This window comes from Pseudomonas sp. Xaverov 83 (genome assembly GCF_019352905.1).
Taxonomy (GTDB): domain Bacteria; phylum Pseudomonadota; class Gammaproteobacteria; order Pseudomonadales; family Pseudomonadaceae; genus Aquipseudomonas; species Aquipseudomonas yamanorum.
The window spans coordinates 57,672-172,399 of the sequence record NZ_JAAAFU010000083.1; the positions used below are offsets into that span (position 1 = coordinate 57,672).

A 114,728-nucleotide genomic window follows, 5' to 3' on the forward strand; every position below is an offset into this window, starting at 1 on the left:
GACTCCGGCCTGGCGCAGCGGCGAGGCGATGTTCTCGAACACAGTCATGGTCGGGTAGTTGATGAACTGCTGATAGACCATCGACACATTGCGCAGGCGCACCGGCTTCTGGGTGACGTCCACGCCATTCATCAGGATGCGCCCGCTGTCGGGCTTGTCCAGGCCGGCCATCAGGCGCATCAGGCTGGTCTTGCCGGACAGGGTACGGCCCAGCAATACATTGAAGGAACCGGCTTCGAAACGCAGGTTGGCGTCGTCGATCCAGGTTTGGCCTTCGACAACGCGAGTGACGTGCTCCAGGGTCAATGACATGACACGACCTTTTTATTATTGGAATGGTTCTGGCAAGAGCACAGAGCGAGTTCCGTGCCAACAACCCAAAACCCAGGCCGGTCAACGGGTTAGACAAAAAGGCGATGGGCCCCTGAACAGAAATGAACAGGTCAACCTGAACAACTGAACAACCGCCGGGTTGACAATGAACAGTTCTGAACAACACTGAACGGGCCTTCCGCACCCCAGAACAACAATAAAGCAAGGGTCACCGCCATGAGCACACCGCTGGCGCACGATGCCATCATCCAGGACTCCTGGCGCCGCTGCCGGGCCTATGGCCTGGATCACCAGAGCACGCCGAGCTTCGACCAACTGCCCGCAGACGGCGTCAGCCAATTGCTCGAAAGCCAGCATTCCCTCGTGCAGACCACCCACCAGGAAGTGCTGCCCTACTACGAAAACATTCTCAGCAATTCCAACTGCCTGATCATGCTTGCCGACAACCAGGGCCAGGTGCTGACTTCGTGGGGCACCCAACGTTTTATCGAACCCAAGCTGGCCCGTGGTTTCAGCGCCGGCGCCAGCTGGATGGAGCGCTCCAGCGGCACCAACGCCATCGGCACCGCCCTGGCCTGTGCCCAGGCAGTGCATATCGAACACGACGAACACTTCCTCAAGGCCAACCGTTTCATGACCGGCTCGGCAGCGCCGATCTTCGATGCGCAGCGGGAAATCATCGCGGTGCTGGATGTGTCCAGCGACAGCTACCTGCCGCCCTCCCACACCCTGGGCATGGTCAAGATGATGAGCCAGACCGTCGAGAACCGGCTGATCCTCAACCTGTTTCGCGGTGAGCATTTCCAGCTGACGTTCAATACCGGGTTGAACAATCTCGACAGCCAATGGGCCGGGCTGCTGATTTTTGATGAAAGCGGCCAGGTACTGTCGGCCAATCGCCGGGCTGACAACCTGCTGGGCATCAGCCTGTCGCGGGTGTTGATCGACAGCCTGTTCAAGGTGTCGCTGCTGGAACTGCTCAACCAGCCCGAAGGCCTGCCCTTCTCGCTGCAAGCCGCCGGGCGCAACCGTTTCCAATGCCTGCTGAAACGGCCGAAACAGGCGCCAGTGCAGGCTCGCGTGTTTGTGGAAACGAAAAAGCCCCGCGAATCCGGCCCCACGGCCATCAGTCTCAAGACCCTGCACTTCGGCGATGCCCGCGTGGAAAAGGCCGTGCGTCAGGCCGAGCGCCTGCTGGAAAAGGACATTCCGTTGCTGATCCATGGCGAAACCGGCGTCGGAAAGGAAGTGTTCGTCAAAGCCCTGCACCAGGCCAGTTCCCGCAGCCAACAAGCATTTATCGCCGTCAACTGCGCAGCAATCCCCGCCGAACTGGTGGAGTCGGAACTGTTCGGCTACGAAAAAGGCGCGTTCACCGGCGCCAACCAGAAAGGCAGCATCGGGCTGATCCGCAAGGCAGACAAAGGCACGCTGTTCCTCGACGAGATCGGCGACATGCCGCTGCCGACCCAGGCCCGGCTGTTGCGGGTATTGCAGGAACGCTGTGTTCAGCCTGTAGGCAGCAGCGAGTTGTACCCGGTGGATTTGCGGATCATCTCCGCCACCAACCGCTCGCTGCGCGAACAGGTACAGCTCGGGCGTTTTCGCGAAGACCTGTATTACCGAATCGGTGGCCTGACCTTGGAGCTGCCGCCGCTACGGGAGCGCACGGATAAACAGGCGTTGTTCAAGCAGCTGTGGCAACAGCATCGCGAGCCGACGCAGTGGGCCGGATTGAGTAACGAGGTACTGGCCTTGTTTGAACAGCATCCGTGGCCGGGGAACCTGCGCCAAGTGAGTAGCGTGTTGCAGGTGGCGCTGGCCATGGCGGAAGAGCTGCCGATTCGGGTGGAACATTTGCCGGATGATTTTTTTGTGGATTTGAATGGGGTGGTGCCGGTGTGTGATGCAGTGGATGACAGTCTGGACCTGAATGAGCGACTGAAGGCGGTGGGCGGGAATATCTCTCACCTGGCCAGAGAGCTTGGCGTCAGCCGCAATACCCTCTACAAACGCCTGCGACAAAACGGGAATTCTGTGTAGAAACACAATCAAAAATGTGGGAGCGGGCTTGCTCGCGAATGCGCTGTATCAGTCGCTGATGCTTTAACTGACAGTCTGCATTCGCGAGCAAGCCCGCTCCCACATTGGAACTACATTGGGTTTGAGAGGTGGGCTCAGTTCAGGACCGGCGTCGCTCCCATCGGCACTTTACGACCCGGCGCCGCCATCTCAAACAACTGCTCCACCCGCGCACTCTCCTCCGCGCTCGGCTTGATCGCCAGTGCACACGCCACAAAAATCCCCGCATTGACCACCAACCCGACGATCCCGCTGGTCAACGACCCCAGCCCGGGAATGTCGTCCGGGTACATCGTCGTCAGCACGATCGCCACCACAATCCCCGCTAGCATCCCGGCAATCGCGCCTTCCTTGTTGCCGCGGCGGCTGAAGATCCCGAAGAACAGCGGCACCGCCAATTGGATAATCCCCTGGTAGGAAATCTGCGCCAGCAATTGCAGCCGCGCGTAATCAAAGGTCAGGTACGCCAGCACCGAGGCGGCGACGATAAACACCACCATCCCGGACTTGGCCAGCAGCGTCAGTTGCCGATCGGTACGCGGGGTGTTCCAGGTGGCCAGGTCGTTGGCGAACTGGGTGCCGCAGACCTGCACGCAGCCGTCGACGTGGCCGATGCTCGCCGCCAACACGATGACGATCGCCAGCGCCAGCATCCACGGCCCGCCGATGTCGAACAGTGACAGGAACCAGCCTTGTTGCGGGTGCGCGATGACGTTCGGGTCCTGGCTGATGGCCGCGGCAAACAGCATCAGAATCCCGTAGAAACCACCCACCAGCAGGATCGTGTACAGCGTGCCTTTCTTCACCGCCTTCACACCGCTGGCGGTGTAGATGCGCTGGAAGCTCATGGGCCAGCACATCGAGCCGATCACCCCGGTGAAGATCAGGCTGAACATATACAGCGGGCCATAACCGGTGCCGCTGGCGCCGGGAATCAGCAACATCTTGGCCGGCAGGTGCGACAGGTTGGAGAACGACGCCTGGTCGCCGAACAGCAGGAACACACACAGCGCCGCACACACGACATAGGCGATCAGGCCCTGGAACATATCGGTCATGATCAGCCCGCGCATGCCCATGCTCACGGTCCAGTACTGGCGCACCAGCACCACCACTACGCCGGCGATCAGGCAGGTGGTGACGCCCCAGCGGCCGAAGCTGGCGAACTGGAACAGCATCGCCAAGGCCTGGATGCCCATCACCACCCACGGGAACACCGAGATGATGCCGATGATCGAGGCGACGCGCTTGACCACCGGACTGTTGAAGCGCATGCCGAGCAAGTCCGGCTGGGTGCGCAGGTTGAAACGCTGGCCCCAAGTCCAGGCGCGGCGGGCCATCAGGTACATCGCCGTCACGCCAAGGGTGGCGTAGACCATGCCGTAGAAGCCCAGGGCGCCGCCGATGGTCAGGGCGAAAAACGCGGTAAAGGTCGAGCCCGGCCACCAGGAGTTGGTGTAACACATGGCGATGTACCACGGCCCATAAGAGCGCCCGCCTACGGCGTAGTCGGAAAAACTCGTGCTCTCGCGGTTGGTGGCGTACAGCACGGCGATCATCCCGGCCAGAAACAGGCCGATAACGCCGAAGGTGATAAAGAGGTGGGCATCGCTGGTGGTGCTGATCATTGCGCATCCCCCTCTTCGGGAATTTCGCCGGCCTTCAGCTCGGCGACGTACAACGCCCACAGGCCAAGGCCTGCGAGGACGGCAATGGCGATCCAGTAGAAGATTGGCAACGGAATGCCCAGTACCAACGCGGTACTGCCGCTCACGCTCAAATAGAACGGCGGGAATAAGGCGAGCATCAGCAACAGGAAAAAGTACACACCGAAAATTTGGCTTTTCAGGCGTCCGGGTGGCACGTTATCGGATTTCATGAGTCGGGTGCTCCTTGAATTTGTGGATCGTTTTTTTGTGTGATCAAACAAAAATCAAGCAGTGAAAACGCAGGCACCAATCGGCGCCCAAGTGACTTCATTCAATGCATTATTGTTGTACGGCGCAGGCTCAAGCCTGTCTTAGCCAGGTTTCCCATTGCGAGTCATTAATGATGCTGCGGGCACGCATATGCTTCCAAGTGCCGTATTTGTAGAAGTCGAAATCCAGCTGCGACACCGCGTGCTGCACCATCGCCCAGGTCGACCATTTGATATCCGCCAGGGCCTTGTGCAACTTGATGCGTGCCAGGTTCTGCGGGGTAACCTGGCCGAAGTAGTCTTCGATCAGGGCCAGCTCCATTTCATCGGTGAAAAACATTTCGCCGAACCACAGCGCCAGTTCGTAATGCCGGTCGTTGTTGGAGGCGTATTCAAAATCCACCAGGCGAATCTGCCGACGGTCGTTGAGCATGAAATTACCCGCCAGGGTGTCGTTCATGCACGGCGCCAAATCCATGCCGGAGGCTTGCAGCACGCTCCGGGCGCGGTCGCATTGGCGGCGCAGCCAGGCGTCGTCGGCGGGCTTGCAGCCGTTGAGTTGCTCCACCTGGCGCTGGTGCTCGGCGATCATGTCGAACACGGTTTTGGTCTGCACCAACGGCGGCTGGTCGTTGAAGGCCTTGAGGGCGTGCAGCGCGTTATGACGCACGTCGCGGTCGAGGAAGTCATGGTTGGAGGAGGCACGCCAGCCTTCCATGAACTCGAAGACTTCCACGCCAAACTCTTCGAGAAAGGCAAACACCGGCACGCCATAGCCGGTTTGCGCGGCCTTGAGGCTGGCGTCGTGGGCCGTGCGACGGTCGATAAACATCTCGGTGCCCACCCCCGGCACCTTGAAGAAATACGCGGTGTCGACCCCGGCCACTTCCACCCGCCAGTTGGTGTTGGAAATCCCGCCGCTGACCGGTTCATAACGAATGCAGCTGCCGCCCCAACTGGCAACCCCGCGCACCGCCGCTTCCAGCTGACACTCTTGTGGCGTACACGCCTCACCTAACGCTTTCATGCCTGCCCCTCCTGTACCTGACGTAGCCAACCTTCAAACCGTGGGTCTTGCAGACTCTGGCGGCAACGCAACAGCGTCCATTGCCCAACCTTGGAGAACTCCAACGGCCGCGCCGAGGTGGCGCCGACCCAGAGGCCCCACAGGGTCCAGTACCAATCGTTGATCAAGGCGTACAAGCGACAGCGGGCGTAGTCGCTTTCACGGCATTCGCCGGCCCAGGCATGGATGCCTTCGCGCCAATCGCTTTCGAAGACATACAGCTCGTTGAGGCTGATGGCCACGTCGTACCAGGGATCACCGCAGCCAGCGTAGTCGAAGTCGATCAGTTGCAAGGCGCCGTCGGGGCCGATCATCACGTTGCTCGCCACGCCGTCGCCGTGCAGCGGTACCGAGTCGCTGGCGCTCAATTGCAAGGAGGTCCAGGCCAGGTCAATGCAGGTGCTGATCCAGGCGTGGTCAATAGGCAGGGCCACGCTGTAGCGCACGCACAGCTCGCGCAGGTGCTGGATATCTTGCAGCGGCGAGCGGGTGAAGCCCGGCGAGGTGCCGGCGTGCAGTTGTTTCTTCAGGGCCCAGAGCGCTTGCAGACGCTGGGGCTGCATCAATTCGTCGAGGCGTGCCCAGCGCCATTCGTTGGCGGGCAAGGCATCCAGAAGTAACACGCCGGCCGCCGCATCCACCAGGCGCACGCCGGGCGTCACGTCGCAATCCGCCGCCAGTTGGGTGGCGCGGGCGGTGCGTTCGATGTCGATCAGCGCGCGCATGTCGTCATGCAAGACTTTGGCGTAACACCGCCCCCATGGCGCGGTGACGGTATAGCCGGTCCACTCGGTGGCCAGCCGCACCGGCGAGGCAATCCCGGCGGTGCCCTCTTCGATCACCACATGGGCGGACAAACCGGCGGCCTCCAGGGCGCCCAGCAGCCGTGACTTTGCTTGCAAACGACTCGACATGGCAGACCTCAGCAGTAGGCGTTGGGGGTGGAACAGGCGCGGTGCAACAACGCGGTCAGCATGTGCAAACCGTTGCGCATGTCCTCCTCGGTGGTGAACTCCGCTTCGTTATGGGACACGCCATTGCTGCTTGGGATAAACAGCAGGCACACCGGGTAATGCCGGCTCAGGCTGATGGCGTCGTGGCCTGAGACGGTGACGCTGTTGCCGATGGGCAAGCCCAGTTGCTGGCCGACGCTGTAGGCCAGTTCGGAAAAACCGTGGTGCAGGTGGGTCGGTTCACGCAGTGCGCGGCTTTCGATGCTGTAGTCCGTCGACGTGGCGCTGGCGGTGGCCTTGAGACTGGCGTCCAGGCGCTCACCGGCGGCGGCCAGCAACTCCGTGTCCGGGGAGCGGTACTCGACGTGCAGCGTTACACGGGAGGGCACCACGTTGGGGGAATTGGGGTAAATCTCCAGGCGCCCCACCGAGCTGTGCAGTTGCGCCCCGTGCAGGTCGGCTTCGGCCCGCACAGCGGTGATCGCGTGGGCGGCGGCCAGCAAGGCATCCTTGCGCGCGGTCATGGGCGTAGGGCCAGTGTGGTTCTGTTCGCCGATAAAACGAATCCGTTGCTTGAGGGCCGCCCAGGTGTCGCGGACCACACCGATGGCCAGGCCGTCGCGCTCAAGGCCGTCGCCTTGTTCGACGTGGATCTCCACGTAACCGGCAACGTCCAGTGCCACCCGGCCCTCCCCCAGATAACCGATCTGTTGCAGCGCATGCTTGAGGCTGATGCCGTCGCCATCGCGGCAGGCCCAGGCGTCTTGCAGCGACAGGTCGCCGGTAAACACGCTGCTGCCGATCAGACTGGGCTGGAAGCGCGCGCCCTCCTCGTTGGTCCAGTTCACCACCGCCAGGTTGCACGCCGGCACTTCGCCGCGCTCTCGCAACTGCCGGGCAACGCTGGCCACCGCGACCGCGCCGGCCAACACACCGTAGACGCCATCAAAACGCCCGGCGCTCGGCTGGCTGTCCAGGTGCGAGCCACACAGCACGTAGGGCGCGTCTGGGTTAAAGGTAATCAAACCGAACAGGTTACCCACTGCATCCACGCGCACTTCAAAGCCGCGTTCGGCCAGCCAGGCCGCGAACAAGTCGCGCACAGCGCCGTCTTCGGCCGAGGCCGCCAGGCGATGCAGCCCACCGGCCTGAGTCGCGCCGATGGCTGAGGTATCGCGGAACAGCGCCTCGAAGGTTGCAAGGTCCTGTTCACTGGGCGACAGCAACTCAGGGGTAAAGGACGTCGACATGGGCTTGCTCCAGGCGGGTCGCAAAATCGCCGGACGGCGCACGATTGGTGACCAGGGTCGTGACGGCGCTGAACGGCAGCGTGTTGATAAAGGTGCGGTGGCCGAACTTGGCGTCGTCGGCCAGGATCACGCTGCGCAGGCTGTGTTTGGTCAGCTCTCGGCGCAGCAGCGCCTCGGGTTCCTGGTAGTCCATGAACCCCAGCTCCAGGTCGACAGCGCCGATGCCCATGAAGGCAATGTCGTAGTGGAACTGTCGGACGAATTCCAGGGTGTGGGCGCCAATCAGCGCGTTGTCGTTGCGGCGTACATCGCCAGGCACCACCAGCACCTGGTTGGCGCTTTGTTCGGTGATCAGGCGGGCGATGTCCAGGGAGTTGGTGACGATGCGCAACTGGCTGAACCCAATCAGTTGCTGGGCCAGGGCCAAGGTCGAGGTGCCGGTGTCGAGAAACAGCACCATGCCTTCGCTCACCAGCTTCGCCGCGCACACCGCGATGCGCGTCTTGGCCTGGGGCTTGATGCGGCTGCGCACTTGCAGCGGCTGTTCTTCGTTGAGCCGCGGCAGGATCGCGCCACCGTGGATACGCCGCAGCTTGCCGGCTTCTTCCAGGTACTTGAAGTCGCGGCGGATGGTTTCTTCGGAGACGAACAGCGTCTGCGCAAGGTCCGACGCCTTGACGCGCTGGTGTTGGGTGAGCAGGAGCATGATTTCGTCGAGACGTGGCTGGTTGAGCATAAAAGAGGTATTCCAGGGCAGGTTCAGGCGGGCGGTATTGCGCGACCCACGACGAGACGCGGCGCAAGCCGGTCCAGCAGGGAGCATAGAGCGTAATACGGCCATGGACAGGGTCACGGGGTACCTCTCACTCATCAGGGTGTGAAAGGGCAGGACAACACAAAGCGTTTATCACGGGCGGGCTTCTGTTGAGCTCACTCCGGGTGCAATCAATCAGGGACTCAGCATCGGGGGAAGGTGCTGATCCCACGGGGCGATGGCTTCCACGGCTGCGCAGAATTGCAGCACCTGGGCATCGGCAAAACGCCGGCCGATCACCTGCAAGCCAATCGGCAAACCGCACGGGCTAAAGCCACAGGGCAGGCTGGCGGCGGGGTTGCCGGTGATATTGAACGGGTAGGTAAACGGCGTCCAGCGTGCCCAGGGCACTGCGCCCTCCTCCCCTGGCCAGCCCTCGGGGGCAACCCGGTCGGCGGCGAACGGCAGGATCGGCATCGTCGGCATCAGCAGCACGTCGTAGTCGTTAAACAACGCGTGTACCTGATTGGCGAACAGTGCACGTTGTTGCACGGCTTTTAGATAGGCCGCCAAGTCGTAATCGGCGGAACGTTTGATCAGTGCGGCGAAGCCTGGGTCCAGTTGATCGAGGCGATCGGCCAGGGATTTGCCGTAGGCGATCCCGCGCCCGCCAACCCACAGGGTTTCGAAGGTGGCCAGCGGGTCTTGCCAGTCCAGGGTCAAGGTGGTGACCGTAGCCGGCAGCTCGTCGGCGAGGTAATGCACCGCCGCTTCCACGGTGGCGGCAATGACCGGGTCCACGGGCGTCTCGAACAAGGTCGGGCAGTACGCCACACGCAAAGGGCCCAACGGCTGGTCGCAGCGCGCCAGGTAGGACTCGGTCGGCGCGGGCAAAGCCTGGTGATCCAATGGGTCGGGCCCAGAGAGGATATCGAAGAGCAACGCACTGTCGCGCACGGTGCGGGTGATCGGGCCAGCGTGGCTGAGCATCTCAGTGGCGGACCAGGGCCAGGTGGGGATGCGCCCGAGGGAGCCTTTAAGGGCGAATGCACCGCAGAAGGCACCGGGGATACGCACCGAACCGCCGCCATCGGAGCCCAGCGTGGCGGGGACCATGCGCGCCGCCACGGCGATGGCCGAGCCGGAGCTGGAGCCGCCGCTGGTGAGTTGTGGGTTCCACGGGTTGCGGCCGTTGCCGAAGACCCGGGAGGTGCTGGCGCCGGTCCAGCCGAATTCGGTGGTGGCGGTCTTGCCGAGGATGATCGCGCCGGCGTCTTTGAGGCGGCGGATGATCGGGGCATCTTGTGTGGGGACGTTGTCCAGGCCGGTGAGCGAACCGCGGGTGGTGCGCAGGTTGGCGGTGGAGAACAGGTCTTTGATGCCGAAGGGGATGCCGTGGAGCGGGCCGCGAAACTGGTTGGCCTGTGCTTCGGCGGTCAGGATTCTCGCCTGCTCCAGCGCGGATTCGGTGTAGACGTCGCCGAAGGCATTCAATGTGGAATTGTGGGTTTTGATGGATTCGAGACTTTGCTCGACCAATTGCACGGGGGTGAGTGTGCCTTGGCGGATACGGTCGGCCGCGTCTAGCACGCTGGGCATAAAGGACGACGAGGCATCTGTGTTCATTGAGTATCCTGGGACGTCTACGAAAAGTCCGATGGGTACGTCAATAAACGCCTCGCGGTGGGCGAGTGTCAAGTTGGAATTGTTGCTTATGTGGTTTTTGTGGTTTTATTTTTTAGCCAGTCAACTCCACGCCACCACCAACAACCCCGCCCCCAACACCAGACACAGCGGCGAGTAAAAAAACGTATCCAGCCGCGCAAACCGCGACCCGCCGACCTTCTTGAAAAACCCCACCAGCTCCGAATCCCCAATCGCCCGGGCAAACATCACCAGTGCCACTGCACTGATCCCCCACTGCAACGCATGGTTGGGCACCGGCTCGAAATACAGCCCGGCCCGCAGACACACCAACACCGCAATCGCCACCAACCCCACGCCCACCAACAGCGTCCCCAGTGCCGACGGCTTGAACGCGGGCCGTGGGCCGCTGGCGAACTCACCCGGCAGCTGCGGAATGGCTGCGGTAACGCCCAATTTGCCACCGGCTGCCCAGTACAAATGCACCAGGCTGATGAAGCCAAAAACCCCGACAATCCATCGCGCGACAAAAAAGCTCATGGCTGGATATCCTTGGAAAAGTCCGGAAGAGGATAGCCCTCTTGAGATTTTTTGCAGGCAATTCGTCGGCGGCTGATGATAAAGTGCCGCCCCATGAAACTCGCCCGTACCGACCGCTCGCTCATTGCCTGGATGCTCTACTGCTGCGTCCTGTTCAATGTGTTCGCCTGCAGCATTGGTCATGGGCAAATGGTCGGGATGCAGCTCAATGGCATCGGCGGCCAGTTCTGTACGGTGGACCCGCGCACCCAGGCCCCGGCGCCTTACAAGTCCACCGATGAATCCCTGCCCACGCTCTCGAAGGCCTTCGGTTGCCCGCTGTGCTCCACCGGCGGCATGGGCCCGGCGCTCAACTCCAGCCTCAATGTGGCGGTGCTGCCGCAACCCCATGCGCCGCCGCCGGCCATCGTTGCCAGCGCTGACGTTCCTGCCCGCTTCACCTGGCCTGCGGCTAATCCGCGCGCCCCGCCCGCCCTCGCCTGATACCTGCGCTTTTTTGATTGGCCCATGCGGCTGCCTCCAGCGGGAGTGCGGACGGCTGTGGGTTGTTTTCAAGCCATGTTTTTCAGGATTCAACCATGAAACATTTACCCCTTCTGGCGGGCCTGTTCGGCTGCCTGCCTGTCAGCACCTGGGCGATTGAGCTGGCACCGACCACCATTGATGGCGAGCAACCCGGCGATGCCGGCCTGGCCCTGGATCAGTCCAGCGGCATGGCCTCGCGCCTGGGGCTGAGCGTGCGGGAAACTCCGGCGTCCATCAGCATTGCCAATCGCAATGACATCGAGCGCCGAGGCGCCAAGACGTTTCAGGACGCGGCCAATACCCTGCCCGGGGTCAACGCCAGCGCGCCGCCGGGGTTTGGCGGTTTTATCTCTTATCGGGGTTTCACCAGCAGCCAGATTACCCAGATGTTCAATGGCGTCGCGGTGTCCGGCGGCCTGGCTCGCCCGGTGGATGCGTGGATTTATGACCGGGTCGAATTGGTCGGTGGCCCCTCTTCGCTGATCAACGGTGCCGGCTCCGTCGGTGGTTCACTGAACTACGTGACCAAGCTGGCCACCCGTGAGGAACAAGCCGCCGAAGGGCAACTGACGTATGGCAGCTACGACACCGCCGGGATGGCCTTCGGCCTGAACCACGCCCTGACCGAGCCGGGCGCCGACGTCCAGCATTACGCGCGCCTGGACGTGAGCCGCAACACCAACCACACCTATATCGATCGCCAACAGCGCGATGCCTGGAGCGTGGCGTTTTCCCTGCTGAGTGACTTCACCCCGAACCTGTCCCACACCCTGGCCCTGGAATACCAGGACGAACACGAAGACAGCCCCTACTGGGGCACGCCGGTGCTCAACCCGAAGTCCGGCGAGTTGAAGATCGACAAGCACAACCGCTTCAACAACTACAACGTGGCCGACGGCCGTTATGAGCAACGCACAATCTGGGTGCGCTCGATCATCGACTACCGGATCAACGACAGCACCACCCTGAAAAACACCCTCTATCACCTCGACAGCCAGCGCGACTATCGCAACCTGGAAACCTACCAGTACAACGCCGATAACAGCGCGGTGAATCGCTCGACGGCCTATCAGGTGCGACATCAGGGTGAGCAGAACGGCAACCAGTTCGAGCTGCGCCATGACGACACGTTCTTCGGCTTGAGCACGACCTGGTCGGGCGGCTTTGAGTACAAGGTCAACAGCACCACCAACAACCCGTTGAACGTATCCGCCAAAAACACGGTGGATCCGAACAACTACGATCCAGGGCATTTCTATGACCTTCCCGGCACCAAGCCCGGCTTCGACCCGGACAAGACCAACGCCGTCACCACCAAGGCGTTGTTCGTCGAAAACCGCCTGGGCCTGACCGACAAACTGTCGCTGCTCACGGGCCTGCGCTACGACGCGATTGACCTTGAAGTCACCAACCACCGGGACATCACTGCCAGCAATCCCCGGCACGTCAAGCGCAGCTGGGAGCCGGTGACCGGGCGCATCGGCCTGACGTATCAGTTCATTCCACAAGCCAATGTCTACGTGCAATACAGCACCGCCGCCGAACAGCCGAGCAGCACCACCCAGGTGTTCGACGTGTCCACCGGCAAACAGTGGGAAGTGGGCAGCAAGTTCGCCTACCTGGACGGTCGCGGTTCGGCCACCGTCGCTGCCTACAGGATCGAACGGAAGGACTTCGCCGTCACCGACCCGCAGGACCCGACCAACAGCATTCCGGTGGGCGCGCAGACGTCCAAGGGTATCGAACTGGCCAGTTCGTTGCGGGTCACGCCCAAGCTATTGCTGGAGGGCAACTACGCCTGGGTCGATGCCGAGTACGAGGACTTCAACGAGAAAACTGCCAGCGGCGCCGTGGTGTCGCGCAAGGGCAACACGCCGACCAATGTGCCCAGGCAAGTGGGTAATTTGTGGCTGACTTATGACTTTGCGGAGGATTGGCAAGGGGGTGTGGATGCACGGTATGTGGCGTCGGTGTATGCCGACAATGCCAACACCCTGACGGTGCCGGCGTATACCTTGCTTGGGACGTTTTTGACCTACAAGGTGGATCAGCACACCTCCGTGACGGGTCGGGTGCGCAACCTGACCAATGAGGTGTATGCCGAGTTTGCCCATGTGTCGCCGGCGTATTACCTCGGGTCGCCGAGGACGTTTGAGCTGGCGGTGCAGACGAAGTTCTAAAGCCCGGCAAGTTCCAAGGCAAGAATGAGATCAGTGTGGGAGCGGGCTTGCTCGCGAATGCGGTGTGCCAGTCACTGCATCTGGCGACTGACACACCGCGTTCGCGAGCAAGCCCGCTCCCACATTTTTGATCTCAATCGGGCTGTTATATCGGTGTTACTTCAGGCTGGCTTCGACCTTCTGGGCCACATCCTCAGTCAGCCACGCCTTCCAGACTTCCGGATGATCCTTGAGAAACGCCTGGGCAACTTCACGTGGCTGGCTGTGCTTCTCGCTCATCTCGGCCAGCGCCTTGTTCAACGGTTCGATCGGAAAGTCGACCTTGGCGAAGAACTCGGCGATCTGCGGATGCTCTTTCTGGAACGGTGTGGACACACCAATGCTCAGTTTGGAAGCCAGGGAACGTGTAGGTTTCGGGTCAGGATTGTCTGCATCGGTCAGCGTCTTCCACGCCTCGGCATCAAATGGCGGCTCTTCCAGCTGGATCAGTTTGTAGCGCCCCATCAGCGGCGTAGGTGACCAGTAATAGAACAGCACCGGTTTGCCCCGGCGGATCGACGAGGCAATCTCGGCGTCCAGCGCAGCACCCGAGCCACTGCGGAAATTCACGTAGCTGTCATCAAGCCCGTAGGCCTTGAGCTTTTGTTTGTTGACCACTTCCGAGGTCCAGCCAATCGGGCTGTTGAGGAAACGGCCCTTGCTCGGCGCTTCCGGGTCCTTGAACACGTCCTTGTAACGCGCCAGGTCCTTCACGCTGCGCAGTTCCGGCGCCAGGGGCTTGATGCCTTTGGCAGGGTCGCCCTTGACCACGTACTCCGGCACCCACCAGCCTTCGGTGGCACCCTTGACGATATCCCCAAGGCCCACCACTTTGCCTTCAGCCTCGGCCTTGACCCACACCGGGCTGCGGCCGGCCCATTCTTCGCCGATCACCTGGATGTCGTTTTTCGCCAGGGCGGTTTCCAGGGTAATGGTGGTGCCGGGCAAGGTGTCGGTGGGCAGGTCATAGCCTTTTTCGACAATCACCCGCAGCACCTCGGTGATCAGGCTGCCACTTTCCCAGTTCAGGTCTGCAAAATGAATCGGCGCCTGGGCGGCCGAGACCGGCAGCGACGCCGACAGACTCAGGGTCGTCAGCGAGGCCGCCAACAGCGCTCGAATTCCTTTCATGCTTTGCACCTCATGCCTACAGCCATAGCGAATGGCTTTGCTGTTACACCGCGAAGCCTCTGAATACTTAAGTCAACTCAACTGTAGTAGAGGTTCCGGCAAACATGGCATGTCGCAGCTTTTACGGCGGATTGTTCAGCCGCTGCAACTCACGGCGCACCATGCTGGCGAATTCGGCGGGCTTGAGTTCATACAACTGGCCGGCGACCCAGTTCAACCAGGCGCCCTGCAACTCGGACTTGCGGGCAAACAATTGAGCCGCCCTGGCTTGCGCATCGAGCAGGTGCTGCTCGTGGAACTGCGCCCTACCCTGGCTCATTACTCGCTGGCCTTGAAGGTCACGAGTTCACCCTTGCGCCATTTGGCGGCCTTGCCGGTGACGGCCTTCAGGGTTTTGGTCAAGCCTTCTACCAGTTGCTCATTGGCGGCGAACACCAACATCACACTGTGGCCTTCCTTGAACACGATGCCCTGGCCTTCGGTCGAGGACACAAAGGCGTAATCGCCCAGGCCATACACCGTCAACTTGATATCGCGAAACTTCAGCTCGAACTTGCCGCCTTCGCGACTGGGCAATACAGCCGCCCGGAAATGATCACCGACCTTGAGTTCCAGGCGTGGCTTGTCGTCCACCACCAGCGCCGATTCGGTATCGATCTCGGCGATGTAGATACCTTCAGGTGTCTGCTCAGTGATGTAGACGAAACGGGATTGAAACTGCTTGACCAACTTTGCGCGCAAATCACCCAGCACGAATAACGCGTGCATATCCAGATTACTGACTGCCAAGGAAACGCCCCCACATCAAAAGGGTGCTGTCCGCCCAAGCGGGCAGCACAAAAAAACGGCCGAAACGGCACGATCACACAACACATCCACTGAAAAAAACTGAAGAAGATCACGCTGCCAAGCCATAAGACTAGTACAGGCGTGCCCGACGCACCTTACGCAGGTCGCCAGGCGTTGCAGGAAATCACAGGTTTAACGACCAGAGAACACTGGCCGACCCACTTCAGACAATAACCTTTTAAAAATGCAGTTTTCCGACATCCAACACAGAAACTAATGCCTTGGATGGAACCGGACGCCGGTTGCTGACGACAATACTAAAACAGCACCACGGGTCAAAACCACCCGAAATACTGCAAACGGGTCCGCAAGTTCAATCGACAGGAGCTGATTATGCAACGACCTCAACCGATTGCCACACCCTCGAACACGGGCTCATCTTTTCTGGATGACGGCCAATTCTACTCCCTAAGCGCCCACGACGGTGGCCTGCATTCGGCGCTCTATCGGGTGTTGCCCGCCGGCAGGAACTTCTTCCATATTCTTGAAGTGCCCAGCGGGCGCGTCAAAGGCTTTCGCAGTGGCCATAGCGAGGCTTGCGAACTGGCCAGGCAATTGGAAGCCATCCTCTGCGCCACCCAAGGCTGAACGCCTGGGTTGTCGTTTCGTCATCTGGTTGACTTTACTGCGCCGCCAGCGCGTAACAACTGCCATACTGGTCCGTCCATTGAGATTTGTCCCCTTGCGGTTCAGGTTTCATCAGCGCAATCACCTCCAAGGGAAGGCAATACGTGACGGAATTTGATATTGGCGAATTTTTCATCCATGGCGAAGCCAGGGAAGTAGACGGTGAGTTCCAGGCCGTGATTGTGATGCGGGCCAAGGCTCCCCTGACCACCGTGACGACCCACCAGGTAGAAAAGGACCGCTGGTTCAAAACCGTAGACGCTGCCCACACGGCTGCCAAGGATGCCGCCAAAGCCCTTAAGGCCGCCGTCGATTCAGGTGCGCTGACTTCCTGATTACCCGGCGCGAAAATCCGATCGAACTCTGCCCCGCCACAACCCTCCCATGCATACGATGATCAGCCCGCATGGAGAACGATATGGAAGCGCCGACTTACACCCTCGAAGACCTGTTTGAACAACTTGGACTGGAATCGTCCCCCGAGGCGATTGACGCCTTTATCGGCGAACACACCCTGCCCAATGACGTAAAGCTGATTGACGCGGATTTCTGGTCACCGCAACAAGCCCAATTTCTCAAAGATGAACTGCGTGAAGACGCAGTCTGGGCAATTGCGGTCGATGAGTTGAACCAGCGCCTGCACCAGCCACGCTGACCTTTCAATGCAGGCTGTCTGACTGCTCCAGGTGCAACAGCGCCTCCCAGGCAGCCCTGCACTCTTCGGCTTCATCGCGGCTGGCAAACGCCGTGCCGCGCTGCTCGCCGTTAAGCAACACCACCCAACAAGCCTTTTGCCCCAGCGCGCGCAGGGTGGGTGGTACGCCACTGCCGATCATCACAGCCACATCGACTTTGGTTTGCATGGAACGCCTCCAGAGAATTAGTTAGCTGGCTAACAATGTTCGCCATGCTACGGTTTTCCTCCAGTTGGAAAAAGCTATCCCCGGAATAGCTCCCTTGCATAACCTGCAACAATCGCCTCGCTGAGTCAGCGCCCCTCGGGTTTATAGCCCAGGCGCAAGCCGCCCCAGTGCCGGCCATTGACCGTGATCGGCACCGACAAGTCGTGCATCAACTCACCGGTATCGCGGGTGTAGGTCTGCAACAACACTGCCTGCTGGTGGCTGCCGCAGCGGATCCCGGTACGGTCTTCAAACTTGCGCTTGGTGCGGTTCTGTACCGCGTCCACCTGGGCATCGCCGGTCAACGATTGGGAAAACACCTTGTTGTGGGTCGGCACATAACCCTGTGGCGTGCAGGCAATCGCGAACACCAGTCCTTCATGCCGAGGCAACAAGGCTTCCTGGATCGCCGGCAGTACCTGGTCGGTGTAGCCATCAAAGCGCGTGTGGTACTTGCTGGGTTGAGTATTGGGAATGGGGGTGTAGTGGCGGTCGAACAGGTCATCGAGGCTGATGCGGTTTTGCAGGACGTCCGCTTCAAACTGCGCGGCGATCCGGCTCGCCCCTTCGCGGGCGAGGTCATAGATACGCTGGTGATAGTCGTCCAGGCCGACCTCGGCGAGGCGCTCGCTGATGGTTTCGGCCTGCCCTTCCATTTGTACGGCGGCAGCGGCCAACTGTTGGGTTTGCTGGTCGCTGACGGTCAAGTCGCTACGCATCTGCTCCACCGCGTGGAACAGGCTGTCGAGTTGGTCGCGGTTAGTGTCCGTGCCTTGGGCGATCTCGTTGACCTGGCCCTCCACGTTCGCCGCCAGGGTGGCGATGCTGTCCAGTTGCTCCCCGGCGTGCTCTACCTGTTCGACACCGGATTGCAGATCCGCCGACAACTGCCGGATCTGCTCCACCACCTGGGCGGTGCGCTGCTGGATATCCGCCACCATCACCCCGACTTCATCGGTCGCCGTGGCGGTTCGCCCGGCCAGGCCACGCACTTCGTCGGCGACGACCGCAAACCCACGACCATGTTCACCGGCCCGCGCGGCTTCAATCGCCGCGTTCAAGGCCAACAGGTTGGTCTGGCTGGCAATCGACTGAATCACCAGGGTGACACGCTGGATTTCTTCGCTGCGCTGGCTCAAGGCCTCGATCAATTGGCGACTGTCGTTGGCGCGCTGACTGAGCTGATGCATGTGGGTGATGGATTGCGCCAGCACCTCACGCCCTTCGGTACTGCGTTGATGAGCCTGGCTGGCAGCGCCGAGGGCCTGGCGGCTCAGCTCCGAGGTGATTTTCTCGGTGCCGATCATCACTTCGGCACTGCTGACGATCTGCTTCGCCGCGCCTAATTGTGATTGCAGCCTGGCCGCCAGTTGCTTGACCGAATAGGCCACGCCGGCAGCAGACAATGCGTTATGGCTGGTGGTGTAGGACAGGTCGCGGGTCAGCTCGCCAATCGCATCGGTGGCTTCGGAAGGTGCGGCGCTGGGGGTGCGATGTGTCAGGCGGGGTAGCCAGATCAGTAGCAGGACGACCGGCAGGCACAGGTAAATCGACAGTTGGGCGAACGCCAGGCCCAGCAGCAACAGCACCAGGGCGGTACTTTGCAGGAGCGGCGTCAACCAGCCGGGCAACTGTCGCGTCACCGGAGGGGGTGACACTGCTGCGCCCATGAGAGATCCGTCTCCAGCCATGTTCGTTACCCCGCTGCTTGTCGTTATTGTGACTGCATTAGACGCCACTACGTAGCCATTATCCATGGGCCTTTAGTGGGGGGCTTGCAGCAGATCAATAAACGGGGGGAACCAGCTGTTTTCTGCTGGGAACCGGGTAACCCGGCTCCAGCAGTTCACCGCATCAGGCTTGACGCTGGTGCTTGTCGATTTGCTCGTGGCGCTCTTGCGCTTCGATGCAGTACTTGGTGGTCGGGCTGATCAGCAGGCGCTTGAGGCCGATAGGCTCGCCGCTGTCATCGCACCAGCCGAAGGAGTCTTCCTTGATACGGCCCAGGGCCTGCTCAAGTTGCGGCAGCATGCGCTGGTCGCGGTCGATGGCATTCACCAGCCAGGTGCGTTCTTCTTCGACAGACGCGGCATCAGCCGGGTCAGCCGGGGTGTCCAGGCTTTCAATGGCGATGCGGTTCTGCTCGATGCGCTCGTGGTGTTCCACTTTCATGTCTTGCAACAACTTCTCGAAAAAAGCGTGCTGCTCGGCATTCATGTAGTCATCCGCCGGCATGGCCAGCAACTTTTCCTTTGTCATTGATTTCTCTATAAAAAATACGTGCATTAAGGCGAATAAGGGAGCGTTCCGGCCGACCTCTGCAGGTCTCGGAAAGGCGCCGTCCATTTCAAGCGCCACCCGGCACTCAATTTACGAGGGGCGGCAGTCTAAGGCCGACTTGAGGGCTCAGCAACTGAAATGACAGGCATTTTTTCCAAGATAACCCGCAAAGGCACCAGGACGGGCTCGGCGAACGGTCATCGGAGTGCGTTTATAGCAAGAAATTCAGTGTTGTGGAGCTATATAGAAGACAAACGGTTAAACGTTGGTGGCAAAACGCCTATGTGGGAGCCGGGCTTGCCCGCGATGCAGGCGACTCGATCTGACAGATTGACCGAGTTGATGCTATCGCAGGCAAGCCAGCTCCCACATTTTGATCTGTGTAAACCTCAGGACCGCGTTAGCGCTTGAGTTTGCGCTTGTTGCGATACTGGTCGATCACCACCGCCACTACGATGATCAGCCCCTTGATGATGTCCTGAATGTAGGCATCCACGCCGACGAAAGTAAACCCGCTGGCCATCACCCCGAGGATCAGCGCGCCGATCACGGTGCCGGTGATGCGCCCTACCCCGCCCGCCAGGCTGGTGCCGCCGATCACCGCGGCGGCAATCGCGTCCAGCTCATAGGACATGCCCATGCCCGCCTGCCCGGTGGCTGCCCGTGCCGACGCCACTACACCGGCCAGGCCCGCCAGCAAGCCAGCGATGCTGTAGACGATGATCAGGTGGCGCTTGACGTTGATGCCCGAGGTGCGCGCCGCCTGCATGTTGCCGCCGATGGCGTAGGTGTATTTGCCGTACTTGGTGTAGCGCAGGGCGATATGGAAGATCACCGCCACCACCAGGAAGATCACCACCGGCATCGCGCCGTGGCCGATGGCCGTGTAGGAGTCCGAGAGCATGCTCACCGGCTGGCCTTCGGTGTAGTAACGCGCCAGGCCACGGGCCGAGACCATCATACCGAGGGTCGCAATAAACGGTGGAATCCCGGTGACCGCAATAATGCTGCCGTTGATGGCCCCCGCCAGCAGCCCCACACCCAGCCCCATCGCCACCGGTATCCACACCGGCAGGTCAGTCAATGACGGAAACACAGCACGGGAAAAGTCGGAAGTCTGCGCCAGACTGGCGGCGATCATCGCCGACAAGGCCAGCACCGAGCCCGAGGACAAATCAATCCCGGTGGTGATGATCACCTGGGTAACGCCAATCGCCAGCAGACCGATGATCGACACTTGCAGGATCATCAACACCAGGCGCTGGGAGTTCATCAGGAAGCTCTGATCGCGCACGATCCAGCCGAACAACTCAAACACCAGGCCGATGCCAATCAGCACCAGCAGGATGCTCAGCTCGGTGGGCATGCGTCGACGGTGTTTGACCGGCGCCGCGGCGGGCTTCTTTTCCTCGGGTTTGCTTTCCAGTATCGCGTTCATAACCACTCACCTTTTTTTATCGCGTTGCGCCGGCCACAACGGGCCGGTGCCGTCTGTTCGTTAGTGGACCGCCGTCATACCGGAAGCCAGTTGCATGACTTTTTCCTGGGTCGCGTCGGCGCGGTCCAGGGTGCCCATCAGTTCGCCTTCGTGCATCACCATCACCCGGTCGCTCATGCCCAGCACCTCCGGCAGCTCCGAGGAAATCATGATCACGGCCATGCCTTCGCTGGCCAGGTAGGAAATCAGCCGGTAGATCTCGGCCTTGGCCCCCACGTCGATACCGCGGGTGGGTTCGTCGAGGATCAGCAGCCGCGGGTTGGTCATCAGCCAGCGGGCCAACAGGGCTTTTTGCTGGTTGCCACCGGACAAGGTGTCGATGCACTGCTCCAGGGACGGGGTTTTCACCCGCAGCTTGGTGCACATGTCTTCGCACAGGGCGCGCAGGGCTTTTTGCTGGATAAAGCCGTTGCCCGAGTAATGCGGCAGCACGGCCATCTCCATGTTTTCCAGTACCGACAGGCAGGGGAACAGGCCGCTGAGCTTGCGGTCTTCGGTCAGCAGCGCGAAGCCCTTCTCGATGGCCATGTGCGGGTCAGTGATGCGCACGGTCTTGCCGTCCAGCTGGATTTCGCCGCCGGAGCTTGGGGTGATGCCGAAAATGGTTTCCGCCACGTTGGTCCGCCCGGAGCCCATCAACCCGGCGATGCCGAGAATCTCCCCGGCGTGCAGGTCAAACGACACGCCCTGGAATACCCCGTCCAGGCGCAGGTCGCGCACCGACAGCAGCAGATCGCCGATGGGCTTGTCCCGCACCGGGAACAGCTGGCTCAGCTCGCGCCCCACCATCATCGATATCAGGCTGTCGCTGTCCATACTGTCGGCCCGCTGCAAGCCGATGTAGGCGCCATCGCGGAACACCGCCACTTCATCGGCAATGGCGAACACTTCGTTCATTTTATGGGTGATGTAGATGATGCCTTTGCCCTGGGACTTGAGGTCGGCAATGATCGAAAACAGGTGGGCCACTTCCTTGTCGGTAATGGCCGAGGTCGGTTCATCCATGATCAGGATGTCGGAGTCATAGGACACGGCCTTGGCAATCTCGACCATCTGGCGCTCGGCGATGCTCAGGTTGCCGACGTGCTCTTCCGGGTCGAGGTTGATCCGCAGCCGCGCCAGCAATTCGGCGGTGCAGCGGTGCATTTCCCGGTGGTTGACCATGTGCAGGCCGTTGAGCTGTTCGCGGCCGATCCAGATGTTCTCGGCGATGCTCATGTGGGGCATCAGGTTGAGTTCCTGGTGGATCATCGCGATCCCGGCCTTCTGCGCCGCCAACGGTGTTTCGAATTTGATCGGCTTGCCACGCAAGCGGATTTCACCGGCGTCGGGCTGATAGATGCCGGCGATGATCTTCATCAGCGTCGACTTGCCCGCACCGTTCTCGCCCATCAGCGCCAGCACCGAGCCGGGGCGCACCCGCAGCTGCACATCGGCCAGGGCCACGACGCCGGGAAAGCCTTTGCTGATATTGGAAATTTCCAGCAGGTAGGGCTCGATCAGCCCGTCGGGCTGAGGGCCCGGCAGCGGGGCTTGCGAAGCAGTCGCTTGAGCAAACATATCGGGTACTCCGTCAGCAGGGCCGCCGTGGCTGCCCTGCCGGTTTATTGTTGTTATTAAGGGCTACTTGAAGTCTTTGACGTTGTCCGGGGTGATCAGCTTGAACGGGATCACCACGTTCTGCTCGACCGGCTCGTGCCTGGCCATCTTGCGCGCCGCTTCCACCGAACCTACGGCCTGGCCGTTGGCGTCCTGGAAGGCCGACGCGGCCATGTCGCCCTTGGTAATCGCGTTCAAACCGTCCGGCGTGCCATCCACCCCGGCGATCAACACGGTGCCCGGCTTGGTGCCCGCCGACTTCAACGCCATGGACGCACCGATGGCCATCTCGTCGTTGTTGGCCAGCACCGCGTTGAATTCACGGCCCTGGGTCAACCAGTCGTTGACCAGGGTCATGCCCTTGTCACGCAGCCAGATGCCGGTCTGTTCCTGCTCGATCTTGATGTCCGGGTATTTGGCCAGAACTTCCTTAACACCCTTGGTTCGGTTGGTGGTGGAGTTGTTCGCCAGGTCACCCAACAGGATCACGATCTTGCCCTTGCCGCCGAGCTTTTCGGCGATGTACTGCATTTGCAGGCGACCCGCCTCGACGTCATTGGAGGTCACGGCCACGATGCCTTTGGGCAGATCCGTCTGGTCGGGACGACGGTTGACGTACACCAGCGGAATGCCCGCTGCGAGGGCCGCTTTACTGATATTGGCGGTAGACGCCGTGTCGACCGGGTTGACGATGATGGCGTCGACTTTCTGGCTGATAAAGTTCTCGACCTGGCTCAGTTGCTTGACCACGTCGGCGCGGGCGTCTTCGAACTGCAGCTGCACGCCGTCACCCTTTGGGTAGGACTTGGCTTGCTTGTCCATGTCCTCACGCAGGTAAGTCAGGAAGGTGTCATCGAACGCCGACATGCTCACGCCCACCTTGATATCGGCTGCCGTGGCGAAACCACTGGCGAGCATCATGGACAGGGCCAGCGCGGTAAAACGGATCGGGGTCTTCATGAACGGTCTGTCTCCAATTTCTTGTTGGTTTTGTGGACGTTGCGTTTTTCAGAGCGAAGCGGTCGGCAGTCGAATGATCGGCGCCCCCGGAATGCAGCACACCAGGGAGCCCTTGCTTTCGACGCACAGGACATTCAGGAGGGAGAAGTAAAACGGCCGGGCGCGGGGCAGACCGCGAGGCTTGAGGGCAGGACGTAAAACTCGCAGTACAGCGTTGAAGATTTTCATCTGACGGTACCTGGTTGTTTTGATCTTGTTTTTGTCGAGTCGCCCGAATCGAGTCCGAACGTACTTTATGCAACCTGGAAATGACTTTATTGGAAAATAATTTCCATATCAACCTGTTTTAGAATTTTATTCTATTTTTCATCTGTGCGGCTCCACAGCCGCCATTTCCACCACCTGCTGACGCTCGGCACTCAGGCGTGCCGCGTCCAGTACACGGGTGGTTGCCAAGGCATCCAGGACGTTCACCGGCAACTCGCCATGGCCTTCCACGGCGCTTTGCAGCTGACTGTAGAACTGATTCCAACGGCCCTTTTCCGACGGCACCCGCTCACGATCCGGACCTTGCTCGAACCAGCCCCAGCGTCGGTGCTCTTCGGCGCCCCAGTGCTCGCCTTCGGTTTTCGGGGTCTTGCCGGCCAGCAGCGCGTCTTCCTGACCGTCCAGCCCTTCGACGGTGTAACAACCGGCGGTGCCATTTACCCGAAAACGCGGGGCCTGGCTGTTTTGCAGGGCGCTGCCCCACAGGTGCGAAATCACCCCGTTGGCGTGGGTCAGCGATACAAAGAAGCCGTGATCCACGTTGGGCTCATCGGCGGTGTAGTGCAACTGGGCGAAGACCCGCTCCACCGGGCCGAACAGCTGCATGGCCTGGTCCACCAGATGGCTGCCCAGGTCCCGCAGGAAACCGCCGCCGCTGGCATTGCCCACGGAGTCTGGGTTGTAGCGCTCCACCCGGGATTCAAAGCGGGTAATGGTGCCCAGGGCGCCGGCATCGATCAGCTTGCGCAGGGTCAGGAAATCCGAATCCCAGCGCCGGTTCTGATAGACGCTGAGCAGCACGCCCTGGCGCTCGGCGGCGGTAATCAAGGCCTGGGCCTGTTCGGCGTTGCTGGCGAAGGGTTTGTCGCTGACCACCGCCACCCCGTGCTCGATGGCCTCCAGCACCAGGGCCGGACGGCCCTTGAGGGTGGTGGAGATCACCAGCACGTCGACACCGGCCTCGGTGATCTGCCCGATGCTGTCGAAGGCTTTCACACCGGGGTGATCGGTTGCCAGTTGCTGGCGACGCTCGGGTGACCGCGTCACCACGCCGACAAAGGTCGCCCCCGGCAGGCTGGCTATCAGGGGTGCATGAAATACACGGCCGCCTTTGCCGTATCCAACCAGTCCGATTCGCATGGGTCGATTCCTTGATCGTTCCCACGCTTTGCGTGGGAATGTAGCCCGTGACGCTCTGCGTCACATTAAGAGCGGACGCGGAGCGTCCAGCGAGGCGTTCCCACGCAAAGCGTGGGAACGATCTATCTAACACAAAGTTCGCGGGTGACCCGCTCCAGCATCATCCGATTGGACTCATCCGGCCGGTCTTCCCAGGCAAACACCGAGACCGTGGCGATGCCGTCGAACTTGATTTCCCGCAGGGTGCCGAAAAACGCCTCCCAGTTGACCTCGCCTTGGCCGATGTCCAGGTGCTGGTGCACGGTGGCGGTGACGCCAGGCGGGTTGACGATGTAGCGCAGGTTGGACGAAGCGCGGTGGTTGTAGGTGTCGGCGATGATCAAGTGGCTGAGTTTGGAACCTGCGTACTTGAGCATCGAGGCGATATCGCCCTTGCCGTCGTCATAGAAGAAGGTGTGCGGCGCGGCGTAGAGGTAGTTGATCCAGTCGCGGTCGAGGCCGCGAATGATGTCTACCGACTCGTTGTTGCGCTCGCAGAAGTCGTACGGGTGGGCCTGGATATCCAGCTTGACGCCTTCGCGTTCGAACTCCGGCATCAGCTCGTCCATGGAGCGCATGAACTGGTTCTCGCACACCAGCGGGTTGTCGGACTGGCCGGTGAATTCGGTATTGACCAGCTCGCAGTCCATTTCCACGGCGATCTGGATCGCGCGTTTCCAGTTGCGTACGGCGGCAACCCGCAGGCCTTCGTCGGCGGCGGCCCAGTGGTACATGGGCAGCAGGGATGAGAGTTGCACGCCGGCATCGCTCAAGGCCTTGCGAAACTCCTTGATGCGCGCCCGGTCGACCCGGGCCGCCTTGTAGAACGGCAGGAAGTCTTCACGGGGTGAGAGTTCGATGTGCTGGTAGCCGAGCTCGGCGGCCTTGTCGACCATTTGGCCGAGGGGCAGGTGGCGGTACATGTAGGGGTCTAATGCGATGCGCATGTTAGAAGCTCTCCCGAATCTGAGGGTGGAACCCGATCAAATGTGGGAGCTGGCTTGCCTGCGATGACGGCGGCATATTCAACATCACTGTCGCCTGATACACCGCTATCGCAGGCAAGCCAGCTCCCACACTGGCCGGGTTCCTCCAGTGGAACAGGTGGTTAGCCGTAGAAGTGCGGTCGGTCTGGCAGCCCCACTTTCACAATCTGCCCACTGTTCTGCGCCTCAATGCACGCATCCGCCGCCACCGCCGCCGCAAAACCATCCCACGCCGACGGCCCACCCACTTGCCCTGCCCTCACACCGTCGATAAACGCTTGCAACTCGACGTCATACGCCGCGATAAACCGGTCTTTCCAATCCATCAGAATTGCATTCGACAGCTTGGCCTCACTGCGCATCTGCACCTGGGACGGCTCCGGCAATTTCGCAATACCGGTCTCCCCCACCACTTCACACTGAATGTCGTAGCCGTACTGGCAGTTCACAAACACTTCCACATCAATCCGCGTGCCCTTGGCGGTTTCCAGCAGCACGATCTGTGGGTCGCGCAAGTGCGCCAGCGCCTTGCTCGATTTACGCGGGAACACCACTTGCACCGACACATAGTCATCGGCCAGCAACCAGCGCAACACATCCAGCTCGTGGATGAGGGTGTCGGTGATCGCCATGTCGGTCTTGTAGTTTTCACCCACCCTAGGGTTACGGTGAGCGCAGTGCAGCATCAACGGCTCGCCGATCTGGCCGCTGTCGATCACGGCTTTCAAGGCGCGATAGCCTTGGTCATAGGGACGCATGAAACCCACCTGCACCAAGCGCTTGCCGTGGGCCACTTCGGCCTCGACGATCTTGCGGCAGCCTTCGGCAGTCACCGCCAGCGGCTTCTCGCAGAACACCGGCTTGCCGGCCGCAATCGCCGCCAGCACGAACTCTTCGTGGCTCGGGCCCCAAGAGGTCACCAGCACCGCTTCAACTTGCGGCGAGTTGATCAGCGCGTGGCCGTCCGGGTAGACCTCGGCGGTGAGTTTCAGGTCCGAGACGACCTTGGCAGCCTGCTCAAGGTTGATGTCGGTCACGGCCACCACCTGGCTGTTGAGCAGGGTCTGGCTGCAACGACGAATATGATCCTGGCCAATGGCGCCAGTACCGATAACTCCAAGCTTCAACGACATGAAAACACTCCTCTTGTTATTAGTACTGCCGAGCCTTGGCCAGGCGTTCATTGAGTTGTTTGGCCACCGCATCGGTGCGCGCGCTGGTGGACACCCGCGCCACGCCGACGCGCCACCACGACAGGTATTTGTGGATCATGGTTTTCGGCAGGACCTTGATATCAATCAGCGTCGACACCGTTTGCGTGCGCGCATCGGCCAGCGCCGCCTGCAGCTGCTCCACGGTGTTGACCTTGTAGGTCTTGCAGCCATAGGCCGCCGCGCTCATGGCGAAGTCCACCGGGACGAAACCGCCGTCGAGCTTGCCGGTCTCGGGGTTGCGGAAGCGGAACTCGGTGCCGAAGCTGTCCATGCCGTGTTCCATCTGCAAATTGTTGATGCAGCCAAAGGTCATGTTGTCCAGCAGCACCACGTTGATCTTGCGCCGCTCCTGGATCGAGGTGGCCAGCTCCGAGTGCAGCATCATGTAGGAACCGTCGCCCACTAGTGCGTACACCTCGCGCTCGGGCTCGGCCAGCTTCACGCCCAATGCGGCGTTGACCTCGTAACCCATGCACGAATAACCGTATTCGACGTGGTAGGTGTTCACGCCCTTGCTGCGCCAGCTGCGCTGCAGGTCACCCGGCAGGCTGCCGGCGGCGGCGACGATGATCGCGTCGTCGGCCAGGGTTTCGTTGAGCACACCGAGTACGCGGCTTTGGGTCAGGCAGGAACCGGTCAATTCGATGAATTCGCGCAGCACCGCCGGGTCCATGTGGTCGTTGATTTCCGGGACGAAGTTTTCAGTCTGGTATTCAGCCTGGTAGATGCGGTCGACCTCGACGTCCAACTGCGCCTTGGCATCCCGTGGTTGATCGCCCCAGCTGGACCGGTAGTCGCCCAAAGCCTCAGCCAAGGCTTCCAGGCCGACCTTGGCATCCGCCAGCAGCTGCACGCCATCGAGTTTCAGTGCGTCGCAGGGGCTGATGTTCAGGTTGAGAAACTGCACCTCGGGATGCTTGAACAGTGACTTCGACGAGGTGGTGAAATCGGTATAGCGCGTGCCGATGCCGATGATGAGGTCGGCTTCCGGCGCCAGCAGGTTTGCCGCCAGGCAGCCGGTTTCACCGAGGCCGCCGAGGTTCAGCGGATGGCTTGAAACCACCGCACTCTTGCCCGCCTGGGTTTCCGCGAACGGAATGTCGAAGCGCTCGGCGAAGGCTTGCAGCGCGGCATTCGCGCCGGAGTATTTGACCCCGCCGCCACACACGATCAGCGGTTTGCGCTTGCCCTTGAACGCCGCCACGGCATCCCCCAGCATCGCTTCGGTCGCCGGGCGCCGGTCGATCCGGTGCACGCGCTTTTGCAGGAAGTAGTCCGGGTAATCCCAGGCTTCGCCCTGTACATCCTGTGGCAGGGCCAGGGTCACGGCGCCGGTTTCCGCAGGGTCGGTGAGCACGCGCATGGCGTGGATCGCCGCCGTCATCAGCTGTTCCGGGCGGTTGATGCGGTCCCAGTATTTGCTGACGGCACGAAAGGCGTCGTTGGTGCTGATGCTCAAGTCGTGGAACTGCTCGATCTGTTGCAGCACCGGATCGGGCTGGCGACTGGCGTACACATCACCGGGCAACAGCAGCAGCGGAATCCGGTTGGCGGTCGCGGTCGCCGCGGCAGTCAACATATTCGCCGCGCCCGGTCCCACCGAAGAGCTGCACGCGTAGATCTTGCGGCGCAGGTGCTGCTTGGCAAAACCAATCGCCGCGTGGGCCATGCCTTGCTCGTTGCGGCCCTGATGCACCACCAGGTCGCCGCTGTCCTGCTCCAGGGCCTGGCCCAGGCCCAGCACATTACCGTGGCCGAAAATCGTGAAGATGCCGGCGACAAACTTGCTCTGCACACCGTCGACTTCGATGTACTGGTTATCCAGAAACTTCACCAGGGCCTGGGCCATGGTCAATCGGGTTGTGGTCATGGAGTGCCCCTTATCGTTTCTGCAGGTGGGCGATACTCGCCCCCAACGCCTGCTTGATATCTGTCAGGCCGTGCACGCTTTCGGCGAACGGTTCGAACGACAAGTAACCGCTGTAGCCGGTGCTGAGCAGCGTGTCGATCTGCGCGGCATTGCCGAGGATATCGCCCTCGCCCACCAGCACGCGATGACCGTCGCGGATCGTGTTCAGCGGAGCGTCGGCATCTTCTACACCGGAGATGTGCACCAGCCCGGTCAGTTCGGGAAAGAACTCATGTTCGCTGGCCAGGTGGTGGTGGAAGGTGTCGTGCACCACGCGGAACACATCCAGCCCGCCGATGGCCTTGATCGCATCCACTGCCACGCGCTTGCGGCGCAGGGAGCACTCTTCAAACCCCAGGGGTTCGACAAAACCGAGAATCCCGTATTCCCGCAGGATCGGCGCCAGTTCACTCAAGGCCGTGCGCAAACCGACTGCGCGCTGGGCTTCGTTGCGCGGGTCGGCGCGGTCGTTCAACGGGCACATCACCAACGCCTGCGCACCGCTCTCGCGGGCATAGGCCGCCAACTTGATGGCCTGGGCGCGGCGCTCGTCATTCCATACATCAAACGGGTACAACGCGTTGATCGACAGTACGGTGATGCCGTGCACCGCGCACCGTTCGCGCACGCGGCTGGCGGGGGTACCGTCTTCAATCTCGATGCCCTTGAGGTCATTACGGATCTCGATGGCGTCGCATTTCAGGGTCACCGCCAGCTGGATAAAGTCCGGCAGGGAAAGGCTGGGGGCGACCATGCGGTTCAGGGCAAAACGTAGAGGCGACTTCATTATTGTTGTGCTCCACACTCGAAAAATTTACTTGGCGGTTGGCATGCTGAATTCAGGGCCCTTGGCGATGCTGTCGGGCCAGCGTTGCATCACGCTTTTGTAGCGGCTGTAGAAACGAATGCCTTCTTCGCCGTAGGCATGGTGGTCGCCGAACAGCGAGCGCTTCCAGCCACCAAACGAATGCCAGGCCATCGGCACCGGAATCGGCACGTTGATGCCGACCATGCCGACCTTGATGGTGCGGGCAAAGGCACGGGCGATGCCGCCGTCACTGGTGAAACACGACACGCCGTTGCCGAACTCGTGGGCGTTGATCAAGGCGACGGCGCTGGCAAAATCCGCCACCCGCACGATGCCCAGCACCGGCCCGAAAATCTCTTGCTGGTAGATGCTCATCTCGGTGGTGACGTTATCGAACAAGGTCGCGCCGACGAAGAAACCGCCCTCCGCGCCTGGCACCTTGAAGCCACGACCGTCGACGATCAGCTTCGCGCCCTGGGCCACGCCCTGGTCGATAAAACCTTCGACCTTGGCCTTGTGTTCAGCGGTGACCAACGGGCCCATCTCGCTGTCTTTCTGCATGCCATTGCCGACCTTCAGCTGATCGATACGCGGCAGCAATTTTTCGATCAGCAGGTCACCGACATCGCCCACCACCACGGCAATCGAGATCGCCATGCAGCGCTCGCCGGCCGAGCCGTAAGCCGCGCCGATCAGGGCGTCGGCCGCCTGATCCAGGTCGGCGTCGGGCATCACGATCATATGGTTCTTCGCCCCGCCCAATGCCTGCACACGCTTGCCGCGCTGGGTGGCCTGCTGGTGGATGTACTCGGCAATCGGGGTGGAACCGACGAACGAAATCGCCTCGATATCCGGGTGCTGCAACAGGCCGTCTACCGCGCTCTTGTCACCCTGCACCACGTTGAACACACCGTCGGGCAGGCCGGCTTCGGTCAGCAGGCGGGCCATCAGCAAACTGGCGGAGGGGTCGCGCTCGGACGGCTTGAGGATGAAGCAGTTACCGGTGGCCAGGGCCAGCGGGATCATCCACAGCGGCACCATCACCGGGAAGTTGAACGGGGTAATGCCGGCGCACACGCCCAGTGGCTGGCGCAGGTTCCAGTTGTCGATGCCGCCGCCGATGTTGTCACTGAAATCGGTTTTCAACAGATTCGGCGCGCCACAGGCGTACTCGACAATCTCGATGCCGCGAGTGACTTCGCCCTTGGCATCGGAGAACACCTTGCCGTGTTCGCGGCTGATGATTTCGGCCAGTTCGTCATGGTGCTGGTCGAGCAGTTCCTTGAATTTGAACAACACCCGCGACCGGCGCAGGGACGATTGTTCGGACCACGCCGGGAAGGCTTTCAGTGCCGACGCGACGGCTTCATCGACGGTCTTCTGGCTGGCCAAGCCGACGCGGGCCTGGACTTCGCCGGTGGCCGGGTTGAACACATTGCTGAAGCGCTCGCTACTGCTGTCCTGCACCTGGCCGTTGATGTAATGGCCGATTACCGGGGCATTGCTCATTATTGTTCTCCGTGGAAAGTGCTTAAAGATCCAGCAGCCAGCTGTGCTGCGGGTCGTTATGGAAGTGCCAGGCGCGCTTGGGGCCGGCCATCACGTTCAGGTAGTAAGACTCGTAGCCATACGGCACGCTGACCGGGTGATACCCCTTGGGCACCACCACCAGGTCGCTGTTTTCCACGGCCATGGCCTGGTCGATGCTGCGGTCGTCGGTGTAGACCCGCTGGAACACAAAGCCCTGGGGCGGGTTGATCTGGTGGTAATAGGTTTCTTCGAGAAAGCTCTGGTGCGGCAAGTCGTCGGTGTCGTGCTTGTGGGGCGGGTAGCTCGACGAGTGACCGGAGGGCGTACGCACTTCCACCACCAGCAGCGAATGGGCAGGCTCGCTGTCGGGCAGGATGTCGCACACGTAGCGGGTGTTGGCGCCCTTGCCGCGTACGCTGCGCTTGCATTGCTCGGGGCGGATCAGGCGGGGGGCCAGGCCGGCGTCGGTAGAGCCGGGAGCGGCGCAGACGGCGATTTGTACGTCGCTCAACGCGGTGACCTGGGCGTCGGTGCCCGGTGGCAGGTAGGCGGCAAAGGGAGATTTGTCTTCGAAGACCGAGTGGCGATCACCGAGGTTTTCCCAGTTGAAGCCTTCGCCCTGAATCGTCACCCGGCCGCTGAGCAGCACCAGGCACAGCTCTTTATCACCGGCCGTCACGGGCAGGGTTTCGCCCAGGCTCAGGCGGTAGGCGGCAAACCCCACGTATTCCAGGAGCCCTTCTTCCAGGGCGACCATGGTTTGCCCGCGTTTGCTGCTTTTGACCAACAGGCTCATTGTCCAACCCTCTCACTGAGAAGCGCGCGCAGCGTGTCGTAGCCTTTCTTCGCATAGATGTAGCTCGGCGCCACGGCAGGATCCTGTTCCGCCTCCACCACCAGCCAGCCCTTGTAATTGGCGGCCAGCAGCACGTCCAGCAATGCGGCGAAGTCGATATCACCGTCGCCGGGCACGGTGAAGGTGCCGTTGACGATGCAGTCCGGGAAGCTCCACATCTGGTTGCGCGCCAGTTGCACCACCGGCTTGCGCACGTCCTTGAAGTGCACGTGGCAGATGCGGTCGATGTGTTTGCGCAGCACCTCGATGGGTTCGCCGCCGCCCATGTAGCAGTGGCCCGAGTCGAACAGCAGACCGACTTCCGGGCCGGTGCGGCGCATCAGTTGGTCGATGTCGTCCGGGGATTCGACGTAGGCGCCCATATGGTGGTGGTACGCCAGGCGCACGCCTTGGGACAGGGTGAAGCGCGCCAGCTCGGTGAGTTTGTCGGCGTATTCCTGCCAGGCCTGTTCGCTGTGGAAACGCGGGCGTTCCATCAGGCGCACCGGTGAACCCTGGATCGAGTCGGCGACTTCGCCGTACACCAACACGCTGGCGCCATTTTCGCGCAGCAGTTCGACATGGCTGGCGATGGCCTCGATTTCTTCCGCCACCGAGCGCCGGGCCAGGCGGCTGGAGTACCAGCCGGAGACCAGTGCCAGGTCATACGGGCGCAACACATCACCGACGCCCTTGGCGTCCTTGGGGAATTTACCGTTGAGTTCGAAACCTTCGTAGCCGATGTCCTTGCCTTCGCTGAGGGCCGTGCTCAACGGCGTTTCGCCGCCCAGGGCCGGCAGGTCGTCGTTGCTCCAGGAGATCGGGTTGATGCCAATTCGGATAGCGGGCATGGCTGCACCTATTATTGTTTTTCAGAGTGACCTGAGATCTGCTTTATGTGGGAGCTGGCTTGCCTGCGATGCGGGCGACTCGGTCTAACAGGTGTACCGAGGTGATGCCATCGCAGGCAAGCCAGCTCCCACATTTGATTGCATTCCAATTCAACGACCGGGGTTTAACTTCGAGCACTGCGCCAGGCATTGATCAGTTGTTCGAATATGCCTTGGGCTTGTTGAATCAACCCCTCATCGTCGATCTCCCCCGCCAGCCAGGCACGGCTTGGCTCCTGGAAAATCGTGCGGCCCACGGCGAAACCGCGGCAGGTCTGGCTCTGGCTGGCTTGCTGGAAGCCATCGGCCAGGCATTCGGCGGAAGCATTCAGGCCCAGCAGCACCACGCCCCGGCAGTAGGGGTCGCGTTCCTGGATCAGTTCGTCGAGCTTTTTCCAGTCTGCGGCCGACTGCGCCTCAATCTTCCACCACGCCGGGTAGATGCCCAGGTTGTACAGGCGCTTGAGGCTGCGGTAGAGCACGTCGGGATAGGTGGACGGATGGTCCTTGGGCGGCACGATTTCCAGCAGCAACTCATGCCCGCTGACCAGGGATGCCTGGTACAGGCTCTTGAGTTGTGCTTCCTGTTCGAGGCGCAGCAGCGGCTCGTCGTCAGGATGGAACTGCACCAGGCACTTGATGATTTGCTCCTGCGGCCAGGCAATCAGGTTGCTGCCCACCGAGCGGCCGTGTTCAAAGGCCAGCGGCCGTGAGTTCTGGACTTCCACCGGACGGGCGATCCACCAGCCACGACCGCTGGCAGCGTTCAGCGCGTCCTGGCCGAAGCGTTGGTCAGCCAGAACCCCCACATCGGCTTCGACGCCCTGCTCCGCCAGTTTGCTTTCAACCCGTTCCACGGCCTGGATAAACAGTTGCTTGAGGGCGCTGATGCGCGCCGGGTCCTGGCCGCCTTTTTGGGCGAGTTCCACCAACTGCCAGCGGTGGTCGAAGGCAAAGACAAACAGCTGCTTCCAGACTTTGCGCGGCACACTGACCTGGTGCAGTCGTTGCAGCACCGCGTCCTGATCCGGACGGGTAATCGGCACCGGGCTGTTGAACAGGTAATCGAGTTCGGCACGGGTCGGCATCGCCGGTGCGCAGGCGTGGCGCGACACCACCAGGCCGCCGCAGGCATTCGCCAACTGGCAGCAGCGCTCGTCGCTGGCGTCTTCAAGCCAGCCACTGAGGAAGCCGGACATGAAGGCATCACCGGCGCCCAGGACGTTGAGCACTTCCACCCGCACGCCAGGGTAGATGGCGCCGTCTTCGAGGCGGGCCGGGATGTCACCGTGGATCACCGTGCAGCCCTGCGGGCCGAGCTTGACCACCAGGGTTGCGCAAGTCAGGCCACGTACCGTGCGCAGTGCCGTGAGCAAATCTTCGCTGCCACCAGCAATCAGGAATTCTTCTTCAGTACCGACGATCAGATCGAAGCGCGGGAGGATTTTCTGCACGTGCTGGCTGACATTCTGGTCGGCGACAAACCGCGTTTCACCGTCGGCCTTGCCGGCCAGGCCCCAGAGTACCGGGCGGTAGTCGATGTCGAGCACGCGTTTGACGTTGTGCTGCTCGGCGTAGTCCAGGGCCTGGATGCTGGCCTTGTACACGCCGTCGGTGGAGAAGTGAGTGCCGGTGATCAGCAGCGCCTTGCTGGAGGCAATGAAGGCTTCGCTGATGTCTTCGGCGCGCAGGGCCATGTCGGCGCAGTTCTCGCGGTAGAACACCAGGGGAAAGGTTTCGCGGTCCTTGAGGCCCAGCAGCACCAGAGCGGTGAGGCGTTCCGGGTCGACCTTGATGCCGCTGACATCGCAACCTTCACGGGCCAGGGACTCCAGCAGGAAACGCCCCATATGGTCGTCCCCCACCCGGCTCAACATCGCGGACTTGAGCCCCAGCCGCGCGGTGCCGAACGCGATGTTGGCGGAGGAACCGCCGAGGTACTTGGCGAAGCTTGAGACATCCTCCAGCCGTGCACCCACTTGTTGTGCGTAAAGGTCGACGCCCAGGCGTCCCAGGCAAATCAGATCCAATTGACGCCCACTGGCAAAACGAGTCTGGCCCATGCTGGCTCCTGTTATTTTTATCAGCCTGCGTGTGCCGTCGTGGTGGCGGCATACGCTCTTGGTGCAAGCAGACTAGAACGTCTGGCGGCGCCAATCAATATTTATTCTATAAATATTTTTCGTGGAATATATTTTCCAATACGCCATCATCGGCGTGTTCCAGCCACGGTGCATCGTTTCAGCCGTACCGTGGGGCGGGATGCCGAGGTATTTTTTTGCGCCTACCCTGTAGACTTGCGCACATCGACTTATTGTCAGGGGCGACTGAACGCGCCCTATAAGAACAAGCCAGAAGGATTCCCTATGTCCCAGAGCGCCCCGGAAGACGCACTCGCCAGCCCGCCGCTGAACGCCGAGCGGTTGTTGCAGCTGATCACCGATGAATACGAGAGCCTGCCGCGCCAGCTCAAGCGCATCGCCAGCTACATGAGCCAGCAGAGCGACCGGATCATGGTCGACCGCATCAGCGACATCGCCCGTGAATGCGAAGTGCACCCGTCGGCCATCGTGCGGTTTTCCCAGCGTTTCGGGTTCAGTGGCTTCAGTGAAATGCAGGCGCTGTTCCGCGAGGCCTACACCCACAAGACCACGCCGGTGCAGAACTACCAGCAACGCATCCGCAGCATGATCGCCAACAAGTCGCAGAAAGCCAGCGGCGGCGACTTGGCGCGCGAATGTGTGAACGCCACGCTGTCCGGCATCGAGCGCCTGGGGCTAGAGCTGGATGACGCGGCGTTTGAAAAGGCCGTGGACCTGGTGGTGAATGCCGACAATATCTACGTGGTGGGCGTGCGCCGTTCGTTCGCCGTGGCGGATTACCTGGTGTACAACCTGCAGCACACCAACAAGCGGATTCATTTGGTGTCGGGGCTGGGCGGCAGTTATCGCGAGCAGATGCGCAGTGTGCGGGCGAATGACTTGGTGATTGCCATCAGCTTTACTCCCTATGGCAAGGAAACCCAGCACTGCCTGCGGATTGCCCAGCACCATCAGGCCAAGACGTTGATTATTACGGACAGCAACCTGTCGCCCCTGGCCAAGCGGGCGAGCACGGTGTTGCTGGTGAATGAGGGCTCGTCGTTTGCGTTCAGATCACTGAGTGCGACGCTGTGCCTGTGCCAGGCGTTGTTTATTGCCGTGGCGTATCGGCTGGAATTGAAGGTCGATGAGATTCATGAGCAGGTGGGGTTCGACGACTGACGGCGACCTTTCAGCCACCAAAGATCAAATGTGGGAGCGGGCTTGCTCGCGAATGCGGTGGAACAGTCGATGGAGATGTTGACTGACAGACCGCATTCGCGAGCAAGCCAGCTCCCACATTTTTGACCGCGTTCACTCGGGCTTAGCGCAGTGCCCGGCGCAGCACCTTGCCCACCGTCGTCTTGGGCAACTCCTGCGTACGAAACTCCACAAACCGCGGCACCTTGTACCCCGTCAGGTATTCCCGGCAATGGGCCAGAATCTGTTCCTGGGTCAAACTCGGGTCCTTACGCACCACGATGATTTTCACCCGCTCGCCGGTCACGCCATCCTCCACGCCAATCGCCGCCACTTCCGCCACGCCGGGATGCAACGCCACCACGTCTTCAATTTCGTTGGGGTACACGTTAAACCCGGACACCAGGATCATGTCTTTCTTGCGGTCCACCAGGCGAATGAAGCCCTGCTCATTCATCACCCCGATGTCCCCGGTAGACAGCCACCCTTCGGCATCCAGCACCTCGGCGGTTTCCGCCGGGCGTTTCCAGTAACCCTGCATCACCTGCGGCCCGCGTACCTGCAGTTCACCCTGCTCGCCCAGCTCCGCCAGTTCACCGTCCTCACGAACAAACCGCACCCAGGTCGACGGCAGCGGCACGCCGATGCTGCCGGTAAATTCCATCTCGCGCATGCGTGAGATGTCGATGGGGCTGATGCTCACCACCGGCGAGCACTCGGTGAGGCCGTAGCCTTCGATGATCGGCAAGCCGGTGACTTCCTTCCAGCGCTTGGCCACGGCGGTGTGGGTGGCCATGCCGCCGGCAATCACCATGCGCAGGTCGGAAAAGTCCCGGGCGCAGAATTCCTTGTTTTCCAGCAGGCCATTGAACAGCGTGTTCACCCCGGCAATCCCGTTGAAACGCTCCTTGCGCAGGATCATCTGCACCCGTTTCACGTCCCGCGGGTTGGCGATCAGGATGTTGCGCCCGCCCAGGCACATGAACATCAGGCAGTTCACCGTCAGGGAAAAGATGTGGTACAGCGGCAGCAGCGTGACGTTGGTTTCCTGCTGGTTCTGGTCCAACTGATCACCCACCCACGCCTTGGCCTGCAACAGGTTGGCGATGATGTTGCGATGGCTGAGCATCACGCCCTTGGCGTCGCCGGTGGTGCCGCCGGTGTATTGCAAGAAGGCGAGGTCTTCGCGGTTCATCGGCACGGCCAAATGGGTCTGGCCGCGCCCCTGTTTCAATACCTGGTTGAAGCGTACGGCGCCCGGCAGATTGAAGCGCGGGACCTGCTTTTGCACGCTGCGCAGGATGAAGTTCATCGCCGCGCCCTTGAAGGTGCCCAGCAGATCGCCGATGGCGGCAATCACCACACGTTTGACGGTGCTGGCCGCGACCACCTTCTCCAGGGTGTGGGCGAAGTTTTCGAAGATCACAAGGGTCTCCGCTCCGCTGTCCTTGAGCAAATGCTGCAGCTCCCGGGCGGTGTACAGCGGGTTGACGTTGACCACCACGGCGCCCGCGAGGATCGTGCCCAGCAGGCAGATCGGGTACTGCAAGCAGTTGGGCATCATCAGCGCCACCCGGTCGCCCTTCTTCACGCCCTGGGCTTGCAGCCACGCGGCAAAGGCGATGCCCTGCACCTCCCAGTCGGCATAGGTCATCTCGGTGCCGATGCTGACGTAGGCTACGCGTTCACTGAATTTGTGCAGGTGCTCCAGGAACACTTCGCGCAACGACGGATAGTCCTCGATGCCTGCGTCGATGTCTGCCGGTACGCCGGGCAGGTAAGCGTTCAACCAGAGGCGTTCGGTCTGTTCCAGGCTTACAGCGTTCATGGCAGTCTCCTTGTTGTTTTTATGGTGGGAACTACTTTTCGACGATAGCGGTAATGCCCAACCCACCCGCCGCGCAGATCGAAATCAAGCCTCGGCCGCCGCCCCGCTGGTGGATGGCCTTGGCCAGTGCCGCGAGCTGCCGGCCACCGGTGGCGGCGAACGGGTGACCGCAGCCGAGGGAGCCGCCGTTGACGTTCATTTTGGCGCGGTCGATGCTGCCCAGCGGCGCCTCGAGGCCCAGGCGGTCGCGGCAATAGTCCGGGTCTTCCCAGGCCTTGAGGGTGCACAGCACCTGGGCGGCGAAGGCTTCGTGGATCTCGAACAGGTCGAAGTCGGCAAACGTCAGACCTTCACGCTTGAGCATGCGTGGCACGGCGTAGGTCGGGGCCATCAGCAGGCCTTCGGTGCCGTCGACGAAATTCACCGCTGCGGTTTCACCGGTTCGCAAATAAGCCAAAACCGGCAAGCCACGTTCGGCGGCCCATTCCTCGCTGGCCAGCAGCACCACCGAGGCGCCATCGGTCAGGGGCGTGGAGTTGCCGGCGGTGAGCGTGCCGTTCTGGCGGTCGTAGGCCGGGGACAGGCCGGCGAGTTTCTCCAGGCTGGTGTCGGCCCGCAGGTTGTTGTCCCGGGCCAGGCCGCGATACGGGCTGATCAAATCGTCGAAGAAACCCTGCTTGTAGGCCGCGTCCAACCGTTGGTGGCTGGTGAGGGTCAGTTCGTCCTGGGCCAGGCGCTTGATCTGCCAACGCTTGGCCATTTCTTCACAGTGTTCACCCATGGACAGGCCAGTACGCGGTTCGCCATTGCGCGGCAGCAGCGGCTTGAAGAACATCGACGGACGCACACCCATCAAGGCCTTCAACTTGGCGCCGGTGCCTTTGGCGCGGTTGGCTGAAAGCAACGTGCGGCGCAGGGACTCGTTGATGCCGATGGGCGCGTCGGAGGTGGTGTCGGAACCGCCGGCAATGCCCACTTCGATCTGCCCGAGGGCGATCTTGTTCGCCACCAGCAACGCCGCCTCCAGGCCCGTGCCGCAGGCTTGTTGCAGGTCGTAGGCCGGGGTTTCGGGAGAGAGCGTGGTGGACAGCAGGCTTTCCCGGGCCAGGTTGAAATCCCGGGAATGCTTGATCACCGCACCGGCGGCAAACTCGCCCAGGCGCAGGCCGTGAAGGTTGTAGCGATCCACCAGGCCTTGCAGGGCGGCGACCAGCAAATCCTGGTTGCTGTCCTGGGCATACACCGTATTGGAACGGGCGAACGGAATGCGGTTGCCGCCGATAATCGCCACGCGGCGGGTCGGGGCCGGGTTGAAGCTGTAGTCACTCATCGAGGGTTCTCATTCCAGATAAACAGCCCACGCATATGGGGTTTGTCACCGGCGAAATTACGCACTTCAAACTCACGGCGCGGGCCGGTTGGCGGGACGTTCCACAAGGCGACCTGGCCGGGCAGGAAGATCGGCAACTTGAAGTCGCAGTGGGCTTCGGCCTGGTCCAATCCACCCGGCGGTTGCTGGGCGGCCAGTGCGCGGCCAAGGGTCCACATGCCATGGGCGATGGCCCGGCGAAAGCCGAAGAGTTTGGCGCCGATCACCGAGGTATGAATCGGATTGAAATCCCCCGAGACCTTGGCGAAACGCCGCCCCAGGTCGGCCGGCAGCACCCAGCGTTGGGTACGCAGCAAACCTTCTTCCTGCAACGGCAGCACGTCGTCCCACGGTTCGCCGACCGGGGTTTTAACGTCACGCCGCAGGTACAGGCTGTCGCTCTCCCACACCAGGGTGCCCGCACTGTAGGCACGGGTGGCGATGCTCAAGGCCTGGCCCTTGGGATGGGCCACCCAGCGCTCGCAATACACTTCGAGCCGCAGGGCCTGGCCCTCCTCGAGCCGTTGATGCTGGCGGATGCGATTGGCCAAATGCACCATGCCGCTGGCCGGGTACGGGAAGCTCGGCCGGGTCAGCAGCATCAGGTGCAGCGGGAACGCCAGCACATGGGGATAGGACAGCGGCACGCCTTGCTCGCGGCGGAAACCGCAGGCCCGCCCGTAGGCCGCAATTCCCTGGGCAGACAGCTCAACGGCCGAACGCACCAGGCGGTCTTTCGGTAACGTCGGCGCCCCTTCCACCTTGGGTTTGCGCAGGGCCAGGACCCCGTCCAGCAGCAGCCGCGAACGTGATGGCGGGGGGTCAATAATCTGCGTCACATAGTCCATAGGTCAGGCTCCCAACAGGCTTTGGCCGCAGACCCGCACCACCTGGCCATTGACCCCGCCGGAAGCCGGATGCGCCAGCCAGGCGATGGTTTCCGCCACGTCGATGGGTTGCCCGCCCTGGGACATGGAATTCATCCGCCGCCCCGCTTCGCGAATCATCAGCGGGATCTTCGCGGTCATCTGGGTTTCGATAAAACCAGGGGCCACCGCATTCACGGTCACTTGCTGCGCCGCCGCTTGCGGTGCCAGGCCTTGGACCAGGCCGATCACACCGGCCTTGGACGTGGCGTAATTGCTTTGCCCGAGGTTGCCGGCAATGCCGGAAATCGACGAGACACACACGATCCGCCCACCCGGGTTCAGGCCTTGGCTTTCCAGCAAGGCAATGCTCAGGTGCAGCGGCGCTTCCAGGTTGACCGCCAGTACGCTGCGCCACGCCGCTTCGGTCATCTTGGCGATGGTCTTGTCGCGGGTGATCCCGGCGTTGTGCACCACCACGTCGAATGCGCCGTGTTGGCTGACATGGGCTTGCAACTGCTGCGTAGCGTCGGTGGCGGTGATGTCCAGCGCCAGTGCCGTACCACCGACACTGCTGGCCGCTTGTTGCAATGTTTCCTGGGCCTGGGGCACATCCACGCAGACCACCTGCGCACCGTCACGGGCCAGCACCTGAGCGATTGCCAGGCCGATACCACGGGATGCGCCGGTGACCAGGGCACGGCGGCCGCCGAGGGGTTTGTCCCAATTGATTTCGGCTTGGGTGTCGACCGGTTTCTCAAGGCGTACCACCTGCCCCGAGACATAGGCCGAGCGCCGCGACAGGAAGAACCGCAGGCTGCTTTCCAGCGCACCTTCGGCACCCGGTGCGACGTAGATCAACTGCACGGTGATCGCCCGGCGCAGCTCCTTGGCCAGTGAGCGCACCAACCCTTCAAGGGCGCGTTGAGCGATGGCCTGCGGCAAGTCCTTGCACAGCTCAGGCGCGGTGCCCAGCACCACCACCCGGGCGTGTTGGCCCAGGCGCTTGGCGTTGGTGTGGAAGAATGCGTAGAGCTCGTCCAGTTGCTTGAGGTCGGCGATGGCGCTGGCGTCGAACACCGCGCCCTGGACCTTGACTGTAGAGGGCGCCTTGAGGGTCGCGGCGGTGGCGGGCACCGTGTCGGTAGCACTGAAGATGCGCTGGATCTCAGCAGCCAGGCGCCCTGCCCCGGCCACGATCACCGGGTTGGCCAGGCCTTGTTGGCCGCTGCGATGGCGTTGCAGCGCCAGGGGTTGCGGCAGGCCCGCAGTCTGGGCCAGCCAGCGGCCCCAAGGGGAATTGACGAACGAGAGGTAGCTATCACTCATGGATAAATTCACTCACAACACGGTGTTGCCATGGAAACCCGATCCTGTGGGAGCTGGCTTGCCTGTGATTGCGGTGTGTCAGCCAACACATCTGGCACTGAACCAACGCTATCGCAGGCAAGCCAGCTCCCACATTGACCGTGTTCCTCCAGTTCCAATCAGTTGACCGGCGCGTTTTCGCTTTGATTGGCGCGGCGCCTGGCGGTCGGTTTGGCGGCCTGTTCCAGCGCCTGTTGGCGCTGTTGCAAGGCTTCCAGCAAGCCGAAGTCCTGCGGGAAGTCGTCAACCTGGATCGCGTGATCGCCGTATTCCACATAGCGCGCCAGCAAGCTGTCTTCGTCGTCGCTGATCAGGTCCAACGCCCGTGCCTTGACCCGCCACGGGGTAAACGCAGTACCGGAAATCGGCATCGGTTCGATCAGGCCTTGCTTGATCGCGCCCTTGAGCCGCGCCTCGATCAGTTCCACCTGTGGCAACAGGCGGAAGCCCAGTTCGCCATAAGCCAGCTTGTCGATTTCCGGCCGCGGGATGTAGGAATTGCCCAGCAAGCGGTCACGGGTTTCCCCCGGCGCTTGCACCAGTTCCGCCACTTGCGCCAGCAGGCGATCCGACGGTTTGCGCAGTGGAATGCCAAACGGAAAGCTCAAGCCACGCACCACCGTCGCTGCGGCTTTCGACGGATAGTTGTCGAGCACTTCAGCCAGGGCTTCATGGGCGCGCAGCAACGCGTCCTGGGCCGCCCAATGCACCAGCGGCAAATCTGCCTGGGGCCGGCCATCATCTTCAAAGCGCTTGAGCACGCAGGACAGGATGTACAGCTGGGACAGAATGTCTCCCAGCCGCCCGGTGATACTTTCCTTGCGCTTGAGGGCACCACCCAGCACGCCCATGGAAATGTCCGAGATCAACGCCAGTACCACCGACAACCGATTGGCCTGGCGGTAGTAGGACGCCAGCGCCGGATCGGTTTTGCCAGGCACGGAAATCAACCGCCCGCCCGTCAGCGAATGCACCGCTGCACGTACGGTATTGGCCAGCACAAAGCTCAGATGCCCGAACATCGCGCTGTCGAAATCCACCAGGGCCTTGCGCCGGTCGGTGTTGCGCGCCGCTTCCATCTCGCGGAACACATAGGGATGGCAACGAATCAGGCCCTGGCCGTAGATGATCAGGCAGCGGGTCATGATGTTCGCGCCTTCCACCGTGATGGCGATGGGGCTTTGCTGGTAAGCCCGGGCGAGGAAGTTATTGGGCCCCATGCAGATGCCCTTGCCGGCCACAATGTCCATGCCGTCGTTGACGATGATCCGCGCCCGCTCGGTAACGTGGTATTTGGCGATGGCCGAGATCACCGACGGCTTTTCACCGGCATCCAGCGACGCCACCGAGACCTTGCGCACTGCGTCGCAGGCATACAGATGCCCGGCCATGCGTGCCAGGGGCGCTTGCACGCCTTCGAACTTGCCGATGGGCAGGCCGAATTGTTTGCGCATCGCCGCATAAGCGGTGGTGCCGCGTACGGCCACCTTGCCCAGGCCGACGTTGGCCGACGGCAGCGAAATCGCCCGGCCAGCCGCCAGGCATTCCATCAACATGCGCCAGCCATTGCCGACTTGTTCGCGGCCACCGATTACCCATTCCAGCGGGATAAATACATCCTTGCCGGTGGTTGGGCCGTTTTGGAACACGGCGTTGAGTGGCCAGTGACGCCGGCCGCTGTTCACCCCCGGATGGGTGGTCGGGATCAACGCACAGGTGATACCCAGGGAGCCGGGCTGGCCGAGCAAACCCTCAGGATCTTCAGCACGAAATGCCAGGCCGAGCACCGTGGCGATTGGGCCGAGGGTGATGTAGCGCTTGTCCCAGGTCACGCGGAAACCCAGCACTTCCTCACCTTCGTGCAGGCCCTTGCAGACGATGCCCAGGTCTGGAATCGCCCCGGCGTCGGAGCCGGCATACGGGCTGGTCAGGGCAAAGCACGGGATGTCTTCGCCACGGGCCAGGCGTGGCAGGTAATAGTTGCGCTGGGCGTCGGTGCCGTAGTGCAGCAGCAGTTCTGCCGGGCCCAGGGAGTTGGGCACCATCACCGAAATCGCCGCCGCCGAGCAACGGGTCGAGAGCTTCATCACCACTTGCGAATGCGCATAGTGGGAGAAGCCTTTGCCGCCGTACTGCTTGGGAATGATCATGCCGAGGAAGCCGGCATCCTTGGTGTACTGCCAGCCTTCGGGGGACATGTCTTGCCAGACCTGGGTGGTTTCCCAGTCGTTGGACATGTCGCACAGGGTCTCTACTTCGTTGTCGAGGAAAGCCTGTTCTTCAGCGCTGAGGCTGGCAGGTGCGGCTTGCAGCAGGCGCTCCCAGCGCGGTTTGCCGCTGAACAGCTCGGCGTCCCACCACACGGTGCCGGATTCGATGGCGGCGCGCTCGGTGTCGGACATCGCCGGCATGATGCTGCGGAAAAGGCCCAGGGCCTTGCTGGTCAACAGCGCGCGGCGCAGGGGTTTGATCGTCAGCAGCAGCGCGGGCAATACCACCAGCACTGCCACCACACTGACGCCGAAACCGGCGACCACGTTGAACAGGTAACCGACCGCCAGCCAGACCAGGCCGGCACCCAGCCAGAGGGTGGCAGCGGCTTGTCGATACGCCAGGGCAATCGCTGCTGCGAGTCCCGCCAATAACCAGATAACCATGGGGATACCTCTACTCAATTCAGGGTACGGCCAACGCCCGAGCAGATCGGAATGACCTGTGACGTAAAGCCACACTACAAACTTGAAAAGATAAATTCAAATTTTGTTTTGAAATTTTTATTTAATGCTTGGGCAAAAAAATAGCGGCTGAGTGAATCAGCCTTTCAGGTCAGTGAAAAAGGGATCGGAACGGGTCGCGTGGGCGACCCGTCGATGCAATACCAGTGTGAGATGTGCAGAAAGATGCGCTGACTGCAGGCTGACACCGACACACGCCACAACGGTGGATCAGAACTCGTAGGAGATCGCCATACTGACTACGTCCCCATAGGCGTCCGCCTTGCCATCCAGGGTGGCTGCCCCCAGACGATCCTGGTTGTGGGTTTGCAGCTTGGCTTTTTCCACGAATTGGTGGGAGTAGGAACCGTCGATACCCAACCCCGGAATTGCACGAACTTTGTAGCCAAAGCCCAGGGATGTGAAGATCCGGTCACCATCCGGAATGCGTGGGTCACGGGTGGAGTTACGGGTTGGCGTCTGGTCCGTGGCCACACCGGCGCGCACAGTGAGATCGTTGGTGAGTTTATAGTCACCGCCGAGGGAGACCATCCAGGCGTCCTTGTAGTTATAAGGAATCGACACAATCTGGTTGCCGTCAGACTTCAAGGTCAGCGCTTTGAATGACGACCATTGGGTCCACATGACACTGGCACCCAGGCTGAAACGATCACTGAACTGGTGAACCCAGTCGATGGTGGCGTTGGCCGGGACATCAAGTTGTGTGCTGGCGTTGGCACCGTTGAGCTTCAGGTCCAGACCTGGGTAGGCAAGGCCTGGGAGACCGCCCTCGATCAGCGACTGGCTCAAGGGGTCAGCGTAGATATTGTATTTGCCCTCCAGCTTGTTCTTGATCTTGGCGTGGTAGGCAAGGCCCAAGGTATCTTTGTCTGTAGGCTTCCAGGCCAGGCCGCCAAACCAGCCGACGGAGGTATTGTCCACCTTGACGCGAATCAGCGAATGGCCTACGCCGGAAGGAAACTGAAGTCCGATCGGAGACACGGCCGCCGCGGAATACAAGTCTATGTTCTGGCTGACGAAGCCTTTGGTGTGCTGAACAATTGCACCGCCGCCAATGGAAAACTGATCATTCACCTTGAACGACAGCGCGCCCGTCAGGCCAACGGTTTCAATGCGCGTGTCGACGGCAAAATCTCGTCCAATCCAGTCGGAATCCCATGTAGTACGTGCACCCATGGGAACCACCTGGCTCAGACCAAAGGCGAAGCGATCGCCAATCGGCATCACCGCAAATCCGGTCGGTACCCAAGCGGTGAAGCCGCCCTGCCCGCCTTTGTTGTCATTGGGCGTGCCGGCCAGCGTATCCGGGTCTACCAGCTGCGGCGCATTGCCGGCGTAGTCCTTTTCGGTGCCTTTGTATTTGATGTTGATCCGCGCATAGTTGACGGTGAGCTCGGCGACGTTACGATCAATAAAGGCCATGGCCGCCGGGTTGTTGAACGCCGCGGATGGATCGTTCTGAAACAGCGAGCCACCCCCGAAGGCACGGCCCCAGCCTTGGGCACCATAGGTCGGAGTCGCGAAGCCGCCGGCCTGGACCGACCCTGCCGCGGCCATGAGCCCGCCCAACAATGCCAGGCCGAGAAACGCTTGAGCCTGTTGTTTCTTATTATTCATGCTCCACTCCTTATTATTTTTTCCATCACGGGCGTTAACCCCGATCGGGCTTACCTCGACAGGTGCCTCTGACGAGGCACCTGTTTATTTCAACGTGTGATCATCACGTCTTGCGCGGAGCAGTACTTATGGCGAAATGACGAATGCTGGGTTCGGTGTTGCAGTCAGAGCGGTGATGGTGCAAGACCCAACTGCCTGTTGTGTCGCAATACTCAGGAGGTTGGAGCCGTTGTTCCAGGTCACTGCAATTGGCACGGCGGCCGATGCACAGTTAGAGACAACCGAGAAGTTCACCGACACGGTACCGGTGTAACTTGGGTTGGCACCGGCGGTCACTTGCAGTTTCCATGGCAGGTTCAGCAGTTTTGGAACACCGCACAGAGGGTTGCTGCCATTGACGGTCGCACTGTTGATCTGAGCGTAGGTACCATCAGCCGCCACTTGGCCGGAAAACGCAATATTGCAAGTTACAGGCTGTTGCAGCGACGCCGGCGACTTCACAGTAATGCTGCCGGTAGTTGCGAAGGGCGAACCCGCCGGAGCAATGGTATAGGCCGCATTGGCCATCGAAGCTGCGCCGAAGCACAACGCAAACGAACCTACACAAACGAGGGTTTTCAAGCTTTTCATTGTTTTTCCTCACATGTTATGGCGAGTCAATTCGCCAGGGGTAATGGCCATGATCGAGAGGTCACGGTGAATCTGCAGAACTTCCCTTTCCAGCCAAATTTCAATTCGATTACCGTTACAACGCCTAACTGTTACTCAACAACTTTGAAAGTCGGCGGCATCTTGATCGACACCGTTTTAATCGTGCAGTCTTCGCCGATCGGCACATTGGCCGCTTCTAACTTGCCAGTGGCGTTATCCCAAGTTCCATCGGCGGTAGAAGGCCCGCATTTACCGCCCAACCCAAAGGCGTGCACATCGACGGCAATCTTCGACATCGAGCCGCTCTTGGTATCTTTAGCCACCAATACCCACGGCAAGTTGATCGCTTCCACCCGGCTGCACTTGAGGCCGCCGTCGAATTCAACTTTGTCGACATTCACCGACGAGCCATCCGCCGCCACTTTGCCGGCGACCTTGATGGTGCAGTCCGCGCTGATCAGCGCGCCCTTGGAAAAGCTGATGGGGCCCTGGGCAGTAAACGCACTGCCGGCGGGTTCGATACGGGCGGCCTGGGCCTGGTGGTAAACAATCAGGCCCAGGGCGGCCAATACAATGTGCGTCGTGAACTTGGCAGGGTTTTGCATGGTGTACGTCCTTCCCTTAATTTTATTTTTGTTCGGGTCAAACAACTGTCTTGCAACTAAGCCGTACTCGAAACCGGTAAAGCCTGGGCGATGAGAACCTGCGCGATACACAGATCCCGAGTACGCCCTACAACTGACTGATTTACGTTAGAAGGGTCTGGTGGTGTTGCTGTACTTCTCCAGGTACTTCAAACGTTGTGACGGTTGAAGATTAGTCAGGGTGATATCCCCGGCATAGTGATTAAGGACTCGGTGATCCATGCGTCGTCGCCACAAGTACGGTACATAAGCCCAGACAATCATGCTGGCATAACCGTAGGGCAGTTGCGGCGATTCATCAAAGTGACGCAGGGACTGATAACTTCTGGTTGGGTTGGCGTGATGGTCAGAGTGGCGCTGTAGTTGGAACAGAAAGATATTGGTCACAATCCGGTTGCTGTTCCACGAATGCCGTGGCGAGCAGCGCTCATAACGACCGTTGGGCAACTTCTGGCGCTTGAGACCGTAATGCTCGACGTAGTTCACCACTTCCAGCAGCGAGAAACCGTAGATGCCCTGGATGATCAGGAACGGAATCACTGCCGCGCCCAGCCACGCAATCATCGCGCCCCACAACACCACACTGTACATCCAGGCGCTGAGTACGCCGTTCTTCCAGTGCCAGGCCGGCAGGCCGAGTTTGCGCAGGCGCTCACGTTCCAGGTTCCATGCCGAGCGGGCGCTGAACCACACCGAGCGTGGCAGGAAGGCCCAGAAGCTCTCCCCCAACCGCGAACTGGCCGGATCTTCCGGAGTGGCGACACGTACGTGGTGGCCACGGTTGTGTTCGGTGTAGAAGTGCCCGTAGAAGGTCGGCGCCAGGGTGATCTTGGCCAGGATGACTTCCAGCAGGCGCGGCTTGTGCCCCAGTTCATGGGCCGTGTTGATGGCGATGCCGGTGGCGGCGCCGGTGGACATCGCCATGCCCAGGTAGGTGAACCAGCTGATTTCGCCGTGCAGTTGGGTGCGAGCGGTGATGAACGCGGCGGTCTTGGCCAGCCAGCTCGACGGGTCCAGGGTGGCGGTAGCGTGCAGCAGACCGCCGCCGATGATCCAGTCGATGCCACCGGCCGCCAGCCACCCGGTGATCACCACCGAGGAGATGACAAACAGCACGCCGGTGTAGACGATCCAGCGGTAGTAGCTTTGGGATTCAAGGTTGCTGACGGCGGATTCCGGCGGGTTGCTGACGTCTTCACCCAGCAGGCCGTCGATTAATGGGATCAGGCCGAAGATCACCAGTACGCCAACCCACCACAGCTGTTGCACACCGGTGGAGATGGCCAGGGCGCCAGAGAGCAAAGGGGTTGCCAGGGGCATAATGCCGAGCCACCACAGGTGGCGTTTGCCGTCGGTCCAGACGTTCGGGGCAGCCAGGGTCTGATTCATGGCAACCTCCGTACGCGGCAGGTGGGCAGGGAGCAAAAATCAACACTAGACAGGTACACGGAGCGATGACTGCTCCGAGAATTCAACCATGCGATAAAAGGCGTTTTTTTCATTATTTTATTCGCTCTTAGGCATTTCAAAAATTGTTTCAAATTAGACATTGAAATAATTTTTTTAAATAAATAGCGCGGAATCGTTAGGTCGTCAACTAAATTCTTGAACCCTTTTGAACGTGACCGGGCAGTCTCTTTTTCAGCCGCTTGGTCAGGTGTCTAGGGCAAGCATTGACGGCGTGGAACCGCGAGTTCAGTCGCACAATTATTTGCTCGCCACGGCAAATGGCGGATGCAAAATCGTGGCGCTTTCCGGTGGCCGGACACGCTTGGCCACCTGCTCGACCAGGGCCGCGACACGCTCGGTAGCCGTTATCGGCAACATATGCCCGCGCCCTTCCACCAACTGCAGCTTGAGGCCCGGCACCCGGCTGGCCAGGGCCTGACCGTGTTTGCGGAAGTCCAGCACCTTGTCTTGCGCGCCATAGATCAACCCGATGGGCAGGGTCAATTGCGGGTAGCGCTTGACCATGTCCGGCAGGAAATCGTTGACCAGGTTGATCTCGGTGGAGGCGGCATAGAAGTTGTCGGGCCGCATGCCAAGCAATCCTCCGCCGCGGGTGGCGAAGTCTTCCGGAGCGGGGTCGGGGGCGAACACGCCCTTGACCACCGAGCCTTTCGTCAGCAGGCCTATAGGCATGGTCAGGGTGTGCGCCATGTAGCGCCGCAACCATCCCGGACGTATCGCCAAGGACATAAACACCAGCGGCAGCATGCGCTGGGGATGGGTGAGCGGCGCCACCAGGATCAATCCGGACACCGTGTGGGGATGATCCAGCGCCAGCGCCAGAGAAATCGCCCCGCCGAGGGAATGCCCCAGTACCAATGGCTTATCCAGGTCCAGAGTCTTGATAAAGCTCGCGACTTGCCGGGCCTGGCCAGGCAGGTCGGCGGCCGTCCCGGCATGCCGAGTGGAATAGCCCGAACCCGGACGATCCAGGGTGATCACCCGAAAGTGCTCACGCAATTGGGCAGACAAGGCATACGTCAGGTTGCGACTGCTGCCCATCAGCCCGTGGATCATCACCAGCGGCGGGCCCTTGCCCTCGTCTACATAATGAAAGCGCTCGCCGTTGATCTCCAGAAAGCGCCCGTTGATCGGAACAGCGGCTTCTATACGCCGTGTCATCCGGGCACTGAAGCCCCACAACACTACGCTTAACCCTACAAACACACCCGCAGCGACAACCCATTCGACAGCCATAGCTCGGTCCTCTGCATCCCTGCGTTGCTGGCGGCCCGACCGGTATTGGTCAAGACCTCAGCCATCGTCCACCCCTGGACCTAACTGCGTGCGTAAAAGCTCTCGTCCGTCGGATAAGTCGCACTTGAGGAACTGGGTCGTAGCCTAGACGATATTTTCAGGTAGATTATTTAAAATCTTTTTTAAAATAAATAATTCAATTTTTCTTTGCAATGGTGTTCTATCTAAAAAGCCAAAACAAAAACAAGGAGCACATCCGATGTCGAAACCCGTAAGGCGCCACCGGCCCACGAGGGACAGCCTATGAATGCCCATGACACCGTCGACATTGCCATCATCGGTTCCGGATTTGCCGGGCTGTGCATGGCGATCAAACTCAAGGAAGCCGGGTTCAACGACTTCTTTGTCGCCGAGCAAGCCGACGCCCTCGGCGGCACCTGGCGCGATAACCACTACCCCGGCTGCGCCTGCGACGTGCAATCCCATGTCTATTCGTTTTCCTTTGCGCCCAACCCGGACTGGACGCGGCAGTTTGCGCCACAGGCGGAGATTCGCGCCTACCTGGAACAATGCGCCCAACGCTTCGGGCTGGCGCCGTTCCTGCGCTTTGGCATGGGCCTGGAGAAGGCCGTGTTTGATGAGGCACAACAGCGCTGGAGCCTGAGCTTCAGCAATAGCCGTCAGGTCAGCGCGCGGGTGTTGGTATCCGGGATGGGTGGCTTGTCGCGCCCGGCACTGCCGAACATTCCGGGCCTGGACAGCTTCAAGGGCAAGCGCTTCCACTCCCAGCAGTGGGACCACGAGTATTCATTGAAGGGCAAACGCGTGGCGGTGATCGGCACTGGCGCCAGTGCCATTCAGTTCGTGCCGCAGATCGCGCCGCAGGTGGCCCATCTGGACCTGTTCCAGCGCACCCCGCCGTGGATCATGCCCAAGCCCGACCGGCCGATTTCACGCGTCGAGCGCTGGGCTTTCAAACACCTGCCGTTCACCCAGCGCCTGGTGCGCGGTGCGTTCTATTGGGCGCTGGAAGGCCGCGTGGTGGGCTTTGCCCTGCACCCGCGCCTGATGAAAATGGTGCAGAAAATCGCCGTGCGCCACCTGCACAAACAAGTGGCCCGCCCTTCCCTGCGCAAGACCCTGACGCCGGACTACACCATCGGCTGCAAGCGCGTGTTGATCTCCAACGACTACTACCCGGCCCTGTCGCGCAGTAACGTGCAGGTGGTGACCGACAACGTGCAGCGCATTGAGGCCGACGGGGTTGTCACCGCCGACGGCATCAAGCACCCGGCCGATTGCATTATCTTCGGCACCGGTTTCCAGGCCACCGATCCCCTGCCCCGCAACTGCATCATCGGCCGCCACGGCATCGACCTGATGGACACCTGGCAAGACGGTGCCCATGCCTACCTGGGCACGACGGTGCCGGGTTATCCGAACCTGTTCCTGATCGTTGGCCCCAACACCGGGCTGGGGCATAACTCGATGATTTTGATGATCGAGGCCCAGGTCACCTACATCCTCGATGCCTTGCAACAAATGCAGCGCCATCGCATCGCCACGGTGGACGTCAAGCCAACGGTAGAGTTGGCCTACAACGCCAGGCTGCAGGAAAAACTCAACGGCACCATCTGGTCCACCGGCGGCTGCAAGAGCTGGTACCTGGACCCGCGCACCGGCAAGAACACCACGCTGTGGCCCGGCTCCACCTGGCGCTTCAAGCAGGTCACCCGGCACTTCGCCCTCAAGGACTACGTCGCCAATCTGGTGCCGGTACCTTCCACCCCGCGCCCGGCCGCAAATCCCCACACCACCGCAGAAGGGAGCCTGTCATGAAGTCATTCAACGGCCGCGTGGCGGCCATCACCGGCGCGGCGTCAGGCATGGGCCGCGCGTTGGCCCTGGCGTTGGCGCGTGAAGGCTGCCACTTGGCGCTGGCGGATAAAAACAGCCAGGGCCTGGAGCAGACCGTCGCACTGATCAAGGCCCAGGTGCTTGCGCCAGTGCTGGTGACCTCGCAGGTGCTGGACGTTTCCGACCGCCAGGCGGTGGAAGAGTGGGCGGCCCGCTGCGCCGCGGAGCATGGCCAGATCAATATGATCTTCAACAACGCCGGCGTCGCGCTGTCCAGCACCGTCGAAGGCGTGGATTACAGCGACCTGGAATGGATCGTCGGGATCAACTTCTGGGGCGTGGTCTACGGCACCAAGGCCTTCCTGCCTTACCTCAAGGCCAGCGGCGACGGCCATGTGATCAACACCTCCAGCGTGTTCGGCCTGTTCGCCCAGCCGGGCATGAGCGGCTACAACGCCACCAAGTTCGCCGTGCGTGGCTTTACCGAATCCCTGCGCCAGGAACTCGACTTGCAAAAAAGCGGGGTCTCGGCCACCTGCGTGCATCCCGGCGGGATCCGCACCGACATCTGCCGCAGCAGCCGGATCGACGCCAACATGACCGGCTTTCTGATCCACAGCGAACAGCAGGCCCGGGCCGACTTTGAAAAGCTGTTCATCACCGACGCCGACCAGGCCGCCAAAGTGATCCTGAGCGGAGTCCGCAAAAACAAACGCCGCGTGCTGATCGGCCGCGACGCCTACTTCCTGGACCTGCTCGCCCGCTGCCTGCCGGCCGCCTATCAAGCGCTGGTGGTGTTCGCCAGCAAACGCATGGCGCCGGAACAACGCAGTGCGCCCTCGCCCGTCCTTGAAACCAACGAAGAGCACCGTCTCTGAACTGGAGTACCGACCATGCTGCCGATTCGCCGCGACCTCCGTTTTGCCCTGCCCGCCGAACGCATCAAGAACTGGCATGAACAAGGCCCGTTCATCACGCACTTTTTCAACGCGTTGTCGCTGCTGTTTCCCCAGGGCGAACTGTTCTTCATGGACAGCGTACGCCACTACCGCCAGCGCATCGAAGCCCCCGAACTGAAGAAGGAAATCCAGGGTTTCATCGGCCAGGAAGCCATGCACAGCCGCGAGCACGTGGCCTACAACGACCTGCTACAAGCCGCCGGACTGCCCGCGCATACCCTGGATCGCCGGCTGAAGATGATCCTCGACGCGCAAAAGAAATACATGCCCGCCTCGTTCAATCTGGCGGTGACCATTGCTCTGGAGCATTACACCGCGATGCTCGCGGAAATCCTCCTCAGCGATCCCTCGCGGTTCGGTGACTCGGTCAAGGGGTACCAACAGATGTGGTACTGGCATGCTCTGGAGGAAACCGAGCACAAGGCGGTGGCGTTTGATGTGTGGAACAGCGTGATCAAGCCTGGGCCCAAACGTTATTTGCTACGCACCGGGACCATGCTGACCACCACGCTGCTGTTCTGGGTGGTGGTCTTTGATTTTCACCTGCGCCTGCTGTTTGCCGACCGGCGTTCGGGTGGGCATGTGAAGGGTTTCTGGCGGATGCTCAAGTTTCTTTACGGGCCCAAGGGTGTGTTCCCGCGCATGGCGCTGCCCTGGTTGCATTACTTCAAGCCCGGGTTTCATCCCTGGGACCATGACAACCGGGCACGCCTGGCGGGCATTGACCGTTTGGTGGAAGAGATCGAGCAGGCCCATAACGGTTATGGGCCCGCTTGAATCCGCTTAACGCTGGGTCGGGATGCGAATGTCGCCATCCCGGCACTGGCTCTTGACGCTACGCGGGCAGCCGGCGAATGCCAGGTCCTTGGTCAGGCACACCCGCACTTCGGTCAGCACCGCGCCCTTGCAGATCACTGCAAGGCCGTGGTTGCCCATGGCCGGGTTGCTCTCGCGAAACAGCGCTTCGATGTCCCGCGCGCCCAGGCCGCTTGGGACATTGAAGGGCTCAAGCTGCTGCGGGATCTTGACCACGCCCAGCGCCGCGTCGGTCTTGTCCAGGTAGGCTGACGCCTCAAGCCCACTGCAGGTACCGTGCTTGGCCCATTCATGCCTGAGCAGTCTGGGCGACGGGAACAGCGTCCTGCCCCGGGCGAAGTCTGCATCCGACAAGCGCGACTGCGGCTCACACGACGCCGGCCAGCCGCCCTTCGCGTACTGCGGCCACAGCCCATGCAGGACAAACCCGTAGCCCTTGCCCGAACACTGCTGGTCGTCCGGGTGCGTCAGGCAGAAGGTTGGCGACCAGGACAGCGACAACACATAAAAATCAAACTCCCCGGCTTGCCCCTGGGCCCGCGGCGCTGCCGTCGCGGCCCCGGCCAATGCCAGGCAAAGCACAATCCAGGCTGCTTTCATTTTCATCCGTTCATTCCTTAAAAAGACAAAATCAAAGCACCGCTAGACCGCCAGGTTGGGGTTACGTTGTAGCACCCGGTCCATGACCCGGTCGGTCTTCAACGCCTCGATCGCCAGCGCCGGGTGCTTGCTCTCGCCGCGAATATGCGCGTTCATCCCCAGTACGTGATGCCACTGGATATGCGCATGGTTGGGCACCTCCAGCACCTCGCTGGTCTCGCCCTCAAGCCGCAACGGCGCTTCATCGAACACCGAGAACGTGATGCGACCCTTGCTGCCGATCATCTCTACCCGGTCTTCGCGCCGGTCGGCGACAAAGTTCCAGCAGCCCATGCCCAACGCGCCCGAGGCGAAGGTCCAGCAGGCGGTGACGGCATCTTCGGCGGCGTAGCGCCCGGCCTGGCGCGCGGTAAACCCGGCCACATCGACGATATCCCCGACCAGGTACTGGAACAGGTCAAAACCGTGGCTGGCCAAGTCGGCAAAATACCCGCCGCCGGCAATCGCCGGGTCGGTGCGCCAGTTGGCACTGCTGGCATCGTCTTCTGATGGCGGCTTGCACAGGGTCCAGGTCAGATGACGCAACTCGCCGATGCGCCCGTCCTGCAGCCAGTCCCGCACCTGCTGGAAGCGCGGCAGGGAACGCCGGTAATAAGAGACAAACAGGTGCAGCCCGGCCTGTTCGAAGGTGCGTTGCATCAGCGCGCTTTGCTCGGCATTCAGTGACATGGGCTTCTCGACGCAGCAATGCTTACCGGCAGCGGCCACCATCAGGCTGTATTCGAGGTGGCTGTCGGGTGGCGTGGCGATGTAGACCGCGTCCACTTCCGGGTCGTCAATCAGCGCCTGGGCGTCGGTGTAGAACCGGGCAATGCCATGGCGTGCCGCATAATCGCGCACGGCTTCCTCGCGGCGCCCCATCACAGCCACCAGCGCCGAACCTGGCGCTTTGTAGAAGGCGGGTCCACTCTTGAGTTCAGTGACACTGCCACAGCCGATCATGCCCCAGCGTACGGTGTTCATCTGCATCTCCTTCAGGTGAGTTTTTTCGATGGGGCAGTATCGGTGTTTTCCGGCCCCCTCTCCACCCTGCCGGAGAAAGACTCAGCATGACAATTGCATTACACTTTTATGACAATCATCCAGCTGCGGGGGCACAGACGATGAAAATAAGGGCCACGGTGATTTGCGAGCACGACGGGCACATCCTGTTCGTGCGTAAAGCCCGATCGAAATGGGCACTGCCCGGCGGCAAGGTCGAGCGCGATGAGCGCCCGGCAGGTGCTGCCGCACGAGAACTGGAAGAGGAAACCGGGCTGAACGTGGACGGTTTGCTGTTATTGCAGGAGCTGAAGGCCAGCGACACCCTGCACCATGTGTTCGAGGCGTCGGTGGTGAATATCGACGAAGCCCGGCCGCTGAGCGAAATAAAGGAATGCCAGTGGCATCCCTACACGCGCCTGGAAGACCTGGATACCACCCAGGCCACCCAGCAAATCGTCAAATCCTTCCTGCGCCGCCTCTAGTCGGGAACGAACGGCAGCGCGCGCTTGTGGGCCGTCTTGAGGTAGGCGCTCTCGACAATCGCCCTCACCCGTTCACTGACCGACTCGCCCATCAGATAGCTGTCGATCTCGTCATAACTGCAACCATACGCCAGCTCATCCAGCTTGCCCGGGGCCAGCTCTTCCAGGTCAGCAGTCGGTGCCTTGGCCACCAAGTGGCGTGGCCCGCCAAGGGCGCTGGCCAGCAGGCGCACCTGGGTCTTGGTCAGCCCTGAGAGCGGCGCCAGGTCGCAGGCGCCGTCACCGAACTTGGTGAAAAACCCCATCAACGCCTCTGCGCCGTGGTCGGTGCCCACCACCAGGCCATTGTGCAAATTCGCTACGGCGTACTGCGCCATCATCCGCGCCCGGGCCTTGACGTTGCCCTTGATAAAGTCGATGCGTTCAGCACTGGCCTGCCCGGCAGACAGGCTGCCCATCAGCCCGTCGACGCAGGCGGCAATGTTCAGCGTCTCGATCTGGTCCGGTGCGATAAATTCCAGGGAGGCCTGGGCGTCGCGTTCGTCCGCCTGGGTTTTATAGGGCAGGCGCATGGCAATAAAGCGCGCCTCGTAGTCCTCGTCGCGCAGTTGCTCCACCGCCAACTGGCACAGGCGCCCGGCGGTCAGTGAGTCAACGCCGCCGCTGATGCCCAACACTAATGCGTGGCAGCCGGACTGGCGCAAAGTGCCCTTGATGAAGTCGATGCGCCGTTGCAGTTCAGCGCCCTCGCCACCCTTGCCGAGCAGCCGGTTGATCTTCAGTTCTTGTGCGATACGTGCCTGTGTGTCCATGTCACACCCCCAGTTGCGGATTGACGTTGCCGACGTTAAACACCTGCGCCGCATACTGCAGGAACGAGGCGTCTTCGCAGACGTTCTTGATCGGGTCATCGGAGAATTTCACCACCGGCTCGCCATGCACCCGCACCAGCTTCATCACGATGCTCAGCGGCTCCACTCCGTCGACATCACAGGCCAGGCTGGTGCCCATGCCAAAGCCGAACTTGGCCTTGCCTCGCACGTGCCGCAGGATCGGCAGGCATTTCTCGAAATTCAGGCCATCGGAGAACATCAGGTCCTTGGTCATCGGGTCGATGCCCAGCTCCTTGTAGCGGGCCAACACCTTGTCGGCCCAGACGATCGGGTCACCGGAGTCCTGGCGCAAACCGTCGTACAGCTTGGCAAAGTACAGGTCGAAATCCTTGAGGAAAAAGTCGGTGCTAATGCAGTCGGTCAGGGCGATACCCAAGCGCCCACGGTATTCGCGCACCCAGTTTTCCAGCGCCGCGTTCTGGCTTTCCCGCAGCCGGCCCAGTTGCTGGTGCACCATCAGCCATTGGTGGGCCATGGTGCCGATCAGCGGCAAGTCGAATTCGTAGGCCAGGTGCGCGTTGCTGGTGCCGATGAACTGGCCGGGAAAGTCGCGGCGCATGATGTCGACCACTTCGCGCTGGGCCTTGAACGACAACCGACGGCGGGTGGAAAAGTCCGAGACGCGAAGGTCCGCCAACTCGTCGCGGGTGAGATTCTTCTCCAGCCAGTCGAACTTCTGGTAGAGCTTGCGGGTGACGTCTTCGAGGGTCACGTCGGGGTATTTGGCGCGGTTGCGCAGTTCGCTGACCAGGGCCAATACCGGCTGTTCGAACATGATGCAGTGCAGCATCGGGCCAACCACGCGGATGTTCAGTTGGCCGTCGACTTCACTGACGTGGATATAGCGCAGGTTGAAGCGGAACAGGCCCAGGAAACGCTCGAAATCCGGGGTCAGGTATTCCCGGCGCTGGTTGAACAGAAAGCGCAGTTCACCTTCGCGCATGTTGAGGCCGGCGAGTTTTTCCAGCTCGGCCCGCAGCTCGGGAATCAGGTGCCCGAGTTTCTCTTTGGAGCGGACGATGAACTGGTATTCCACATCGACATTCGGGTGCTGGTGCAGCACGGCCTGCATCATGGTGAAGGTGTAGTAGTCGGTGTCCAGCAAGCCCTGGATCACGCTGTTCTCGTAGTCGTATGCACTTTCCATGAGGTACTCCTTAACGCGCGGCCATCGCGGCCAGTTCTTCCCGATTGCGGGTAATGACGACGCCTACTTGTTGCAGATGGTTGACCGCCTGCACGCCGCCCTCCTCGCTGATGCCACGGCACGCCGGCAGGTGCAGGATCACTTCGAAACCCGCCTGCAGCAGTTGCAAGGCGGTGGTCTTGACGCAGTAGTCCAGCGCCAGGCCGCCGACGATTACGCGCCGGATGCCCTGGGAGTAGAGGTATTCGATGACGCCGGTGGAGAGTTTGTCGTGAAGGTCGTGGTAGCAGGCGCCGTAGGGGTGCAGGTCGGGTTCGACGCCTTTCCAGATGAAGTAGTCGTAGTCATAGGGCGTGGGCAGTTCGTCCAGCAGGGTGAAACCCTCGGTGCCCGGCACGCAGTGGGCGACCCAGGTGACGTCGGCGTGCACCAGCCCGGTGGGTTTCAGCATGTCGCTGTGGTGTTGCACCACCCAGGGCGCGTGCGGGGTGTGGGCGTCCTTGCTGCCGACACGTCGCCCGGCGAGGCTGGCCATGTAATTGAGCTCGGCGCCGATCTCGTCACCGCCGGCGACCGGCAATTCATTGGGGCACAGTGGCGTGAAGCTCTTCTGGGCGTCGACGTCGAATGAGGCGATAGCGTTTTTAGAGACGGTCATGTGCGTGTTCTCCTGTGGCCTGGACACAAAAGTACACGTCATGTACTTTCATAGCAAGAAACATTTATTTACCTATGCTGGATCGAGTACACGACATCGCCGCTTGATCCGTTAGACTGTGCCCCACCGCTGCCAACAGGACCCGACATGCCAGACCACGCCCCACCCCTTAGCGCCTACCTGCACACCGTGGACTTATGCGTGCTGTTCTATTGTCGTGCCTCCGGGGAGTTGAAGATCCTGCTCAACCAGCGCGAAGCCGAGCCCTTCGCCGGACACTGGGCGTTGCCGGGCGTGGTGGTGAATGGCGGCGTGCAAGATCTGAGCCTTCAGGATGCCGTGGAACGGTTGCGGGCCAGTGACAAGGTCGGCCTGGCGCTGGCCTGGTGCGAGCAGGTGGGTACGGTGGGTGATGCGTTTCGTGATCCGCGCTGCTGGTCTTCGTCGACCTATTACCTGGCGATCGCGGCTGATGAAGTGACGCTGGCCGGGCATCAGCGCTGGTTCTCGCTGGATGCGGTGGCGGGTAGCGCGGTCAAGTTGCCTTTCGATCACAACGGGATTGTGGCGGCGGTGCAGGAAAGACTGTTTTCCAAGTCGCTGTACAGCAGCTTGCCGTTGATGTTTTTGGGCAATGAGTTCAGTGCACCGGAGGCGACTACGATCTTCTCGCTGGTGCTGGCGCGGCCGGTGCTGAAGACCAGTATTCGCCAGCGGTTGCTGAAGTTGACTGAGGCCGGTTTCTTGCGGGAGACGGGCCGCAAGAAGCATGGCGAAGGCGGACGGCCGCAGGCGACAGTGGAGAACCTGAAGCCTGGCGCGGTGTACTTCTTTGATCGCAGCTTTGCCGAATAAGACCAAGCCCCCTTCCCTGAGCAATGAAGATCAAACTGTGGGAGCGGGCTTGCTCGCGAATGCGGTGTATCAGTCAGCATATCCGGCGACTGACACTCCGCATTCGCGAGCAAGCCCGCTCCCACATTTTTTGATCTGCGGTGGTTCAAGGAGATGCGTCCGGCTCAATTCATCCAGTTGCCGCCGTCGACATTGTAGGTCTGGGCAACCACGTAATCGGCCTCTTTGGACGCGAGGAAAACCGCCATCCCGGTGAGGTCTTCCGCCGTGCCCATCCTCCCAAACGGCACCTCGGCCCCCACGCGCTTTTTCTTCTCGCCCAGCGGCAGCCCTTCGTGTTTGGCAAACATCGCGTCCACCCCGTCCCAATGCTCACCGTCCACCACACCCGGTGCGATGGCATTCACATTGATCCCCTGTTTGATCAAGTTCAGCCCCGCCGACTGCGTGAGGCTGATCACCGCCGCCTTGGTCGCGCAGTAAACCGCCACCAGAGCTTCACCCCGGCGCCCGGCCTGGCTGGCCATGTTGATGATCTTGCCGCCATGGCCCTGTTTGATCATCTGCTTGGCCGCCGCTTGCAAGGTAAACAGCGTACCGGCGACGTTGATCGAGAACAGCCGGTCGAAGCTGTCGCGGGTGATGTCGGTGATGGGTGCCAGGTCGAACAGAGCAGCGTTGTTGATCAGGATGTCGAGCTTGCCGGCCTGCGCCACCACGGCGGCAATCGCGGCGTCGATGGACGCCTGGTCGGTGACGTCCATGGCCACCGCGTAGGCCTTCGGGCCCAGCTCCGTGGCGGTAGCCCGTGCCCGTTCCAGGTTGATATCGGCGATGGCGACGGTGGCGCCTTCGTTGATGTAGGCCTGGGCAAACGCCCGGCCAATGCCTCGGGCGCTGCCGGTGACCAGCGCGCTTTTACCTTCCAGTCGTTTCATGAATGCAGTGTCCCTGAGGTGGTTATTTCGGGTAGCCGGCGCGTTTCATTTCGCGCTCGGTGGTGGACTGCGCCTCGGCCAGTGCCTTGTCGACGGTCATGCCGCCGGTGAGCGCTGCCGAAAACAGCTTGCCCACCGAGGTGCCGATGGCCTGGAACTCGGGGATCGTCACGTATTGGATGCCCACGTACGGCACGGGTTTGGCCGACGGGTGCGCCGGGTCGGCGTGTTGCATCATCTGCAAGGTCACCTTGGCAAAAGGCGCCGCGGCCAGGTAGGCCGCGTTGTAGGTGGACTGGCGCGTGCCCGGCGGGACGTTGGTGATGCCCTCCTTGTCCGCCACCAGTTGGATGTATTCCTTGGAGGTGGCCCAGGTGATGAAGGCCTTGGCGGCGTCCTTGTGCTTGGAGGTGGCCGGGATCGCCAGGGACCAGGCGTACAGCCACGACGAGCCCTTGTCGGTGACTTCGGTAGGCGCGGCGGCAAAGCCCACGCTGTCGGCGACTTTGCTTTGGGTTTTGTCGGTGGTAAACGAGCCGGCCACGCTGGCGTCGACCCAGATCGCGCATTTGCCGCTGTTGAACAGCGCCAGGGTTTCGTTGAAACCATTGCTGGAGACGCCCGGCGGGCCGTAGTTCTTCAGGGTATTGACGTAGAAGTTTGCCGCCGCGGTCCATTCCGGGCTGGTCAGTTCGGGTTTCCATTGTTCGTCAAACCAGCGCGCACCAAAGGCATTGGCCATGGTACTCAGCAGCGCGACGTTTTCACCCCAGCCAGCCTTGCCCCGCAGGCACATGCCGTATTGGTCCTTGGTGGGCTGGTGTAGCTTGGCGGCGAACTCGCCCAGTTGGGTCCAGGTTGGATGTTCCGGCATCGTCAGGCCGGCCTGCTTGAACAGGTCGGTGCGGTAATAAGTCACGGTGCTTTCGCCGTAGAACGGCAAGGCGTAGAGGGTGTCGTTCACCGACAGGCCCTGGCGCACGGCGGGGAAGATGTCTTCCACGTCGTAATCGGCGGGCAGTGGCGTGATCGGTTCGAGCCAGTGCTTGGCGCCCCATAGCGGGGTTTCATAGGTGCCGATGGTCAGCACGTCGAATTGGCCGCCCTGGGTCGCGATGTCGGTAGTGAGGCGCTGGCGCAGCACATTTTCTTCGAGCACCACCCAATTGAGCTTCACCTCGGGGTGCTGCTGTTCGAACACCTTGGACAGGCGTTGCATGCGGATCATGTCACTGTTGTTGACCGTGGCGATGGTCACGGTTTCGGCCGCATGGGCGGCCATCGCGAGTGTGAGGCCGGAGAGCAGGAACAGCGCTTTCGGTATCTTGAACATGGCGGTTTTCACTTATTGTTTTTGTTGTTGACGGCCCGATTACAGCAGCTTGCCCTGGGCCGGACAAACGACTGGCGGATGCCCGGCTGATACTTTTTTAACCGCGCCCGCCTGGATCAAAAAAGTATCAGTGGCGGGCAAAACCCGGGGTAGCGGCTGCTTGGCCAAAGGGCGTATTTTGGTGCCATTCCAAAAAGCCCAAAAGGGCCAAACCCATGCCTGCAAGCCGATCCGCCCTTTTCGAGCAGCGCCCCGCCGAGCTGGAAGTGATTCTTGCCGAGCCCGAGCATGGCTTTCGCTGGTACGAACATGACTATCCGTTCGAACTCGCCCGCTGGAACCATCACCCCGAATTCGAAATCCACCTGATCCGCCAGGGCAGCGGCAAGCTGGTGGCGGGTGACTATATCGGTGCGTTTGGCGCCGGCCATGTGGCGCTGATCGGCCCCGACCTGCCCCACGACTGGATCGGCGACCTGGCCCCGGGCGAATACCTGACGGGGCGCGATGTGGTGTTGCAGTTCGACGGTGCGGCGCTGCTGGCCCTGCGCAACACGCTGCCTGAGCTGGGCGACCTGCAAGGCCTGTTTGACCGGGCCCGGCGCGGCCTGGAGTTCACCGGCGAGACGGCACTGAAGGCCGCGCAACTCCTCGAATCCATCGGCCCCGCCCAGGGGCTGGCGCGCCTGATTCTGTTCATCCAGTTGCTGCACACCTTGATGCAGGCGCGGTCGGGGGAAGCCCATTGCCTGGCCAGTGCCTGTTACACGCCAAGCCTGGACGCCCGCAGCTCGGAGCGCATCCACAAGGCTTTCGACTACCTGATGACGGAATTGACCGGCGACCTGCGGTTGTCGGTGATCGCCCAACGACTGGACATGAGCGAGCCGGGCTTCTCGCGGTTTTTCAAACGTGTCACCGGCCACGGTTTTATCGACCTGATGCGCAAGTTCCGGGTGCAGCGCGCCTGCCGACTGTTGCTGCAAAGCGAAATGTCAGTGGCCGATATCTGCTTTGAAGTGGGCTACGCCAACCTCTCCAATTTCAACCGGCACTTTCGCATCGAGATGAACCAGACACCCAGCGAGTATCGCAGGGAGACGGCGATGTACCTGTTCAACCGCAACGGTGATCAGGCGCTGCCGTTTACCAAGGCGCACTGAGCCAGGCGTGCCACTTCCAGCTCCCTATCGGCGCGGTGTCGCTGGTCATCCTCCAGAAACCACGCCGCCGACAAGCCGGCGTGCGCCACCACCCATTGCAACAGGCGCTGGCGCTCCAGGCCCGCGGCTCCGGCGATGATCTCGACCTGGCGTGCAAATCGCGCCGGATCGGTGCAAGTGGGCAAATCCGGATTGCAGATCAAATTCGCGTAGTCATAGCCGCGCTCGCCGGTCACCCGCTTGGGATCAATCGCCAGCCAGCCCCGGGGGCCGAAATCGAGGATGTTGTCGTGGTGCACATCACCGTGCAGCACCACCGGTTCCTGAGGTGAAGCCAGCAGGCTGCGGGCCGTGGCGGCACACTCGCGTATCCGCCCGCCTTTGCCCTCAGCGGCGAGCCACAGGGAGCGGAACCAGTGCTCCAATGAGTGCAAGCCCGCCGGTGGCGACGAGCGCGGGGCATGCAACAACGCCACGGTGGCGCAGGCAATGCGGCTGGCTTCATCGTCCTGGCCGTTGAGGGCCATGTGCATCAGCGAACCCGGGCCTGTTGCGCGCTCCATCAGCACCGCATCGCCGTCATGCAAAAACACTCGGGCAGCGCCCTCGCCGGCCCACCAGGTCATCAACTCGCCGCCGAGCTTTTCCTCAGGCTCGCGGGCGATCTTGAGCATCGCCGGCTGCCCGTCCCAGCGCACCGGCAGCAGGTCGCTGCCGGGGGTGATGATGGCGTCACCCTCGGGTGTCAGGTTCCAGCGTTTCAAATAGTGATCGAACATCGGACGACTCCCAGTGCGAGGTCCCGCAGGATGCCACAGTCGCGTTCATCAGCTCCGTTACGTTTCTGACCATAAGGCCGACTAAATCGCACTTTTCTCAATTCCTTCATGCAATTGACACAAATTGGTACAACCTGTGCAAACGTTTGCGGAACGAACCTGGACACCAGGTTCACCTCAACCCGAGGAATCGGGCCACAACCGCGTAAGAACAGGGATTTTCAATGCAACCCACTTCCAGACGGCCCGTGTCGGCCACCCCTTTTGCTGTTTCCCTGCTACTGGCTACCGTTACGGGAGTACTCAGCGCACCCATTTTGGCGCAGGAAAAACCCTCCGATGACTCAGCACAGGGCGAAACCCTGGCCCCGGAAGCCAGCCCCTCAAAAAAAGGCGTGTACCTGTCGGACTGGTTCAATCAGGACCTGACGGTGATCGGCAGCAAAGACATCAGCTTCGGCCCCAAACCCGCGGATGACGTGTACCTGGAGTACGAATACTTCGGCCGCAAGGGCCCGTTCGAACTGTATGGCTACGTCGACATCCCGAAGATCTTCGGCATCGGCAACAGCAATGACAAAGGTGCGTGGGACCACGGTTCCCCGGTGTTCATGGAGCACGAGCCGCGTATCTCCATCGACTATCTCGCCGGCCGCAGCCTGGCCATCGGCCCGTTCAAGGAATGGTATGTAGCGTTTGACTGGATCTACGACCACGGCAGCAACAAGGACAACCGCGCCAACACCTTGTACAGCGGCCTGGGCACCGACATCGAGACCCACTCGCGGGTCAACCTGTCGGCCAACTTCTACGGCCGTTACCAGTGGGAAAACTACGGCGCCAGCAACGAGTATTCGTGGGACGGCTACCGTGCACAGATGAAATACATCGTGCCCATCGGCAGCTTCGACAATGGTGCGTCGCTGACCTATATCGGCTTCACCAACTACGATTTCGGCTCGGACCTGCACAAAGACAACCCTGCGCGCACCGCCAACGCCCTGGTTGCAACAAACGTGCTGTTGTATTCGTTCACTCACCTGCGTTTCACCCTGGTCGGCCGCTACTTCCACAACGGCGGCAACTGGGAAGACGGCAGCGAGCTGAACTTTGGCGACGGTAATTTCCGCGCCCGCTCCAACGGCTGGGGTTACTACGCCGGCGTGGGCTATCAATTCTGAGTGTGAACAAGGAGCAGTAGATGAAGACCTTTACCCGCCTTTCAATCGCCATCGGCCTGGCCGCCGGGGCGCTGTTGCCGCAGGTCGTGCTGGCCGATGCACCGGCCCCGATCAAGCCCAAGGTGATGCTGATCACCATGTTCGCCCCCGAGGCGCAGAACTGGATCGACCGCCTGGAGCTCAAGCAGGAAGTTCGCGTGCCGGGCTTGTCGGCCGAATATCCGGTGATCCGCTGCAACACTCAGGACGTGTGCCTGCTGGTGACCGGCATGGGCCAGACCAACGCCGCCGCCTCGACCCTGGCACTGGCGTTGTCGCCCAAATTCGATCTGCGCCAAAGCTACTTCCTGATTGCCGGGATTGCCGGGATCAACCCGCACCACGGCACCATCGGCACCGCCGCGTGGGCGCATTACCTGGTGGAATTCGGTACCCAGTGGGAACTGGATTCACGGGACGCGCCGAAGGATTGGCCGACCGGCTATATCGGCATCAATACCAAGGGGCCGAACGAGAAGCCGCCACTGGACTACAAGACCGAAGTGTTCGAGCTCAATCCCAAGCTGCAAGCCAAAGCGTTTGCGCTGTCGCAGAAAGTCGAGCTCAGTGAAAGCAAGGAGTCCACTGCCTGGCGCAAACACTATCCGTATGCGCCGGCCAATCAGCCGCCGCAGGTCACCCAGTGCGATACCCTGGCGGGCAATACCTGGTTCTCCGGGACTCGTCTGAGTGAGCGCGCCGAGGTCTGGACCAAGCTGCTGACGGACAATAAGGGCGTGTACTGCACCACCCAGCAGGAAGACAACTCCACCTACGAAGCGTTGCTGCGCGCCAGCCGTGAAGGGTTGGTGGATATCAAGCGGTTGGCGGTGGTGCGGGCAGGTTCCGACTTTGATCGGCCGTACCCGGGCTACAGCGAAGTGGACAACCTGTTGAAGTACGCGGACCAGGGGGGTTTTGTGCCGGCGCTGGAAAACCTGTACCGCACCGGTAATCCGCTGGTGCAGGCAATTCTGAAGAACTGGTCGGCGTGGGAAAAAGGCGTTCCCGAAGCCTGAATAAAGATCAAATGTGGGAGCGGGCTTGCTCGCGAATACGGTGTGTCAGCCAATACATTCGGCACTGATCCACCGCTCCCACACAAGCCCGCGCCCACAATGAGCGGGTCAGGGCAGGAAGATAATCTTGTCTGCACTGCCCTGGTTCACTTCCTCAAAGCACTTCACACCGTCGGCCAGCGACACTTCCCGCAAACCCGTCGGCAGCGGCAGCAAATCCTCATCGAAGAACCGCCCGAATTGCTCCAGCATCACGGCGCATTGCTCGCAGTTGTAGAGCAACGAATTGATCCCCACCACCGAACCACCCTTGCGGTACAACGCCAGGGCCGGCAGTTGCACGTGCCCGTCCACCGGCGCGGCAATGATTGCGATACGGCCAAAAGGTGCCAGGGCCGCCACCGCGGCCGGCAGCCAGAAACCGGTGGTGTCAAAGATCACATCGGCGCCCGTACCGAACAGCGCGTTGACCTGCCCTCCCAGCGCTTCCGGCTGGCCCAGTAAAAGCCCCTCGAAACCCTGATCGCGCAAGGCCTCGACCTGTTCCGGCCGACGCACGGCCCCGAGCACCTGGGCCCCACGGATTTTCGCCAGGGCCAAAGCCGCACTGCCTACGGCACCGTTGGCACCAATCACCAGCAAACGCGTGCCTTTAGTTACACCACTGCGCTCAAGGGCGTCCCACGCCGTGGTGTACGGCACGCCGAGACTGGCGGCCTGGGCAAAGCTCAAATGGCTGGGCTTGTGCGCCACGCCCTTGGCCGACACGGTGAGGTACTGGGCGTGGGAACCGTCAGCGAAAAAGCCCAGGTCGCGACCGGTGCCCCAGACTTCCTGGCCCACCAGTGCCTGCGGGCCGTCCACCACCACCCCGGCAAAGTCCCGCCCGGGAATGCGTGGCAACGTGGTGTAGGGAAAACGCCCGAGCACGTTCTTCACATCGCTGGGGTTCAACCCGGCGGCCTTGATTTGCACCAGGACTTCACCCGCTGCCGGCACCGGGGTGGCGACGTCGACGTAAGCGAGGGCAGCGAGATCGCCGGTGGCGGAAAATTGCAGTGCTTTCATGGCCAATATCCATCGAGGTTAAAAAGGGTTTCAGGAGAACCAGGCGCTGAACATTTGCCGGCCCATGGGCCAGAGCTTCTCGCCCATCAACATGCCCATCAGCCCGACCAGGGCGATGGCGGGAGGCGCGGGCGAGCGAAAGTCCAGGGCACCGTAAATCACGCCGACCAACAGGCCGATGGCCAGCGAAATCAGGTAATTCATGGAACACTCCGCAGCAAGGGTTGATGCGGTCAGTGTAGGGAAGCCAAATCCGAAGCATCGGCCAACTGCTTCAGGATTTCGGCCAAGCCTCAGACGGGATACTGCGACGGCGCCATCCCCAGTTCGCGGCGAAACATGTCGCTGAAACTGCTCGGCGAATACCCCAGGGAACGGGCGATAGCGCTGACCGGCTGGCCCTGGATCAACTCGGCCACGGCAGTGGCCAACTGCACCTGGCGGCGCCACTCGGCAAAGCCCATGCCCAGACTGTTCTGAAACAGCCGGGCCAGGGTACGTACGCTGGCACCGGCCGCTTCGGCGTGCTGTTCGAAAGGAATGTCCAGGGAAGGCGACGCCATCACCGCCTGGCAGGCACTCGTCAGGCGTCGGTCGGCGCCCACGGGCAAGGCAATGCGGATCGGCGAGCGCCGGGCCCGTTGCAGTTCCAGCAAGGCCAGGCCGACCACGGCCTCGTAGTAGACCTGGTCACCCTGGTCGCCCTGCTCCACCAGCGCCACGATCAGTTCGCGCAGCAGCCCGCCGACCTCGATCACTTGCACCTGGCTGTCCAGGGTCGCCGCCAGCGCCGGGCGCAGGTAGATGTTGCGCATCTGCAAGTCCGACACCACACGAATCCCGTGCTCGACACCTGGCGGCAGCCACACCGCGCGCTGGGGCGGCACCACCAGCGCTTCCTGGGGTGTCTCGACCCACATCACGCCGCTCATGGCGTAAAGCAACTGGCCCCAATCGTGCTGATGGGGCTCGACGTACAACCCGCGTGGGTAGGTACGCGCCAAGGGTTGCACGGGGACGGCGTGGTTGCTGAGGTCGGGCGGCGCGGCAAGGGCCATGGAGGGCACATCATTCAGGGCTGGAGAGCCATGATAAGACCTGCGGCGGATAATCCGAGTGAATTTTTACCGCGTCAGGAGGGTCACTTAAAGACACAGGGAGGGTTAACGGATCCATGACTAACGCAAAACTTTTCGTGATCGACTACACGCTGCATGGCCAGCCCAAGTCGTTCATCATCCGTCTGGAAAAACTCGACAACGCCGAAGCCTGGCATTGGGCAAGCTGCGATGCCGGTGTAGGCCGTATCGGGCGCTTTGCCCGGGAGCAGGTGAAGAAGACGAGCCAGCCCCAGGCCGAGAAATTCGGCATCCAAAACGTGCAATGGCGCCGCTCGGATGCGCGCCCCACCGCCTGAAAACCGCTTGAACCTGTAGGAGCGAGCTTGCTCGCGAAGGTCGTTAACGATAACGCGGGGCATCTGGTGCCCCGCGCCGCTCTCAGGTTTTTCGCGAGCAAGCTCGCTCCTACAGGCCGTCCGCGTTAGCCATGTGCCGACTTGGCACACTCGCACCCGGTCGCAGAAGCACAAGGCTCACCATGGGCATGATGCTCGGCGCAGCCTTGGCAGCAATACCCCTTGCCATCCTTCATCACCGCGTTTTTCCCCAACTGACAATTGCAGTGGGGGCAGGCGCATGTTTTCTCTTGCATGATCAGACTCCTGTTTCGTGGTCGTCCAGATGCGGCGAACGCCGGCACCTCAAGCAGTGACTACAGGCAATCATTCAAGGTTCAAAGGCCCTTCAGTCAGCCCGACGAGCGTTGCTGCGATACATGAACACCAGGGCCAGCGCCAGGCAGAGCATCGCCACGATCCGGCTGCCGGACAGTTCGATCGCCGGGTTGCCCAGCCAGCCAAAGTTGTCGATCAACATGCCCATGCCCAACTGCCCGACAATCACCGCCACTGTCGCCACCGCCGTGCCGACAATCGGTACCGCGCCAACCATCACCATCATGTACACCACCCCGAACAACGCCCCGGTCAGTTGCCACTTCGGCACGTCCAGCAGGCTGACTGCATGGGCTGGCTCGAAGAACAGAATCAGCAACCCGGTACTGATCGCGCCCACCACAAAGGTCAGCAGACTGCTGCGCAATACGCCCACCGCCTGTCCGAGGCGGCCGTTGATAGCGGCCTGCACACTCAACACCGCACCGGCGGCCACCACCAACACCAACAACAGAATCAGATTCATCGCCTTAACCTCGTGCAATCAGAACAAGTGCCACCACAATCAACGCCAGTGCAATCCAGCGCTCAACGTTGACCCGCTTGCGGGCAGTGCCAAACCAGCCGAAGTGGTCGATCAACACGCTCTTGCCTACCTGGCCCGACAAAATCGCAATCATGGTCATCGCGATGCCGATATGTGGCGTAGCCAGGGTCAACACCACCACGTACATCGGCCCCAGGAAGCCGCCAATCAGTTGCCAGCGCGGCAGATCGGTCAACGCCGGGCCCTTTTGTGGACCGCTGAACAGCAACAGCAAAAACAGGATCGCCGAGCCGACGCCGAAGATGCTCAAGGTCGCCCACAAGTGCCCCACCTGCACACCCAGCGGGCCCAGCAAGCCGGCCTCAACCGACAAACCCATGCCGGCGAAAATCACCAGCGGCAACAGCAACAACCGAAGAAACGTCTTGGGCCTGGCCTGAGCCACACCCGCCACTGAAGAAGCCTGCATACATCACCTGCGCGTTAGAGAGAGGAACAATGGCGTGCATTATCCGGTGGCGCTGCTGTGCGATAAATGGGAGCATGCCGACAACACCTTTGCGCAATGCGCACAGCATGGAGTCATGATGCAGGGCTTGAACGAACTGAGTTTCAAGGCGCTTCGCCTGTTTGTCGCAGTACTGGACTACGGCAGTTTCTCCGAAGTCGCACGCCGTGAAGGGCTGGCACCCTCCTCCATTTCCCGGCAAATCCAGTTGATGGAGCAGGCCCTTGGCCAACAGTTGCTGTACCGCCACACTCGTGCGGTCAGCCCTACCGAAGCCGGGCGCCTGCTTGGGCATCATGCGCGGTTGATGCTGGAGCAACTGGAAGTCGCCGGCCAGGCATTGCAGGAACAGGAAAGCGAACCCAGCGGCCTGGTGCGTATCAATGCGCCGATGGTGTTTGGCCAGCGCCATCTATCGCCGTGGCTTGGGGAGTTGTGCAGGCGTTATCCGAAGCTGCAACTGGATATCCAGCAAACCGACACCTACGTCGACCCGCTGCAAGACGGCACCGACCTGCTGTTTCGCATCGGCGTGCTGAACGATTCCGGCATGCAGGCGCGAATCTTCGCCCCGCAGCGCTTCCGCCTTGCGGCCAGCCCCGGCTACCTGGAACGTTTCGGTACACCGCGCCATCCGGACGAACTGGTGAACCACCAGTGCCTTGCCTACAAGGGCGTCACCGGCCAACAACGCTGGTTCTTCCGCCGCGACCAGGACGACTGGACGTCCTACAGCGTCAAGGGCCCGATCACCGGCAACCACGCCGACACCCTGACCCACGCCGCCGAGCAGGGCCTGGGGCTGGTGGTGTTTCCATCCTGGTTGATCGGCGAAGGGCTGCGTGCCGGCACGCTGCAGGCGGTGCTGACCGACTATGAAGTTGCGACGACCCTGGAGCCGCAACAGATTGCGGCGCTGTGGCCGGGCAGTCGGCGGCTGTCGTTGAAGGTGCGGACGGTGATCGACTACTTCGTCGAGTGTTTTGGGGCAGTGCCGTACTGGGACCGTTGAGTAACCGTGGGAAACTATTCGGCCCGCACTGTCGGGAAAAGTCCCCCCTTAAGTAAGTCCGATCTGATTTTCCAAAACATGGGTCAAAAACCTCTTGCTCTCGGGCAGACTTCGACGAATTCCTTCAGGAGAGACGTCATGGATGCCAGTCATTACCCGTTCGGAAACCTACAATCGTCCCCGCAAAAATCACCTTCCACCAGCAGTCGGTTGATCTTTGCCTGCTTACGAAATTTTGGCTATATTTGGCCAAAACCTCGGGAAGACCAAATGATTACCGTACCGTTGGGTGAAGCAAAAAATAATTTATCAAAATTGGTCGATGATGCCGCCGCCGGCCAAATCATCACCATAGCCAAGCATGGGCGCGCGATGGCTCGCCTTGTTCCTGTCGGGAAACCGACAGGCCGGCGAATCGGCGCAATGAAGGGCAAACTGGTGGTGCCGGATGACTTTGATGCGCCATTGCCAGACGACATGCTGGATGCGTTTGAGGGAAACCACCCATGAGAATACTGCTGGATACCCATATCCTGCTTTGGGCCCTGAGCGATGATCCAAAACTGTCAGCGAAGGCCAGAAAGCTGATCGAGAACGCGGCTGAAATTTACGTCAGTGCCGCCACATTCTGGGAGCTGGCGATAAAGGTCGGGCTCGGGAAGCTCAACGTCAACCTGGACGAAATTCGCGAATACTGCCTGGAAAGCGGCTACGTGGAACTGCCCATAACCCCGGAGCATGCCATCGCGGTCAAGGACCTTGAACACCATCACAGGGACCCGTTTGATCGGCTCATCATTGCGACGGCTATCATTGAGCCGATGAAGTTAGTGACCGCCGACCCAATAGTGGCGAAATACACATCATTGGCCGTCTTGACGTAAATAACTTCGCTCAAAACAACCACTGCCCGATCAGCCAGGCATTCGCCCCGCTGATCACCACGAACAAACTCCAAGCCAACAGCCGCGTCGGCACACTGTTCACGAACGGCCCCATCAGGCGCTTGTCCCCCGTCATGCGGATCAGCGGGTACAACGCAAATGGCAACTGCAGGCTCAATACCACCTGGCTGAGGATCAACAGCTTGCCGATGGCATCGTCGCCCATCAGCCACACACCGAGGAACGCCGGGATCAGCGCCAGGCCACGGGTAATCAGGCGTCGCTGCCAACAGGGAATGCGCAGGTTGAGATAGCCTTCCATGATCACCTGCCCGGCGATGGTGCCGGTGAACGTGGAGCTCTGGCCAGAAGCCAACAGCGCAATACCAAACAGCACACTGGCGAAGGCACCACCCACCAGCGGGTCGAGCAGGTGATAGGCGTCCTGGATTTCCACCACGTCGGTGTGACCGGTCTGGTGGAAAGCGGCGGCGGCCAGTATCAGGATCGCCGCATTGACCAGCAGTGCCAGGGCCAGGGAACCGATGGTGTCGATACGCGCCAGTTTCACCGCGTCCTGGCGACTGGCCAAATCCTTGCCGAACAGGCGGGTTTGCACGATAGAGGTATGCAGGTACAGGTTATGGGGCATCACCGTGGCCCCCAGAATTCCGATAGCCAGGTACAGCGGTGCGGCATCGCTGATGGCGGACAGCGACGGGGTGAACCCACGGAACACATCCGGCCAGTAAGGCTTGATCAGCACCAGCTCGATGAAGAAACACACGCCGATGGTCGCCACTAACGCCAGCATGATCGCTTCCAGCCGGCGGAAACCACGATTTTGCAAGGCCAGGATCAGCAACGTATCAAAGGCGGTGATAACAATCCCGGTGGTCAGCGACACCCCCAACAACAGGTGAAACGCCAGGGCGCAGCCGAGGACTTCAGCGAGGTCGGTGGCGATGATCGAGATTTCCGCGAGGATCCACTGCACAAATGACGAACGCCGGCTGTAGCGCTCGCGGCTCAGCTGCGCGAGGTCCTTGCCGGTGGCGATACCCAGCCGCGAGCACAAACACTGCACCGCCATCCCCGCCAGGCTCGCCAGCAACACCACAAACAACAGGTTGTAGCCGTAGCGCGAACCGGCCTCGATGGCGGTGGCCCAGTTGCCCGGGTCCATGTAGCCGATGGAGATCAGCAAACCGGGGCCGGCGAACTTCAGCACGCGCTTGAAAAACGACGCACGGGGATCAACGACGATGGAACCGGCGACTTCCGGCGGGCAGAACGGTGCAGTAGCGATTTTGGGCAGGCTGAATTTCACGCGGGGTACCAGGCTTTCACACAAGACGTGAACGCAGCTTATCAGTCAGACGCGACGGTACGCATCACCGTCTCCCGGGGCAGATCAAATGCCTCTACCACCTGGACCACCAGATCCATCTCCTGGTTCAGTGCCTCACGCTCCAGACGCTCGCGAATCACCCCGATCACCAGCACCGCCAGGGTGGTGATGGAATATGCCGGGCCGGAAAACGCCCGCACGCCGGAGACCAGCAGCATCGCCGCCGCCAGCGCCTGCCCTACCACAGGAATGGCCGTGGCCGCGCCCCGGCGCAGGATAAACCCGGTCAACCCGGCCAACGCAGTGCCGCTCAGGGCGGTGGTGGCGGAACGTCCGACATCGAAACGACTGAAAAAGCCCTGCTCCTTTTGCGCCGCAGCCTGCAGTTCCGCCTCGAACACTTGCCGATCGGCCTGGCTGAGCTTGTCCTTGTATTGCTCGATCAGCCGCTCGGCGACCTGCAGTTCCAGATCCGCCAGGGCCACCTTCTCGATCGGTTCATCAAACTTGATACCCACCCGCTGCGCGACGTCCTGGGCGATTTCGCGATAGCTCACGCCATGCCCCCGGGCCAGGTTCATAAAGGTATCGCCGCCCATGCGCTGCAACTCGATGGCCAGCTTCAAGGGTTCGCGCACTGTGGCGTCGATCGAGGCACTGCGCTTTTGCGCCATCAGCTCAGCGAAGAACTTCAACTCCTCCGGCCGCGCCTGCACCAGCAGCGGGAACAGGTCGACATCCTCTTCGGCAAAGCGCACTTCAGGGCTACGCTGATCGGCGCGGATCATGCCCCGGCGCTCCTGCAGCAGGTCGGTGTACTGCACCACTGTCTTCAACTGCGGCCAGTAAGCGGCATGGTCAAAAGTGGCCAGGTGCACATTCGCGACCTTGGCCTTGAGCGCGGGTGTCAGCGGGATGGCATAACGGCCGATGCAACGCTCGGTGTCGGGCTTGAGCGCCAGCGCCCAATCCTTGCTCGAATGGCAGTTGATCACCCGTCCCTTGAGCGGCGCCGACACCAGGTCCCAAGGGCTGGACGTACAAATCGCGCCGCCCATCAGCAACAGGTTGTTCAGCTGCAATTCACGCGCCACTTCGGGGCTGGCCAGCAGGCTCTTGACCAGGAGCCGCGCGCCCAGGGAATGGCCGATCAGGTTGATCTGCCGCACCTTGATCGACTCGCCGTGCAGGTACTTGGCCAACTCGGGCAGCAGGCTTTTAGCGACCTCATCCACCCGCGCCTCGACGCTTTTGTAGTGGTCGAGGAAATAGGCAATCGCCTTGCCCACCCCGATGGTCGCCGCACCCAGGGCGCCACCGCCGAGCATCGAAGCGATCACATCCTTGAACGGTGCAAACAGGTTTTCCAGGAAGTGCCCCGCCGGCCAGAACAGCATCAGGTTGGTAGAGCCTTCGATGGTTGCCAGCTGCCGGGAGAAATTGCCCAGTTGCTGCTGGTTGAAGAACGCCGAATAACCGTGCACGTAGAGATTGAGCACCTCCCCTTGGGGCTCGCCACACAACACAAACGTGGGCTTGCGGGTACGGTGCATTTCATCCCACTGGTGTTGCATGTGGCGGTGACTCCTGGCGACGACGGAGGGCGATAGTAACAAAGGGCGGGCTGCGGGAATGTGAAAAACTGATACTCGGACTATCCATATTCCTGCACAGTGATGACAGAAAACGTGGATTTTGTTCGCAGATTCAGTCCATTAACCTTTGTCGGGTCAACCACTGAAACCGAGGAACACCATGAGCAAGCCCGAATTTTTCATCACACCCGGTTACGGCGACATTGCACGGGAAACCCTGCATTACGCCCAGGCCGTAAAAATCGGAAACCGTGTCGAAACCTCGGGCCAGGGCGGCTGGGATGACCAGTTTCAGATTCCCGAATCCCTCACTGACGAGATCGCCCTGGCCTTTCACAACCTGGATCGCACCCTGGCAGAAGCAGGTGCCGGCTGGGAGTATGTGATCCACGTCAACTCCTACCACGTGGGCGGTTTTCCTCCCGAGGTGAACGAGCAGATGGTCAAGTGGTACCGCCATTACATGCCCAATCACGCGCCGATCTGGACCGAACTGGGGGTGGAGGCCCTGGGACTGCCAGCGATGCGTATTGAAATCCGCGTGACGGCGATTATTGCCTGACGCCGAACCGCTCGATCACCCAGTCGATAAACACCTTCAGCCGGGCGTTCTGATGTCGATTGGGTGGGTAGATGATGTGCAACGGGGCGGCGGGCCGAGTCCAGTCCGCCAGCACCGGGACGAGTTGGCCAGTCTCGACGTAGTAATCAACGATGGACTTGAAATGCTGTCCGACGCCCAGGCCAGCGAGCAGCATTTCCTTGAGGCCATTGCCTTCGTTGGTCGAAAAGGCGCACTGGCCTACCTCGTACCGAGTCGTGCCTTGCTCGAAAATCAACGGTTCCGGCTTGCCCGATCCGGCAAAAAAATAGCCGGCCTTGAGGTGGTTTTTTTCGAGGTCTTCGGGAGACTCGGGCGTACCCATGCGTTCCAGGTAGCCCGGCGCAGCGCAAGTGACATATTCCAGGTCCGCAACCTTGCGGCCGATCATGGCCATATCATCCAGCTTGCCAACCCGCAGCACGCAATCCACACCCTCCCCCACGATATTCACGGCGCGGTCGCTGATGCCCAGGGCGATGGTGATGTCGGGATACTCGCGATGAAAATCCACCAGCGCAGGAATCAACAGGCAATTGGCAAAGGACGCCGGCGCATCCACCTTCAGGTGACCACTGGGCTTGAGCTTCTGCCCGCGCAGGGCGTTGTCCAGTTCATCCAGTTCTGCCACCAGGCACAGCGCATGGTTGTAGTACTCCAATCCTTCCGGCGTCGCCGCCAACGCACGGGTGGTGCGGTGCATCAACTTGACGCCAAGGTGCTTCTCCAGGTCGGTGATGAGTTTGCTGACAGTGGAGCGCGGCAGTGCCAACTGGTCGGAGGCGCGGCTGAAGGAGCCGGTTTCGACGACACGGACGAAGGCACGCATGGCGAGGAGTTGGTTCATGGCGATGGCCGATAGGGCGAAAATGCCAAGTATTGTCTATAAAGCTGCACAATGGCGACAGGTATTCAGATAACAAAAAAACCGGCACAGGGCCGGGCGTTGACGGAAAAACTGACTCAGTTGGCAAAGTTTTCGATCTTTACCTGGCCATCAGGAAACGTGGCGACAATCTCCAACTCCCCTCCCATGGCACGAATGTAGTTACGCAGCGTGCTGATATACATGTCGGTGCGACGTTCCATTTTGGACACTGCCGCCTGGTTGATATTCAGCGCCTTGGCCAACGTGTCCTGGCTCATCTGTTGCGCCTTGCGCAGTTCATGCAGAGGCATTTCTTTCAGGTGCTGCTGGAGGATGCGCTCTGCATCGGCCCGAGCTTGCGGTGTCATGCGAGCCTGAAGCTCACTGAATTTTTTAGCCATGGTGACGGCCCTCTTTACGCAGTGTTTCCAAATGTTCGTCATACAAGGTCTCAGCCAGCGGGACGTATTCGTCATACCAGCGGCCTCGTCCTGTTTTGTCCCCGCCTATCAGCAATAAGGCACCCTTCGTATCCAGATCGCCCCACCGGCCTCCAAACTCGTCCGTATATTCAACGTCCCAACTCATGCAAATATTCCGTCCATGGAATATAAACTCAAGTGCATAACTGTAGAAGCCTGAGGGGCACACAGCCTCCCGTTTTCCCCGGGAAAGTGTTTGTAGATTATTCCCGCACGATTATCCGCCCATAAAAAAACCGCCCTTTCGGGCGGTTGAAGAGACTCGGTCTTGATCAGAAACCGAGGGAGAAACTGATGGTCATCGCATGGTCCTTGTCGTTGCGCGAGACCTGGCCGGAGTAGCCCAGGCCCAGCTTGCCGTTGGGGCTGATCTGATAGTCGATGCCGGCTTCCAGCACGGCGCTGTCCTTGGCAATCGGCACACCTTGGGTACTGAATGAAGTTCCACCGCCGTTGATAAAGCTCAGGTCGGCATCCGGCTTGGTATCACCAAAGGCATGACGCCAGCCGATGCTGCCCCGCGGTGTGATTTTCGAGCCGTTGCCCAAAGTGATGGTCTGGCCGGCACGCAGGCCCAGGGTGGAGAAGGTGACGTCTTGATCGGCATCACCGCGCAGGGCAGCCGAGCCGCCCTTCTCCTTGATGGTGTCGCTGTCGTAGTTGACGTAGGCCAGGCCGGCGAACGGTTCCAGGGCGACGCTGCCGGTTTGAATGGTGTAGCCGACTTCACCGAACACTTGCGCGCTGCGCGCCTTGTAGTCGGCCTTCAGGCGTTGACCCACACCACCCACCGCTACGTCGCGCTTGCTCTCGATGTCGTGCCAGCTGTAGGCCACGCCCATCCGTGCGGCGAACGCTTCCTGCTGGTACGCGGTGTAGGCCATCAGGTGATAGCTGTCGACGTCGGCGCTGGAGTTGCGGTGCTTGGCGTCGAGGTCGCTGCGGGTGTAACCGGCGGCAACACCGGCGCGCCAGGCGTCATCCAGTTGTTTATCGGTACCCAGCAGGAAGCCACTGAGGTTGCGATCCAGGTTGGCGGTGTTGCTGTCGCCGCCCATATGCCCCCAGGTGCCCAGCACACGTGCCCAGCCGACCATTTCGCCTTGGCAACCGGCGCTGCTCAGCTGGTTTTCGCTCGGTGCCAGGCTGCTGCGGGGATCGTCCTTACGGTAGCAGCCGGGTTGGCGCAGGCGCTCATTGACCGCATCACGGATGTAACGCGAGTCTTCGAGCAAGGCGCTGGCGGTACTGGCGTGGATTTCCCCCGACAGGTTGTCGAACGCGGCGCGAGCCCCGGCGACGCTGCCGTTGAGCAGTGCGTTTTGCACCGCCGCACCGCCCACCGCTGCGCCACTGCCCAGTGCTGCCGCTACCGCCCGCTGATTGCCGGTGGCCGCCACGCTGGCGTAGCTGACATTATTGCGGCTGACCGCCAGCGCAACCTGGTTCGGGCTGTAGCTGAGCGCGGTATTGAGGAACGCCAGGTTCTCAAGGTTGGTGGTAGCGAACGTTCCGGTGACCCCGCCGTCGGCGGTCAACAAGGTGTAGGTAGTTGGCCCGGCATACGGCGCCAGGTTGACCACATTCAGCGTGCCCGCCAGGTCCGCCGTGCCGCCTACCGCCAGGGCCCCGGCAGCCGATGGGGTGATAACCAGGTTCAGCGCGCCATCGGTGGCGTTGGTGAAGTTGCCGGCGACGCTCAGCTTGCCACTGTCCGGGGCCACCGCACCGTGGTTGACCAGCGAACCAACGCTGCCATTGCCCGTCAGCCCGGCACCGTTAGCCACGGTGACCTGCCCACCGAACACTGCATTTGGATTGGCCGCGTTGCCGACTTGCAACACGCCCTGATCCACCGCCACCGTCCCGCTGAACGGCTGGTTGCCGGTCAGCAGCAGGGTACCCGCACCTTGCTTGACCAGCGCACCGGTACCGCTGAGCACTCCGTTGAATTGACCGCTGCTCAGTTGCGTGAACAGCAAGCGCGCGTTGTTGCGGATATTGCCCCGCAGGCTGGTGGTGTTACCGGCCAAGGTCCCGCCACTGACGGTGGTGCCGCCGGTGTAGGTATTGGCGCCCGTCAGCACCAGGGTACCGGCATCCAGCTTGTTGATGCCGCCCGTGCCCACCAGCGGCGCATCGATCTGCGTGGTCACGCCAGCGTTGACCCGTGCTGCGGCCAAGCTGCCGTCCGGCGCATTGGTCGGGCTCAGGCTGCCGCCTGCACCGGCCACCAGCGAGTAGCCCGGATCGAGGAACTGCAGACCGGTGAAGCCCTGATTACCCTCCACTGTCACGGTCCCGCCCTGCCCGCCAAACACTGCGAACTGGTTGGTTGACGCCTGGCCCTGGGTGCCGTTCGGATCGGTCCAGTTGGTGCCCGGGCCCCACGTCCCGCTGCCGCCGGTGATCGTGCCGTCAGGATTGGTGGTGCCGCCGTTCCAGAACTGGACTTGCCCCGGCGTGGTTTGCACCAGCAGGTTGACCTGATTGGCCAGCGCGGTTTGCAAGGTCAGCGCGCCCGGCAGGATGCCCGAAGGCAGCGTGCCGTAAGCCAGGCCGTTGTCGGTCAGGCTGCCGCCGTAGCGGAACAGTTGGTAAACCCCGGTGCCGAAGCCGCCGGCGTCGGTGACGTTCAGCGTGCCGTCCAGGGTCAGGTTGCCGGCCACATTCACCACCGAGGTAGAAGCGCCCGGCGCGCCGAGGCTGAAGTCCAGGTTGGTCCCCGACGACAAGTTGAGACCGCCTACCGACAACGGGGTGCCGCCAGTGCCTGCGGTCAGGGTCGAGCCGTTCGCCAGGGTGACCGTACCCGCCAGTTGGCCCGAACCGCCCAGGGAGGCGCCACTGCCCACCAGCACATTGGCGCTGTTCAACGTGCCATTGACCAACAGGCCGCCGGCGTTGACGTTGGTATCGCCGGTAAAGGTGTTGTTGCCACTGAGCAGCAGGTCGCCGGTACCGTTTTTGTTCAGCACGCCGGCGCCAGTGAGGTTGCCGGTGTAGGTGCCATCCGCCGCCTGTTCGAAGGTCAGGGTCGCATTGTTGGCGATCGCGCCCTGCAGGCTGCTGGTGTCACCCGAAGTGATACCGCCGTTCAAGGTGGTGCCGCCGCTGTAGGTGTTGGCACCGGTGAGCAGTAGTGAACCATTGCCGTTTTTCACCAGGCTGCCAGTGCCACTGATGACGCCACCGAGGGTGGTGTCTTGAGTGCCCGCGAGGCCCAGTTGCGCACCGAGGTTGATCCCATTATTGAGCTGCAACGCCGCCGTGCTGTCGAGTACTGAATTGCCGGTAACACCCAGGGCACCACTGCCCAAGGCATTGTTATTGCCGAGGATCAGCGTGCCTGCCGCCAACTGCGTCCCGCCGCTGAAGGTGTTGTTGCCATTGAGGGTCAGGCTGGCCGCACCGTTCTTGACCAGGCTGCCGCTGCCACTGACCACACCACCCAGGGTCAAGGCGTTGGACCCGGCGACATTCAAGGCGCCGTTCACAACCACCGCGTTAGCCAGGTTGACCGCCGTGTTGCTGTCCAGCGCGGTGCCGTTGGCCGTCGTCAATACGCCGGTGCCGAGTGCGCTGTCATTGCCCACCACCAGCTTGCCGCCATTGAGGGCAGTGCCGCCGGTGTAGCCGTTGGTGCCATTGAGTACCAAGGTGCCGGTGTCGTACTTGCCCAGCGTGCCGGCGCCGTTGATGGCCACGCCGATGGTGGCAGTGTTGTCAGGGTCGACACGAATCGCCGCATTCCCGGTGCCGCCATTGACCAGGTTCAACGCGCCCGCCGTGCCGTCCACCAGGCTGTAGCCGTCGGTGGCGAACTGCAGGCCGGTGATACTTTGTGTACCGTTGACCGTGACCGTGCCCGCCGTGCCCTGGAACACCGCGAAACTGTTGCCCCAGGCCTGATTGACGGTACCGTCCACATTGGTCCAGTTGGTCGTACCGGTGCCCCAGGTGCCGCTGCCGCCGTGAACGGTGCCGTCGCCCACCAGTTGGCCGCCGTCCCAGAACTGCACAGTGGTGTTCGGTGCCGTCACCAGCAGGTTGACCTGATTACCGACTGCCGTCTGCACCTGCAGATCCCCCGGCGTCACGCTGCCGGGCACCGCGCCGATCACCAGGCCATTGTCGGTCAAGCCGCCGGTGTAGTTGATGATGCGGTACACACCACTGCCGAAGCCGCCGATATCGCTGACGTTGAGGTTACCGTCGAGGGTCAGGTTACCGCCAACATTGATCAACGCATTACCGCCGCCGACGACCGGTGTACCCAGCCCGACATCCAGGTTGGAGTTACCCGACAACACCAGCGAGCCCACCGACAAGGTACTGCCGGTCGAGCCTGCCAGGTGCCCGCCATCGGCCACGGTGACGGCGCCGCCAAGGCTGCCGGTGCCCGTGAGCGTCGCGCCGCTGTTGACCGCGACATTGGCGCTGGCCAGGGAGCCGCTGACGTTCAGGGTGCCACCGTTGACGCTGGTGTCGCCGGTCAGGGTGTTGATGCCGCTGAGGGTCAAGGTACCGGTACCGAGTTTGTTCAGTTGCCCACCACCGTCGAGTACCCCGTCAAAGGTACTGCTCTGGTTGCCGCCACCCAGGCTGAGGATATTGCCGCCGCCGATCAGTGCGGTGCCGTTGCCGGTCAGGCTGCCAAGGCTGGCAGAAGCCCCGAGATTGAGCTGGGTACCGGCACCCAGGATCAAGCCGGCGTTATTGCCGAGCGCCGTCGCACTGGTGGTGGTCAGGCTACCGCCGAGTACATTGAAATTGCCGCTGAAGGCGTTGTTGCCGCCAAGGGTCAGGTCGGCTGCGCCATTTTTGGTCAGGGTGCCAGCGCCATCCAACACGCCGCCCAAGGTCAGGTTGTTGGTGCCGGTCACACTCAGGTTGTCGTTGACCGTGACGTTGTTGGCCAGCACCAGCGCCGAACTGTTGTCCAGCGTCGAAGGCCCGGCCACGGTCAAGGTGCCTGAGCCGAGTGCCGCTGCACCGCCGAGAGTCAAGGTACCGGCGTTCAGCGTGGTGCCGCCGGTATAGGTATTGGTGCCATTGAGCGTCAGGTTCGCCGCGCCGTTTTTACTCACGCCGCCTGCCCCGCTGATCACGCCGCCGAGGGTCAGGTCATTGCTGCCGGTAACGCCTAGGTTGGCATTCAGGGCGATGTTATTGGCCAGGCTCAACGCCGTGTTGCTGTCCAGGTTCGAAGCGCTTGCCACCGTCAAGTTACCCAGGCCCAGCGCCGAAGTGTTCCCCGCCGTCAGGGTCCCGGCGTTCAAGGTGATTCCACCGAGGAAACCATTGGCGCCATTCAGGACCAGATTGGCCGCGCCGTTTTTGGTCAGGCTGCCGGCGCCGTTGAGAGCGCCACCGAGGGTCAGGTCGGCCGTGCCGCCGACCCCGAGGTTACCGGCCAGGTTAATCGCGTTGTTCACGCTCACTGCAGTGGCCGAATCCAGCGTGGTGCCGTTCGCGGCATTGAGTGTGGCGCTGCCCAGTGCCGAATTCGACGCCAGGATCAGCCCGCCCGCGTTCAGCGCAACCGGACCGAGGAAGGCATTGTTACCACCGAGGGTCAGGTTAGCCGCGCCGTTTTTGATCAAGCCACCGACGCCGCCAATCACGCCATTGAGGGTCAGCGCATTGCTGCCGCCAACCGTCAAGTTGCCGAGCAGGCTCACTCCATTCGCCAGGGACACGGCGGTGTTGCTGTCCAGCGTGGTGCCGGACGAAGTGCTTAATTGTCCGCTGCCAAGGGCCGTGTTGCTGCCCACCACCAATGTCCCGCCTTGAAGCTCGGTGCCTCCGGTGTAGCTGTTGGCGCCATTGAGCACGAGGGTGCCACTGTCGAGTTTGGCCAGGGTGCCACTGCCGTCAATCCCCACACCGATCGTCGCGGTGGACCCCGGATCGACACGGATCGCGGTGTTGCCGCCAGTGCCGTTCACCGCCGTCAACTGCCCTGCCGCGCCGCTCACCAGGTTGTAGCCATCGGTAACGAATTGCAGCCCGGTGAACGATTGCCCGCCTACCACCGTCACGGTGCCCGCCGCACCCTGGAATACGCCGAAATCAGCCGCCCATGGCTGGTTGACCAGGCCATTGACCGAGGTCCAGTTGGTGCCGCCAGCCGTCCAACTGCCGGTGCCGCCGTCCACCACGCCGTTGGCGATAGTCTGGCTGCCATCCCAGAAGCGGATATTGGCGTTCGGCGCCGCCACCAGTACGTTCACCTGATTGCCCACCGAGGTTTGCACCACCAGGTCGCCGAGGCCGAAGCCCACCGGCACGCCGGTGACATTCAGGCCCAGGTCGGTCAGCGCCCCGGTGTAGTTGATCAAGCGATACACCCCGACGCCGAAGCCACCGGCATCGCTGACGTTCAGGTTGCCATCGAGGGTCAGGTTGCCGCCAACGTTGAGCAACGAGGTGGTGGACGGTGCGCCAAGCGCTACGTCCAGGTTGCCGCTGCCGGACATCACCAGCGAACCGGCCGACAGCGTATTGCCGCTGCTCAAGGCCAGGTGGCCGCCATTGTTGACGTTCAGCGCACCCAGTACCGAGCCGGTGCCGGTGAAAGTCGCGCCGGTATTGACGTTGACATTGGCACTGCCCAGCGAACCGCTGAGGTTCAAGGTGCCTGCGTTGACGTTGGTGTCGCCGGTGAGGCCATTGATGCCGGTCAGGTTCAGGGTGCCGGTGCCGACCTTGGCCAGGGCGCCGCTGCCACTCAGGCCGCCGTCAAAGGTGCTGGTGGAATTGAGGCCGCCCACCGACAGGGTGTTGCTTGCGCTGACCTGCACATCACCGCTGCCGGCAAGGGTTGCCAGGCTGGCATCGCTGCCCATGATCAGCGACGCGCCGGCGCTGACATTGGCGCCGGAGGTATTGCCCAGTGCGCCGGTACTGGCAGTAGTGACGCTGCCGGAAAGGATGTTCAAGGCGCCGGTAAAGGTGTTGGTGCCGCTGAGCGTCAGGTCTGCCAAGCCATTTTTGTTCAGGGCGCCAGCGCCGCTGATCACGCCGCCGAGCGCCAGATTGTTATTGCCGGCCACGTTCAAATCAGCGTTGAGGATGATCCCATTGTTCAGGGTCAGCGCCGCGCTGTTGTCCAGTGTGGAGGTGCCTCCCACGGTCAGGCTACCGCTGCCCAGCGCCGCACCGTTACCCAGCGTCAGGGTACCGGCGTTGAGGGTGCTGCCGCCGCTGTAGGTATTGATGCCGTTGAGGGTGAGATTAGCCGCACCGTTCTTGATCAACTGACCGGTGCCCCCGATAAGGCCGCCCAGTGTCAGGCCTTGAGTGCCGCCGACGGTGAGGTCGGCATTCAGGGCAATGCTGTTGGTCAGTGCTACCGGGGCATTGCTGTCCAGCGTCGCCGCGCCGTTGACTGCCAGGCTGCCGGTGCCGAGGGCCGCATTATTGCCGACGGTCAGCGTGCCGGCGTTCAACGAGGTGCCGTCGATAAACGTATTGACGCCGTTAAGGATCAGGTTGGCTGTGCCGTTTTTCACCAGGTTGCCGTTGCCGCTGATGACGCCGCCCAAGGTCAGATCCGCCGTACCGCCGATCGTCAGCGGGCCGGTCATGCCGATCTGGTTGCTCAGGCTGACGGCGGTGCTGGCGTCCAAACTGGTGTTGGCGGCGGTGGTCAACGCACCGCTGCCCAAGGCGTTGTTGGCGCCGACAATGATCTTACCGGTGTTGAGCGTCGTACCGCCCTGGTAGTTGTTGCTGCCGTTGAGGGTCAGGTCGGCCGCGCCGTTCTTGATCAAACCACCGATGCCGCTGACGTTGCCGCCGAGGGTCAGCGCATTGCTGCCAGCGAGGGTCAGGATGCCACCGAGGTTGACGGCATTGCCCAGGGTGGCGGCGGTGTTGGCGTCCAGGGTGGTGCCGTTGGACGCGTTCAGCGCGCCAGTGCCCAACGCAGTATTGGCGCCGACAATCAAGGTCCCGGCATTCAGCGCCGTGGTGCCGGTGTAGGTGTTGTTGCCATTGAGGGTCAGGCTCGAGGCGCCGGTCTTGATCAGGCCGCCCGCGCCGGCGATCACACCACCGAGGGTCAACGGGTTGGCCCCGCCGGCGGTCAGGTTGGCATTGAGGTTGATCGCATTGCCCAGGGACAACGCGCCAGTGCTGTCGAGGCTACTGGCGCCGCCCACCGTCAATGCCCCAGTGCCCAGTGCCGTGGCATTGCCCAGGGTCAGGCTGCCGGCGTTCAGGGTCGCGCCGCCCTGGTAGGTGTTGGCGCCGTTGAGGGTCAGGTTGGCCGCGCCGTTCTTGATCAGTTGGTTGGCGCCACTGAGCACGCCGCCCAGGGTCAAGGCGTTGCTGCCCGCCACGCTCAAGTCGGCGTTTAATGCGATGTTGTTGGCCAGGGTCACGTTGGCGCTGCTGTCCAGCGAGGCCGCACCCGCGACGGTCAGGTCACCGACGCCGAAGGCCGCGTTATTACCGGCGGTCAGCGTGCCCGCGTTGAGAGTTACGCCGTTGAGGAAAGTGTTGGCACCGTTGAGGACCAGATTGGCCGCGCCGTTTTTGGTCAGGCCGCCGCTGCCCGCAACGACGCCCCCAAGGGTCAGGCCGGCGGTCCCGCCAATGTTCAGGTTGCCGGTTACGCCGACGCCATTGGTCAGGGAAACATTAGTGCTTGCGTCCAGCGTGGTGCCGTCGGCCGTGTTCAAAATGCCGCCTGCACCCAGCGCCGTATTGGAGCCGACGATCAGCGAACCGGCATTGAGCATGGTGTTGCCGGTGTAGGTATTGGCGCCACCGAGGGTCAACGCCGCAGTGCCGTTCTTGATCAGGCCGGCCGCTCCGCTGATTGCGCCTGTGAGGCCCAGGGCCTGAGTGCCGCCGATGGTCAAGTCCGCCGCCATGAACACCGTGTTGGCCAGTATCACCGCCGTGGTGGCATCCAGGGTCGTGCTGGCGGCCGTGTTCAGGGCGCCGGTGCCCAGTGCATTGTTGTTGCCCACCAGCAGCGTGCCGGCGTTGAGCGTGGTAGGGCCGCTCTGGGTGTTGTTGCCTGTCACCGTCAGGGTCGAGGCGCCATTCTTGGTAATCCCTCCCACACCCGAGATCACACCCCCAAGGGTCAAGGCGTTGCTGCCGACCGTGGCCAGGTTGGCGTTGAGGATGATGTTGTTGTTCAGGGTGACATTGGCGCCGGTATCAAGATTGGCGCCGCCATTGACGTTCAGTACACCGGTACCCAGTGCGTTGTTATTACCTAATACCAACGTGCCGGTGTTCAGGTTAGAAGGGCCTGTAAAGGCCGTGTTGTTGCCATTTAGCGTCAGGGTGCCGCTGCCACTCTTGCTGAGCCCACCCGCCCCGTTGATCACGCCTCCCAGGGTCAAGGACCCGGCTCCGGTAGCCGTCATGGCACCGTTGAGGGTGATGAGGTTGTTCAGGCTGATGGTGCCCGGCGCACTCAACGACGCCGAACCCGCGAATGTCACAGAGCCGGTGCTGAAGGCTTGATTGTTGAGGACCTGAACCGAGCCGCCATTGATCGTGGTATTGCCGGCATAGGTATTGGCACCACTGAGGCTCAACTGCCCGGTACCGGCCTTGGTCAAACCACCACTCCCGGAGATCACGCCTCCCAGCGTCGAACCATTGGCCCCCTGAACCGTCAACCCGCCGCTGCCCAGGGAAATCAGGTTATTGAGGGTCAACCCGGCGTTGCTGGCCTGGATCACCCCGCCATTGGACGTCAGCACGCCCGTGCCGAACGACTGGGCGTTGTTGAACGACGCAACGCCACCGTTGAGGGTTGTGCTGCCGCTGACAAGCGGCCCTTGCAAGGTCCAGGTACCGCTGTTGACCGTCAGGTTGTTGAAGTTCACGTAGTTGGCGCTGGACGCCGTGCCCGCACCGCTCGTGCCACCGCCCACACCAATGGTGTTTTGCAGGATCAAAGAGTTGTTGCCCCCGGCCCCGCCATCAACTTGCCCGGTGGGCGCAAACGTCAGGTTCACGCCGATCAGGCCACCGAGGCTGAGCCCCACCCCGCCACCATTGGTGATGGTCGAACCGGTCACGGCGGTAAATGTGTTGCTGCTGGCCGCCCCCATGGAGACGCCACCGGAGATCGTCCCGGTGTTGATGAACGTGTTGCCGGTGCTGGACGTTTCGAAGGCCACACGTCCGGTCAGGGTGCCGTTGTTGACCATGTTGACCTGCGAGCCACCCTGCACCGCTACCACCGGCGTATCCGAAGAGAACAGCGTCAAGTTGAGCAACGCGTTCGAGCCGATAGTGCCGTTGTTGGTGATATTGGTGACGCCACCCGCACCGTTGACGACATTCATCGCCATGCCGGCGAGGCTCGTCAGGTTCAACCCGAGCACATCCCCAGTGCCCCTGATGATCCCGGTGAGGGTGTTGTTGATAGTGACGTTACTCGCCGCCGTATTCCCCAGCGTCACACCACCGCTCAACACAGTCACGAGGCCAAGCAGCGCCGGGTCGATGGTGCCGGAGTTATTGAGGGTCAGGTTATTGCCCGTGAGGTTGAGCACCTGGCCACCCAGGGTCGCGTTCATCTGCGCGCCGCTGTTGACGTTAACCGTCAGGCCGTTGACCGCACTGGCAAAGGTGTTCAAGAACAGCGGCAAACTCGGCACGCCGGTACAGGTGACCGTGGCGCCTGCCGTGGGACTTGCCGGCGAACAAGCAGCCATCGCCTGCGGGCTCGCCAAGCCTAGAACCAGGCCGGCAATACCGAGGCGAATAGCAAGATTAAGAGGAGAAATACGAGGTACAGCGGCAGCAGCAAGTCTTCTTTCCACGTGAAACTCCTTGTGGTCAAAGCCTTTCATCCATGAATGCGTAGAAGCCCAAATACAGATCCAAACACGCATCGACGTCGAAATACCTGACCGTGGTGACAACTGATCCTGTTTGTCACAACGTTAGCCGCGTGCATAAAACTCATTGAAATAAATGGTATTAATACTTTGGCGAGTGCCGCCCAGAAACCGGACGACGTCCAATGAACGCGGAGTTGAACGCTCTGAGCCGCGCAAAAATTCAGATTTCACCACGCAAAAAAGCGCTCTAATAACGCCCTGTTGATTCAGCAAAACGATCCTGGAGTCCCCAATGCCCCATGAAGGCAACCTGTTACAAGCGGCGGTTGTATTCCTGTTCGCTGCCGTATTGACCGTGCCCTTGGCCAAGCGCCTGCAGTTGGGTGCCGTGTTGGGTTATTTGCTGGCCGGCGTGATCATCGGCCCCTCGGTGCTGGGGCTGGTGGGCAATCCACAAAGCGTCAGCCAGTTCTCCGAACTGGGGGTGGTGTTGCTGCTGTTCATCATCGGCCTGGAGTTGTCACCGAAGCGCTTGTGGGTGATGCGCAAGGCGGTGTTTGGTGTCGGCCTGGCGCAGGTGTTGCTGACGGGCACGGTGATTGGTGTGGTAGCGCTGTTCCTGTTTGGCCAGTCATGGAACAGTGCGATTGTGCTGGGCCTTGGCCTGGCACTCTCCTCCACCGCCTTCGGCCTGCAAAGCCTGGCCGAGCGCAAGGAGCTTAACCAGCCCCACGGGCGCCTGGCCTTTGCCATCCTGCTGTTCCAAGACATCGCGGCCATCCCGCTGATCGCCATGGTGCCGCTGCTCGCCGGCAGCGATCACCCCGCCACCACCTCCCAAGGCCTGCAGCATGGCCTGGAAGTACTGGGCAGCATCGCCGTGGTGATCATCGGCGGGCGCTATCTGCTGCGGCCGGTGTTTCGCATCGTGGCCAAGACCGGGCTGCGGGAAGTGTCCACGGCCACCGCGTTGCTGGTAGTGATCGGCACGGCATGGCTGATGGAGCTGGTGGGCGTGTCCATGGCCCTCGGCGCCTTCCTCGCCGGGTTGCTGTTGGCAGACTCCGAATACCGGCATGAGCTGGAATCGCAGATCGAACCGTTCAAGGGCCTGCTGCTGGGCCTGTTTTTTATCAGCGTGGGCATGGGCGCCAATATCAGCCTGTTGTTCAGTGCGCCGGTGATCGTGCTGGGTCTGACCCTGCTGCTGATCGCCATCAAATTGCCGCTGTTGTTTTGCGTGGGCCGACTGGCCGGTGACCTGAACCGTGAAAGCGCGCTGCGCTTGGGTGTGGTGCTGGCGGCTGGCGGTGAGTTTGCCTTCGTGGTGTTCAAGATCGGCCGCGACCAGGGCCTGTTCGAACCGCACCTCTACGACATCCTGGTGCTGACCATCACCCTGTCCATGGCCCTGACCCCATTGCTGCTGTTGCTCTGCCCGAAGCTCTTCAAGCCCAAGGTCAAGCCGGTGGAAGTGCCCGAGGAATACCGCGCCATCGAAAGCGATGCACCCCGGGTGGTGATCGCCGGGATGGGCCGTATGGGGCAGATCGTGGCGCGGATCCTGCGGGCGCAAAACATCTCGTTTATCGCCCTCGACACCTCGGTGGAAACCATCGAGCTGACCCGCAGTTTCGGCGGCATGCCGGTGTTCTACGGCGACCCCCAGCGCCCGGAAATCCTCCACGCGGCGAAAGTCGACCAGGCTGAATTCTTCGTGATCGCCATGGACGACCCCGAAATCAATATCAAGACCGCCGAGTTGGTGCGCAGCCTCTACCCGCACATGAAGATCATCGCCCGCGCCCGTAACCGCCAGCACGTACATCGCCTGGTGGACCTCGACGCGTCACCGGTGCGCGAGACGTTTTACTCCAGCCTGGAAATGAGCCGCCGCACACTCGTGGGCCTTGGCTTGACCCAAGCCCAGGCCGACGCGCGCATCAGCCGCTTCAAAAACCATGACCTGCAATTGCTGGCGGCCCAACACGCCGTGTATGACGACGCGGCCAAGGTGATGCAGTCGGCCCAGGAAGCCCGGACGGAACTGGCCCGATTGTTTGAGATGGACCGACTCGAGGAAGAGTCCGACAAGGTGTAAGGATGGAGATGAACGATCTTGCGAAATTTCTGACAGAATACGGCGCAATTTCGTTCATCCCTGGAGAGCTTCATGGCCACCCTCAGCAAGACCGCAGCCCTCTTGGCCCTCGCGCTGGCCGCCGGCTTCGGCGCCAGCCAAGTCCTCGCCGCCAGCAAGCCTGCGGCGCAGAAAACCGCCACCCAGACCATCTCCACCCTGGACGGCAAGTTCAGCTTCAACCTGCCCAAGTCCTACCAGGCCGACCCACTGCCGGCCGGTGATGCCGAACACGGCACGGCGGGCGCCAGCGGCACGATGTACAGCGACCAGGCCACCAAAAGCGTGATTTTTGTGGTTGAGAAACCGAGTGTCGCCGGCCTGATCAAGGACAACGACCCGCAGTTCCTCGACGGCGCCGTGGCGGATTTCGTCAAGGAACAAAGCGCGGCCCTGCCGGACTTCAAGAAAGGCGCCGAGAAGAAACTCACCGTCAAGGGCCTGGCCCTGCGCCAGGTCGACAGCACTGCGACCATGGGCGGTGGCAAGACGCTGAGCTCCACTTTCCTCACGGGCTCCGGCAGCCACCAGTTGGTGGTGCAGGCCATTTCCCGGGCGGATGATGAAGCCGGTCATGCACTGTTGGTGAAGCAGATTATCGGCGGTAAATAACCGGTTTTATCTGGCAATGAAAATCCAATGTGGGAGCTGGCTTGCCTGCGATAGCGATTGACCAGTCACTGCTTCAGGCGACTGATACACCGCTATCGCAGGCAAGCCAGCTCCCACATTTTTATCGCGTTCACATCGCAGGATTCAACGCAGGCTCTTCTCCAGCCACTGCTTCAAGTCCAGCAACTCCGCCTCACCGATGGTATGAATCATCCCCGGGTAACCGTGGAATTCCGGCGTGAGGCTAAGCCCCTGCAACACCTCGTTGGCCCGCGTTGCCGAGTAGTAAGGCAGCGCCTGGTCCAGCGTCCCGTGCCCAATGAAAATCGCCAACTTGCCCAGGCGCGCATCCGGCTTGAGTTCGGCCTTGAGTACCGGCAGCAGGCTGCCGCTCAACGCCGCAATCCCGCGCAGGGTTTCGGGATGTCTTAACCCGACTTCGTACGACATGATCGCACCCTGGCTGAACCCCACCAGAAACACCCGCTCAGGTTGGGCGTGGTACTTGGTAGTGGCCCGGGCGACGAAGTCTTCGATCAGCTTGGCGCTGCTCTGCAAATCGGCGGTCTCGCCATCAAAGTCGCCATCGCCCGGCTTCTTGCGAAACCAGCGATACCCCCCGCCCTCCACCGGCATCGGTGCCCGTGCAGACAGGTAGGTCCAGGTCGACGGCAAGCGGTCCTTGAGCCCGAACAGGTCGGCCTCGTCACTGCCATAACCGTGCAGGAAGATCACCAGCGGCTCGTTGCGCGCATCGCTTTGGGTCTGTTCCAGGTAAGGCAGCGGCAGGTCGGTGTGCAATACGTCTTCGGCCTGTGCGGCGCCGGTAAACAGCGCCACCGTCAGGGCAATCAGTTTGAGCATGAGCATCAACCTCTAGGGTTTGCGCAACAAATAGGTATCCATGATCCAGCCATTGGCCTGACGCGCCGCCTTGCGCACACGTTCAATCTCTTCGGCAACCTCGGCCACTTTGCCGCTGATCAGGATTTCATCCGGTGTGCCCAGGTAGGCGCCCCAGTAGATATCCAAGTCCTGATCGGCCACGGTGCGGTAGGAATCTTCGGCGTCGAGCATGACAACCAGGGTGTCGGCATCACTCGCCTGCCCCGCCGCCAACCGGCGGCCGGTGGTGATTTCGATGGAGCGACCGATGCGGTTCAGCGGCACTTTGTGCTGGGCCGCCAACGCTTGGACGCTGGTGATCCCGGGGATCACCTCAAACTCGAATTCGCAACGGCCGCTGGCCAGGATCGCCTGCAGGATACGGATGGTGCTGTCGTACAGTGCCGGGTCGCCCCAGGCCAGGAATGCGCCCACTTCGCCGTCGGCCATTTCTTCATTGATCATCCGTTCGAAGGTCTGCTGCTTGTCGCGGTTCAGGTCCTTCACGGCGGTGGTGTAGTCGATATCGCCACGCACCCGCTCGGGGCAATCGGCCTCGACAAAGCGGTAGGCGTGATCGGTGATGTAGGTCTCGCAGATTTCCCGGCGCAGGTCGATCAGCTTGTCCTTGCTCTGGCCCTTGTCCATCAGGAAAAACACGTCGGTGCGGTTGAGCGCCTTGACCGCCTGCATCGTGATGTAGTCGGGGTTGCCGGCGCCAATGCCGATGATCAGGATGCGTTTCATGGGAAAGTCTTCATGGGTGGTCTCGGTGCGGGGAACGGATTTTGCCATGTTCGGGACGTCAGGCGTGAGTTTCCAGGCGCAGGCGCCAACGGCCATTGAAGCGCAACTCGGTGGATGACAGCGGCTCCACGTCGATCAGGTTGAACATCGCGGGCGGGCATTGCATGACATGCAGCAGCGCTGCGCGGATCACAAATGGATGCGTCACCGCCACGACATGCCCCGGGGATTGCTCAAGGGACTGCAACCACTGCCCTACCCGCTCACACAGTTGCACTACCGACTCGCCGCCGTGGGGCGCCGAGGTGCTGTCGGTCAACCAGGCCTGAAGCGCTTCGGGTTCGGCTTGCTGAACCTCCTCGATCGCCAACCCTTGCCAGCGGCCGAAATCACAATCGCGCAGGGCTGTTTCAACCAAAGCATCGTCGGCAAACAGCGCCGCGGTCTGCCGGGTCCGCGCCTCCGGGCCGCACAGCACCCGGGGTGCACGCTTGAAGCGTTGCGCCTGGGAAAGCGCCGCCTGCTGCCAGCCTATCTCCACCGACTCATCCAGCGCAAAGCGTGCCTGTTTCTGGGCACGGGTGCTGGCGTGGGCAACAAGGGTCAAACGGGTGGCCTGCATGACAAATCGCTCTGGTTTTAAGGGGCAGTCAGCGTAGACTTGCGAAGTTGTTTCAACATGTTTCAACTATTCTGCAACAGGAAGCCGGTTCAATGCCGGCGCGGTCGCGCCACTGTATTCGGCCTTTTAGCCGTAAGCCAGACCCTGTTTCAGCCAACTCGCTATCCATTTCGGGACGCGTCATCCCTGGAGGTTCTCATGGCTTATACCGCTGTAACTGGCTCCGACGTTTCAATACCGTCCATTCCCCTGAGCGAAATCCTGCCCTGGGCGATCTTCGGCGGCCTGCTGCTGTTGCTCGCGATTTACTTCGTCGGCGCCGAGCAGGGCGCGACGGCCGTGTTCAAAGGCATGTACGTGCATGAGTTTGTGCATGACGGTCGCCACCTGCTGGGTTTCCCCTGCCATTGATTGGAGCGTGACGACATGACAGGGCATTTACTCGTTCGCGGGATGCTGGTGGGCCTGCTCGCCGGCATCCTGGCCTTCGGCTTCGCCAAGACTTTTGGTGAGCCGCAGATCGACAAGGCCATCGCCTTCGAAGATCAGATGGCACAGATGCGCGGCGACGCGCCGGAAGAAGAACTGGTGAGCCGCGAAGTACAAAGCACCTTCGGCCTGTTCACCGGCGTGGTGGTGTACAGCGTCTCCCTGGGTGGCATTTTCGCCCTGGTGTTCGCCTACTCCCTGGGCCGCATCGGCAAGGTCGGTCCCCGTGGCTTGGCAGCGCTGCTGGCATTGGCGGCGTTTGTGACGATCATCGTGGTACCGGGGTTGAAGTATCCGGCCAACCCGCCATCGGTGGGCGACCCCGCCACCATCGCGCAACGCACCAAGCTGTTCTTCCTGATGCTGCTGGTGTCGGTGGCGGCTGCGGTGATTGCGATCAACGCGGCGCGCAAGCTGATTGCCAGCCGTGGCCTATGGGCAGGCGCGATCCTCGGTGTGGCGCTGTACATCGTGATCGTGTCGGTGGCCGGTAGCTTGTTCCCGGCCATCAACGAAGTGCCGGAACAATTCTCGGCAGTGTTGCTGTGGAAATTCCGCGTGGCCTCCCTGGGGATTCAACTGGTACTGTGGACCACCCTGGGCCTGGTGTTCGGCGCCGTGGCCGAGCGCAAGCTGAGCCAGCCTCGGGCGCGTCTCAACTCCTGACGGTACAGGTAGCCGCCGACAAATCGGCGGCTACCGGCATTCACACACCGGGCCGCGCCAGGTAGAACACCTCGTAGCCATTGCCCGGATGATTCACATCCAGCGCCTTGGCCGACAAGGTAATTCGCACCAGCTTCCACGCCTGCACATCCAGCGCCAGAAACACCGCGAAGTTATCGCTGCTGTCCGCGAGCTGCTGGTTGCGGGCCTTTTCTGCGGCGAGGACTTGCACGCGGTCCGCCCCCGGCGCCAGCGCCCACTCCTCCCGATACAGGCTCAAGGCGTCTTGCGCAGGACCTCGCTGCACATCCAGCGGTAACCACGACTCAATGTGCGGCTGGCCAAAACTGTCGAGGACCTTCTGGAAGCGCTCGCCGAGCAAGAAATCCGCAGCCTGCAAAGGATCCGACCACAGATAAACCGACGAATACAGGTTACCCACCCCCGGCCCCTGCCCTCTCTCCTGGGCGATAAACGCCTTGAACAGCAAACCCTCGGCATGATCCCACAACGGCCCCAGGCGAGCGGCCCGCTCACGGATGACACCCATGTCGTAATCGGCTGGCAAGCGGTGTGAATACTGTTTGGCAAACATCATGGCGCTCCTGTTCAGATGAGTGCCCAGCTTGCGCAGCGGCCATGATTTCAGCAAGATATCACCGGATATAGGTATGATAAGGAACTGAAATGACCGACGCACTCAAGCCGCTGGATATCGACACCGTGCACGCCTTCGTCCTGGTCGCCGATTTCACCAGTTTTACCCGCGCGGCCCAGGCACTGGATACATCACAGGCAGCCATCAGCCTCAAGCTCAAGCGCCTGGAAGAACGCCTCGGTTATCGCCTGCTGGTGCGCACACCACGGCATGTCCGTCTGTCGCCCCAGGGCGAGCAGTTCATCGTCGCCGCGCGCGCGCTGCTCAATGCCCACGAACGGGCGTTGGGTGACATGGGCAACGGCGCACCACGAAGGCTGGTGATTGGCATCAGCGACCACGTGGCCGGCCCCGATCTGCCGCTGTGGCTCAGCCGCCTGGCCGCCTATGACCCGCTGGTGATCCTGGAGGTGCGGATTGCTTCGTCCCGCGACCTGGTGGCGGCGTTTGACCGCAACGAACTGGACGCGGTGATCGTGCGCAACGAAGGCGACCGCCAGGACGGCGAAGTATTGGTGGTGGAGCGCTTTGGCTGGTTCGCCGCACCGACCTGGCAGCACACCGCCGGTACACCGTTGCGCATGGCAACCATGGCCTCGCCCTGCGGCGTGCGACACTTGGCGGTGCGCGCGCTGGATGAGGCGCGGATCGACTGGACCGAAGTGTTTGTCGGCGGCGGCGTAATGGCGGTGGGTGCGGCAGTCAGCGCCGGCCTGGGTGTGGCGGCGCTGGCCCGGCGAGTGGCGCCGGCGGGCGCCGTGGACGTCAGCGAACAGTACGGATTACCGGCGTTACCCGTCAGTGAAATCGTGCTGCACAGCCGCATCAGCGACGGCCGCTCCCGCGAGACATTACGGGCGTTGAGCGCAACCTTCAGAGGGGTTCTGGAGCGTTAGGTTGCATCTGGGCGTAACGCCCGCGCACGAACCGCTCCAGTTCATCGCCCGGCAACGCCTTGCTGAAATACCAGCCCTGGATGATCAGCTCCGAGCCCGACTGCAAAAACGCCAGTTGCTCGGCGGTTTCCACGCCTTCCACCACCACCCCAAGGTTCAGCGCCTCACAGAATCGCAGCATCCCGGTCAACACCTGGGCGCCCTTTGGATCATGCTGGGCCACCACGAAACTGCGATCGATCTTGATGAAATCCACCGGGAACTGATGCAGATAACTCAGCGCTGAAAACCCGGTCCCGAAGTCATCGATGTAAACCTTGGCGCCAATCGCCTGCAGCTTTTCGATCATCTGCCGGGTGCCCTGAATATCCCCCACCAACGCATCCTCAGTGATCTCCACCGACACCTGCCCATGGGCCTGGGCCAGTATCTCCACCAGCCGGTCACCATAGGCCGGGGTGGTCAGCGTGGCGCTGGAGATATTGATCGTCATCGGCAAGGTAAAACCGACCTTCCGCCACTTTTGATACTGGCGCACAGCCTGGGACGCCACCCACACATCCACATCGGGCATCAACCTGGCGTTGGCCAGCCATTGCAGGAACTCCCAGGGCGAATGCACCGTGCCCTCGGCATCCCGCGCACGCATCAACGCCTCGCAACCGGTGCACAGCCCGGTCAGGGTCGAAATCTGCGGTTGGAATTCGAGGTAAAACTCATAATCGCTGATCTGCTGGATATGGCTCAACTCGCTGACCTGGCGTGCCTGGGCCTTATGGGACGCCATTACCGGGTCCAGTTCCAGCAAGCGGCCCTTTTCTTCGAGGCCGCGAAAGGTCATGTCCAGCGACTTCAAATACACCGTGCCGCCTTCCGTGGCCTGGCGATTGATCGCCCGCACATAGGGCGCGTAAATCAGCATGCCAACCCCCAGCAACACCACCTGCAGTAACACCGCCGCGAGGTCGCCGTGGGTGCTCAAATAGGCGTTTAACAATACCGGCGCGGTGAACGGCACACTCACCACCGCAGGCGACACCCAGCCAATCTGCACCACCACCAGCGCCAGCATCGCGTTGAATGCCGGCACCACCAGAAAGGGAATGAACAGGCGCGGGTTGAGGATGATCGGCAAGCCAAACAACAACACTTCACTGACATTGAACAACGACAGCGGCAGGCTGGCTATCGCCACCAATCGCATGGACCGGCTCTTGGAAAACAGCAGGATCGCCAGCAGCAGGCACAATGCGCCACCCGAGCCACCGATAAACGCGAAGCTGCCCAGCAAGCCGCCATTCAGTAAATACTTGACCGGCTCGCCCGCCGCCACTGCGGCGTTGTTGAGCGCGACAGCCTGATCCAGTACATCAAACAACGGCTGCATGGCGTAAACCCCATGGATCCCGAAAAACCACAGCAGTGAATTCATCAGGGTCACAAACAGACCGCTGCCATAGGGCGTTTCCAGTGCATCGAGTACCTGCGGGCCCTGAAGCTGCGCCACCTGCGGAATCTGCAACAGCAACGACAGCAAGAGCACCAGCACGAGCGCCGTGATCGCCCCCGGCACCACCATGTTGATGGTGCCCTTGAGGTTGTGCCCCACCAGGTCTTCGTTGATCAACCGGGTCCAGCGACGCCGATGCAGCCAGGCGATGGCGGGCACATTGATCAACGGCGAGGCGATGGCGATGAACAGCACGAAGGTCGCCGAAGCACGGGGGAAATCCCGCAGCACAAAGGTGGCGATCACCACGTGGGCCAGGCACAGGAACGCCACCGGTAGCTGCGGCAGGCGGTGCTGGATCGCAAGCATGTAACCGATGGAGGCGGCCACCAGCAGCGGGATCACCGAACTGATCTGGTTGTGCAGCCCCGCGAGGAAGGCCACCCACTGAGGGTCGAAGCCCAGCACACGGGCGCATTCGGACAGGATCAGAAAACCGGCCGACACCAGCAGGCATGGCAGGATCCACAACAACCCCTCACGTATGGCCCGCAACGACTCGGTGCTGGCCAAGGCCGCCAGCCGCTGGGTGAAGAAAAGCTTGAACAGCGTTTGCGCCATCACCTGTCCCTCTGCACATAGCACTCGGTCCCTGATGCCAAGGTCGCAAAAACACCTGAGCCGTTGCCTTTATCGACAAGGTAACGCTACACGCCCTGATACCGCGAACGAAAGGCTTTTGCCGCCAGCGGCGCAATTATTCAGATTCGTCCCGTGGCACTGCTGCTTGTCGATTGCCTCCGGTTGGCCCGTCCTTCGGCGCACTGGCTGTCGTAAAAAGCGACACTCCCTCGAACGGACTCGACTGATGCTGCGAATCGCCCTCCTGCTCACCTGCGCGCTGCTCGGCCTCATCAGCCCCTTGGCCAGCGCTGCCAGCCCGACCTTCCCGGATGCACAAGCCAGCGACCCGGCCAAGCTGCAATGGATGGTCGGCGCACCGCCGCCGGCAGATCGCACCGTACGCTTTGAAGACGGCAGCTATTTCCGCTTCCCGGCCATGCGCTGGAGTGTCGCCCACTTTCGCCAATTGATGCCCACGGTGAACGTCTCCCGCGGGCTGGGTGCGCCGCTGGCGTTGCCACGCAAACTCGATCCGGGACTCGATGCAATCCCCGTGCAGCCCGTGGGTGCCACCCAGCCGTTGAGCTGGCGCCAGACTCTGGACGCCACCTACACCGATGGCATCGTGGTGATGCATCGCGGTACGGTGGTGTATGAGCGTTATTTCGGGGTGCTCAAGGACGACGGGCAACACGCGGCCATGTCGGTCACCAAATCAGTGATCGGCACCCTGGGCGCGATGCTGGTGGCCGATGGCACCCTCGACCCACAGAAAAAGATCGTCGACTACGTGCCCGAACTGGGCCGCTCCGCCTTTGGCAGCGCCACCCTGCGCCAGGTGCTGGACATGACCACCGCCCTGGACTACAGCGAAGACTATGCCGATCCCAACGCCGAAGTCTGGGCCCACGCCCAGGCCGGCAACCCGCTGCCCAAACCCAAGGACTACACCGGGCCGCGCAGCTACTACGAGTTCCTGCAAACCGTAAAACAGCGCGGCGAACACGGGTGCGCCTTCGGCTACAAGACCGTCAATACCGACGTGCTGGGCTGGGTGATCGCCCGCGCGACCGGGCGCAATGTGGCGCAACTGCTCAGCGAACGCATCTGGAGCCGGCTCGGCGCCGAACAGGACGCCTACTTCACCGTCGATTCCATCGGCACACCGTTTGCCGGTGGTGGCCTGAACACCGGGCTACGGGACCTGGCCCGTTTTGCTGAAATGCTGCGCAACGGCGGGCAGTTCAACGGCCAGCAGATCGTGCCCGAGAGCGTGGTCAAGGCTATTCGCCAAGGCGGCGACAAGCAGGCGTTCGCCCAGGCCGGTTATGGCCAATTGAAGGGCTGGAGCTATCGCAACATGTGGTGGGTAACCCACAATCCCGACGGTGCCTTCATGGCCCGTGGGGTGCATGGCCAGAGCATCTATATCGACCCCAAGGCCGAGATGGTGATTGTTCGTTATGCCTCCCATCCGGTGGCGGGCAATGCTGCCAATGATGGGGTGACGTTGCCGGCCTATGAGGCCATGGCGACTTTTTTGATGACCAAGCCAGACTGACCGTCTCGCTTAACGTGGAGTAAACCTTTGTCCCAACCCGGCGAAAACCACCAGCTAGCCCTGGACCGATTCTTGAGCGAACACCCGGCCCTGGCGGCGGAACTGAATACGTTGAACCCCTTGGCGGCCCAGGCCAAGGGGGAAACCATGGAGCAGTACCGCGCCGAACGCCTGCATGAAGCCTTCGAGGCAGAAGCCGAGCAACAAGGCCTGTTTGCCTGGGAGCTGACGCTGAAACTGACGGCGCATTCACCCGCGGAGTTCGAGGCCCAGCGCCTTGAAGTGCACAAGGAAGTGGCGCAAATGGCAGGCCTGAGCTGGGCGGAATATTGCCAGTTGCATGACTTGCCCGGTTAGAACCAGCGGCTCAAGCCCTGGCGGGTATCGCCGATCACCGCACGTAATTCATCCAGGGTGATTGTTCTGTGTTCAGGATCGATCGCCAACGCCGTGCGTAACGCTCGCCAGCAATGGCGAGGCAGTTGCCCGGGCCGGGCCGGTCGGTCACTGGAGTGGCGCCGGCCTTGTGCCAATTCGTAAAGCACACAGGCCACTGCATACAGATCGGCACTGGCCGACAGCGCTCCGCCAGCCAGCAACTCTGGCGCGGCGTACATCGGTGTCCAGGCATTGAAACGACTGCGACTCAAGCCTGGGGACCCCGCCGGGGCCTGTCCGCACGCCTGCCCCAGGCCGAAATCGAACAAACGCAACCCGCCCTCTCCCACCATGACATTGGAGGGTTTCACATCGCCGTGCAGCACACCCTGTTGATGGCTATGACGCAACGCATCGAGCAATTGCATGGCGATGCCTTGCAACTCGCGCCAGGGTAAACCTTCAGGACACTCCAGCAGCAGCCGGTCCAGGGTCATGCCCTGAAGCAGCTCCATAGTGAAGAAGGCGATCTGACAGGGGGCGTCCACGTCAAACGAAAATACACGCACCACCTGCTCATGGCGAAGGCTGCGGGTCAGGGCGAACTCGTTGTACAGCAGCACGTGGGCATCCGCAGATTCACGGATGGTTTCACCCAGCACTTTGATCGCCACACTGGAACGCGACTCACCAAACTGTTCGTACAGCAGGTCCCGGGCGCGATAAACCACGCCCATGCCGCCGGCACCCAGCACGCGCTCGATAAGGTATCGTCCGGCGAGTAATTCGGGGACGCCGTCACGCGGTGGGTTTGTCGTGGCCTCGGCAAAGGCAAAGTGGGTTATGTCGTTCATGACTGCACGACCACAGCGGTCAGGTTATCGCGGGCGGCACCGCGCAATACGCCTGCAAATAGTTGGTCCAGGACCCGCCGTGGGTCTCCCAGGCTCAACGCCTGCCCCAGCTCGCCATGGCTAAGCGCCTGGTACAGGCCGTCACTGCACAGCAGAAAGACATCCCCTGCCACAGTCCCAAGTTCCAATACCTGCGGCCTCAACGGATCACGCGAGCCAATGGCGCGGGTCAACGCCCGTGCATCGGGATGCGCCCTGGCCTGCTCCAGGCTCACCCGCTGATCAATTAACTGTTCGAACAGCGAGTGATCCCGCGACAGCTGGTACAGCGTCTGCGCTCGCCACAGATAACAGCGGCTGTCACCGGCCCAGATACACGCGGCGCGATCGCCCTGAAGCAGCAATGCCACGACCGTGCTCCCCATGGTGCGATCACCGCCATGGTCGGTGACCGTCAACTCCTCACCCAACCGCCGATTGAGCCATTGCAGGCAACGGCGGGTCGCCTCGACCCGGTCGTCCAGGCTTCCCTGGCCAGGCAATAACGCCAGGCTATCGACCACCAGTTGGCTGGCGACATCCCCGGCCTGATGCCCGCCCATCCCGTCTGCCACGGCCCAGCAGCCCTGCCGGGGACAATCGAGAAAGGCATCCTCATTGCGCGACCTGAGCTTGCCACGGTCCGTACGGCCAGCGCTGCGCCAGCGATCCGGACATCGGTTCACAGCTGCTCCGGCAGGCGAAAGGTACGCCACTGCGTCATCTGAAACGGGTTGGGAGTGCGCCGGCTGGTCAGCAGATAGTTGGCGCGCAAGCCTGCCAGGTCGGCCTTGAGGATCAATACATCCTGCCCGCTGGAGGCCTCGCTTTGCATCAGGTCGAACAAGCGGAACAGCGACCAGGCCCCGGCATTCTTTTCGAGGCCCAACGGCCGTTCGCTGCCCCGCTCCAGCACCAGGCTGCTGCGACCATTTTCAGCCTCGGTTGGCCATTGCATCGCCATGGGCACAATCGGCCCGTGCCGGTACTCCATCTGCTGACCGCCCAGACGCAAGACCGCGCGACTCACCGAAGGGTCCAGACTGTAGGGCGCGAGCGTGAAACGAACCTGCAAGTCCGCCGGTTCATCGGCAAAAAAACCGCGCCTGATCACCTGCGCTTTCCCGTGCTGGTCGAGCAACGTCCGGGATATGGGCAAGCTGCGCCCATCCAGGCTGCGCAGCCTGTAGCGTCCCGCTTCACCGCTGACAAACGGCCTTAGGTAGCTGTCAAAAAATCGCGCCATGATCCCCTCAGGCTTGAAGAACTCCTGAAAATCGTTGAGGGAAACATCGCTGCTGGCGTGGGCATTGAACGGATAACGTTGCTTGATCGCCTTGGCGTAAAAACCATATACCTCGCTCTGATAACGCTGGTTCACATGCCGATAGGCTTGGTCGAGCAGGCCGCGCCAATGCTCGTCGGCCAGGCTTTCGAACCAACCCGCCAGGGGCAGTGGCAAACGGGCGGCAACGTTGCGCAGGTTACCCAGTGCATCCTGCTGCCCCTGGGTCCGCCGCTTGACCATCTCGAAGGCGACAGGCTCCGGCGAACCTTCGCGATTCAAGGTCGCCAATTGCAGGTGCAAGTCGTTGAGCGCCTGCAGCACCAGGGTCAACTCGGTGCCCGGATTCTCGTGGCTGTCCAGCAACTGGTGCAAGGGCTCGAAGCGACGCTGCAGGGCACGCCGTGCAGTGTCGGGCAAGGGATTGGCCAGCCCGACTGCGGTCTGCACCTGCGCTACCGCAGGGCCTGGCAGTTTGGCAGCCAGGTCATCCAGGCGTTCATTGGCCGACGGCAAGCGGGTGTTGTCACGAACCTGTTGTAACAACTGCACCAATGGAGACTGGGCTGACGTCAGGCTGGCGAGCTGCTCGGCGCCCTGCCTGGAATTGTCAATCTCGCGCAGGCGAACCCGCCCAATCGCCTCGCTCCAAGCCTCGGCATACTCGCTGAAGTAGCGCTGCTCAAGCTCCACCATCAACCGCCGCAGGTCCATGACGCTCAGGTCGGCCCCCTCCCCCAACACCCAGTTGTCCTGGACAATGGTGTTCACCAGGCGCGCGCCCTGAGTTTCGAAATACCGCAGGTACTTGCGGGTATAAAAACCTGGAATGGGCTGGTCGTCATCGGCAAACACCACCCCGTTTGCAAGCCGCAACGGTTCCAGGCCGCGGGCTTGTTCACGCAGCACGCGATGCACCACATCGACCAGCGATTCGCCCCGCAACACGTGGCGCGCGTGAGCCACCAACTCATCATCGAGCGCGTGCACGAACGGCTGTTCAAGCAAGCGCGCGAAGTGTTCATTCAAACGACTCTGCATGGAGGGCTCACCGGCAAAACGCAAAGACCAATGCCCGGCCACCCGCTCACGCAGCCAACCGACGTCTCGACGCTCCCGCAGGTTGAGCATCAGGTAGGCCCGAAGGTTGTCCTGCAGCCGCTCACGATCTTCCAGGCTGCCGCGAATCTGCTCTTGCAGCATCTCGCTGACCTGGGGCAGCAGCCATTGGCTCAAGGCGTGCTCATAGGCCTGTTCCAGCACTGGACGACTGATATTGCCTTGATACAAACCCACCCGTTCAATCAGCCTGGCGTTGCCCTGCACAGGAAAGACCCGCGTGGCCGCCAGGCGGCTGTCCAGCAGCGGCAGAAATACCTGGGTCGCATCCGATCCGGGCTGCACCGGCGCGGGATGTCGCGCCAGGTCCCGCAGTTGCTCCAGGCGTTGATGGTTGGAAGAGTAACTATGGGTCCAAAGCAGGCCCGCCCCCCCGACCACCACTAACGCGCTGAGGGCCAGCAAACCCTGGCGCCAGCGGATTCGACGCTGCTCCTCGCTATCGAGGCCCGCCAGATCGGCTTGCGCCAGAATCACCCGACTGAACAGGCCCTGGATAAAGTGCGGGCGAGACTCAAGGGGTTGCGGGCCACCTTCTGCGCTGGTCAAGTAGAAACCACGAAAGCCGTTGGTGTGTTGATAACGCGGGCCGCAGAAAGCAACGTCGATGTAGAGGCTCAGACGTTCGCCAATCCGAGCCGCCTGATGGGGAAAGTCGAGCATCCGGCCGCGCAGGTCAATGTTGCGCTCCTGATGCAGGCGCTGCACCAGTTCACCGCTCAAGCGCTGAAGCAGCGCTTCAAACGCCTGGCGTACCTGGCCAGTATCAATACCGCCCTTGCCTGACGCGAGACATTCACCAAGCACCGCGTCACTGCCCTCGCCCAGCGGTCGGTCGAAGAACGCCGCAAATCCCTGCAGACGGTCGGCCTGGGTCACCACCAGGTAAATCGGCACATCCACATGCAACGTCTGCCGGATCTCCAGCAGCCGACTCTGGACGGCCCGCGCGTCATTCTCCAGATCTCGCTCATTGCCATGGAGCAACGTCTCCATCGACAGCGCCACCACCACACCATTGAGAGGGCCGGTTCGGCGCCGCGCCTTGAGCAGGCCCAGCAGTGTCGACCAGCCTGCGCCATCCACCTGGCTGTCTGGCTGGGTGACATAGCGGCCAGACGTGTCGAGTAACACCCCGTCTTCGGCGAAATGCCATTCACAGTCACGTGTGCCGCCGCCATCCGCCTTCGCCATCGGCTCGCCGCGATCCTGGAGCAACTGCACGCCACTGGCCGCCAACATCCGGGACTTGCCACTACCCTCTTTGCCAATCAGCAAATACCACGGCAATGCATTGCGCCAACGCAAGCTGCGTTCGCCATAAATCCTGGAGTTTTTCAGGGTGTGCAGGGCGTCCTTGAACCGACCGCGCAGGTGCCGCTGCTCGTTTTCAACCCGCCCTTTTCGTGGGTTCGGCTCAACACCGTCGACGGACCCTTGCCGGGCCATGCGGCGCCAATTGGCATAGACCATCGCCAGGCCCCACAACAAAAACAGGCCGCTGATCGTCAGCAAGCGCGCCGCCGCTGCTTGCCAGAATCGATAGTCATCGACGGCCAATAATGGCCCGAGGAACCACACGGCCATCGCGACCGCGAACACCAGCAACAGGCTCCACACCCAAATCCTGGCCAGCACGGTGCCCGCGCTCCTGAAGAATGCGTTCATGTGTTGCTCCCTGCGTTAGAGGGGCGTCCGGGTAATATCCGGCGCCACGAGTTGATACGGTTGCAGCACGGTCTCGCGATGCTGGCCCAGTACCCAGGCAAATCCCGCATACAGGGTCAACAGGCTGGCGATGACAAACACCGCAATCCAGGTGGCCGGCACGACCCTCAGTCGTTTCTGGCGAGACTGCTCCGGCCTGGGTGTCAGCGCGCAGGCCGGCGGGGAGTCGCCCCGCACATGCCGGATCTGCCGATACAGCGCGTCTCGAACCTGCTCAAGCTGCAACAACCCACGCTCCATGACCCGGTATTTGCCCTCGAACCCGAGTGACAGGCACAGGTACATCAGTTCCAGCATCGCCAGGTGCTTGATGGGGTCCCTCGACATGCGCTCAAGCAGCTGGAAAAACTTCTCGCCGCCGAAGGTTTCGTTGTGAAAGCTGCTCAGCAGGCTCATCTTCGACCAATCGCTCTGGCTGCCCCATGAGGTGGTGACCACAGCTTCGTCGATCACACTGCACAGCACATACCGCGCCGCCATCACCTCACTGCTCTGCGCTCCGTCGTGCCGGGCCCGCGTCTCGAACAGCGTGACCGCGCAGGACAGCCGTTCGTTGAGCGCGCGCAGGCTTTCCTGAGCGGTGCTGCCCTTAAGCCGGACGACCTCGGATAACAACGCCCACGCAGGTGCTACCAGCGTATTCAAGCCAACGTTGAAGTGCTCCACGCCCTGCAAGCGGGCGGCGTAAATCATCCGGTCTTCCAATTGCTCGAAACGCGGTGGCGATGCGAAGTCGGTTAGCGGCCCCTGCGCCGGCCCGCGCCCCTGTCGATCGAGCAGGACAGTTTTTTCATCCTGCGGGTATTCCCTGTCCATGGTCTCAGTTCCTGATGGCCCAGAATTTCAATTCCAGTTCGGCAAATTCGCCGCTGACGTGGAAGGCAAAACCTCCCGACTGTTTCAACTGCTCGATGTCCCGGGCACCGAGTTCGAGCATGAAATAGGTTTTTGTGGCATGAAACGGTATCTGCCGGGGAGCCACTGGCAGCGGCTTGACTTTGATGCCCGCCAAATGCAGGTTGACCAACTCGCGAATCCGCTCTACGGGGCCAACCTTGAGGTGCGCCGGAAGCCGGTGGCGCAGCTCCTCGGCGTCACAATGGGCACTGGCGGCCAGAATGAAGGTCGCTGAACCCAACAGGTTGAGATCGCTTACCGGGCACACCAATATCCCGTACTGACGAGGCTGCAGCGCCAGCTCAATGGCATGCTGTTCAAGCACCATGGACAGCAGGCTGCGAATCGGCTCCATCAATCCGCGAAAGCTGGCGCTCTGATCACTGTGCCGGTAATGCCCCTCGAAGTGCGCGCGCTTGCTGTCGCTGGCAAACGTCGCGAGCTCACCCAGGATCGTCAGCAATGTTCGATACAGCGCTTCAGGGCTGACCTGACCTAGGTCCAGGTAGTGACGCAAGACCAGTTCGGTGCGGTTGATCAGTTGCAGCATCAGGAAGTCACCGACCTCCGCTCCGGCGGCGGTGCCGTTGGCGCGGATCCGCTCGGCGATGGCATCCCCCCGGCAAGCAAGCAGGCTGATCACCTCCTTGAGGCACGACAGCAGGTAACTGGAGCCCTGCAGGTGAATGAAGGTCGGGCTAAAATCGGCATCCAGGCTGACGCCCTCCTCGGTGCAACTGAGTACTTGGGCAATCTTGAGTTTCACATAGTGCTGGTCGCTGATTTGCTCCCCCAGCAGCAGGCGAAAATCCAGCTGTCCGCAATTTATCTGACGACAGGAATCTTCTCCGGCGTTGGAATCGCTGACGCCTACCGAAAGGGTCTTGTAGCGCGCGAGCACATCGACCTGCTCGGGTCGACGGGCCTCAACGCAGTTACTTGTGGCCAGCGGCAAGGCTAGGTAAATCGCCTGTTTTCCGGTATTCACCGGAACCTCCAGCACCAGCGATTCCATGGCCCCGCCCAGTTCGAACAGGCTGCCATCCGGCAATATGCCGCTGGCCTGACTGACAACGACCTTGCCCATATTGAGATATTGCACATCGATTTCCAGGGCCAGGAAACCCCAGCCGTGGGGGCACAACAACTGAGTGCGGCGCTTGAGTTGCTGGTCGTGGTAACGATCGTTTTGCTGAAAATGCTGAGGGCGCAACAACATGCCTTCCTGCCAGATGACTTTTTGGCTGCGCATGTCAGTCGCCCGCCTTGGCAGGTTGCGGGCTCACCAACCGAATACCGGCTTGATCCAGGACCAGTTCGGCGCGCGTCAATCGCTGCGCAGTCACCGGCAACACATAACGCCATTGCGAGTGGGGTAAATCACGGTAGGCCGCCAGCACACCGACATAGCGACTGCCTGGCTCGAGGCTGAGCTTGAGCGTGGAGTGATCGCCTGGGCGCAACTCCAGCTCTTCGAGGTTCACCAGGTCTTTGGGCAAAGTGTGCTCTGCATGGCCGTAAAGGCTGAAAAAGTCTGCATTCTCAAAAGCCACGGGGTGCCGCAGCTCCATCAGGTGCACCACGATCGGCGATGGGCGGCCATGGAGATCGGGGTTGACCCGCTCGCTGGCGGTCAGTGTCAGGTCCACCTTGGTCAGCTTCGAAAAGGGTGACAGGGAACAACCACCCAGCAACGCCATTACAGCGCACAACAATGCAACGGTGACTCGGGACATGAAGATCATCCTGGATAACGGTGAAGGGTTGAAATCAGACGAATCTGCTCCTCATAGGCCTTGGTGAAGTCGCTGCCCAGCAGGCCCTCACTCAAGTGCTCGTCCTTGATCAGCGCCTGGTAGTGGCGCTGATACGCGCGCCAGCGCCCGCCACACCGGGAAATCAACGGGGGCTTCGCCTGACGTTCGAAACACAGGAGCAACTGACCCGGAGCAAAGGCGGCCAACGTTCCGCGTACCGCCGCGCGGCAGGCCACCAGCAAAGCCACCTGGTGGGCCTGCATGTCGCGATAGGCTCGTGTAACGAACATCTCGGCAGACACCTGCCCCAACTGCCCCGCCCCCAACAGCAATCCCAAGGCCGTGCTGGCGTCGACGCTGTCTTTAAGCGGATCGGGACTCCGGAGCGACATCTGGGTCAGTGGGAGTTTCAACTCGAGTTTGAGCTCGTTGCGGGTACTCAGGCTCTGTTGCAACCCTTCCGTCATTTGTCTGAGCAGCCCCGCCGCCTTGATCGCCAACACCTCTCTTCCCGGCTCATCGAGAGCGTCCAGGTCGATACCCAGAGCCTGCGCAAACGCTGACCAAAATGGCGCTGAGCCTTGACTGGGAAGTGGCGGTGGCAAGCTCGGCCCAACCCGCGGGGCAGGTTCCACAAGTTCGGGAACCGTCAGATTATCCCTGTCCGCCGCTGCGTGGTCCGTCCACCGCAACGCCTCGTGATTGGCCATGGTCAGGGCGGTCAACTCTTGCGACTCGTCCTGAAGCTGCAGTTCCCTGGCCAGTCTCCGTACCGGATCCAGCTCCAGAAATGCATCATCGGGAATCAGCGTGTGTAATCCGTCCTGGCTCGGCACCGTCGCCGGACTGACCAGTCGCGCACGAATATTCAGCGGCCCCAGCTGAAATACCGTGCCGTCCTCTATCGGATGCTCCTGCCCCTCCCGCAGACGATCGCCGCTGCCTGCCAGGCGGGTTCCGTTACTGCTGATGTCCGCCAGGAAGTACCGTCCGTCACGATAGCTGACCACCGCGTGACGACTGGAAACCTGGCGACTGCCATCAGGGAGGGTCCAATCACAACCGGCCCCACGACCTATGACGCCGCCAACACCCTTAAAGGTTTTGCGCAGGTCCGGCGCTGACCCTCCTTGCCCCGCAGGGCATACCTCAAACACTAGTTGCATGTGGAACTCCCCCGCGCTCACTGGCCACGACCGATGGACCGTGGATCACCCAGCGGGCGATAGTCGCCGTCGTCAAAGGCATGGTTGGTGTTACAGCCACTCAGCAAAAACAACACAAGCACCAGGGCTTGCCACTGACTAACAGGCATCAGATATCTCCCGGAATTTGAGGGGCGCGCCATTCAGCACTCCCCCTTGACGTCGCCAAAGGGAATGTCCAGACGTGCAAGACGGTATTGCAGCGTGCGCCGCGCGAGCCCCAGCTCACGGGCCGTGCGCGTTCGATTACCACGGTTTTTGCGCAGGCAGTCGATCAGCACAACCCGCTCGACCCGCTCCATGCGCTGGCGCAGTGTCGCGTCAACAGCCGGTACAGTCGGGCTTGACGACAACGACAAATGCGGGGGCAGGATGACTTCGTCGTCGCACAGCAGCACCGCCCGCTCCACCATGCATTTGAGTTCGCGCACATTGCCGGGGAAGCTATGGCTGGACAGATGATCCAGCGCCGCACTCGACCAGCCCACCGGCGCCCGACCCAGCATTGCGCAGGCCTTGTCGGCGAAATGCCGTGCCAGTTGCAACACATCACCGTCCCGTTGGCGTAGCGCCGGCAACTCGATAGGAAACTGCGCCAACCGGTAATAAAGATCTTCGCGGAAGCTGCCTTCGGCCACCATGCGGGTGAGGTCCCGGTGAGTCGCCGCGAGGATCCGTACATCGACCTTGTGGGCCGTATTGGCACCCAACGGGCGAATTTCGCCTTCCTGTAGCACCCGCAGTAATTTGGCTTGCAGTGACAGCGGCATGTCACCGATTTCGTCGAGCAGCAGCGTGCCGCCGTGGGCGGTGTCAAACAAACCGGCGTAGTCTCTTTCAGCCCCGGTGAACGCGCCTTTGCGGTAACCGAACAATTCACTTTCGAGCAAGCCTTCGGGAAACGCAGCGCAGTTTTGCACCACAAATGCCTTGTTGCTGCGCGGTCCGGCAGCATGAATGGCCCGTGCGACCACTTCTTTACCCGTGCCGGTCTCGCCCCGGAGCAATACGGTGTAGGGGCTATGCACGACCTTACCGATCAGACGGCACGTCTCGTCCATCGCGGTGCTGTTTCCTATCAAGCCATAGGCGGTGGCACCCGGGGTGTTGCGAGCCACTTTCAACGCGCTTGGAGCCCGGCGCATTCGACACAACATGGCCAGCTGACTCAAGGCAAAACGGCCGAATTGGCCCAGCGAGGTGCCGTAACCAGCCAGTTCCGTCCTGCGCTGACTGGCACACAACAACATTCCGCATACCTGCTGGTGCTGCCCAAGCAGTGGCACGCACAGCAGTGATTGCCAGGGTGATGCGACCACCGGTAGAAACCCTGTGTCATACAGGCTGCTACGCAGCTCAGTGAGGCTGAGTACACGGCTCTGTTCCAGAACGTATTGCAACAGTTGCTCGTTCTTGAAGTCCGCTCCCGGGTTTGCAACGTCACCGGGCGGCAACACACCCGGCAAGTACTGGGCAACCAGACCCAGGCGACCGGTGGCTTGATCGAGCAGGTACAACTGGCTCAGTTCACACCCGCTCAACTGTGCGGCGCCTGCTGCAAAGTCCTCAGCCAATGTTGATTCGTCGCTATCGATACCTAATCGGGTAAACCACCCCAGCAAGGCATCGGCGTAATCCAGCGGGTTTGGCAACTGGGTAAACAGATTGTCCGCCATCAGCTGAACTCACAGAGGAGAGTGCTGTTGGAATCAAGGCTGACATGGACACACTGCAGAGACTTGCCAACGGCCATAGCATCCAGCAGTTGATCCACCACCTGCGGCAGCAGATTTGCCTCGATCCATTGATCGATAAACCGCGCACCACTCTCACCGTGGCTACAGCGCTCGGCCATGTGTTCGACCAGTTCCTCTGCGTGACTGAAGGCCAGCTTGCGCTGAAGCAGGCGCGTCCCCAGACGCTGAAGTTTGTTCTCGATCAGTTGGTGCAGCACCACGCCCGCTATCGGGTAGTACGGGACCACTCGCATACGGGCCAGCAATGCCGGTTTGAAATGAGCAGTCAGCACCGGCCGAATAGCGGCGTGCAGCACCTCGACATCCGGTCGCTGTCCGTCGGCGCAAAGCTCAGTGATACGTTGGCCGCCCAGATTGGAAGTCATCAGGATCAGAGTGTTGCGAAAATCGATTTCACGCCCTTCGCCGTCATTGGCTACGCCTTTGTCGAACACTTGGTAAAACAGGTTCAAGACATCCGGGTCGGCCTTCTCTACCTCGTCGAGCAGCACCACCGAGTAGGGCTTCTGTCGCACGGCATCCGTCAGTACGCCGCCCTCTCCATAGCCGACGTAGCCGGGCGGTGCTCCGATCAATCGGGACAGGGAATGTTTCTCCTGGTACTCAGACATATTGATCGTGGTGACAAACCGCTCACCGCCGTACAACAAGTCAGCCAGGGCGTGGGCCGTTTCTGTCTTGCCAACCCCGCTGGGGCCCACCAACAGGAATACACCTACGGGAGCATTCGGCCTGTTCACGCCGGCCGCGACGGCCCGCAGGCAGCGATCCAGAACCTGCACAGCGCACTCCTGACCGAGGATGCGGCGGCGCAAATCCTCGGCAAAGTTCAAGACCTTCGCGCTGTGTTCACGGGCCAGTTGTTCCGATGGAATACCAGTCCAGGCACTGACCACCTGTGCCACCAACCGTGGGCACACTTCAAAGCTGGCCAGGCGCTGTTCGTGTTGTATCGCCTGCAACGCTTGATGGTTTTCGGCAAGCGGCCGCTCAAGGACTTCAATGTTTTCGCCGCTGTTAAGGGCTTCGACCCGTTGCTGACGTAGCGAGATCACCTTCTCCGCCAGGTCGCGTTGGTGGGTCCAGCGTTGCTCAAGCTCTGACTGTGCGACCTCTACTTCTTCCAGTCTCTGTGTGAGTTGATGCAATGCCAGTTCATCGATGACCAACCCCGCGTCGGCGTCCCGGCGCACAGCGAGCTGCTGACGCATTCCCTCGGCCAGCTCGGCGCGCAACCGTTGCAGTTCATCCGGAGCCGTGACCAGACTGATGCGCACCCGGGCACACGCGGTGTCCAATACGTCCACGGCCTTGTCAGGCAACTGGCGGCCCGCCAGATAGCGAGCACTCAGGTGTGCGGCGGCGACCACCGCATCATCCCGCACGTAGACGCCGTGACTGGCCTCATACACCGGGGCCAACCCACGTAAAATCGTCACCGCCTCCTCTACTGTCGGCTCGCGCACCTGTACCGGCTGGAAACGCCGCGCCAACGCAGGGTCTTTCTCGAAGTATTTCTTGTGCTCCGACCAAGTCGTGGCGGCGATGGTACGCAGTTCACCGCGTGCCAGCGCCGGCTTGAGCAGGTTCGCAGCATCGGAACTGCCGGCCTGGCCGCCTGCGCCAACCAGGGTGTGGGCCTCGTCGATAAACAGGATGATCGGTTGCAGCGAGGCGTTGACCTCGTCGATCAAGCCTTTCAAGCGGCGCTCGAACTCGCCCTTGATGCTGGCACCGGCTTGCAGCAAGCCCATATCCAGGGTCAGCAGACGCACGCCCCTGAGCACCTCTGGCACTTGCGCGCTCACGATTCGCAGGGCCAGGCCCTCGACTATCGCGGTTTTTCCGACTCCCGCCTCGCCCACCAGAATGGGGTTGTTCTTGCGCCGCCGCGCAAGGGTATCGATCATTTGCCGGATTTCGTTATCGCGACAGAGTACGGGGTCGAGTTTTCCGTCACGAGCCTGGCGAGTCAGGTCATGAGTAAAGCGCTCCAGTAATGAACTCCCCCCTTCAGATGGAGGCGTCCGAGGGTTTTCGCTCAAGAGAAAACCGAGCACGCGCTGTGCATCAAGCTTGCTCAACACCGCCTGATAACGGCTGCCCGCGTGCTGCAACGGATTGCGCAACAAGGCGAGCAACAAGGCACCGTGTTCCACTTCGCTTCGCCCCAGCTCCAGATGGGCGACCAGTAACGCTTGTTGCAACCATTGCACCAAAGCGGGTGAAAACACCGGATTACGGGAGGCGCTCTGGTCGGTCCGGGGTTGCAGCACCGCATGCAATTCTCCGACATCCACACCCGCATCCTGCAGCGCACGCATCAGTACACCGTCGGGATATTCCAGGAGCGTCAACAGCAGGTCCTCCACCAAGACCTCGCTGCCGCCGCGCGTGACACACCGTTCGGCGCAGCGCTCCAAGTCGCACCGCGTGGGCGCGGTCAATACCTGGATAAGTTGTTGCAGGTCCACGTTCATCATATTCATCAATCCCTAATGAGTTTTACTGGCCAAGGTGACCACGCCGTCAGCTCGCTCATGCCCCAGCCAACTGGTCCAGCCCAAGCGGCAGACATTGCGCTCACCAATGTGCAACGGCCGAACCTCTCCCTCTGCCAACACCAATCGCACGTCGTACTCCAAGGGGTCCCGGACGGCGAAACGCACCAGTGCGCACAACGGCTCATAACCTGCTCCGGTGGGCAAAAAATCATGAAATCGCTCCCAGCCCAGTGCCAGCACATGGACCCTGAACATCCCGCTGCGGTCGAGAATTCGGTCCCCCAGCACCAGGTCAGAACCCAGCGTGCTATAGCTGCGACCCAGGTCATTACGCTGCTCCTGGTCAATCACCACCGTGCGCTTGACCCATTGCTCGATAACCAGCCGGCTGTGCTTGAAGTAATAACGCAACACGGTCTCGATCAGTGCGGCGGAGTGCGCACGCAGACTGAGCAGTCCCAGGTAGGGCAGCAGGCGCTTCCAGTTCAGTTGAGCGGTGCTGCGAATCGCGCTGCCGCCCAGGCCTACCAATGCGAACATCTGCTCTGAAAATGGATCGCAGGCACCCGTTTGAAAGCGCGCCTGATAACGGTATTTTCGCCAGATCGGCACCAGCAACCGGTGCAGGCGATGGTGAAAAAGATCCAGGAAATCACGCGTCGAATTACCCCCTGATACTTCGGCAAAAGCTTGCTCGCCATAGAACGCCGGCAGCGGTGAGCCTGTACCAAACAGCCCCAGCACATTGAGACGAAGGCGTGCCCGCAACTGGCCGTGCTCGACAAAAAACTCCACCCGGTCAATGTCGTTGCCGGGAAACCCAAAGCCTGGATTGGCCTGGAACTCCAACTGGTCGTACAGCGCCTCCTCGTCAAGGGAGGGGTGCGCTTCACGCAACCGCTCGATGATCTGCGCGACCGCCTGAAACACCGAGTACTCGCGAATCTCACGGGACAGTGCGGTTAAAGCAGGGGCTGCTGGCCCATCCGGGGTGGCCATAGGTACACGTCTCCTTGTGTGCTGATGACTCGCAGTTCGTGGTACGAGTTGAGGCTGGCGTAAAGCGCGAAAAACTCATTGAGCACCGAGGCAAAGACAAACACGTCGCCCTCCCCCAGGTAGCCTTCTGGATTGATGGTGAGATCAACCCGCAAGCCGCGAAATGGCAGGCCTCGGTGCAACCGGTCCACCGGCTGGTGACTGATCGACTGGAGTGCACCGAGCCTTATCCGGCTAACCTTCTCCACCTGGCGGTCGTGATAACGCGGCAGATCATAGGTTTCGAGGATCACTCTCAAGGCGTTGATATCGGTCAATGACAAATAGTTGAGCGACATATTGCTGATCAGTCGCCACAGGAAGTCGCTGTCCAGAGGGGGCGCAAAACTGGGTGTTGCCGCTGTGAGGTTGCGAAACGAAAGAAACTCGGGCGTCTGCTCGCAGGCCTGGTTGATATCTCCCACTTGCAGCCGGCGTGGCAGGTCGTGATTGGTGCAGGTCAGCTCGACCGACAGGGTTTCCTGATCATGCCCCTGGCGTTGGTCGAAGCTCAGCCAGGTGTCCATTCCGGTATGTTGCAGTGATGGTCGCAGGCGAACACCATAGCTGGGCGACCCGCTGCCAAAATCGTGCTCAAACGACTCGAACGGTGCATATTCCTGATAACCCAGGCCACCCGGCCGCCATCCTGTGACTTTGTCGACGGAAAATATGCCGCAGTTGCCCCGGGTGTATTCGCCCGGCAACAGCAGGTATTCGTCCTGCCTGCCGTCAAGGCGTATTGGCACGCTATCGTGCTTGAACAGATTGACGATGGGCGTGCAATACAACTTCACGTTGTCCAGGCTCGGCGTCAGTCGCTCAAGGCCGCGGCCACGCATGTTGAAGCGCAGCGCCAGGCCATGTACCTGTTTGAGCAGGTCAAAGGGCAACCCGTTGAGCACGTCGAGACCACCTACATCGACAAACAGGTATTTTTCGGGAAAGGCGAAATACTCCTGCAAATGGCGATAGCCGCGAAAGGTATTCAAAGGATAAGGAATCAGTGCCTCTTCCTCGGAAAAGCCCACTGGACTGATCTCGCTACTGGACAGACGCAATGAGATAGCCAAGCCGTCAGCGCCGATAACCGGCTGCCCATTCCCGTCCAAAGGCCGTAACTCAAACCCGTCCAAGTGACGCAACAGGCCAAGGTAGAGCGCCTGGCTGACGGGCAGCTCTCCCGCGAGATGCAGACGCAGGCAGCCCAGTGCCAACTCACTGAAGTTACCCTCTGCCGTCATTTCCAGACGCAGGCACAGCAACGCATCCTCGCCCTGTACCGAGTACTCCAAGGCGGCCAAATGCAGCGGTAAAACCTGTGTCGGGTAACAGGTACGAAAACGGCAACGTTCACCGTTGATCGCGATGCTTTCCACCGGTGTATCCCGCTCGACCCTGATGGCAGGCCCTGATCGCTTGATCGGGTCAAACTGCAGCATGCTGAACGCCGGCAGCGGTCGCATGTAGTTGGGCCACAGCAAATGCATCAACGAGTGACTCAACTCCGGCAGTTGATCATCGAGCTTCTGACGCAAGCGCCCGGTGAGGAACGCAAAACCCTCCAGCAACCGCTCCACATCCGGGTCATTGCCGGCGGCCCCAAGAAACGGTGCGAGTGCCGGGTTTCGCTCACAGAAGCGCCGCCCCAACTGCCGCAACGCACTCAGCTCGCCCTGGTAATAGCGGTTAAACGACATCCGGTTTGACCTCAACCTGTGCGCCGGGAGCCAGGCTTGCGCAAAAGGCGACCGTTTGCGTCAG

At 61.4% G+C, this 114,728-nt stretch carries 103 protein-coding genes, 1 pseudogene and 1 riboswitch (2 of these 105 cut by a window edge); of the genes and pseudogenes, 28 read left to right on the top strand and 76 right to left on the bottom strand.

Translation table 11 applies throughout. The features are described 5' to 3' along the window. Positions 1-312, bottom strand: partial view of an ABC transporter ATP-binding protein gene (locus tag K0H47_RS27580; protein ID WP_003218524.1) — the 5' portion only. It extends 783 nt beyond the left edge of the window; only the first 312 of its 1,095 coding nucleotides appear in the window; its start codon is at positions 310-312; its stop codon lies off the left edge, out of view. A 237-nt stretch (positions 313-549) separates the two neighbouring features. On the opposite strand from K0H47_RS27580, the gene K0H47_RS27585 reads away from it, so the two are divergent. Continuing rightward, on the top strand, positions 550-2,376 hold the full coding sequence (locus K0H47_RS27585; RefSeq protein WP_201140292.1) for a sigma-54-dependent Fis family transcriptional regulator: 1,827 nt from the start codon (positions 550-552) through the stop codon (positions 2,374-2,376). 134 nt (positions 2,377-2,510) lie between these two features. Here K0H47_RS27585 and K0H47_RS27590 read toward each other — a convergent pair whose 3' ends face one another. The 8 genes from K0H47_RS27590 to K0H47_RS27625 form a co-directional block, all read right to left on the bottom strand. Then, positions 2,511-4,043, bottom strand: a complete 1,533-nt coding sequence (locus K0H47_RS27590; RefSeq protein WP_177026403.1) for a sodium:solute symporter — start codon at positions 4,041-4,043, stop codon at positions 2,511-2,513. Then, positions 4,040-4,294, bottom strand: a complete 255-nt coding sequence (locus K0H47_RS27595; protein WP_219273936.1) for a hypothetical protein — start codon at positions 4,292-4,294, stop codon at positions 4,040-4,042. The genes K0H47_RS27590 and K0H47_RS27595 overlap by 4 nt, the downstream gene beginning before the upstream one ends. Positions 4,295-4,424: 130 nt before the next feature. Then, positions 4,425-5,360, bottom strand: a complete 936-nt coding sequence (locus tag K0H47_RS27600; RefSeq protein WP_219273937.1) for a choline kinase family protein — start codon at positions 5,358-5,360, stop codon at positions 4,425-4,427. Then, positions 5,357-6,313 carry an aminoglycoside phosphotransferase family protein gene (locus K0H47_RS27605; RefSeq protein WP_218263509.1) on the bottom strand — a complete coding sequence of 319 codons (957 nt, stop codon included), beginning with the start codon at positions 6,311-6,313 and terminating at the stop codon, positions 5,357-5,359. The genes K0H47_RS27600 and K0H47_RS27605 overlap by 4 nt, the downstream gene beginning before the upstream one ends. Before the next feature lie 8 nt (positions 6,314-6,321). Further along, a complete protein-coding gene (locus tag K0H47_RS27610) occupies positions 6,322-7,602 on the bottom strand; it encodes a M20 family metallo-hydrolase (RefSeq protein ID WP_219273938.1) in 1,281 nt (426 codons plus the stop codon). Next, on the bottom strand, positions 7,580-8,338 hold the full coding sequence (locus K0H47_RS27615; RefSeq protein WP_063029391.1) for a DeoR/GlpR family DNA-binding transcription regulator: 759 nt from the start codon (positions 8,336-8,338) through the stop codon (positions 7,580-7,582). Before K0H47_RS27615 ends, K0H47_RS27610 begins: the two co-directional genes overlap by 23 nt. 213 nt (positions 8,339-8,551) lie before the next feature. Further along, on the bottom strand, positions 8,552-9,982 hold the full coding sequence (locus K0H47_RS27620) for an amidase (RefSeq protein ID WP_219273939.1): 1,431 nt from the start codon (positions 9,980-9,982) through the stop codon (positions 8,552-8,554). 120 nt (positions 9,983-10,102) lie between these two features. Further along, positions 10,103-10,540 (bottom strand): DUF3995 domain-containing protein, encoded by a 438-nt coding sequence (locus K0H47_RS27625; protein ID WP_063029387.1) that lies wholly within the window; start codon positions 10,538-10,540, stop codon positions 10,103-10,105. Between the two features lie 93 nt (positions 10,541-10,633). On the opposite strand from K0H47_RS27625, the gene K0H47_RS27630 reads away from it, so the two are divergent. Continuing rightward, on the top strand, positions 10,634-11,023 hold the full coding sequence (locus K0H47_RS27630; RefSeq protein WP_063029385.1) for a DUF2946 domain-containing protein: 390 nt from the start codon (positions 10,634-10,636) through the stop codon (positions 11,021-11,023). 95 nt (positions 11,024-11,118) lie between these two features. Next, entirely contained in the window at positions 11,119-13,245 is a 2,127-nt protein-coding gene (locus K0H47_RS27635; protein ID WP_219273940.1) for a TonB-dependent siderophore receptor, read from the top strand. A 156-nt stretch (positions 13,246-13,401) separates the two neighbouring features. Here the strand turns inward: K0H47_RS27635 and K0H47_RS27640 are convergent, their stop codons facing one another. The 3 genes from K0H47_RS27640 to K0H47_RS27650 form a co-directional block, all read right to left on the bottom strand. Beyond that, positions 13,402-14,415, bottom strand: coding sequence for an ABC transporter substrate-binding protein (locus K0H47_RS27640; RefSeq protein WP_093209117.1), 1,014 nt, complete (start codon positions 14,413-14,415; stop codon positions 13,402-13,404). A gap of 121 nt (positions 14,416-14,536) precedes the next feature. Continuing rightward, a complete protein-coding gene (locus tag K0H47_RS27645; RefSeq protein WP_063029380.1) occupies positions 14,537-14,734 on the bottom strand; it encodes a hypothetical protein in 198 nt (65 codons plus the stop codon). Continuing rightward, entirely contained in the window at positions 14,734-15,183 is a 450-nt protein-coding gene (locus tag K0H47_RS27650; protein ID WP_017479909.1) for a hypothetical protein, read from the bottom strand. The genes K0H47_RS27645 and K0H47_RS27650 overlap by 1 nt, the downstream gene beginning before the upstream one ends. A gap of 414 nt (positions 15,184-15,597) precedes the next feature. Between K0H47_RS27650 and K0H47_RS27655 the strand changes: the two genes are divergently transcribed. The 3 genes from K0H47_RS27655 (at position 15,598) to K0H47_RS27665 (ending at position 16,546) form a co-directional block, all read left to right on the top strand. Continuing rightward, entirely contained in the window at positions 15,598-15,852 is a 255-nt protein-coding gene (locus K0H47_RS27655; RefSeq protein WP_063029378.1) for a hypothetical protein, read from the top strand. 143 nt (positions 15,853-15,995) lie between these two features. After that, complete coding sequence (locus K0H47_RS27660) at positions 15,996-16,226, top strand: hypothetical protein (protein WP_017479907.1); 231 nt, start codon at positions 15,996-15,998, stop codon at positions 16,224-16,226. 83 nt (positions 16,227-16,309) lie between these two features. After that, positions 16,310-16,546 carry a DUF2789 domain-containing protein gene (locus K0H47_RS27665; protein WP_017479906.1) on the top strand — a complete coding sequence of 79 codons (237 nt, stop codon included), beginning with the start codon at positions 16,310-16,312 and terminating at the stop codon, positions 16,544-16,546. 4 nt (positions 16,547-16,550) lie between these two features. Here K0H47_RS27665 and K0H47_RS27670 read toward each other — a convergent pair whose 3' ends face one another. The 16 genes from K0H47_RS27670 to iolC form a co-directional block, all read right to left on the bottom strand. Continuing rightward, positions 16,551-16,754 carry a hypothetical protein gene (locus K0H47_RS27670; protein ID WP_003214710.1) on the bottom strand — a complete coding sequence of 68 codons (204 nt, stop codon included), beginning with the start codon at positions 16,752-16,754 and terminating at the stop codon, positions 16,551-16,553. A 125-nt stretch (positions 16,755-16,879) separates the two neighbouring features. Beyond that, a complete protein-coding gene (locus K0H47_RS27675) occupies positions 16,880-18,550 on the bottom strand; it encodes a methyl-accepting chemotaxis protein (RefSeq protein WP_374106785.1) in 1,671 nt (556 codons plus the stop codon). Between the two features lie 97 nt (positions 18,551-18,647). Next, positions 18,648-19,052 (bottom strand): TraR/DksA C4-type zinc finger protein, encoded by a 405-nt coding sequence (locus K0H47_RS27680; protein WP_003214706.1) that lies wholly within the window; start codon positions 19,050-19,052, stop codon positions 18,648-18,650. Between the two features lie 421 nt (positions 19,053-19,473). Further along, positions 19,474-20,511 carry an ABC transporter permease gene (locus tag K0H47_RS27685; RefSeq protein ID WP_003214704.1) on the bottom strand — a complete coding sequence of 346 codons (1,038 nt, stop codon included), beginning with the start codon at positions 20,509-20,511 and terminating at the stop codon, positions 19,474-19,476. 60 nt (positions 20,512-20,571) lie between these two features. Beyond that, complete coding sequence (locus tag K0H47_RS27690) at positions 20,572-22,131, bottom strand: sugar ABC transporter ATP-binding protein (protein WP_093209108.1); 1,560 nt, start codon at positions 22,129-22,131, stop codon at positions 20,572-20,574. 63 nt (positions 22,132-22,194) lie between these two features. Beyond that, entirely contained in the window at positions 22,195-23,130 is a 936-nt protein-coding gene (locus K0H47_RS27695) for a sugar ABC transporter substrate-binding protein (protein WP_010173158.1), read from the bottom strand. Positions 23,131-23,178: 48 nt separating this feature from the next. Then, complete coding sequence (locus tag K0H47_RS27700) at positions 23,179-23,358, bottom strand: hypothetical protein (RefSeq protein WP_093209105.1); 180 nt, start codon at positions 23,356-23,358, stop codon at positions 23,179-23,181. 138 nt (positions 23,359-23,496) lie between these two features. Beyond that, the gene (locus K0H47_RS27705; protein WP_093209101.1) at positions 23,497-24,537 is read right to left on the bottom strand and encodes a Gfo/Idh/MocA family oxidoreductase; all 1,041 of its coding nucleotides are present in this window, start codon (positions 24,535-24,537) and stop codon (positions 23,497-23,499) included. 122 nt (positions 24,538-24,659) lie between these two features. Continuing rightward, on the bottom strand, positions 24,660-25,523 hold the full coding sequence (locus K0H47_RS27710) for a sugar phosphate isomerase/epimerase family protein (RefSeq protein ID WP_219273942.1): 864 nt from the start codon (positions 25,521-25,523) through the stop codon (positions 24,660-24,662). A gap of 161 nt (positions 25,524-25,684) precedes the next feature. After that, the gene (locus tag K0H47_RS27715; protein ID WP_219273943.1) at positions 25,685-26,695 is read right to left on the bottom strand and encodes a Gfo/Idh/MocA family protein; all 1,011 of its coding nucleotides are present in this window, start codon (positions 26,693-26,695) and stop codon (positions 25,685-25,687) included. A 19-nt stretch (positions 26,696-26,714) separates the two neighbouring features. Further along, positions 26,715-28,646: a 3D-(3,5/4)-trihydroxycyclohexane-1,2-dione acylhydrolase (decyclizing) gene (gene iolD, locus K0H47_RS27720; protein WP_219273944.1), complete on the bottom strand. Its 1,932-nt coding sequence runs from the start codon at positions 28,644-28,646 to the stop codon at positions 26,715-26,717. 10 nt (positions 28,647-28,656) lie between these two features. Beyond that, positions 28,657-29,472, bottom strand: coding sequence for a TIM barrel protein (locus tag K0H47_RS27725; RefSeq protein WP_219273945.1), 816 nt, complete (start codon positions 29,470-29,472; stop codon positions 28,657-28,659). Between the two features lie 27 nt (positions 29,473-29,499). After that, positions 29,500-31,002, bottom strand: coding sequence for a CoA-acylating methylmalonate-semialdehyde dehydrogenase (locus tag K0H47_RS27730; RefSeq protein ID WP_219273946.1), 1,503 nt, complete (start codon positions 31,000-31,002; stop codon positions 29,500-29,502). Between the two features lie 22 nt (positions 31,003-31,024). After that, positions 31,025-31,819 (bottom strand): 5-deoxy-glucuronate isomerase, encoded by a 795-nt coding sequence (gene iolB, locus K0H47_RS27735; protein ID WP_177070965.1) that lies wholly within the window; start codon positions 31,817-31,819, stop codon positions 31,025-31,027. Beyond that, positions 31,816-32,709, bottom strand: a complete 894-nt coding sequence (gene iolE, locus K0H47_RS27740) for a myo-inosose-2 dehydratase (RefSeq protein ID WP_063029358.1) — start codon at positions 32,707-32,709, stop codon at positions 31,816-31,818. Before iolE ends, iolB begins: the two co-directional genes overlap by 4 nt. A 164-nt stretch (positions 32,710-32,873) precedes the next feature. Continuing rightward, a complete protein-coding gene (gene iolC, locus K0H47_RS27745; protein ID WP_093209078.1) occupies positions 32,874-34,811 on the bottom strand; it encodes a 5-dehydro-2-deoxygluconokinase in 1,938 nt (645 codons plus the stop codon). Between the two features lie 303 nt (positions 34,812-35,114). On the opposite strand from iolC, the gene K0H47_RS27750 reads away from it, so the two are divergent. Beyond that, the gene (locus K0H47_RS27750) at positions 35,115-36,011 is read left to right on the top strand and encodes a MurR/RpiR family transcriptional regulator (RefSeq protein ID WP_177070964.1); all 897 of its coding nucleotides are present in this window, start codon (positions 35,115-35,117) and stop codon (positions 36,009-36,011) included. A 142-nt stretch (positions 36,012-36,153) separates the two neighbouring features. Here K0H47_RS27750 and K0H47_RS27755 read toward each other — a convergent pair whose 3' ends face one another. The 10 genes from K0H47_RS27755 to K0H47_RS27800 all read right to left on the bottom strand — a co-directional run bounded on the left by K0H47_RS27755 (position 36,154) and on the right by K0H47_RS27800 (position 49,813). Next, positions 36,154-37,857: an AMP-binding protein gene (locus K0H47_RS27755; RefSeq protein WP_219273947.1), complete on the bottom strand. Its 1,704-nt coding sequence runs from the start codon at positions 37,855-37,857 to the stop codon at positions 36,154-36,156. A 31-nt stretch (positions 37,858-37,888) separates the two neighbouring features. Further along, entirely contained in the window at positions 37,889-39,187 is a 1,299-nt protein-coding gene (locus K0H47_RS27760; RefSeq protein WP_219273948.1) for an acetyl-CoA C-acetyltransferase, read from the bottom strand. Continuing rightward, positions 39,184-40,074, bottom strand: a complete 891-nt coding sequence (locus K0H47_RS27765; protein WP_219273949.1) for a MaoC/PaaZ C-terminal domain-containing protein — start codon at positions 40,072-40,074, stop codon at positions 39,184-39,186. The genes K0H47_RS27760 and K0H47_RS27765 overlap by 4 nt, the downstream gene beginning before the upstream one ends. Before the next feature lie 3 nt (positions 40,075-40,077). Continuing rightward, complete coding sequence (locus tag K0H47_RS27770; protein ID WP_219273950.1) at positions 40,078-41,421, bottom strand: 3-oxoacyl-ACP reductase; 1,344 nt, start codon at positions 41,419-41,421, stop codon at positions 40,078-40,080. Positions 41,422-41,579: 158 nt separating this feature from the next. Continuing rightward, positions 41,580-44,117, bottom strand: coding sequence for an acyl-CoA dehydrogenase (locus K0H47_RS27775; protein ID WP_219273951.1), 2,538 nt, complete (start codon positions 44,115-44,117; stop codon positions 41,580-41,582). Positions 44,118-44,405: 288 nt separating this feature from the next. Next, positions 44,406-45,812, bottom strand: coding sequence for an outer membrane protein transport protein (locus tag K0H47_RS27780; RefSeq protein WP_017479888.1), 1,407 nt, complete (start codon positions 45,810-45,812; stop codon positions 44,406-44,408). Positions 45,813-45,938: 126 nt separating this feature from the next. Beyond that, entirely contained in the window at positions 45,939-46,442 is a 504-nt protein-coding gene (gene praB / locus K0H47_RS27785; RefSeq protein WP_017479887.1) for an alkane oxidation protein activator PraB, read from the bottom strand. A gap of 131 nt (positions 46,443-46,573) precedes the next feature. Then, positions 46,574-47,068, bottom strand: coding sequence for an alkane oxidation protein activator PraA (praA, locus tag K0H47_RS27790; protein ID WP_017479886.1), 495 nt, complete (start codon positions 47,066-47,068; stop codon positions 46,574-46,576). 147 nt (positions 47,069-47,215) lie between these two features. Further along, entirely contained in the window at positions 47,216-48,496 is a 1,281-nt protein-coding gene (locus tag K0H47_RS27795; protein ID WP_063029341.1) for an alkane 1-monooxygenase, read from the bottom strand. A 318-nt stretch (positions 48,497-48,814) separates the two neighbouring features. Then, positions 48,815-49,813, bottom strand: coding sequence for an alpha/beta fold hydrolase (locus K0H47_RS27800; RefSeq protein ID WP_177070958.1), 999 nt, complete (start codon positions 49,811-49,813; stop codon positions 48,815-48,817). A 303-nt stretch (positions 49,814-50,116) separates the two neighbouring features. On the opposite strand from K0H47_RS27800, the gene K0H47_RS27805 reads away from it, so the two are divergent. The 3 genes from K0H47_RS27805 to K0H47_RS27815 are packed head-to-tail and all read left to right on the top strand — an operon-like array spanning position 50,117 to position 53,406. Continuing rightward, positions 50,117-51,652 carry an NAD(P)/FAD-dependent oxidoreductase gene (locus K0H47_RS27805; protein ID WP_219273952.1) on the top strand — a complete coding sequence of 512 codons (1,536 nt, stop codon included), beginning with the start codon at positions 50,117-50,119 and terminating at the stop codon, positions 51,650-51,652. Further along, positions 51,649-52,548 (top strand): SDR family oxidoreductase, encoded by a 900-nt coding sequence (locus tag K0H47_RS27810; RefSeq protein ID WP_201140320.1) that lies wholly within the window; start codon positions 51,649-51,651, stop codon positions 52,546-52,548. Before K0H47_RS27805 ends, K0H47_RS27810 begins: the two co-directional genes overlap by 4 nt. 15 nt (positions 52,549-52,563) lie before the next feature. Then, positions 52,564-53,406 carry a metal-dependent hydrolase gene (locus K0H47_RS27815; RefSeq protein WP_218263521.1) on the top strand — a complete coding sequence of 281 codons (843 nt, stop codon included), beginning with the start codon at positions 52,564-52,566 and terminating at the stop codon, positions 53,404-53,406. Positions 53,407-53,412: 6 nt separating this feature from the next. Here K0H47_RS27815 and K0H47_RS27820 read toward each other — a convergent pair whose 3' ends face one another. Beyond that, complete coding sequence (locus K0H47_RS27820; protein ID WP_373568927.1) at positions 53,413-54,051, bottom strand: ribonuclease; 639 nt, start codon at positions 54,049-54,051, stop codon at positions 53,413-53,415. Positions 54,052-54,087: 36 nt separating this feature from the next. Further along, positions 54,088-55,068, bottom strand: coding sequence for a Gfo/Idh/MocA family protein (locus K0H47_RS27825; RefSeq protein ID WP_177070956.1), 981 nt, complete (start codon positions 55,066-55,068; stop codon positions 54,088-54,090). Positions 55,069-55,208: 140 nt separating this feature from the next. Here K0H47_RS27825 and K0H47_RS27830 point away from each other — a divergent pair, with 140 nt between their 5' ends. Next, a complete protein-coding gene (locus K0H47_RS27830; protein ID WP_063029335.1) occupies positions 55,209-55,571 on the top strand; it encodes an NUDIX hydrolase in 363 nt (120 codons plus the stop codon). Here the strand turns inward: K0H47_RS27830 and nadE are convergent. Genes nadE through K0H47_RS27845 form a run of 3 tightly spaced genes read right to left on the bottom strand, consistent with a single transcriptional unit; the run spans position 55,568 to position 58,269 of the window. Then, a complete protein-coding gene (nadE, locus tag K0H47_RS27835; RefSeq protein WP_063029334.1) occupies positions 55,568-56,383 on the bottom strand; it encodes an ammonia-dependent NAD(+) synthetase in 816 nt (271 codons plus the stop codon). The two genes, K0H47_RS27830 and nadE, sit on opposite strands and share 4 nt — an antisense overlap. Before the next feature lies 1 nt (position 56,384). Beyond that, on the bottom strand, positions 56,385-57,611 hold the full coding sequence (pncB, locus tag K0H47_RS27840) for a nicotinate phosphoribosyltransferase (protein ID WP_063029333.1): 1,227 nt from the start codon (positions 57,609-57,611) through the stop codon (positions 56,385-56,387). 10 nt (positions 57,612-57,621) lie between these two features. Next, positions 57,622-58,269, bottom strand: coding sequence for a nicotinamidase (locus tag K0H47_RS27845; protein WP_063029331.1), 648 nt, complete (start codon positions 58,267-58,269; stop codon positions 57,622-57,624). A gap of 147 nt (positions 58,270-58,416) precedes the next feature. On the opposite strand from K0H47_RS27845, the gene K0H47_RS27850 reads away from it, so the two are divergent. Continuing rightward, positions 58,417-59,124: an NUDIX hydrolase gene (locus tag K0H47_RS27850; RefSeq protein WP_201140322.1), complete on the top strand. Its 708-nt coding sequence runs from the start codon at positions 58,417-58,419 to the stop codon at positions 59,122-59,124. Positions 59,125-59,288: 164 nt separating this feature from the next. On the opposite strand, the gene K0H47_RS27855 is transcribed toward K0H47_RS27850, so the two are convergent. After that, a complete protein-coding gene (locus tag K0H47_RS27855; RefSeq protein ID WP_218263525.1) occupies positions 59,289-60,062 on the bottom strand; it encodes an L-iditol 2-dehydrogenase in 774 nt (257 codons plus the stop codon). A 22-nt stretch (positions 60,063-60,084) separates the two neighbouring features. Then, positions 60,085-61,395 carry a sugar ABC transporter substrate-binding protein gene (locus tag K0H47_RS27860; protein WP_219273953.1) on the bottom strand — a complete coding sequence of 437 codons (1,311 nt, stop codon included), beginning with the start codon at positions 61,393-61,395 and terminating at the stop codon, positions 60,085-60,087. A gap of 215 nt (positions 61,396-61,610) precedes the next feature. Between K0H47_RS27860 and K0H47_RS27865 the strand changes: the two genes are divergently transcribed. Continuing rightward, entirely contained in the window at positions 61,611-62,558 is a 948-nt protein-coding gene (locus K0H47_RS27865) for an AraC family transcriptional regulator (protein WP_219273954.1), read from the top strand. Here the strand turns inward: K0H47_RS27865 and K0H47_RS27870 are convergent. Next, positions 62,528-63,337, bottom strand: coding sequence for an aminoglycoside phosphotransferase family protein (locus tag K0H47_RS27870; protein ID WP_219273955.1), 810 nt, complete (start codon positions 63,335-63,337; stop codon positions 62,528-62,530). The genes K0H47_RS27865 and K0H47_RS27870 overlap by 31 nt on opposite strands. A 224-nt stretch (positions 63,338-63,561) precedes the next feature. Between K0H47_RS27870 and K0H47_RS27875 the strand changes: the two genes are divergently transcribed. Continuing rightward, on the top strand, positions 63,562-64,518 hold the full coding sequence (locus K0H47_RS27875) for a nucleoside-specific channel-forming protein Tsx (protein ID WP_093209005.1): 957 nt from the start codon (positions 63,562-63,564) through the stop codon (positions 64,516-64,518). Positions 64,519-64,538: 20 nt separating this feature from the next. Beyond that, entirely contained in the window at positions 64,539-65,576 is a 1,038-nt protein-coding gene (locus tag K0H47_RS27880; protein WP_063029317.1) for a purine nucleoside permease, read from the top strand. 108 nt (positions 65,577-65,684) lie between these two features. Here K0H47_RS27880 and K0H47_RS27885 read toward each other — a convergent pair whose 3' ends face one another. From K0H47_RS27885 to K0H47_RS27895, 3 genes are all read right to left on the bottom strand, one after another. Beyond that, the gene (locus K0H47_RS27885) at positions 65,685-66,644 is read right to left on the bottom strand and encodes a zinc-binding alcohol dehydrogenase family protein (protein ID WP_063029315.1); all 960 of its coding nucleotides are present in this window, start codon (positions 66,642-66,644) and stop codon (positions 65,685-65,687) included. Between the two features lie 30 nt (positions 66,645-66,674). After that, positions 66,675-66,848, bottom strand: a complete 174-nt coding sequence (locus K0H47_RS27890; protein ID WP_081253131.1) for a DUF1427 family protein — start codon at positions 66,846-66,848, stop codon at positions 66,675-66,677. A gap of 89 nt (positions 66,849-66,937) precedes the next feature. Beyond that, a complete protein-coding gene (locus K0H47_RS27895) occupies positions 66,938-67,702 on the bottom strand; it encodes a helix-turn-helix domain-containing protein (protein ID WP_177026374.1) in 765 nt (254 codons plus the stop codon). 116 nt (positions 67,703-67,818) lie between these two features. Here K0H47_RS27895 and K0H47_RS27900 point away from each other — a divergent pair, with 116 nt between their 5' ends. Together K0H47_RS27900 and K0H47_RS31225 are read left to right on the top strand one after the other, a co-directional pair. Continuing rightward, positions 67,819-68,061 carry a DUF6555 family protein gene (locus tag K0H47_RS27900; protein WP_218263529.1) on the top strand — a complete coding sequence of 81 codons (243 nt, stop codon included), beginning with the start codon at positions 67,819-67,821 and terminating at the stop codon, positions 68,059-68,061. A 27-nt stretch (positions 68,062-68,088) separates the two neighbouring features. After that, positions 68,089-68,175, top strand: a pseudogene (locus K0H47_RS31225) (outer membrane lipoprotein carrier protein LolA); the annotation flags it as partial. Between the two features lie 11 nt (positions 68,176-68,186). Here the strand turns inward: K0H47_RS31225 and K0H47_RS27905 are convergent. The 3 genes from K0H47_RS27905 to K0H47_RS27915 all read right to left on the bottom strand — a co-directional run bounded on the left by K0H47_RS27905 (position 68,187) and on the right by K0H47_RS27915 (position 69,395). Then, positions 68,187-68,357, bottom strand: coding sequence for a metallothionein (locus K0H47_RS27905; RefSeq protein ID WP_008437063.1), 171 nt, complete (start codon positions 68,355-68,357; stop codon positions 68,187-68,189). 92 nt (positions 68,358-68,449) lie between these two features. Continuing rightward, on the bottom strand, positions 68,450-68,905 hold the full coding sequence (locus K0H47_RS27910) for a DMT family transporter (RefSeq protein WP_003208100.1): 456 nt from the start codon (positions 68,903-68,905) through the stop codon (positions 68,450-68,452). Positions 68,906-68,909: 4 nt separating this feature from the next. After that, entirely contained in the window at positions 68,910-69,395 is a 486-nt protein-coding gene (locus K0H47_RS27915) for a DMT family transporter (protein ID WP_076016275.1), read from the bottom strand. A 118-nt stretch (positions 69,396-69,513) separates the two neighbouring features. Between K0H47_RS27915 and K0H47_RS27920 the strand changes: the two genes are divergently transcribed. From K0H47_RS27920 to K0H47_RS27930, 3 genes are all read left to right on the top strand, one after another. Then, positions 69,514-70,446, top strand: a complete 933-nt coding sequence (locus tag K0H47_RS27920; RefSeq protein WP_017479862.1) for a LysR family transcriptional regulator — start codon at positions 69,514-69,516, stop codon at positions 70,444-70,446. A gap of 138 nt (positions 70,447-70,584) precedes the next feature. Further along, positions 70,585-70,956 carry a type II toxin-antitoxin system Phd/YefM family antitoxin gene (locus K0H47_RS31230; RefSeq protein ID WP_231988837.1) on the top strand — a complete coding sequence of 124 codons (372 nt, stop codon included), beginning with the start codon at positions 70,585-70,587 and terminating at the stop codon, positions 70,954-70,956. Continuing rightward, positions 70,953-71,330: a type II toxin-antitoxin system VapC family toxin gene (locus K0H47_RS27930; protein WP_063029307.1), complete on the top strand. Its 378-nt coding sequence runs from the start codon at positions 70,953-70,955 to the stop codon at positions 71,328-71,330. Before K0H47_RS31230 ends, K0H47_RS27930 begins: the two co-directional genes overlap by 4 nt. Positions 71,331-71,340: 10 nt before the next feature. On the opposite strand, the gene K0H47_RS27935 is transcribed toward K0H47_RS27930, so the two are convergent. After that, complete coding sequence (locus tag K0H47_RS27935) at positions 71,341-72,660, bottom strand: Nramp family divalent metal transporter (RefSeq protein ID WP_219273956.1); 1,320 nt, start codon at positions 72,658-72,660, stop codon at positions 71,341-71,343. A gap of 41 nt (positions 72,661-72,701) precedes the next feature. Continuing rightward, positions 72,702-74,255: a DUF726 domain-containing protein gene (locus tag K0H47_RS27940; RefSeq protein ID WP_219273957.1), complete on the bottom strand. Its 1,554-nt coding sequence runs from the start codon at positions 74,253-74,255 to the stop codon at positions 72,702-72,704. 181 nt (positions 74,256-74,436) lie between these two features. Between K0H47_RS27940 and K0H47_RS27945 the strand changes: the two genes are divergently transcribed. After that, positions 74,437-74,838 carry a RidA family protein gene (locus K0H47_RS27945; RefSeq protein ID WP_219273958.1) on the top strand — a complete coding sequence of 134 codons (402 nt, stop codon included), beginning with the start codon at positions 74,437-74,439 and terminating at the stop codon, positions 74,836-74,838. Here the strand turns inward: K0H47_RS27945 and K0H47_RS27950 are convergent. The 4 genes from K0H47_RS27950 to K0H47_RS27965 form a co-directional block, all read right to left on the bottom strand. Continuing rightward, positions 74,828-75,724 (bottom strand): LysR family transcriptional regulator, encoded by an 897-nt coding sequence (locus K0H47_RS27950; protein ID WP_242488240.1) that lies wholly within the window; start codon positions 75,722-75,724, stop codon positions 74,828-74,830. The genes K0H47_RS27945 and K0H47_RS27950 overlap by 11 nt on opposite strands. 116 nt (positions 75,725-75,840) lie before the next feature. Next, entirely contained in the window at positions 75,841-76,146 is a 306-nt protein-coding gene (locus K0H47_RS27955) for an XRE family transcriptional regulator (protein WP_093208979.1), read from the bottom strand. Continuing rightward, positions 76,139-76,333 (bottom strand): hypothetical protein, encoded by a 195-nt coding sequence (locus K0H47_RS27960; protein WP_177026371.1) that lies wholly within the window; start codon positions 76,331-76,333, stop codon positions 76,139-76,141. The genes K0H47_RS27955 and K0H47_RS27960 overlap by 8 nt, the downstream gene beginning before the upstream one ends. Positions 76,334-76,499: 166 nt before the next feature. Next, positions 76,500-87,032 carry an autotransporter-associated beta strand repeat-containing protein gene (locus K0H47_RS27965; protein WP_374106796.1) on the bottom strand — a complete coding sequence of 3,511 codons (10,533 nt, stop codon included), beginning with the start codon at positions 87,030-87,032 and terminating at the stop codon, positions 76,500-76,502. A gap of 313 nt (positions 87,033-87,345) precedes the next feature. Between K0H47_RS27965 and K0H47_RS27970 the strand changes: the two genes are divergently transcribed. Together K0H47_RS27970 and K0H47_RS27975 are read left to right on the top strand one after the other, a co-directional pair. Then, positions 87,346-89,154, top strand: a complete 1,809-nt coding sequence (locus K0H47_RS27970) for a monovalent cation:proton antiporter-2 (CPA2) family protein (protein ID WP_093208968.1) — start codon at positions 87,346-87,348, stop codon at positions 89,152-89,154. 72 nt (positions 89,155-89,226) lie between these two features. Beyond that, a complete protein-coding gene (locus K0H47_RS27975; protein ID WP_063029292.1) occupies positions 89,227-89,805 on the top strand; it encodes a hypothetical protein in 579 nt (192 codons plus the stop codon). A gap of 144 nt (positions 89,806-89,949) precedes the next feature. Here the strand turns inward: K0H47_RS27975 and K0H47_RS27980 are convergent, their stop codons facing one another. The 3 genes from K0H47_RS27980 to K0H47_RS27990 are packed head-to-tail and all read right to left on the bottom strand — an operon-like array spanning position 89,950 to position 92,059. Continuing rightward, positions 89,950-90,669, bottom strand: coding sequence for an alpha/beta hydrolase (locus tag K0H47_RS27980; protein ID WP_219273960.1), 720 nt, complete (start codon positions 90,667-90,669; stop codon positions 89,950-89,952). Positions 90,670-90,681: 12 nt separating this feature from the next. Beyond that, positions 90,682-91,437 (bottom strand): precorrin-6A synthase (deacetylating), encoded by a 756-nt coding sequence (cobF, locus tag K0H47_RS27985; RefSeq protein ID WP_177026368.1) that lies wholly within the window; start codon positions 91,435-91,437, stop codon positions 90,682-90,684. A 58-nt stretch (positions 91,438-91,495) separates the two neighbouring features. Then, entirely contained in the window at positions 91,496-92,059 is a 564-nt protein-coding gene (locus tag K0H47_RS27990) for a histidine phosphatase family protein (RefSeq protein WP_063029289.1), read from the bottom strand. 27 nt (positions 92,060-92,086) lie between these two features. Continuing rightward, positions 92,087-92,226: riboswitch (cobalamin riboswitch) on the top strand. A gap of 31 nt (positions 92,227-92,257) precedes the next feature. On the opposite strand from K0H47_RS27990, the gene K0H47_RS27995 reads away from it, so the two are divergent. Both K0H47_RS27995 and K0H47_RS28000 read left to right on the top strand, forming a co-directional pair. Beyond that, positions 92,258-92,470, top strand: a complete 213-nt coding sequence (locus tag K0H47_RS27995; RefSeq protein ID WP_063029287.1) for a CbtB domain-containing protein — start codon at positions 92,258-92,260, stop codon at positions 92,468-92,470. A 15-nt stretch (positions 92,471-92,485) separates the two neighbouring features. Then, positions 92,486-93,214 (top strand): CbtA family protein, encoded by a 729-nt coding sequence (locus K0H47_RS28000; RefSeq protein ID WP_093208963.1) that lies wholly within the window; start codon positions 92,486-92,488, stop codon positions 93,212-93,214. Positions 93,215-93,254: 40 nt separating this feature from the next. Here the strand turns inward: K0H47_RS28000 and K0H47_RS28005 are convergent, their stop codons facing one another. Continuing rightward, entirely contained in the window at positions 93,255-93,809 is a 555-nt protein-coding gene (locus K0H47_RS28005; RefSeq protein ID WP_218263536.1) for a DUF4865 family protein, read from the bottom strand. 92 nt (positions 93,810-93,901) lie between these two features. Between K0H47_RS28005 and K0H47_RS28010 the strand changes: the two genes are divergently transcribed. Then, complete coding sequence (locus K0H47_RS28010) at positions 93,902-94,768, top strand: LysR family transcriptional regulator (RefSeq protein ID WP_093208954.1); 867 nt, start codon at positions 93,902-93,904, stop codon at positions 94,766-94,768. On the opposite strand, the gene K0H47_RS28015 is transcribed toward K0H47_RS28010, so the two are convergent. Continuing rightward, positions 94,746-96,839, bottom strand: a complete 2,094-nt coding sequence (locus K0H47_RS28015; RefSeq protein WP_219273961.1) for an EAL domain-containing protein — start codon at positions 96,837-96,839, stop codon at positions 94,746-94,748. The two genes, K0H47_RS28010 and K0H47_RS28015, sit on opposite strands and share 23 nt — an antisense overlap. A 247-nt stretch (positions 96,840-97,086) precedes the next feature. Here K0H47_RS28015 and K0H47_RS28020 point away from each other — a divergent pair, with 247 nt between their 5' ends. Both K0H47_RS28020 and K0H47_RS28025 read left to right on the top strand, forming a co-directional pair. Continuing rightward, positions 97,087-98,403: a serine hydrolase gene (locus K0H47_RS28020; protein WP_219273962.1), complete on the top strand. Its 1,317-nt coding sequence runs from the start codon at positions 97,087-97,089 to the stop codon at positions 98,401-98,403. Positions 98,404-98,430: 27 nt separating this feature from the next. Then, positions 98,431-98,760, top strand: a complete 330-nt coding sequence (locus K0H47_RS28025; protein ID WP_017479846.1) for a DUF6388 family protein — start codon at positions 98,431-98,433, stop codon at positions 98,758-98,760. Here the strand turns inward: K0H47_RS28025 and K0H47_RS28030 are convergent. The 13 genes in view from K0H47_RS28030 to tssE are tightly spaced (at most 33 nt apart) and all read right to left on the bottom strand, a layout consistent with a single transcriptional unit that may run on beyond the window. Further along, positions 98,757-99,635, bottom strand: a complete 879-nt coding sequence (locus tag K0H47_RS28030; protein WP_219273963.1) for a serine/threonine-protein kinase — start codon at positions 99,633-99,635, stop codon at positions 98,757-98,759. The two genes, K0H47_RS28025 and K0H47_RS28030, sit on opposite strands and share 4 nt — an antisense overlap. Beyond that, positions 99,632-100,360, bottom strand: a complete 729-nt coding sequence (locus tag K0H47_RS28035) for a PP2C family serine/threonine-protein phosphatase (RefSeq protein ID WP_093208940.1) — start codon at positions 100,358-100,360, stop codon at positions 99,632-99,634. Before K0H47_RS28035 ends, K0H47_RS28030 begins: the two co-directional genes overlap by 4 nt. Next, positions 100,357-103,746, bottom strand: coding sequence for a type VI secretion system membrane subunit TssM (tssM, locus tag K0H47_RS28040; protein ID WP_219273964.1), 3,390 nt, complete (start codon positions 103,744-103,746; stop codon positions 100,357-100,359). Before tssM ends, K0H47_RS28035 begins: the two co-directional genes overlap by 4 nt. 15 nt (positions 103,747-103,761) lie before the next feature. After that, positions 103,762-104,622, bottom strand: coding sequence for a type IVB secretion system protein IcmH/DotU (gene icmH / locus K0H47_RS28045; RefSeq protein WP_177026358.1), 861 nt, complete (start codon positions 104,620-104,622; stop codon positions 103,762-103,764). Positions 104,623-104,626: 4 nt separating this feature from the next. Further along, positions 104,627-105,955 carry a type VI secretion system baseplate subunit TssK gene (tssK, locus tag K0H47_RS28050; RefSeq protein ID WP_177026357.1) on the bottom strand — a complete coding sequence of 443 codons (1,329 nt, stop codon included), beginning with the start codon at positions 105,953-105,955 and terminating at the stop codon, positions 104,627-104,629. A gap of 1 nt (position 105,956) precedes the next feature. Then, complete coding sequence (gene tssJ, locus K0H47_RS28055) at positions 105,957-106,439, bottom strand: type VI secretion system lipoprotein TssJ (RefSeq protein ID WP_063029264.1); 483 nt, start codon at positions 106,437-106,439, stop codon at positions 105,957-105,959. Between the two features lie 5 nt (positions 106,440-106,444). Beyond that, positions 106,445-107,626: a type VI secretion system-associated FHA domain protein TagH gene (gene tagH / locus K0H47_RS28060; RefSeq protein WP_219273965.1), complete on the bottom strand. Its 1,182-nt coding sequence runs from the start codon at positions 107,624-107,626 to the stop codon at positions 106,445-106,447. A gap of 17 nt (positions 107,627-107,643) precedes the next feature. Further along, positions 107,644-107,775, bottom strand: a complete 132-nt coding sequence (locus K0H47_RS28065) for a type VI secretion protein TagU (RefSeq protein WP_177070937.1) — start codon at positions 107,773-107,775, stop codon at positions 107,644-107,646. A gap of 33 nt (positions 107,776-107,808) precedes the next feature. Further along, positions 107,809-109,341 carry a sigma-54-dependent Fis family transcriptional regulator gene (locus K0H47_RS28070; RefSeq protein ID WP_219273966.1) on the bottom strand — a complete coding sequence of 511 codons (1,533 nt, stop codon included), beginning with the start codon at positions 109,339-109,341 and terminating at the stop codon, positions 107,809-107,811. After that, complete coding sequence (gene tssH, locus K0H47_RS28075) at positions 109,341-111,905, bottom strand: type VI secretion system ATPase TssH (protein WP_219273967.1); 2,565 nt, start codon at positions 111,903-111,905, stop codon at positions 109,341-109,343. The genes K0H47_RS28070 and tssH overlap by 1 nt, the downstream gene beginning before the upstream one ends. A gap of 12 nt (positions 111,906-111,917) precedes the next feature. After that, on the bottom strand, positions 111,918-112,925 hold the full coding sequence (gene tssG / locus K0H47_RS28080) for a type VI secretion system baseplate subunit TssG (protein ID WP_093208908.1): 1,008 nt from the start codon (positions 112,923-112,925) through the stop codon (positions 111,918-111,920). Further along, positions 112,889-114,664 (bottom strand): type VI secretion system baseplate subunit TssF, encoded by a 1,776-nt coding sequence (tssF, locus tag K0H47_RS28085; RefSeq protein ID WP_093208905.1) that lies wholly within the window; start codon positions 114,662-114,664, stop codon positions 112,889-112,891. The genes tssG and tssF overlap by 37 nt, the downstream gene beginning before the upstream one ends. Continuing rightward, positions 114,654-114,728, bottom strand: partial view of a type VI secretion system baseplate subunit TssE gene (gene tssE / locus K0H47_RS28090; protein ID WP_093208900.1) — the end only. The gene runs 351 nt beyond the window's last position; 75 of the gene's 426 nt are visible here — the last part of the coding sequence; its start codon lies beyond the right edge, outside the window; the stop codon is at positions 114,654-114,656. The genes tssF and tssE overlap by 11 nt, the downstream gene beginning before the upstream one ends.

Coding starts and splice junctions, on each gene's coding strand:
- K0H47_RS27585 (WP_201140292.1), top strand. CDS start 550: ATGAGCACACCGCTGGCGCACGATGCCATCATCCAGGACTCCTGGCGC.
- K0H47_RS27590 (WP_177026403.1), bottom strand. CDS start 4,043: ATGATCAGCACCACCAGCGATGCCCACCTCTTTATCACCTTCGGCGTT.
- K0H47_RS27595 (WP_219273936.1), bottom strand. CDS start 4,294: ATGAAATCCGATAACGTGCCACCCGGACGCCTGAAAAGCCAAATTTTC.
- K0H47_RS27600 (WP_219273937.1), bottom strand. CDS start 5,360: ATGAAAGCGTTAGGTGAGGCGTGTACGCCACAAGAGTGTCAGCTGGAA.
- K0H47_RS27605 (WP_218263509.1), bottom strand. CDS start 6,313: ATGTCGAGTCGTTTGCAAGCAAAGTCACGGCTGCTGGGCGCCCTGGAG.
- K0H47_RS27610 (WP_219273938.1), bottom strand. CDS start 7,602: ATGTCGACGTCCTTTACCCCTGAGTTGCTGTCGCCCAGTGAACAGGAC.
- K0H47_RS27615 (WP_063029391.1), bottom strand. CDS start 8,338: ATGCTCAACCAGCCACGTCTCGACGAAATCATGCTCCTGCTCACCCAA.
- K0H47_RS27620 (WP_219273939.1), bottom strand. CDS start 9,982: ATGAACACAGATGCCTCGTCGTCCTTTATGCCCAGCGTGCTAGACGCG.
- K0H47_RS27625 (WP_063029387.1), bottom strand. CDS start 10,540: ATGAGCTTTTTTGTCGCGCGATGGATTGTCGGGGTTTTTGGCTTCATC.
- K0H47_RS27630 (WP_063029385.1), top strand. CDS start 10,634: ATGAAACTCGCCCGTACCGACCGCTCGCTCATTGCCTGGATGCTCTAC.
- K0H47_RS27635 (WP_219273940.1), top strand. CDS start 11,119: ATGAAACATTTACCCCTTCTGGCGGGCCTGTTCGGCTGCCTGCCTGTC.
- K0H47_RS27640 (WP_093209117.1), bottom strand. CDS start 14,415: ATGAAAGGAATTCGAGCGCTGTTGGCGGCCTCGCTGACGACCCTGAGT.
- K0H47_RS27645 (WP_063029380.1), bottom strand. CDS start 14,734: ATGAGCCAGGGTAGGGCGCAGTTCCACGAGCAGCACCTGCTCGATGCG.
- K0H47_RS27650 (WP_017479909.1), bottom strand. CDS start 15,183: ATGCACGCGTTATTCGTGCTGGGTGATTTGCGCGCAAAGTTGGTCAAG.
- K0H47_RS27655 (WP_063029378.1), top strand. CDS start 15,598: ATGCAACGACCTCAACCGATTGCCACACCCTCGAACACGGGCTCATCT.
- K0H47_RS27665 (WP_017479906.1), top strand. CDS start 16,310: ATGGAAGCGCCGACTTACACCCTCGAAGACCTGTTTGAACAACTTGGA.
- K0H47_RS27670 (WP_003214710.1), bottom strand. CDS start 16,754: ATGCAAACCAAAGTCGATGTGGCTGTGATGATCGGCAGTGGCGTACCA.
- K0H47_RS27675 (WP_374106785.1), bottom strand. CDS start 18,550: ATGGATAATGGCTACGTAGTGGCGTCTAATGCAGTCACAATAACGACA.
- K0H47_RS27680 (WP_003214706.1), bottom strand. CDS start 19,052: ATGACAAAGGAAAAGTTGCTGGCCATGCCGGCGGATGACTACATGAAT.
- K0H47_RS27685 (WP_003214704.1), bottom strand. CDS start 20,511: ATGAACGCGATACTGGAAAGCAAACCCGAGGAAAAGAAGCCCGCCGCG.
- K0H47_RS27690 (WP_093209108.1), bottom strand. CDS start 22,131: ATGTTTGCTCAAGCGACTGCTTCGCAAGCCCCGCTGCCGGGCCCTCAG.
- K0H47_RS27695 (WP_010173158.1), bottom strand. CDS start 23,130: ATGAAGACCCCGATCCGTTTTACCGCGCTGGCCCTGTCCATGATGCTC.
- K0H47_RS27700 (WP_093209105.1), bottom strand. CDS start 23,358: ATGAAAATCTTCAACGCTGTACTGCGAGTTTTACGTCCTGCCCTCAAG.
- K0H47_RS27705 (WP_093209101.1), bottom strand. CDS start 24,537: ATGCGAATCGGACTGGTTGGATACGGCAAAGGCGGCCGTGTATTTCAT.
- K0H47_RS27710 (WP_219273942.1), bottom strand. CDS start 25,523: ATGCGCATCGCATTAGACCCCTACATGTACCGCCACCTGCCCCTCGGC.
- K0H47_RS27715 (WP_219273943.1), bottom strand. CDS start 26,695: ATGTCGTTGAAGCTTGGAGTTATCGGTACTGGCGCCATTGGCCAGGAT.
- iolD (WP_219273944.1), bottom strand. CDS start 28,646: ATGACCACAACCCGATTGACCATGGCCCAGGCCCTGGTGAAGTTTCTG.
- K0H47_RS27725 (WP_219273945.1), bottom strand. CDS start 29,472: ATGAAGTCGCCTCTACGTTTTGCCCTGAACCGCATGGTCGCCCCCAGC.
- K0H47_RS27730 (WP_219273946.1), bottom strand. CDS start 31,002: ATGAGCAATGCCCCGGTAATCGGCCATTACATCAACGGCCAGGTGCAG.
- iolB (WP_177070965.1), bottom strand. CDS start 31,819: ATGAGCCTGTTGGTCAAAAGCAGCAAACGCGGGCAAACCATGGTCGCC.
- iolE (WP_063029358.1), bottom strand. CDS start 32,709: ATGCCCGCTATCCGAATTGGCATCAACCCGATCTCCTGGAGCAACGAC.
- iolC (WP_093209078.1), bottom strand. CDS start 34,811: ATGGGCCAGACTCGTTTTGCCAGTGGGCGTCAATTGGATCTGATTTGC.
- K0H47_RS27750 (WP_177070964.1), top strand. CDS start 35,115: ATGTCCCAGAGCGCCCCGGAAGACGCACTCGCCAGCCCGCCGCTGAAC.
- K0H47_RS27755 (WP_219273947.1), bottom strand. CDS start 37,857: ATGAACGCTGTAAGCCTGGAACAGACCGAACGCCTCTGGTTGAACGCT.
- K0H47_RS27760 (WP_219273948.1), bottom strand. CDS start 39,187: ATGAGTGACTACAGCTTCAACCCGGCCCCGACCCGCCGCGTGGCGATT.
- K0H47_RS27765 (WP_219273949.1), bottom strand. CDS start 40,074: ATGGACTATGTGACGCAGATTATTGACCCCCCGCCATCACGTTCGCGG.
- K0H47_RS27770 (WP_219273950.1), bottom strand. CDS start 41,421: ATGAGTGATAGCTACCTCTCGTTCGTCAATTCCCCTTGGGGCCGCTGG.
- K0H47_RS27775 (WP_219273951.1), bottom strand. CDS start 44,117: ATGGTTATCTGGTTATTGGCGGGACTCGCAGCAGCGATTGCCCTGGCG.
- K0H47_RS27780 (WP_017479888.1), bottom strand. CDS start 45,812: ATGAATAATAAGAAACAACAGGCTCAAGCGTTTCTCGGCCTGGCATTG.
- praB (WP_017479887.1), bottom strand. CDS start 46,442: ATGAAAAGCTTGAAAACCCTCGTTTGTGTAGGTTCGTTTGCGTTGTGC.
- praA (WP_017479886.1), bottom strand. CDS start 47,068: ATGCAAAACCCTGCCAAGTTCACGACGCACATTGTATTGGCCGCCCTG.
- K0H47_RS27795 (WP_063029341.1), bottom strand. CDS start 48,496: ATGAATCAGACCCTGGCTGCCCCGAACGTCTGGACCGACGGCAAACGC.
- K0H47_RS27800 (WP_177070958.1), bottom strand. CDS start 49,813: ATGGCTGTCGAATGGGTTGTCGCTGCGGGTGTGTTTGTAGGGTTAAGC.
- K0H47_RS27805 (WP_219273952.1), top strand. CDS start 50,117: ATGAATGCCCATGACACCGTCGACATTGCCATCATCGGTTCCGGATTT.
- K0H47_RS27810 (WP_201140320.1), top strand. CDS start 51,649: ATGAAGTCATTCAACGGCCGCGTGGCGGCCATCACCGGCGCGGCGTCA.
- K0H47_RS27815 (WP_218263521.1), top strand. CDS start 52,564: ATGCTGCCGATTCGCCGCGACCTCCGTTTTGCCCTGCCCGCCGAACGC.
- K0H47_RS27820 (WP_373568927.1), bottom strand. CDS start 54,051: ATGAAAATGAAAGCAGCCTGGATTGTGCTTTGCCTGGCATTGGCCGGG.
- K0H47_RS27825 (WP_177070956.1), bottom strand. CDS start 55,068: ATGAACACCGTACGCTGGGGCATGATCGGCTGTGGCAGTGTCACTGAA.
- K0H47_RS27830 (WP_063029335.1), top strand. CDS start 55,209: ATGAAAATAAGGGCCACGGTGATTTGCGAGCACGACGGGCACATCCTG.
- nadE (WP_063029334.1), bottom strand. CDS start 56,383: ATGGACACACAGGCACGTATCGCACAAGAACTGAAGATCAACCGGCTG.
- pncB (WP_063029333.1), bottom strand. CDS start 57,611: ATGGAAAGTGCATACGACTACGAGAACAGCGTGATCCAGGGCTTGCTG.
- K0H47_RS27845 (WP_063029331.1), bottom strand. CDS start 58,269: ATGACCGTCTCTAAAAACGCTATCGCCTCATTCGACGTCGACGCCCAG.
- K0H47_RS27850 (WP_201140322.1), top strand. CDS start 58,417: ATGCCAGACCACGCCCCACCCCTTAGCGCCTACCTGCACACCGTGGAC.
- K0H47_RS27855 (WP_218263525.1), bottom strand. CDS start 60,062: ATGAAACGACTGGAAGGTAAAAGCGCGCTGGTCACCGGCAGCGCCCGA.
- K0H47_RS27860 (WP_219273953.1), bottom strand. CDS start 61,395: ATGTTCAAGATACCGAAAGCGCTGTTCCTGCTCTCCGGCCTCACACTC.
- K0H47_RS27865 (WP_219273954.1), top strand. CDS start 61,611: ATGCCTGCAAGCCGATCCGCCCTTTTCGAGCAGCGCCCCGCCGAGCTG.
- K0H47_RS27870 (WP_219273955.1), bottom strand. CDS start 63,337: ATGTTCGATCACTATTTGAAACGCTGGAACCTGACACCCGAGGGTGAC.
- K0H47_RS27875 (WP_093209005.1), top strand. CDS start 63,562: ATGCAACCCACTTCCAGACGGCCCGTGTCGGCCACCCCTTTTGCTGTT.
- K0H47_RS27880 (WP_063029317.1), top strand. CDS start 64,539: ATGAAGACCTTTACCCGCCTTTCAATCGCCATCGGCCTGGCCGCCGGG.
- K0H47_RS27885 (WP_063029315.1), bottom strand. CDS start 66,644: ATGAAAGCACTGCAATTTTCCGCCACCGGCGATCTCGCTGCCCTCGCT.
- K0H47_RS27890 (WP_081253131.1), bottom strand. CDS start 66,848: ATGAATTACCTGATTTCGCTGGCCATCGGCCTGTTGGTCGGCGTGATT.
- K0H47_RS27895 (WP_177026374.1), bottom strand. CDS start 67,702: ATGGCCCTTGCCGCGCCGCCCGACCTCAGCAACCACGCCGTCCCCGTG.
- K0H47_RS27900 (WP_218263529.1), top strand. CDS start 67,819: ATGACTAACGCAAAACTTTTCGTGATCGACTACACGCTGCATGGCCAG.
- K0H47_RS27905 (WP_008437063.1), bottom strand. CDS start 68,357: ATGCAAGAGAAAACATGCGCCTGCCCCCACTGCAATTGTCAGTTGGGG.
- K0H47_RS27910 (WP_003208100.1), bottom strand. CDS start 68,905: ATGAATCTGATTCTGTTGTTGGTGTTGGTGGTGGCCGCCGGTGCGGTG.
- K0H47_RS27915 (WP_076016275.1), bottom strand. CDS start 69,395: ATGCAGGCTTCTTCAGTGGCGGGTGTGGCTCAGGCCAGGCCCAAGACG.
- K0H47_RS27920 (WP_017479862.1), top strand. CDS start 69,514: ATGCAGGGCTTGAACGAACTGAGTTTCAAGGCGCTTCGCCTGTTTGTC.
- K0H47_RS31230 (WP_231988837.1), top strand. CDS start 70,585: ATGGATGCCAGTCATTACCCGTTCGGAAACCTACAATCGTCCCCGCAA.
- K0H47_RS27930 (WP_063029307.1), top strand. CDS start 70,953: ATGAGAATACTGCTGGATACCCATATCCTGCTTTGGGCCCTGAGCGAT.
- K0H47_RS27940 (WP_219273957.1), bottom strand. CDS start 74,255: ATGCAACACCAGTGGGATGAAATGCACCGTACCCGCAAGCCCACGTTT.
- K0H47_RS27945 (WP_219273958.1), top strand. CDS start 74,437: ATGAGCAAGCCCGAATTTTTCATCACACCCGGTTACGGCGACATTGCA.
- K0H47_RS27950 (WP_242488240.1), bottom strand. CDS start 75,724: ATGAACCAACTCCTCGCCATGCGTGCCTTCGTCCGTGTCGTCGAAACC.
- K0H47_RS27955 (WP_093208979.1), bottom strand. CDS start 76,146: ATGGCTAAAAAATTCAGTGAGCTTCAGGCTCGCATGACACCGCAAGCT.
- K0H47_RS27960 (WP_177026371.1), bottom strand. CDS start 76,333: ATGAGTTGGGACGTTGAATATACGGACGAGTTTGGAGGCCGGTGGGGC.
- K0H47_RS27970 (WP_093208968.1), top strand. CDS start 87,346: ATGCCCCATGAAGGCAACCTGTTACAAGCGGCGGTTGTATTCCTGTTC.
- K0H47_RS27975 (WP_063029292.1), top strand. CDS start 89,227: ATGGCCACCCTCAGCAAGACCGCAGCCCTCTTGGCCCTCGCGCTGGCC.
- K0H47_RS27980 (WP_219273960.1), bottom strand. CDS start 90,669: ATGCTCAAACTGATTGCCCTGACGGTGGCGCTGTTTACCGGCGCCGCA.
- cobF (WP_177026368.1), bottom strand. CDS start 91,437: ATGAAACGCATCCTGATCATCGGCATTGGCGCCGGCAACCCCGACTAC.
- K0H47_RS27990 (WP_063029289.1), bottom strand. CDS start 92,059: ATGCAGGCCACCCGTTTGACCCTTGTTGCCCACGCCAGCACCCGTGCC.
- K0H47_RS27995 (WP_063029287.1), top strand. CDS start 92,258: ATGGCTTATACCGCTGTAACTGGCTCCGACGTTTCAATACCGTCCATT.
- K0H47_RS28000 (WP_093208963.1), top strand. CDS start 92,486: ATGACAGGGCATTTACTCGTTCGCGGGATGCTGGTGGGCCTGCTCGCC.
- K0H47_RS28005 (WP_218263536.1), bottom strand. CDS start 93,809: ATGTTTGCCAAACAGTATTCACACCGCTTGCCAGCCGATTACGACATG.
- K0H47_RS28010 (WP_093208954.1), top strand. CDS start 93,902: ATGACCGACGCACTCAAGCCGCTGGATATCGACACCGTGCACGCCTTC.
- K0H47_RS28015 (WP_219273961.1), bottom strand. CDS start 96,839: ATGGCGCAAACGCTGTTCAAGCTTTTCTTCACCCAGCGGCTGGCGGCC.
- K0H47_RS28020 (WP_219273962.1), top strand. CDS start 97,087: ATGCTGCGAATCGCCCTCCTGCTCACCTGCGCGCTGCTCGGCCTCATC.
- K0H47_RS28030 (WP_219273963.1), bottom strand. CDS start 99,635: ATGAACGACATAACCCACTTTGCCTTTGCCGAGGCCACGACAAACCCA.
- tssM (WP_219273964.1), bottom strand. CDS start 103,746: ATGAACGCATTCTTCAGGAGCGCGGGCACCGTGCTGGCCAGGATTTGG.
- icmH (WP_177026358.1), bottom strand. CDS start 104,622: ATGGACAGGGAATACCCGCAGGATGAAAAAACTGTCCTGCTCGATCGA.
- tssK (WP_177026357.1), bottom strand. CDS start 105,955: ATGCGCAGCCAAAAAGTCATCTGGCAGGAAGGCATGTTGTTGCGCCCT.
- tssJ (WP_063029264.1), bottom strand. CDS start 106,439: ATGTCCCGAGTCACCGTTGCATTGTTGTGCGCTGTAATGGCGTTGCTG.
- tagH (WP_219273965.1), bottom strand. CDS start 107,626: ATGCAACTAGTGTTTGAGGTATGCCCTGCGGGGCAAGGAGGGTCAGCG.
- K0H47_RS28065 (WP_177070937.1), bottom strand. CDS start 107,775: ATGCCTGTTAGTCAGTGGCAAGCCCTGGTGCTTGTGTTGTTTTTGCTG.
- K0H47_RS28070 (WP_219273966.1), bottom strand. CDS start 109,341: ATGGCGGACAATCTGTTTACCCAGTTGCCAAACCCGCTGGATTACGCC.
- tssH (WP_219273967.1), bottom strand. CDS start 111,905: ATGATGAACGTGGACCTGCAACAACTTATCCAGGTATTGACCGCGCCC.
- tssG (WP_093208908.1), bottom strand. CDS start 112,925: ATGGCCACCCCGGATGGGCCAGCAGCCCCTGCTTTAACCGCACTGTCC.
- tssF (WP_093208905.1), bottom strand. CDS start 114,664: ATGTCGTTTAACCGCTATTACCAGGGCGAGCTGAGTGCGTTGCGGCAG.